The sequence below is a fragment of the Clostridium sp. UBA1652 genome (assembly GCF_002320975.1).
In the GTDB taxonomy this organism is placed as follows: Bacteria; Bacillota; Clostridia; order Clostridiales; family Clostridiaceae; genus Clostridium_T; species Clostridium_T intestinale.
The window spans coordinates 1-115,343 of sequence record NZ_DCLI01000056.1 but is presented as its reverse complement, the minus strand read 5'-3'; the positions used below and the strand labels follow the sequence as shown (position 1 = coordinate 115,343).

At 29.1% G+C, this 115,343-nt stretch carries 112 protein-coding genes, 1 pseudogene, 1 CRISPR repeat array and 1 riboswitch (1 of these 115 running past the window's edge); of the genes and pseudogenes, 27 read left to right on the top strand and 86 right to left on the bottom strand.

Going from position 1 to position 115,343, the window contains the following annotated elements; genetic code table 11:
• From B3N22_RS11470 to B3N22_RS11460, 3 genes are all read right to left on the bottom strand, one after another.
• Nucleotides 1-337: the beginning of a type I-B CRISPR-associated protein Cas8b/Csh1 gene (locus B3N22_RS11470; protein WP_286907209.1), read on the bottom strand. It extends 1,376 nt beyond the left edge of the window; 337 of the gene's 1,713 nt are visible here — the first part of the coding sequence; it begins with the start codon at nt 335-337; its stop codon lies beyond the left edge, outside the window.
• A 30-nt stretch (nt 338-367) separates the two neighbouring features.
• Nucleotides 368-1,066 carry a CRISPR-associated endoribonuclease Cas6 gene (cas6, locus tag B3N22_RS11465; RefSeq protein WP_286907208.1) on the bottom strand — a complete coding sequence of 233 codons (699 nt, stop codon included), beginning with the start codon at nt 1,064-1,066 and terminating at the stop codon, nt 368-370.
• A 108-nt stretch (nt 1,067-1,174) separates the two neighbouring features.
• Nucleotides 1,175-1,483 carry a hypothetical protein gene (locus tag B3N22_RS11460; RefSeq protein WP_286907207.1) on the bottom strand — a complete coding sequence of 103 codons (309 nt, stop codon included), beginning with the start codon at nt 1,481-1,483 and terminating at the stop codon, nt 1,175-1,177.
• Nucleotides 1,484-2,030: 547 nt separating this feature from the next.
• Between B3N22_RS11460 and B3N22_RS11455 the strand changes: the two genes are divergently transcribed.
• Both B3N22_RS11455 and B3N22_RS11450 read left to right on the top strand, forming a co-directional pair.
• On the top strand, nt 2,031-2,459 hold the full coding sequence (locus B3N22_RS11455) for a hypothetical protein (protein ID WP_286907206.1): 429 nt from the start codon (nt 2,031-2,033) through the stop codon (nt 2,457-2,459).
• Between the two features lie 93 nt (nt 2,460-2,552).
• Entirely contained in the window at nt 2,553-2,786 is a 234-nt protein-coding gene (locus B3N22_RS11450) for a hypothetical protein (RefSeq protein WP_286907205.1), read from the top strand.
• Between the two features lie 157 nt (nt 2,787-2,943).
• Nucleotides 2,944-5,986: direct repeats of the CRISPR family, unit length 30 nt; unit sequence ATTTCAATACATCTCATGTTGAGGTTAATC.
• A gap of 231 nt (nt 5,987-6,217) precedes the next feature.
• On the opposite strand, the gene B3N22_RS11445 is transcribed toward B3N22_RS11450, so the two are convergent.
• From B3N22_RS11445 to B3N22_RS11435, 3 genes are all read right to left on the bottom strand, one after another.
• A complete protein-coding gene (locus B3N22_RS11445) occupies nt 6,218-6,742 on the bottom strand; it encodes a hypothetical protein (protein ID WP_286907204.1) in 525 nt (174 codons plus the stop codon).
• 143 nt (nt 6,743-6,885) lie between these two features.
• Entirely contained in the window at nt 6,886-7,776 is an 891-nt protein-coding gene (locus tag B3N22_RS11440) for a GNAT family N-acetyltransferase (RefSeq protein ID WP_286907203.1), read from the bottom strand.
• A 64-nt stretch (nt 7,777-7,840) separates the two neighbouring features.
• Nucleotides 7,841-8,074 carry a hypothetical protein gene (locus B3N22_RS11435; RefSeq protein ID WP_286907201.1) on the bottom strand — a complete coding sequence of 78 codons (234 nt, stop codon included), beginning with the start codon at nt 8,072-8,074 and terminating at the stop codon, nt 7,841-7,843.
• A gap of 165 nt (nt 8,075-8,239) precedes the next feature.
• Between B3N22_RS11435 and B3N22_RS11430 the strand changes: the two genes are divergently transcribed.
• Nucleotides 8,240-8,656 carry a PTS sugar transporter subunit IIB gene (locus B3N22_RS11430; RefSeq protein ID WP_286907199.1) on the top strand — a complete coding sequence of 139 codons (417 nt, stop codon included), beginning with the start codon at nt 8,240-8,242 and terminating at the stop codon, nt 8,654-8,656.
• 65 nt (nt 8,657-8,721) lie between these two features.
• Here B3N22_RS11430 and B3N22_RS11425 read toward each other — a convergent pair whose 3' ends face one another.
• The 4 genes from B3N22_RS11425 to B3N22_RS11410 form a co-directional block, all read right to left on the bottom strand.
• Nucleotides 8,722-9,636, bottom strand: a complete 915-nt coding sequence (locus B3N22_RS11425; RefSeq protein ID WP_286907197.1) for an AEC family transporter — start codon at nt 9,634-9,636, stop codon at nt 8,722-8,724.
• Between the two features lie 67 nt (nt 9,637-9,703).
• The gene (locus B3N22_RS11420) at nt 9,704-10,156 is read right to left on the bottom strand and encodes a hypothetical protein (protein ID WP_286907195.1); all 453 of its coding nucleotides are present in this window, start codon (nt 10,154-10,156) and stop codon (nt 9,704-9,706) included.
• 1 nt (nt 10,157) lies between these two features.
• Entirely contained in the window at nt 10,158-11,012 is an 855-nt protein-coding gene (locus tag B3N22_RS11415) for an AraC family transcriptional regulator (RefSeq protein ID WP_286907193.1), read from the bottom strand.
• A gap of 129 nt (nt 11,013-11,141) precedes the next feature.
• On the bottom strand, nt 11,142-11,543 hold the full coding sequence (locus B3N22_RS11410; protein WP_286907191.1) for a pyridoxamine 5'-phosphate oxidase family protein: 402 nt from the start codon (nt 11,541-11,543) through the stop codon (nt 11,142-11,144).
• A 129-nt stretch (nt 11,544-11,672) separates the two neighbouring features.
• Between B3N22_RS11410 and B3N22_RS11405 the strand changes: the two genes are divergently transcribed.
• A complete protein-coding gene (locus B3N22_RS11405) occupies nt 11,673-12,065 on the top strand; it encodes a winged helix-turn-helix transcriptional regulator (protein WP_286907189.1) in 393 nt (130 codons plus the stop codon).
• Here B3N22_RS11405 and B3N22_RS11400 read toward each other — a convergent pair.
• Nucleotides 12,062-12,820, bottom strand: coding sequence for a SagB/ThcOx family dehydrogenase (locus B3N22_RS11400; RefSeq protein ID WP_286907188.1), 759 nt, complete (start codon nt 12,818-12,820; stop codon nt 12,062-12,064). The two genes, B3N22_RS11405 and B3N22_RS11400, sit on opposite strands and share 4 nt — an antisense overlap.
• Nucleotides 12,821-13,020: 200 nt before the next feature.
• Here B3N22_RS11400 and B3N22_RS11395 point away from each other — a divergent pair, with 200 nt between their 5' ends.
• The 4 genes from B3N22_RS11395 to B3N22_RS11380 are packed head-to-tail and all read left to right on the top strand — an operon-like array spanning nt 13,021 to nt 15,618.
• The gene (locus B3N22_RS11395; RefSeq protein ID WP_286907186.1) at nt 13,021-13,458 is read left to right on the top strand and encodes a LytTR family DNA-binding domain-containing protein; all 438 of its coding nucleotides are present in this window, start codon (nt 13,021-13,023) and stop codon (nt 13,456-13,458) included.
• Nucleotides 13,459-13,471: 13 nt separating this feature from the next.
• Complete coding sequence (locus tag B3N22_RS11390) at nt 13,472-13,918, top strand: DUF3021 family protein (RefSeq protein WP_286907184.1); 447 nt, start codon at nt 13,472-13,474, stop codon at nt 13,916-13,918.
• The gene (locus B3N22_RS11385; RefSeq protein ID WP_286907182.1) at nt 13,918-14,802 is read left to right on the top strand and encodes an ABC transporter ATP-binding protein; all 885 of its coding nucleotides are present in this window, start codon (nt 13,918-13,920) and stop codon (nt 14,800-14,802) included. Before B3N22_RS11390 ends, B3N22_RS11385 begins: the two co-directional genes overlap by 1 nt.
• A complete protein-coding gene (locus B3N22_RS11380; RefSeq protein ID WP_286907180.1) occupies nt 14,803-15,618 on the top strand; it encodes an ABC transporter permease subunit in 816 nt (271 codons plus the stop codon). It abuts the gene before it with no gap.
• Nucleotides 15,619-15,665: 47 nt separating this feature from the next.
• Here the strand turns inward: B3N22_RS11380 and B3N22_RS11375 are convergent, their stop codons facing one another.
• On the bottom strand, nt 15,666-16,685 hold the full coding sequence (locus B3N22_RS11375) for a pirin family protein (protein ID WP_286907178.1): 1,020 nt from the start codon (nt 16,683-16,685) through the stop codon (nt 15,666-15,668).
• Nucleotides 16,686-16,907: 222 nt separating this feature from the next.
• Between B3N22_RS11375 and B3N22_RS11370 the strand changes: the two genes are divergently transcribed.
• Complete coding sequence (locus B3N22_RS11370) at nt 16,908-17,135, top strand: hypothetical protein (protein WP_073016591.1); 228 nt, start codon at nt 16,908-16,910, stop codon at nt 17,133-17,135.
• Nucleotides 17,136-17,161: 26 nt separating this feature from the next.
• Nucleotides 17,162-17,488 carry a DUF2085 domain-containing protein gene (locus B3N22_RS11365; RefSeq protein ID WP_286907377.1) on the top strand — a complete coding sequence of 109 codons (327 nt, stop codon included), beginning with the start codon at nt 17,162-17,164 and terminating at the stop codon, nt 17,486-17,488.
• 87 nt (nt 17,489-17,575) lie between these two features.
• On the opposite strand, the gene B3N22_RS11360 is transcribed toward B3N22_RS11365, so the two are convergent.
• Nucleotides 17,576-17,923, bottom strand: a complete 348-nt coding sequence (locus tag B3N22_RS11360) for a winged helix-turn-helix transcriptional regulator (protein ID WP_286907176.1) — start codon at nt 17,921-17,923, stop codon at nt 17,576-17,578.
• Between the two features lie 138 nt (nt 17,924-18,061).
• Between B3N22_RS11360 and B3N22_RS11355 the strand changes: the two genes are divergently transcribed.
• Nucleotides 18,062-18,865 (top strand): amidohydrolase family protein, encoded by an 804-nt coding sequence (locus B3N22_RS11355; protein WP_286907174.1) that lies wholly within the window; start codon nt 18,062-18,064, stop codon nt 18,863-18,865.
• 113 nt (nt 18,866-18,978) lie between these two features.
• Here B3N22_RS11355 and B3N22_RS11350 read toward each other — a convergent pair whose 3' ends face one another.
• From B3N22_RS11350 to B3N22_RS11290, 13 genes are all read right to left on the bottom strand, one after another.
• Complete coding sequence (locus B3N22_RS11350; protein ID WP_286907172.1) at nt 18,979-19,386, bottom strand: arsenate reductase ArsC; 408 nt, start codon at nt 19,384-19,386, stop codon at nt 18,979-18,981.
• A gap of 17 nt (nt 19,387-19,403) precedes the next feature.
• Nucleotides 19,404-20,456, bottom strand: coding sequence for an ACR3 family arsenite efflux transporter (gene arsB / locus B3N22_RS11345; protein WP_414632231.1), 1,053 nt, complete (start codon nt 20,454-20,456; stop codon nt 19,404-19,406).
• 43 nt (nt 20,457-20,499) lie between these two features.
• The gene (gene arsA / locus B3N22_RS11340) at nt 20,500-22,245 is read right to left on the bottom strand and encodes an arsenical pump-driving ATPase (RefSeq protein WP_286907373.1); all 1,746 of its coding nucleotides are present in this window, start codon (nt 22,243-22,245) and stop codon (nt 20,500-20,502) included.
• A 17-nt stretch (nt 22,246-22,262) separates the two neighbouring features.
• Nucleotides 22,263-22,649 (bottom strand): arsenite efflux transporter metallochaperone ArsD, encoded by a 387-nt coding sequence (gene arsD, locus B3N22_RS11335; RefSeq protein ID WP_286907170.1) that lies wholly within the window; start codon nt 22,647-22,649, stop codon nt 22,263-22,265.
• Between the two features lie 25 nt (nt 22,650-22,674).
• A complete protein-coding gene (locus B3N22_RS11330) occupies nt 22,675-22,998 on the bottom strand; it encodes an ArsR/SmtB family transcription factor (protein ID WP_286907168.1) in 324 nt (107 codons plus the stop codon).
• Nucleotides 22,999-23,296: 298 nt separating this feature from the next.
• Complete coding sequence (locus B3N22_RS11325; RefSeq protein WP_238903966.1) at nt 23,297-23,797, bottom strand: GNAT family N-acetyltransferase; 501 nt, start codon at nt 23,795-23,797, stop codon at nt 23,297-23,299.
• A 32-nt stretch (nt 23,798-23,829) separates the two neighbouring features.
• Nucleotides 23,830-24,255: a MarR family winged helix-turn-helix transcriptional regulator gene (locus B3N22_RS11320; protein ID WP_286907165.1), complete on the bottom strand. Its 426-nt coding sequence runs from the start codon at nt 24,253-24,255 to the stop codon at nt 23,830-23,832.
• Nucleotides 24,256-24,542: 287 nt separating this feature from the next.
• Entirely contained in the window at nt 24,543-24,959 is a 417-nt protein-coding gene (locus B3N22_RS11315) for a hypothetical protein (protein WP_286907163.1), read from the bottom strand.
• 170 nt (nt 24,960-25,129) lie between these two features.
• Nucleotides 25,130-25,750: a nitroreductase family protein gene (locus tag B3N22_RS11310; RefSeq protein WP_286907161.1), complete on the bottom strand. Its 621-nt coding sequence runs from the start codon at nt 25,748-25,750 to the stop codon at nt 25,130-25,132.
• 115 nt (nt 25,751-25,865) lie between these two features.
• Nucleotides 25,866-28,121, bottom strand: coding sequence for an excinuclease ABC subunit UvrA (locus tag B3N22_RS11305; protein WP_286907159.1), 2,256 nt, complete (start codon nt 28,119-28,121; stop codon nt 25,866-25,868).
• 6 nt (nt 28,122-28,127) lie between these two features.
• Nucleotides 28,128-28,829 (bottom strand): MerR family transcriptional regulator, encoded by a 702-nt coding sequence (locus B3N22_RS11300; RefSeq protein ID WP_286907157.1) that lies wholly within the window; start codon nt 28,827-28,829, stop codon nt 28,128-28,130.
• 138 nt (nt 28,830-28,967) lie between these two features.
• The gene (locus B3N22_RS11295; protein WP_286907155.1) at nt 28,968-29,405 is read right to left on the bottom strand and encodes a MarR family winged helix-turn-helix transcriptional regulator; all 438 of its coding nucleotides are present in this window, start codon (nt 29,403-29,405) and stop codon (nt 28,968-28,970) included.
• 68 nt (nt 29,406-29,473) lie between these two features.
• Entirely contained in the window at nt 29,474-29,995 is a 522-nt protein-coding gene (locus B3N22_RS11290; protein WP_286907154.1) for a dihydrofolate reductase family protein, read from the bottom strand.
• A 126-nt stretch (nt 29,996-30,121) separates the two neighbouring features.
• On the opposite strand from B3N22_RS11290, the gene B3N22_RS11285 reads away from it, so the two are divergent.
• Complete coding sequence (locus B3N22_RS11285) at nt 30,122-31,069, top strand: helix-turn-helix transcriptional regulator (RefSeq protein WP_286907152.1); 948 nt, start codon at nt 30,122-30,124, stop codon at nt 31,067-31,069.
• Between the two features lie 64 nt (nt 31,070-31,133).
• Here the strand turns inward: B3N22_RS11285 and B3N22_RS11280 are convergent, their stop codons facing one another.
• Entirely contained in the window at nt 31,134-31,676 is a 543-nt protein-coding gene (locus B3N22_RS11280; RefSeq protein ID WP_286907149.1) for a hypothetical protein, read from the bottom strand.
• Nucleotides 31,677-31,913: 237 nt separating this feature from the next.
• On the opposite strand from B3N22_RS11280, the gene B3N22_RS11275 reads away from it, so the two are divergent.
• Together B3N22_RS11275 and B3N22_RS11270 are read left to right on the top strand one after the other, a co-directional pair.
• Nucleotides 31,914-32,429 (top strand): RNA polymerase sigma factor, encoded by a 516-nt coding sequence (locus tag B3N22_RS11275; protein WP_286907147.1) that lies wholly within the window; start codon nt 31,914-31,916, stop codon nt 32,427-32,429.
• Nucleotides 32,426-33,547 carry an anti sigma factor C-terminal domain-containing protein gene (locus B3N22_RS11270; protein ID WP_286907145.1) on the top strand — a complete coding sequence of 374 codons (1,122 nt, stop codon included), beginning with the start codon at nt 32,426-32,428 and terminating at the stop codon, nt 33,545-33,547. The genes B3N22_RS11275 and B3N22_RS11270 overlap by 4 nt, the downstream gene beginning before the upstream one ends.
• 66 nt (nt 33,548-33,613) lie before the next feature.
• Here the strand turns inward: B3N22_RS11270 and B3N22_RS11265 are convergent, their stop codons facing one another.
• Nucleotides 33,614-34,279 carry a TetR/AcrR family transcriptional regulator gene (locus B3N22_RS11265; protein ID WP_073016635.1) on the bottom strand — a complete coding sequence of 222 codons (666 nt, stop codon included), beginning with the start codon at nt 34,277-34,279 and terminating at the stop codon, nt 33,614-33,616.
• A 171-nt stretch (nt 34,280-34,450) separates the two neighbouring features.
• Here B3N22_RS11265 and B3N22_RS11260 point away from each other — a divergent pair, with 171 nt between their 5' ends.
• A complete protein-coding gene (locus B3N22_RS11260; protein ID WP_286907144.1) occupies nt 34,451-35,368 on the top strand; it encodes an ABC transporter ATP-binding protein in 918 nt (305 codons plus the stop codon).
• On the top strand, nt 35,361-36,158 hold the full coding sequence (locus B3N22_RS11255; protein ID WP_286907142.1) for an ABC transporter permease subunit: 798 nt from the start codon (nt 35,361-35,363) through the stop codon (nt 36,156-36,158). The genes B3N22_RS11260 and B3N22_RS11255 overlap by 8 nt, the downstream gene beginning before the upstream one ends.
• 38 nt (nt 36,159-36,196) lie before the next feature.
• Here B3N22_RS11255 and B3N22_RS11250 read toward each other — a convergent pair whose 3' ends face one another.
• The 13 genes from B3N22_RS11250 to B3N22_RS11190 all read right to left on the bottom strand — a co-directional run bounded on the left by B3N22_RS11250 (nt 36,197) and on the right by B3N22_RS11190 (nt 51,858).
• Entirely contained in the window at nt 36,197-37,633 is a 1,437-nt protein-coding gene (locus B3N22_RS11250; protein ID WP_286907140.1) for a methyl-accepting chemotaxis protein, read from the bottom strand.
• Nucleotides 37,634-37,737: 104 nt separating this feature from the next.
• Nucleotides 37,738-37,959, bottom strand: coding sequence for a NifU family protein (locus B3N22_RS11245; RefSeq protein ID WP_021801783.1), 222 nt, complete (start codon nt 37,957-37,959; stop codon nt 37,738-37,740).
• A gap of 62 nt (nt 37,960-38,021) precedes the next feature.
• Nucleotides 38,022-38,456 (bottom strand): MarR family transcriptional regulator, encoded by a 435-nt coding sequence (locus B3N22_RS11240; protein WP_073016645.1) that lies wholly within the window; start codon nt 38,454-38,456, stop codon nt 38,022-38,024.
• Nucleotides 38,457-38,603: 147 nt separating this feature from the next.
• Nucleotides 38,604-39,764 (bottom strand): MerR family transcriptional regulator, encoded by a 1,161-nt coding sequence (locus tag B3N22_RS11235; protein ID WP_286907136.1) that lies wholly within the window; start codon nt 39,762-39,764, stop codon nt 38,604-38,606.
• Between the two features lie 181 nt (nt 39,765-39,945).
• The gene (locus B3N22_RS11230) at nt 39,946-41,361 is read right to left on the bottom strand and encodes a glycoside hydrolase family 1 protein (RefSeq protein ID WP_286907134.1); all 1,416 of its coding nucleotides are present in this window, start codon (nt 41,359-41,361) and stop codon (nt 39,946-39,948) included.
• Nucleotides 41,362-41,476: 115 nt separating this feature from the next.
• The gene (locus tag B3N22_RS11225) at nt 41,477-43,234 is read right to left on the bottom strand and encodes a 1-deoxy-D-xylulose-5-phosphate synthase (RefSeq protein WP_286907132.1); all 1,758 of its coding nucleotides are present in this window, start codon (nt 43,232-43,234) and stop codon (nt 41,477-41,479) included.
• 141 nt (nt 43,235-43,375) lie between these two features.
• The gene (locus B3N22_RS11220; RefSeq protein WP_286907130.1) at nt 43,376-43,930 is read right to left on the bottom strand and encodes a DUF2812 domain-containing protein; all 555 of its coding nucleotides are present in this window, start codon (nt 43,928-43,930) and stop codon (nt 43,376-43,378) included.
• Nucleotides 43,930-44,337, bottom strand: a complete 408-nt coding sequence (locus B3N22_RS11215) for a PadR family transcriptional regulator (protein WP_349676619.1) — start codon at nt 44,335-44,337, stop codon at nt 43,930-43,932. The genes B3N22_RS11220 and B3N22_RS11215 overlap by 1 nt, the downstream gene beginning before the upstream one ends.
• Nucleotides 44,338-44,418: 81 nt before the next feature.
• A complete protein-coding gene (locus B3N22_RS11210) occupies nt 44,419-45,897 on the bottom strand; it encodes a family 1 glycosylhydrolase (RefSeq protein WP_286907128.1) in 1,479 nt (492 codons plus the stop codon).
• A 168-nt stretch (nt 45,898-46,065) separates the two neighbouring features.
• Nucleotides 46,066-47,268 (bottom strand): cation:proton antiporter, encoded by a 1,203-nt coding sequence (locus B3N22_RS11205; RefSeq protein WP_286907126.1) that lies wholly within the window; start codon nt 47,266-47,268, stop codon nt 46,066-46,068.
• Nucleotides 47,269-47,327: 59 nt separating this feature from the next.
• Nucleotides 47,328-47,387: riboswitch (Fluoride riboswitch) on the bottom strand.
• A 232-nt stretch (nt 47,388-47,619) separates the two neighbouring features.
• Nucleotides 47,620-48,639, bottom strand: a complete 1,020-nt coding sequence (locus tag B3N22_RS11200) for an IS1/IS1595 family N-terminal zinc-binding domain-containing protein (RefSeq protein ID WP_286907124.1) — start codon at nt 48,637-48,639, stop codon at nt 47,620-47,622.
• A 385-nt stretch (nt 48,640-49,024) separates the two neighbouring features.
• Nucleotides 49,025-50,503, bottom strand: coding sequence for an Lsa family ABC-F type ribosomal protection protein (locus B3N22_RS11195; protein ID WP_286907122.1), 1,479 nt, complete (start codon nt 50,501-50,503; stop codon nt 49,025-49,027).
• Nucleotides 50,504-50,937: 434 nt separating this feature from the next.
• Entirely contained in the window at nt 50,938-51,858 is a 921-nt protein-coding gene (locus B3N22_RS11190) for a polysaccharide deacetylase family protein (RefSeq protein WP_286907120.1), read from the bottom strand.
• A gap of 343 nt (nt 51,859-52,201) precedes the next feature.
• On the opposite strand from B3N22_RS11190, the gene B3N22_RS11185 reads away from it, so the two are divergent.
• Complete coding sequence (locus B3N22_RS11185) at nt 52,202-52,720, top strand: peptidoglycan recognition protein family protein (protein ID WP_021801766.1); 519 nt, start codon at nt 52,202-52,204, stop codon at nt 52,718-52,720.
• A 51-nt stretch (nt 52,721-52,771) separates the two neighbouring features.
• On the opposite strand, the gene B3N22_RS11180 is transcribed toward B3N22_RS11185, so the two are convergent.
• The 3 genes from B3N22_RS11180 to B3N22_RS11170 all read right to left on the bottom strand — a co-directional run bounded on the left by B3N22_RS11180 (nt 52,772) and on the right by B3N22_RS11170 (nt 55,996).
• Nucleotides 52,772-53,641: a BBE domain-containing protein gene (locus tag B3N22_RS11180; protein ID WP_286907117.1), complete on the bottom strand. Its 870-nt coding sequence runs from the start codon at nt 53,639-53,641 to the stop codon at nt 52,772-52,774.
• A 120-nt stretch (nt 53,642-53,761) separates the two neighbouring features.
• On the bottom strand, nt 53,762-54,118 hold the full coding sequence (locus B3N22_RS11175) for an FAD-binding oxidoreductase (protein ID WP_286907115.1): 357 nt from the start codon (nt 54,116-54,118) through the stop codon (nt 53,762-53,764).
• A 99-nt stretch (nt 54,119-54,217) separates the two neighbouring features.
• Nucleotides 54,218-55,996 carry a glycosyltransferase gene (locus tag B3N22_RS11170; RefSeq protein ID WP_286907113.1) on the bottom strand — a complete coding sequence of 593 codons (1,779 nt, stop codon included), beginning with the start codon at nt 55,994-55,996 and terminating at the stop codon, nt 54,218-54,220.
• 289 nt (nt 55,997-56,285) lie between these two features.
• Here B3N22_RS11170 and B3N22_RS11165 point away from each other — a divergent pair, with 289 nt between their 5' ends.
• Nucleotides 56,286-56,801, top strand: a complete 516-nt coding sequence (locus B3N22_RS11165; RefSeq protein WP_238904122.1) for a peptidylprolyl isomerase — start codon at nt 56,286-56,288, stop codon at nt 56,799-56,801.
• A gap of 53 nt (nt 56,802-56,854) precedes the next feature.
• Here the strand turns inward: B3N22_RS11165 and B3N22_RS11160 are convergent.
• From B3N22_RS11160 to B3N22_RS11125, 8 genes and pseudogenes are all read right to left on the bottom strand, one after another.
• Nucleotides 56,855-59,304: pseudogene (locus B3N22_RS11160) on the bottom strand (DsrE/DsrF/DrsH-like family protein).
• A gap of 168 nt (nt 59,305-59,472) precedes the next feature.
• Nucleotides 59,473-60,078: a transglutaminase-like domain-containing protein gene (locus B3N22_RS11155; RefSeq protein ID WP_286907111.1), complete on the bottom strand. Its 606-nt coding sequence runs from the start codon at nt 60,076-60,078 to the stop codon at nt 59,473-59,475.
• Nucleotides 60,079-60,447: 369 nt separating this feature from the next.
• Complete coding sequence (locus B3N22_RS11150; protein ID WP_286907109.1) at nt 60,448-61,869, bottom strand: sensor histidine kinase; 1,422 nt, start codon at nt 61,867-61,869, stop codon at nt 60,448-60,450.
• 1 nt (nt 61,870) lies between these two features.
• Complete coding sequence (locus B3N22_RS11145) at nt 61,871-62,575, bottom strand: response regulator transcription factor (protein ID WP_286907107.1); 705 nt, start codon at nt 62,573-62,575, stop codon at nt 61,871-61,873.
• A 46-nt stretch (nt 62,576-62,621) separates the two neighbouring features.
• Nucleotides 62,622-63,326, bottom strand: coding sequence for an ABC transporter permease (locus B3N22_RS11140; RefSeq protein ID WP_286907104.1), 705 nt, complete (start codon nt 63,324-63,326; stop codon nt 62,622-62,624).
• A gap of 12 nt (nt 63,327-63,338) precedes the next feature.
• A complete protein-coding gene (locus B3N22_RS11135) occupies nt 63,339-64,085 on the bottom strand; it encodes an ABC transporter permease (RefSeq protein ID WP_286907102.1) in 747 nt (248 codons plus the stop codon).
• A complete protein-coding gene (locus tag B3N22_RS11130) occupies nt 64,079-64,999 on the bottom strand; it encodes an ABC transporter ATP-binding protein (RefSeq protein ID WP_286907101.1) in 921 nt (306 codons plus the stop codon). Before B3N22_RS11130 ends, B3N22_RS11135 begins: the two co-directional genes overlap by 7 nt.
• Nucleotides 65,000-65,151: 152 nt before the next feature.
• Nucleotides 65,152-66,006 (bottom strand): helix-turn-helix domain-containing protein, encoded by an 855-nt coding sequence (locus B3N22_RS11125; protein WP_286907099.1) that lies wholly within the window; start codon nt 66,004-66,006, stop codon nt 65,152-65,154.
• 123 nt (nt 66,007-66,129) lie between these two features.
• On the opposite strand from B3N22_RS11125, the gene B3N22_RS11120 reads away from it, so the two are divergent.
• The gene (locus tag B3N22_RS11120) at nt 66,130-67,287 is read left to right on the top strand and encodes an epoxide hydrolase family protein (RefSeq protein ID WP_286907097.1); all 1,158 of its coding nucleotides are present in this window, start codon (nt 66,130-66,132) and stop codon (nt 67,285-67,287) included.
• 101 nt (nt 67,288-67,388) lie between these two features.
• Here B3N22_RS11120 and B3N22_RS11115 read toward each other — a convergent pair whose 3' ends face one another.
• The 9 genes from B3N22_RS11115 to B3N22_RS11075 all read right to left on the bottom strand — a co-directional run bounded on the left by B3N22_RS11115 (nt 67,389) and on the right by B3N22_RS11075 (nt 79,800).
• Nucleotides 67,389-67,946 carry a DinB family protein gene (locus B3N22_RS11115; protein WP_286907095.1) on the bottom strand — a complete coding sequence of 186 codons (558 nt, stop codon included), beginning with the start codon at nt 67,944-67,946 and terminating at the stop codon, nt 67,389-67,391.
• Nucleotides 67,947-68,251: 305 nt separating this feature from the next.
• On the bottom strand, nt 68,252-71,599 hold the full coding sequence (locus B3N22_RS11110) for a DEAD/DEAH box helicase family protein (RefSeq protein WP_286907093.1): 3,348 nt from the start codon (nt 71,597-71,599) through the stop codon (nt 68,252-68,254).
• A 112-nt stretch (nt 71,600-71,711) separates the two neighbouring features.
• A complete protein-coding gene (locus B3N22_RS11105; protein WP_286907092.1) occupies nt 71,712-72,320 on the bottom strand; it encodes a restriction endonuclease subunit S in 609 nt (202 codons plus the stop codon).
• 603 nt (nt 72,321-72,923) lie between these two features.
• Nucleotides 72,924-73,919 carry a site-specific tyrosine recombinase/integron integrase gene (gene xerA / locus B3N22_RS11100; RefSeq protein WP_286907368.1) on the bottom strand — a complete coding sequence of 332 codons (996 nt, stop codon included), beginning with the start codon at nt 73,917-73,919 and terminating at the stop codon, nt 72,924-72,926.
• 137 nt (nt 73,920-74,056) lie between these two features.
• Nucleotides 74,057-75,235 (bottom strand): restriction endonuclease subunit S, encoded by a 1,179-nt coding sequence (locus tag B3N22_RS11095; protein WP_286907090.1) that lies wholly within the window; start codon nt 75,233-75,235, stop codon nt 74,057-74,059.
• Nucleotides 75,236-75,238: 3 nt separating this feature from the next.
• Nucleotides 75,239-76,696, bottom strand: a complete 1,458-nt coding sequence (locus B3N22_RS11090; RefSeq protein ID WP_286907089.1) for a type I restriction-modification system subunit M — start codon at nt 76,694-76,696, stop codon at nt 75,239-75,241.
• A 237-nt stretch (nt 76,697-76,933) separates the two neighbouring features.
• Complete coding sequence (locus tag B3N22_RS11085; protein ID WP_286907087.1) at nt 76,934-78,076, bottom strand: AI-2E family transporter; 1,143 nt, start codon at nt 78,074-78,076, stop codon at nt 76,934-76,936.
• A 24-nt stretch (nt 78,077-78,100) separates the two neighbouring features.
• Nucleotides 78,101-79,129, bottom strand: a complete 1,029-nt coding sequence (locus B3N22_RS11080) for a HAMP domain-containing sensor histidine kinase (RefSeq protein WP_286907085.1) — start codon at nt 79,127-79,129, stop codon at nt 78,101-78,103.
• Nucleotides 79,126-79,800, bottom strand: coding sequence for a response regulator transcription factor (locus tag B3N22_RS11075; protein WP_286907084.1), 675 nt, complete (start codon nt 79,798-79,800; stop codon nt 79,126-79,128). The genes B3N22_RS11080 and B3N22_RS11075 overlap by 4 nt, the downstream gene beginning before the upstream one ends.
• A gap of 344 nt (nt 79,801-80,144) precedes the next feature.
• Between B3N22_RS11075 and B3N22_RS11070 the strand changes: the two genes are divergently transcribed.
• On the top strand, nt 80,145-82,499 hold the full coding sequence (locus B3N22_RS11070; RefSeq protein ID WP_286907082.1) for an ABC transporter ATP-binding protein/permease: 2,355 nt from the start codon (nt 80,145-80,147) through the stop codon (nt 82,497-82,499).
• Nucleotides 82,500-82,652: 153 nt separating this feature from the next.
• On the opposite strand, the gene B3N22_RS11065 is transcribed toward B3N22_RS11070, so the two are convergent.
• The 7 genes from B3N22_RS11065 to B3N22_RS11035 all read right to left on the bottom strand — a co-directional run bounded on the left by B3N22_RS11065 (nt 82,653) and on the right by B3N22_RS11035 (nt 88,570).
• Nucleotides 82,653-83,303: an NAD(P)H-dependent oxidoreductase gene (locus B3N22_RS11065; protein ID WP_286907080.1), complete on the bottom strand. Its 651-nt coding sequence runs from the start codon at nt 83,301-83,303 to the stop codon at nt 82,653-82,655.
• Nucleotides 83,300-83,839 carry a flavodoxin family protein gene (locus B3N22_RS11060; protein WP_286907078.1) on the bottom strand — a complete coding sequence of 180 codons (540 nt, stop codon included), beginning with the start codon at nt 83,837-83,839 and terminating at the stop codon, nt 83,300-83,302. Before B3N22_RS11060 ends, B3N22_RS11065 begins: the two co-directional genes overlap by 4 nt.
• A gap of 20 nt (nt 83,840-83,859) precedes the next feature.
• Complete coding sequence (locus B3N22_RS11055; protein WP_286907076.1) at nt 83,860-84,246, bottom strand: FMN-binding protein; 387 nt, start codon at nt 84,244-84,246, stop codon at nt 83,860-83,862.
• 1 nt (nt 84,247) lies between these two features.
• Nucleotides 84,248-84,676, bottom strand: a complete 429-nt coding sequence (locus B3N22_RS11050) for a flavodoxin domain-containing protein (RefSeq protein ID WP_286907074.1) — start codon at nt 84,674-84,676, stop codon at nt 84,248-84,250.
• Nucleotides 84,666-85,253 carry a TetR/AcrR family transcriptional regulator gene (locus B3N22_RS11045; RefSeq protein WP_286907072.1) on the bottom strand — a complete coding sequence of 196 codons (588 nt, stop codon included), beginning with the start codon at nt 85,251-85,253 and terminating at the stop codon, nt 84,666-84,668. Before B3N22_RS11045 ends, B3N22_RS11050 begins: the two co-directional genes overlap by 11 nt.
• Nucleotides 85,254-85,442: 189 nt before the next feature.
• A complete protein-coding gene (locus B3N22_RS11040; protein WP_286907070.1) occupies nt 85,443-86,906 on the bottom strand; it encodes a sensor histidine kinase in 1,464 nt (487 codons plus the stop codon).
• A 191-nt stretch (nt 86,907-87,097) separates the two neighbouring features.
• Complete coding sequence (locus B3N22_RS11035; RefSeq protein ID WP_286907068.1) at nt 87,098-88,570, bottom strand: sensor histidine kinase; 1,473 nt, start codon at nt 88,568-88,570, stop codon at nt 87,098-87,100.
• 221 nt (nt 88,571-88,791) lie between these two features.
• On the opposite strand from B3N22_RS11035, the gene B3N22_RS11030 reads away from it, so the two are divergent.
• Nucleotides 88,792-89,817, top strand: a complete 1,026-nt coding sequence (locus tag B3N22_RS11030) for a sugar ABC transporter substrate-binding protein (protein WP_286907062.1) — start codon at nt 88,792-88,794, stop codon at nt 89,815-89,817.
• Between the two features lie 195 nt (nt 89,818-90,012).
• A complete protein-coding gene (locus tag B3N22_RS11025) occupies nt 90,013-90,669 on the top strand; it encodes an N-acetylmuramoyl-L-alanine amidase family protein (protein WP_286907060.1) in 657 nt (218 codons plus the stop codon).
• Between the two features lie 45 nt (nt 90,670-90,714).
• Here the strand turns inward: B3N22_RS11025 and B3N22_RS11020 are convergent, their stop codons facing one another.
• The 12 genes from B3N22_RS11020 to B3N22_RS10965 form a co-directional block, all read right to left on the bottom strand.
• Nucleotides 90,715-91,629: a metallophosphoesterase gene (locus B3N22_RS11020; RefSeq protein ID WP_286907058.1), complete on the bottom strand. Its 915-nt coding sequence runs from the start codon at nt 91,627-91,629 to the stop codon at nt 90,715-90,717.
• Between the two features lie 67 nt (nt 91,630-91,696).
• Nucleotides 91,697-92,494, bottom strand: coding sequence for a histidinol-phosphatase HisJ family protein (locus B3N22_RS11015; protein ID WP_476728473.1), 798 nt, complete (start codon nt 92,492-92,494; stop codon nt 91,697-91,699).
• A gap of 2 nt (nt 92,495-92,496) precedes the next feature.
• On the bottom strand, nt 92,497-93,384 hold the full coding sequence (locus B3N22_RS11010; protein WP_286907056.1) for a MurR/RpiR family transcriptional regulator: 888 nt from the start codon (nt 93,382-93,384) through the stop codon (nt 92,497-92,499).
• Between the two features lie 36 nt (nt 93,385-93,420).
• The gene (locus tag B3N22_RS11005) at nt 93,421-94,263 is read right to left on the bottom strand and encodes a Cof-type HAD-IIB family hydrolase (RefSeq protein WP_286907054.1); all 843 of its coding nucleotides are present in this window, start codon (nt 94,261-94,263) and stop codon (nt 93,421-93,423) included.
• A gap of 150 nt (nt 94,264-94,413) precedes the next feature.
• Nucleotides 94,414-95,397 (bottom strand): lactate/malate family dehydrogenase, encoded by a 984-nt coding sequence (locus B3N22_RS11000; protein WP_286907052.1) that lies wholly within the window; start codon nt 95,395-95,397, stop codon nt 94,414-94,416.
• A 147-nt stretch (nt 95,398-95,544) separates the two neighbouring features.
• Nucleotides 95,545-96,981, bottom strand: coding sequence for a 6-phospho-beta-glucosidase (locus B3N22_RS10995; protein ID WP_286907050.1), 1,437 nt, complete (start codon nt 96,979-96,981; stop codon nt 95,545-95,547).
• 77 nt (nt 96,982-97,058) lie between these two features.
• Entirely contained in the window at nt 97,059-98,921 is a 1,863-nt protein-coding gene (locus B3N22_RS10990; RefSeq protein ID WP_286907048.1) for a beta-glucoside-specific PTS transporter subunit IIABC, read from the bottom strand.
• 183 nt (nt 98,922-99,104) lie between these two features.
• Nucleotides 99,105-99,941 carry a BglG family transcription antiterminator LicT gene (gene licT, locus B3N22_RS10985; protein WP_286907046.1) on the bottom strand — a complete coding sequence of 279 codons (837 nt, stop codon included), beginning with the start codon at nt 99,939-99,941 and terminating at the stop codon, nt 99,105-99,107.
• 316 nt (nt 99,942-100,257) lie between these two features.
• Nucleotides 100,258-101,427 (bottom strand): toxic anion resistance protein, encoded by a 1,170-nt coding sequence (locus tag B3N22_RS10980; protein WP_286907044.1) that lies wholly within the window; start codon nt 101,425-101,427, stop codon nt 100,258-100,260.
• A gap of 9 nt (nt 101,428-101,436) precedes the next feature.
• Entirely contained in the window at nt 101,437-103,119 is a 1,683-nt protein-coding gene (locus tag B3N22_RS10975; protein ID WP_286907041.1) for a vWA domain-containing protein, read from the bottom strand.
• Nucleotides 103,120-103,130: 11 nt separating this feature from the next.
• Nucleotides 103,131-103,862: a hypothetical protein gene (locus B3N22_RS10970; RefSeq protein ID WP_286907039.1), complete on the bottom strand. Its 732-nt coding sequence runs from the start codon at nt 103,860-103,862 to the stop codon at nt 103,131-103,133.
• A 273-nt stretch (nt 103,863-104,135) separates the two neighbouring features.
• Entirely contained in the window at nt 104,136-104,327 is a 192-nt protein-coding gene (locus tag B3N22_RS10965) for a hypothetical protein (protein WP_073016735.1), read from the bottom strand.
• A 475-nt stretch (nt 104,328-104,802) separates the two neighbouring features.
• Between B3N22_RS10965 and B3N22_RS23635 the strand changes: the two genes are divergently transcribed.
• From B3N22_RS23635 to B3N22_RS10950, 4 genes are all read left to right on the top strand, one after another.
• The gene (locus B3N22_RS23635; protein WP_349676617.1) at nt 104,803-105,168 is read left to right on the top strand and encodes a helix-turn-helix transcriptional regulator; all 366 of its coding nucleotides are present in this window, start codon (nt 104,803-104,805) and stop codon (nt 105,166-105,168) included.
• 21 nt (nt 105,169-105,189) lie between these two features.
• Nucleotides 105,190-105,717: a WYL domain-containing protein gene (locus tag B3N22_RS23630; RefSeq protein ID WP_349676626.1), complete on the top strand. Its 528-nt coding sequence runs from the start codon at nt 105,190-105,192 to the stop codon at nt 105,715-105,717.
• Nucleotides 105,718-105,783: 66 nt separating this feature from the next.
• Nucleotides 105,784-106,584 carry an SDR family oxidoreductase gene (locus B3N22_RS10955; protein WP_286907034.1) on the top strand — a complete coding sequence of 267 codons (801 nt, stop codon included), beginning with the start codon at nt 105,784-105,786 and terminating at the stop codon, nt 106,582-106,584.
• 77 nt (nt 106,585-106,661) lie between these two features.
• Nucleotides 106,662-106,952 (top strand): Dabb family protein, encoded by a 291-nt coding sequence (locus B3N22_RS10950; protein WP_286907033.1) that lies wholly within the window; start codon nt 106,662-106,664, stop codon nt 106,950-106,952.
• 86 nt (nt 106,953-107,038) lie between these two features.
• Here the strand turns inward: B3N22_RS10950 and B3N22_RS10945 are convergent, their stop codons facing one another.
• The 3 genes from B3N22_RS10945 to B3N22_RS10935 all read right to left on the bottom strand — a co-directional run bounded on the left by B3N22_RS10945 (nt 107,039) and on the right by B3N22_RS10935 (nt 108,792).
• Entirely contained in the window at nt 107,039-107,602 is a 564-nt protein-coding gene (locus B3N22_RS10945; RefSeq protein WP_286907032.1) for an N-acetyltransferase, read from the bottom strand.
• Between the two features lie 197 nt (nt 107,603-107,799).
• On the bottom strand, nt 107,800-108,021 hold the full coding sequence (locus tag B3N22_RS10940) for a DUF1659 domain-containing protein (RefSeq protein WP_286907031.1): 222 nt from the start codon (nt 108,019-108,021) through the stop codon (nt 107,800-107,802).
• An 84-nt stretch (nt 108,022-108,105) separates the two neighbouring features.
• Nucleotides 108,106-108,792, bottom strand: a complete 687-nt coding sequence (locus B3N22_RS10935; RefSeq protein ID WP_286907029.1) for an N-acetylmuramoyl-L-alanine amidase — start codon at nt 108,790-108,792, stop codon at nt 108,106-108,108.
• A 120-nt stretch (nt 108,793-108,912) separates the two neighbouring features.
• On the opposite strand from B3N22_RS10935, the gene B3N22_RS10930 reads away from it, so the two are divergent.
• On the top strand, nt 108,913-109,479 hold the full coding sequence (locus B3N22_RS10930; protein WP_286907027.1) for a sigma-70 family RNA polymerase sigma factor: 567 nt from the start codon (nt 108,913-108,915) through the stop codon (nt 109,477-109,479).
• Between the two features lie 216 nt (nt 109,480-109,695).
• Here B3N22_RS10930 and B3N22_RS10925 read toward each other — a convergent pair whose 3' ends face one another.
• From B3N22_RS10925 to pglZ, 3 genes are read right to left on the bottom strand one after another with little or no spacing between them, the layout of a single operon-like run.
• Nucleotides 109,696-110,343 (bottom strand): GIY-YIG nuclease family protein, encoded by a 648-nt coding sequence (locus B3N22_RS10925; protein WP_286907025.1) that lies wholly within the window; start codon nt 110,341-110,343, stop codon nt 109,696-109,698.
• Nucleotides 110,344-110,383: 40 nt separating this feature from the next.
• Nucleotides 110,384-112,414: a protease Lon-related BREX system protein BrxL gene (gene brxL / locus B3N22_RS10920; RefSeq protein WP_286907023.1), complete on the bottom strand. Its 2,031-nt coding sequence runs from the start codon at nt 112,412-112,414 to the stop codon at nt 110,384-110,386.
• A 12-nt stretch (nt 112,415-112,426) separates the two neighbouring features.
• Nucleotides 112,427-114,973 (bottom strand): BREX-1 system phosphatase PglZ type A, encoded by a 2,547-nt coding sequence (pglZ, locus tag B3N22_RS10915; protein WP_286907021.1) that lies wholly within the window; start codon nt 114,971-114,973, stop codon nt 112,427-112,429.
• Nucleotides 114,974-115,343: the final 370 nt, after the last annotated feature.

Sequence of the window (115,343 nt, the reverse complement as noted above, 5' to 3'; positions counted from 1 at the left end):
AACTTTCTATTATCTCATCTGTTAATTTTTTAGGATTGATATTCTCCTTTTTTATGAAAAAAGTAAGATAATTATTGCTGTGAATTACCTTTTTACCATCTATAGGTTTATTCATGTCTATTAGTTTTGAGAGATAATCCCTTTCTGCAAAATAGGAGTATCTACTATCAGTTCTATCGGTATCTTTCTTTTTAACTTCAAAAACATCTTTTATATTCCACTCTTGATCTACAAGCATATAACTCCCTTCAGCTAAAACATAACTGTCAGTGATACACTTGTCCCCTCCATTTTCATCATATTGCTTTTTAAATATTTCCAAACAATCTTTTAGCACCTTTTCACCTTCCTCTCAATAGAAATTTTCTTAAAGCCACTTAAAATTTATGAAACCAAATCCTCTTCCGTTCATCTCACCAAGTCCTGTCCCAAGTGCAAAATATATTAACTCCTGAGCTAAAGAATTATCAGCGATATTTATATTTAGCTTGTCACCTAAAACACTTACATTTTTATATTTAGTTGATATAGGCTTTTGATTATTAAATCTTATGTGATTAAAAAATTCAAAATCTTCCTCTATAGACTTCTGGGTAAATGAGTTGTATTTTTTTATTAGATTTAGTTTTAAACGTTTTTCGTAATCATCTAATGAGATATGATTTTTCCAATATCCTTCATCAGATTTAATAATGACTGGAGTTATAGAATAGATATCTGAAATTTGTTTCTTAAGTACATTTTGAGATGATATTGTTAAAACTTTAAATTTTTTATCGAAATAATTTACAAGGTTTTTTACTAAAAACTCTTCAAGTTCACTATCTACTGTTCTAATAATAAAGGTATATATATTTCCTTCTTTATAAACCTTATCCCCTTCAAGTGGGTACAATAAGTTAAATGTATAATATTTAAACTCCCTGTTTTCATGAAATTTAAGATACTTTTCGCTTTTAGAAAGACATCTATCAATAATTGAAGTTAAGGAAGCCATTGTGTCTTCTAATCTTATATTTTCTAAAAGATATACCTTTACTTTCAGTTCTTTCACATTAATCCCCATTTTTATCTCCCTTTTTAGTTGTAATATATAGTACGAGCTGTATATATAAATTTTTACATTTATATATATATTCTGTCAATGAGTTAATGAGATATTTTTACAATTTTATTACTTAAATTTGAAAAAATTTAATATATTTCTTAACTCAGTAATTAAAGGAGTAACAATTTCAGCATATTTCAGAAAATTTTTATTTTTTTTATCTGCTTGCTCTTTTCTATATGTTTCTATTTTTAAATTTTTAATATATATTTTCTCAACTATTGTAATTTTACTTATACTAAAACTTGATTGAGTATTATCTTTTAAAAATTCTTGTGAAGAAAGGGCATCTAATTCTACTGGTTGTTGAGTTTCTTCTAGGCTAGTGGTTGTAGTTTTTCTTTTATATTCTAAAATATTTTTAACTTCTCTCATTTATTTTCTCCTTAAAATAAATTTTCTTTAAATAAACTATTATTGATTTTTTTATAAAAATAAGGATTTAAATCATATTTCACTTTACATCAAATGTTACGGTTAAAAAGTTCACTTAAATAAACTATTATATTTCAATACATAAAAATGTTATTATTAACTTTATTTATATTTATTTTATTCTAAAAGTTTTTATGCATAAAAAATTAGCTAAAGATACTGGGAGTCGGCTATTTTTTTACGCGTCTGCCATGTAGAGACTTATTTGCAAGTCTCATCAAATCATTCTAGCCTTATTCCACAGATTCATTAGAGTCATTAAAGAAAATTAGACTAACGCTTAGAAAAGCGTCCACCGAATAGAAGTGCACATTATTGCTGTAGAGGCTTCTTCCCAAGCCTCATTAGATTCATTATATTAATTAAGAAGTTAAATGCTTAAGCATTTAAAAAGTTAAACATTTAAACATTTAAAAAGTTAAAAAGCTGATTAGAAGTGTTCAAATTTTCTTTTTATTGAATATTATTTTATTAAGAGGTGATGAATATGGTTAAAAAGGAAAGTCTATCAGAAAAAGAAATAGTGGATATTACAAAAGAAGAAAATGAAGAAACTATTGAGTATATTGGTCTTAAAGAAGATGAAGAGATTGATGGTGAAGTTATTAAAGTTCTTATAAGTTCATCATATGAAAATAAAGTTTCTAATACTGTTGATGATAAAAGTTTAATAAATAAATCAGAAGAAAAAAAAGCCTTAATAAAAAGAAAGGGGAAACGTAAAACTCCCGAAGTTGATGGAGAAGGGTATGATGTTAGGAGAACTTATCAATTAAGAAAATCTACAGTAGGAATGTTAAACAAACTTATTGGAATGAATCAAAATATAGATATACACATGAATACTATAGTTGATAATGCTATAAGAGAAGCTTATTTTCGAGCTTTACTGAGAGAAAAGAATAACCCTTTATAAAAAGATTAGATAGACTAAATTATAATTGAAATTTAGTCTATCTACCTAATAAATTATTATTAGCATGATGTAATTTAAAAAGGTGGCTTTTTTATGGAAAGAATAAATTTAAATAAAACTTTGAGACTTGCAATAATACTAATAGGAAATTTTATATTAGAATTATTTTTACTTTATACATTTTTTTGGCGTATGTTAATATATTCTGATATTCCCCCATCTCCATCGAGATCAGATATAGTTGAACTGGGTAATTTAATATTGATCTGTATAGTATTATTTAATTTTAATCTGCTATTTATGATATTTACAAAAAATAGAGAATAGAAAAAAGAAATACAAGTACTACAAGTATACCTGTATCTCTACCTATATATTTAGAGTAAATATTAAAAGACCTAAGTAATTTAAATTTCATTATCCTTTATTATATAAAAGATTTATTGATTTATATAAAAGGGATATTTATCAATAAAGGTTTTCTATTTCAATACATCTAATGTTAAGGTTAATTTTATAGGCAAGATTCTTATAATAATTATAATAAGACATTTCAATACAGCCAATGTTAAGGTTAATATCTCTTACCTGTGGTTTAGGCTTTACTAATCCTCTATTTCAATACATCTCATGTTGAGGTTAATCCAAAGTGCTCATAGAACTCACTATTTGCTATGTTTATTTCAATACATCTCATGTTGAGGTTAATCTGCTGCTTTTTAGCTTCACGTATGAGCTTTTCTGCTATTTCAATACATCTCATGTTGAGGTTAATCAGCACACTTGCAGCTAATCCCGTACCTTGGACACCAATTTCAATACATCTCATGTTGAGGTTAATCTTCTCTATTGCTATTTTTAGTTATTTTGTTTATTCATTTCAATACATCTCATGTTGAGGTTAATCGATACTTCAATTCAACAACTTAGGGGTGTTTGTGAATTTCAATACATCTCATGTTGAGGTTAATCTTGGACAAAGAACTCCCATGTTTGTTTCTTAGCATATTTCAATACATCTCATGTTGAGGTTAATCTTACCAAAGCCAAATAATGTTATATTCTGTTTATATATTTCAATACATCTCATGTTGAGGTTAATCACTTTAAATGGTGGAAAAGTATTTATAGATAAAGCATTTCAATACATCTCATGTTGAGGTTAATCACCAACTATTACAGCAATAACTTGACCTAATCTATGATTTCAATACATCTCATGTTGAGGTTAATCAGAAATAGTCTCAGTTTTGAGGCTTTTTCTTGTTTAATTTCAATACATCTCATGTTGAGGTTAATCAAAGAGTGAAGATTTAAAAGAATTGGTTGATACTATATTTCAATACATCTCATGTTGAGGTTAATCCTTGTCCTTTGGAGCTTAAGGAAAAGATTCTTTAATTTCAATACATCTCATGTTGAGGTTAATCTTATTAGAGTATGTTTATATTTCAATCGTAGTGTTAATTTCAATACATCTCATGTTGAGGTTAATCTCTAATATTTATATAAGTGGACAAGTAAGGCGTATATTTCAATACATCTCATGTTGAGGTTAATCGCTAAAAGTTTAACTGACTTAGGATTCCTCAAATATATTTCAATACATCTCATGTTGAGGTTAATCCGAAAGGCATACTAGATTGCCAATAATAATTTAAAATTTCAATACATCTCATGTTGAGGTTAATCGAAAATGGGGATTTAATAAAAGATGTTTTGCTCTAATTTCAATACATCTCATGTTGAGGTTAATCAAGAAATCAACAATGGTTAGCTGATAAGTTAAACAATTTCAATACATCTCATGTTGAGGTTAATCGGCTATAGACAAGCATGATATGATTGATTGCCTAATATTTCAATACATCTCATGTTGAGGTTAATCCTTCAAAAAACTTATTAACGTCACAATCTAAACCATATTTCAATACATCTCATGTTGAGGTTAATCGGAAAAGGGAGAAAAAATAATTAAAGAAATTGAAAAATTTCAATACATCTCATGTTGAGGTTAATCGAGTGAAGAAAAAGCTAATGAAATAATCGATTTCGATTTCAATACATCTCATGTTGAGGTTAATCTAATGCTGTTAAAATACTAATAAACAATAATATAACATTTCAATACATCTCATGTTGAGGTTAATCAGGCTAATAAAAAATCCAAGCGATAAATTAGCCTTATTTCAATACATCTCATGTTGAGGTTAATCAGCATGTCCCACGGTACATTAAATCTAAGTACACTGATTTCAATACATCTCATGTTGAGGTTAATCGTATATCGTCGTCCCTTTTGCGCTTGCTGGAGTTCGATTTCAATACATCTCATGTTGAGGTTAATCATATTAATAGCAAAAGCTTATATTAAGAGTAGGAAGATTTCAATACATCTCATGTTGAGGTTAATCCTTAATCTACTTATCGCTTCCTTTGAACTTCCACCAATTTCAATACATCTCATGTTGAGGTTAATCCAGACGGTGTAAGTTATACTAAATATGCATCACCATTTCAATACATCTCATGTTGAGGTTAATCAAGCGACAACAACCAACTAAGAGAGACGATTAAGAAATTTCAATACATCTCATGTTGAGGTTAATCTGCTTGTACCTCTTCGGTTAACTCGAAGCTCTCCAATTTCAATACATCTCATGTTGAGGTTAATCGAAGCGCCTAACGCGTCTACAGTTACAACAACCATATTTCAATACATCTCATGTTGAGGTTAATCCCTACAAACGGATCTAATGTTTAGGGTTGTGGTTGATTTCAATACATCTCATGTTGAGGTTAATCCCACGGAGAAAACGCGTCTCATACGCCCGCAATCGAATTTCAATACATCTCATGTTGAGGTTAATCATGCCAGTAGTAAGCAGAATACCAAAAAGAATATGATTTCAATACATCTCATGTTGAGGTTAATCTTACATCTAAGTTAAAATTGTTTTTAGCTAAAAATCATTTCAATACATCTCATGTTGAGGTTAATCTTGCCCTTCTTCGGGACTCTTTTCTAATCCCCACAAATTTCAATACATCTCATGTTGAGGTTAATCGTGTAAAAATCAAGAAAAGACATCTATTACTTTTAAATTTCAATACATCTCATGTTGAGGTTAATCGAATACAAAAATAGAATTACTATAGGAATAAAGAAATTTCAATACATCTCATGTTGAGGTTAATCCTCCTTGTCCAACAATAAGGATATTTAACCCTTGTATTTCAATACATCTCATGTTGAGGTTAATCCCTTTATGTAAATTACAAGGTTATATGATAATATTGATTTCAATACATCTCATGTTGAGGTTAATCAATTCAGTCTTTGCTTTTGTAGATACATACATAGAATTTCAATACATCTCATGTTGAGGTTAATCTAAATAGTTTTAAAAAGCAAAGTATCAGTATAAACAATTTCAATACATCTCATGTTGAGGTTAATCAAATATTATTATCAGAACAAGAAGTAATTGACTTATATTTCAATACATCTCATGTTGAGGTTAATCTACTGTAAAATAGCCATTTTCAAAAATACATTCTTCGGCTAAAGTATGTATTTAGGGGCATTTCTTAAGTTTCATCCCAAGTTAAACCATATAAAACTTATTATACATAAAAAAGTCCTATAAATGAAGTCCTTTCAATGATTTATTAGTCTAAATCTCTCTTTATAGTTTGGGATAAAACTTTGTTTTGCCTATTTTTATACCAAAACTATTATAATCTAACTGATATATTTACTTTACTTCTTTTACACAGCAAGTGTCTTTATTTTTGCCAATTATAAGCGTATTTTCAGTGGTTTCGATTGGTGAAAAAGAAGTTTGCCAATAAAATTTTATTTTAGCCTCATACATATCTTCATTTATTTTCTTATAAGATATTAATTCATATTTATTAAGCCATGGGCTTGAACCCCCAATTATCCAATAGCCTTCTTCTGGCTCACCTAATTTTTCAATTAATTCCTTTTTTAATTCCTTACAAGCAACTGCATAATGGTAAACCCCATTTCTTGTACTTTCGCCCTTTGCCCAGATATCAATAACTTGCTCTGGAGATGTTGCTCCTAATTCATCTAACGCTTGCTTAAAAAAATAAATTTGACCTTTGCTTTGCTGGTGAGTTATAGCAGTATAATCTCTATTCCTCTTTTCACTTAGATTAGCCATTATGCTTTTACTATCTGTACCCTCTGTCTTTATGACATTTAAAGTTAAAAAGATAAGAATAATCATAATGAATCTTAATACTTTTTTCATAAAACCACCTCTATAACACTTTTATTTAATTTTTAGTTTTTGTAAAATAAGTTGTTTTATAAGTGGTAATACTCTACCTACTACAGACATAATAAATACAAGGATTTAAACCTAAGTTCAAATCCTTGTAAAAGATATTTTTATCAAGCATGAGATAACACTGGGAACATAATCTTATTTGATGAAAATAAGTTTTCTTTTCCTTTCAATATAAATAAGGTTGTATCTTCCTCATGAAGTTTATTTATCTTAAAATCTTTAACTTCTTTTGGGGTAAATCCTAAGATTGCTGTTTTAGTGTTTTCCTCAGATACAATAGATAAAATCTCATCTAGAGAACAGTTGCCTTTACAGAAAATATCGTAACATATTAAATTTTCATCATCATATTCAGCTACCACAATAGCTTCATGCTCTTTTATATAATAAATCTTTTCTTTCATAAATTGAGAGCAATAGAACATAAGTAGTCCCTCATTTTCCTCCATAGGTAATGCGGAAAAAGGATTTGAATTTTTATATAGATTTAACAGAAGCTGTTTGTCGACCTCTATATCCATATTAAGTTTTCTAACTAGTCCACTTTTCTTATTAATGTTTTTGGAATATTGATATTCTTCAGCTTTTTCAAAACCAAACTTAGGATAATAATCTAATACTCCATCATTAGCAAATAAGTATATAGCATGGCATTTATCTCTCCACTCTTCTAATACTTTTTTAATTAAGAAGCTGCTTAAACCTTTATTTCTAAATTCTTTATCAGTCATAACAGTTCCTAATTGTATATATATTCTTTTTCCCTCATTCAATCTTGTTTTGATTATATTTACTGAAACATTGGCTACTACTTTATCATCTTTTAAAAGACAATACGGTATATAGTCCTCTCCCCAGTAACCATTTTTATGCCAAGCCTCAAAATTAAGTTTAAAGGTGTTTTGTGCTAATAGATTGAAGCTAGTTCTAATTATATCATTTTCCCTTATATTATTAATAAACTTATATAAATCTCCATTAATCTTGTAATTCATTTTTTTGACCTTCACTTTCGTCGAAAAACCCCATATATTAACTATGGGGTTTTAAAACTTCTAATTATTTATGAATATTTTGAGAGAATTGTTTCATTATATTTTTAACTTCCTCTACTTTTTCAGGTTTCAGTAAAGAAATCATTTTAGGGATAAATACTACTACTTCTTCTTGGGTGAAAGTTCCTTCTTCTTGTTTCTTAAAGCTATCACTTAGAAGTGCCTTTGCATTCTCTACCTTATCTTCCTGTACTCTTTCTAAAATAAACTCATAAAACTTTTCTTGTCTTGGATTCATGACCTTACCTCCATTTGAATATACTCAAATAATTTTATCATGAAAAAATTCTATAATAAACAAATATTTTAAATAATTAAGTTGTCCATATAATTATTGAGTTATTTCGTTTACATTGGTATTATTTACTTATATACTATTTTTACTAAAAATGGAGGGTTTAAAATGTTAAAAATTCTTTTGTGCTGTGGTGGTGGCTTCTCTTCAAGTGCTTTGGTAAACAGGCTTAAAAAAGAGATAATAGAAAATAATATGGATAATGAATATAGTATTGAATATTCCCCATTTTTATTGGCTAAGGATAAGACCGCTGAGTTCGATGTTATAGTATGTTGTCCTCATTTAATAATGAGCGTTAACAATCTTATAAAGGACTATAATCCAGATATCCCCATATATATTATGCCGCCTAGAATGTATGGACTTATTAAGGCTAAAGAAGTGATACAAGATGCTAAGGATGTTGTGGATATTTACAACAAAACTAAGATTAATCCTGTGCATTTTCCAGGAGAAGATAAACCTTTAAAAATAACAAGATCTATTTCCTATAGAAATGCTAATCCTAGTTATACTGGATAGTGTTTTTTAAACTATAAAGATAAGCCTCATAGATTATTNNAATAATCTATGAGGCTTATCTACTTTCAAGCTAATATGAGACACCAAATAGGTATTGATATCAAGGTCATAATTGTTGAAAATACTACTAATTTTGTAGCAAATATATAATCTCCATCATATTTAGCTGCCATAATTGCTGTAGTACTTCCAGCGGGCATTCCAGATAAAAGTACTGATACTCCCGTAATTATAGGATCAACTCCTGCTAGTCTACATCCTAGATAAACAAGTCCTGGTATTACTATAATACGTATAACTGTAAAATATAAAATATCCTTATTTATCATTGTCTTTAAATCTTTAACTTCTGCTATCATAGAGCCTATTAAAAGCATTGTTAAAGGTGTGGTGCATCTTCCTATGGAGACTATAGTATTATGAACAAAAGCTGGTGGTCTTAGGCCAGTAATCATAAGGGCTATCCCTATATACACTGCTATCATACAAGGATGAAAAACTACCTTTTTAAATGCAGCTTTTTTGTCAGTTTCATCAGTAAACTGTGCTAATCCAGCAGACCACATTACAATTCTTGTAGGAATACAAAAGATTGATGAATACATTAAACCAGTTGCTCCAAAGGTACTTTCTGCAATGGGATTTCCTAAAAACGCAGAGTTGGATACTAATGTACCATATTTTAAGACCTTTCTCTGTCTTATTTCAAATCTACCAAATGCGAATCTACAGATTAAATAGCATAAAACTTGAGCTATTATGCCAATCACCATTATAGTTCCAAAAATCTTAAGTATACCCATATTAAAATCAATATTAAAAGAAGTAATAATACTACATGGTAAAATCAAGTTTAAAACAAGTTCTGTTAAAACCCCTTTTGAATTTTCCGTTAGAACTCCTTTTTTCCTTAATATTATTCCTATAATAACCATTAGAAACATAGTTCCTTGAGTTGTCCACATAACGCTGAAATCCATTTAGCTACTCCCTTTCCTATTAAGTCTAATCTGCTTCAATTAATGGTTATTATATCATATTTTTCAGTTAAAATTTTGATTTTTCATAATTATATGGGATACTTGAGCCGACAACTACGTCTTCTATTTTCTCAATTATAAGCCAATCGTCCATATTACCTTGGTGGTCAAATTCTAGTGGTTCTATTTCCTTTACGCCACTAAATTCAACTAAACACATACATTTTTTGTGCCAGCGGTCTTTCTGCTTTTTAGATAAGTTTAGCTTAGGTTGATTTTTATCTAAAGTCTCATTTATTTCATCTTCTGAAAGTTTAACGTAATTTTGAACAGATTTAACCATAGCTTCAGCAGTTATTTTCCCTGTCCCTTTTTTCATAAGGTAAAGCTTCTCTCCCTCAAAAACTCTACTATGAGGTATTTTTCTGCCTGCAGCTGCTCTTATTATCATGGTTTTGGAACCCTCTAAGATTTTCTCAAGTACCTTTTCCTTATCATCACAATATACTAAATGTACCATGCTAAACCACCTTCTTTTCTACAGGAATCCAAACTTCATACTTAGCATTATTAGGATCTGGAGAAATATATACCTCTATATCTGGTGCATCTGCATATTCATATCCTGAGGTTGGTAGCCATTCTGTTACAATTCTTTTCTCTAATTCCTGAATAGACTTATTAGTTCCTTCTCCAGAAAAAATAGCCCAAGTTGAAGCAGGAACAACATATTCCTCAAATGAGTTATCAATTTCCTTTTCACTTGTAACTGCTATAAAGTATTTCCAATCTTCTTTTTCATTACAGCAACTTACTCCTAATAGTCCCATTGGAGCCCCGTCCATCATAGCTGCAAGTTTTGGTATAGTTCCATCTATTGATAGTTTTCCCCACATCTTAGGTACAGTTTCAAAATTCTTTTCTATTTCTTTTTCTAAAGGTTCTGAAACTCCTATTATTCTAAAAGCTTCTCTTTTCTCAATCCTATAATCCATACTTGTATCTCCTTTTATTGTTATCATAAAGCTAACAGGTGGAAAAGCTTTTAATAAAACCCCTTCAGATTTAGCTTGAGATGGGGCTATTCCATGAACGTTTTTAAATGCCCTGTTAAAGGCTGTAGGAGAATCATATCCATATTTAACTGCTACATCTATAACCTTTTCATCACCATTTTGTAAATCTACAGCAGCTAAAGACATTCTTCTACGTCTTATATATTCTGATAGTGGTATGTTGGCCATATAAGCAAACATCCTTTGAAAATGATATGTAGAGCAACATGCTATTTTGGAAACTTCCTCATAATCAATCCTATCTCTCATATGCTCTTCCATATAATTAATGGCACTATTTAATCGTTCAATCCATTCCATACTGTTACCTCCTAACAATAAAATACAATATATTCCTTTTAATTACCTCTCTTTTTGTGCACAATAAAGAGAGGTTTATTTAATTATACATTATATTCCATAAAACTTCCATGTAACAATATCTATATGCTAAAACTCTATCTTTCTAGGTTCTTTTCCTGAAAAATCTGAAATCAAAGCACTTCCATGCTCAAGATAAAATACCTTAAAAATAGGATTATCTGCTGATTTATAGCCCTTCTTTACAGGCTCATGTACATTTATAACTTTTTCTTTTATATTTATATCTTCACAAAACTTAATTTCTCCACTTATTCTTAAAACTACCATATCTCTTGTTGTAACTGAATACTCAATATATGGGTGATTTTTTAATTGTCTATAAACATCTTTTAAGCTATTTGTACAAAAATACAACTTACCCTCATCTTCAAGCATAAAACCAAAAGTTCTAACCCTAGGTTTTCCATCATCTACAGTTCCAAGATATCCATTTACATTTTCCTTCAAAATTCCTAATACTTCTTCCATTTTTCTACCTCGTTGATTTTAATATTTTTTATAAGTATAATGTTAAGGTGCTTTAAAAAATATTACAAGTACGCACATCGATATTACATAGTCATGTCAAACTGACTATTGAGAAAGGAAGTTATTTATATGGATGATTATTCACACGTTTGCCCTGTTACTGTAACCCAAAATATCCTTATGGGTAAATGGAAACTTTCAATTTTATGGGTTCTTCATAATAAGATTAGAAGATTTGGTGAACTACAAAAACTTTTGCCTCAAATTTCACGTGGTGTTCTTACTCAACAATTAAGAGAGCTTGAGCATGATGGTCTTATAAATAGAAAAGTTTATGGTGAAGTACCTCCAAGGGTTGAGTATTCTTTAACTGAAATAGGAATAAGTTTCATTCCAGTAATGTCTCAAATCATGGAATGGGGTGTTGGATATATAAATAAAACTTCTAGCTGTAATGTAGATGTCTGCATTAAAAATGATTTTCCTTGCAATAAATGCCATGAGATGCTAAAGGATGATTAAATCTTTTTTCCAACAGCAGCAAGATATATTACAAACTCTTCGTCTCCATCTAATTCTAAAAGTTGATCCATCATTTTTTGATCATATATACCTATAGCGCATGCTCCTGCATTAATAGATTCACTAGCTAAATAAAGATTTTGGCATACATGTCCAATATCTATTAGAATTTTTTTATGCGCTGTAATGTCAAACTTCCATTCAGAACGATATGGGATAGTGCTCCACGCAAAGAGAGCAGCAGCTTTTTTAGCGAAGTTAGGAACAAAGGGCTGCTCTAATGTTATTTCATCAACCTTCTCTTCTATATTATTTAACTCAAACATAAATAAAAGTTTATGCTGATCTGGAAGATATCTATATACTCCATTTTGTATTCCTTTAACTCTCATTATAAATAAATATGTTTCAAATGAATGTGTTGCCCCACTTGCAGGTACTGTTCTTAAAGTAATTCCTGATTTATTAGTATCAGTAATTCCTTGAGTTGCCCATAATAAATAGGATAATTCCTCAAGAGTTATTGATTCATTACTATAAAATCTTGTGCTTCTTCTTTCTTTTATACATTTATAGATATTTTCGTTTTTAATAGTATTTTCACTTACCTTTGGTAGATCAATTATGTTAGAAAATGAAGTATAAGGTTTTACAATAGGTGGCTGAGATATTCCTTTCATTTTATCAGTTTTTATCTTCTTAAATTTACTAAAATTAGACTTTAAAAAATTTCTTTGCTCTTCATATCTTCCCATGAAAATTCCTCCATTATTATCTTTACTTTATATAATATCTCATTTAACAAAAATTTCAGTAACATACGTTACTATAATCAACTCATTATTCAAATTTCTAATACTTTTACGTATCTTAGTAGCAAAAAAGTGCAACTTAGTTTTATGAGTATTTACTAATGAGTTATTAAATTATATAGTAAATTTATAGGAGGTGCAAAATGAAAATACTTATTGAAGAGTCTCCTGATAATGAAGATACGGAGTTAATAATTAAGTGCAAGTCAGTAAATGATGAGGTTAAAAGAATAATAGAATTAATAAAACTTTCTGATGAAAAAATCATAGGTTTTTTAAATGGAGAATCCTATGTTGTTGATCCTATTAAAATACTTTATTTTGAAAGTGTAGATAAAAAAACTTTTATGTATACAGAAGATAAGGTTTATGAAATCTCCTTAAGGTTATATGAACTTGAGAAGAAAATGAGTAAATATGATTTTTTTAGATCTAGTAAATCAACCATATTAAATATTTCTAGAATAAAAAAACTATCTCATAAATTTAATGGTAAACTTGAAGCTACTTTAGATAATGATGAGAAATTATTAATTTCAAGGCAATATGTATCAGTTATTAAAGAAATATTAGGCTTCTAAAGGAGGGTTTTATATGGAGAAACAATTTAAACTGATAGTACAATTTAAGTTTGCATGGGGGTTAATATTTACTGCAACTACTTTACTTTATTCTATTGTAAGCTTAATTTTAGGAGAAAAAACTATTGAAATAAGCCTACTATGGAAGTTTGTAGCTATGACCTTATTATTAACCTTGATACATTTTTTAGTTTATGGAGAATATATCTTTAAATCTCTATCTTCACAAAAGAAAGTAATAATTCATTTTACTCTTTGTTATATGGTATTATTTATTTTTTCTTATCTTTTTAATTGGATTCAAGCTATGAACATACAATCATTTGGAATATTTACAATCAGTTATTCATTATTGTATTTAAGCATCTCATCTTCTTTATTTTTTTATTACAAAATTACAGGTGAAAGACTTAACAACAGACTTAAGGAATATAAAGAACGTAAAGGGAGGATAGATTAATGAAAATAATAGATATTAAAAATCTAACTAAAAGCTACGGTAAAAACAGAGGAATAGAAGATATAAACCTAACTGTTAATGAAAAAGAAATATTTGGTTTTATAGGTCCAAATGGAGCTGGCAAATCTACCACTATCAAAGTTCTTCTAAACTTTATTTTTCCAACACACGGAGAAGCTAAGATTTTTGATCTTGATTGTGTAAAAGATTCTGTGAAAATAAAAGAAAATATAGGATATGTACCTAGTGAGGTTAGATATTATGGAAATATGAAGGTTAAGGATATTATTTCCTATGGTGAATCTTTTCATAATAATATCGATAAGGAATATGTACAACAAATGTGCAAGGACTTTAGTATAGAACTTGATAAAAATATATCTGAACTATCTTTAGGAAATAAAAAGAAAGTTGCAATTATACAAGCTATTTTAAATAAACCAAAACTTTTAATTCTTGATGAACCAACTAATGGACTTGATCCATTAATTCAACAAAAACTATTTGAAACTCTCACCAAATTAAAAAATGAAGGATCAACAATATTTTTCTCAAGCCATAATTTAAGCGAAGTTGAAGAGTTTTGTGATAAAGTGGCCATTATAAAAGAAGGAAAGATTATAGATATTAAAGATATTAGGGAGTATTCTAGGAAAAAGATAAAGAAAATAACTATTAAAACTAGCGAAGTCATTGAAGAAGAGTTAATATCTTTAGGAATAGAAAACCTAGAAAAAAATAACGAAGTTTTAAACTTTTATTATTCTGGTGCTATAAACCCTCTTTTAAGCCTTTTAAGTAAATATAAAATTGAAGATTTAACTATTGAGGAAAAGAATTTATCTGAAACCTTTATGAGCTATTATTATAAGGAGGACAAATAAATGAATGTTTTTAAAGTTGAAGTAAAAAGAGGATTTAAATCCCTGATTATATGGAGCATAGTTTGTATTCTAATGATTATTTTATTTATGTCAATGTTCCCTTCTATGAAAGATAGCGGTATGAAAGAATTAGTAAATACAAAAATGGATGCTCTTCCTGAGGTTATTTTAGATGCCTTTAATTTAAAAGATGCTCCTGATTTCTCTAAATTAAATGAATACTTTGCTTACGTTTTTCAATATATTGCAATGGCAGGAGCTATATATGCAGGTATTTTAGGAGCTAAATCACTGATTGAGGAAGAAAGTGAAGGTACTATAGAATTTTTATATGCTAAACCTATTAGTAGAACTAAGATAGTGACCTCAAAAATTCTATCATCTATAGCTTTATTTTATATATTTATTATACTTATAGCAATTGGTTCAATAATAATTGCTTTAGTAGTTAAGCCTGCTGACTTAGAGGTTATTAATGTAGTAATGGATATGAAAAAACTTTATTTAGGACTTTTTTTAGTAGGAATGGTGTTTATGTCCATAGGATTTAGTATTTCAGTCTTAATACCTCATCTAAGATTAGCTACACCAATATCTATTGGTACATTTTTTATAACTTATCTTTTAGGAATTTTCTCTCAAATGATTGATTCCTTAGAGTTTTTAAAATACTTTTCACCTTCTAACTATGCTGTACCCTCTGAAATTCTAAAGAATGGATTTGATACTACTAACATACTACTTGGATTAATAATAAGTATTATATGTATTACCCTTACCTATATAATTTATAGAAAAAAAGACTTTAGAATTTAAAATATAAGCTCATAATAGAATTTAGTTTTTCTATTATGAGCTTTATCTTATTTATCTTTATACTCAACTGAACCATCTGGATATTTTGCAAATCTTCCCTGCTCTCTTGGATGTACAAAGTCATCTCTTCCCCAAGGCCAGCCTCCAAAACCAGTAGTTCTATAATCTGAAAAAGCCTCTACAATGTCTTCTTGAGAATTCATAACAAATGGTCCATAACTTACTACAGGTTCTCCAATAGGTTCCCCTTCTAAAAGTAGCAAATAGCTTTCTTTATCTCCATTTTTTATTTCTATTACCTCATCTCCAGCAAGCTCTACTCCGCTTTTTACTTTTATAGTTGTTCCATCAATTGTTATGCTATCTCCAGAATAGAAATAAACTGCTCTATTCAATGTAGACGAAACCTCTTCTAAAACAAAAACTGCTTCTGGTTCCATTTTAATAACTGCTATTCTAACATTATTTTTTTCATCACCAGCCCAAGAATTAGGAGATGGATCTAAGCTTCTAGTATCTTTATAAGAACCTGCTACAAGCTTAACAGTGCTTATTTTTCCATTAGTATCTTTACTCTCTATAACAGGAACATCTTCCCTCCATAACATCTTGTAATGAGGATCAACAAACTTATCTCTTTTAGGTAAGTTTAACCATATCTGAAACAATTCCAATGGATTATCCTTATCTCTATTAACTAAAGGGAACATCTCAGTATGGTTACAGCCTTTACCAGCTGTTAACCACTGTACATCTCCTGCTCCATATCGTCCTGTAGCTCCAGCAGAATCAGCATGATCTACTATTCCTTCCTTTACTATTGTTACTGTCTCAAAACCTCTATGCGGATGTTGTGGAAATCCTGGAATCACATCACCATGATACATGCTCCATCCATCTTTCCCTTGAAAATCACTTCCAATATCTCTTCCAGCTAAAGAAGCATCTGGTCCCATCTCATCATTTCCCTTTGGAAAAGCGTCATTATGATATGCACAAAATAAAAATGGATCTTTAGTTTGCCATTGTGTACCTAATTTATTTATTTTAATAATTTTATTTTTCATAATTACCTCCTTAATATTAACTTATTTTATAATTAAAGTTTGTGAGAATTCAAAAGATTTTATATAATATACTTTTTCATGTTACTTACTTTTAGTAACAATATAATTAAACCATATTTCTTCGATTTAGTCAATAATTATTATTAATTATAAAACTTGAACCTAATATTAATATTAGTGTAAAATAAAGGTATAAATAAAAAAGTTTAGGGAGGAAAATAAATGGATGAAATAAATTCAAAAGAAAATATAACCTGCCCTTCATGTGGAAGTTCATTTGTTAAAATAATTATAGAAAAGAAAAATGAAGACTTTGATATCCCAAGTGGTGTTATAGGATATATTTGTATGGGACCTATAGGTTTATTATGTGGGTTGTGTTGTGCTGATGGCGAAAAAGATAAAACAACATGTATATGCAATAATTGCGGAACGAGGTTTAATGGGTAGTGAAAGATAAAATCTGGCTCTTTTTTATGAAGTTTTTCTCTAATACTTGTCATCAAAAGGCAGATAGAAGTTTTTTTATTAATAAATATCAATTCCCTTTATGCGCAAGATGTACAGGTTTACTTTTAGGTTACATCTTAGGAATTCTTTTCTTATTCTTTTTCTCGCCCCTTCCAACTTTAATATGCTTATCATTTCTAGCAATCATGTTTATTGATTGGTTCCTTCAACATAAAAAGATTAAAGAATCCACTAATTATAGAAGACTTATAACAGGTTTTTTATGTGGCTTAGGAATAATAAGTATCCTATCAAACACCTACCTATTACTAAAGAATATTTTTTTACATTAATGAAAGACCTCTGCTCTTTTTCGAGATTTGATTTACAAAAGCTTTCAATGTTATTTTAAGAATAAATAGAATGATTTAACTTAATTTTTACTCCTTTTCTTCAATATTTACTTTATATAAATATTGTGTACCCCAATCACATAAGGATTTAAAAACAGGTTCTAGTGTTTTTCCTATTTCAGTAAAAGAATACTCAACCTTTGGCGGAATTTCTGGATATACAATCCTTTTGATAATATATTGTTCTTCAAGTTCTCTCAATTGCTCTGTTAGAGTTTTAGTTGTGATGTTTCCTAATGCACGTTGCAATTCATTAAAACGCATTATTTTTTTGTTGTATATATTCCACAAAATCTGCAATTTCCATTTTCCACTTAATACATTAATTCCTAATGACATAGGACAGGTGATATCTGATGTAATTGATTTAGCCATATTTACAACTCCTTTCTAAATAAGGTACGTATCAAAAAAGGTACTTTATATTAAATTTGTGCGTACTTGTTCTTGTTATAAAACCATGTTACCTTTTTATTATAGCAATGATAATAATGAATAGAAAGGAAGATTTATATGATTATTGATAGCCATGAGCATTTAATGTTGCCTACTGAAATACAAATAGAAAAATTAGAAAATGCAGATATCGACAAAGCAATTTTATTTTGTACAGCTCCACACCCAGAGAAAGCTTCTACGTTCGAAGGGTTAAAAGAAGAAATGGGAGCTTTATATAAGATATTAGAAGGGTCAAATAGCAAAGAAGATAACTTGAAACGAATGGAAAATAATATTAAGGAGTTGACAGAAGTTATTAAAAAATATCCAGAAAAATTCTATGGGTTTGGCTCTGTTCCCCTTGAATTATCTTTAGAAGAAACGAGTGATTGGATTAATACCCATATTGTTTCTAACGGTTTAAAAGGAGTAGGTGAATTTACCCCTGGTTCAGATGAGCAGATTAGGCAATTAGAAACTGTTTTTCAAGCACTAGAAAATTTTCCTGAATTACCTATATGGATTCATACATTCAATCCTGTTTCTCTAAATGGAATTAAACTTCTTATGGAAATTACAAAAAAGTACCCCAATATTTCTGTTATCTTTGGTCATATGGGGGGATATCATTGGATGGACGTAATCGAGTTTGCCAGAACTGTCGATAACGTTTATTTAGATTTGTCAGCTACATTTTCACCCCTTGCTGTCCGCATGGCGATACAGGAACTTCCTGATAAGTGCCTATTTAGTTCAGATGCTCCTTACGGAGAACCTTTGTTAAGTAAACAACTTGTAGAATTCGTAAGTCTATCAGCTGAGATAAAGGACAAAATTCTTGGTGAGAATATTTTGAAGCTAATAAATGAATATAATTAAATAAACTTAATATTGTAGAATTAAAAGAGTAGAGCATGAAATCATACCCTACCCTTTTTTGAGATTTTATTTAAAACATTAGTGTCTATTTTACAGAATATAGTTCATTTTTCCTAAACTTCATTATTTAGTATTCTATTTTTTAAATCATCTACTTTTTCTTTAATAGTCTCTGCTGTTTTTATAAACTCTTCATCGGCTTTTCCTGTTGGATCATCTAATCCCCAATCTTCTGTATGTCTAGCTGGTAAGAAGGGACAAACTACATTACATCCCATTTTTACTACAATATCAACTTCTGGAATATCTGTTAGTAGTTTAGACTTATGTGATTCATTCATATCCACACCATGTAAGTTTTTTATAATTCTAACTGCATCTTGATTAATTTGATCTTTAAGTTCGGTACCGGCTGAATATGCCTCAAAAACATCAGAAGCGTATAATTTACTAATAGCTTCTGCCATTTGTGATCTACAAGAATTGTGAACGCATATAAATGCAACCTTTGGTTTAGTCATAATGATTACCTCTTTCGTTATTTATTTTCAAATGATTTTCTAGTACTGTTAGCAATTTTAACTAATGTTATCATTATAGGTACCTCTGTTAATACCCCAACTACTGTAGCTAAAGCTGCTCCAGATTTTAATCCAAATAAGGATATCGCAACTGCAACTGCTAGCTCAAAGAAATTACTTGCTCCAATCATTCCAGCTGGAGCTGCTATACTGTGAGGAAGTTTCCAAAGCTTTGCCCAACCATAAGCTATTCCAAATATTAAAAAAGTTTGAATTGTTAATGGAACGGCTATTAATAGAATGTGTAGTGGATTATTTAAAATGATATCCCCTTGGAAGGAAAATATTATAACTAGTGTTAATAACAAACCTATAATTGTAATATTATTAAACTTTTTTATAAATACATTATTAAAATAATCAAGACCATTTTTCTTTATAACAGATGTTCTTGTTATATATCCTGCTGCTAAAGGAATAACCACAAATAGTACCGTCGATAATAGTAAAGTTCCATATGGCACTGATACATCACTTACACCTAATAAAAATGCTACTATCGGTGCAAAAGCTACCAAGATTATTAAGTCATTAACTGCTACTTGAACTAAGGTATAGGCAGAATCACCTTTAGTAAGATAACTCCAAACAAACACCATTGCAGTACAAGGAGCTGCACCTAATAAAACTGCTCCTGCTATATATTCTGTTGCTAAGTCAGCTGGTATAAATGCTTTAAAAACAACTTTTAAGAAAAATGCTGCTATGAAATACATAGTAAATGGTTTTATCAGCCAATTAGTTACGCAAGTTACTATTAGTCCTTTTGGTTTTTTAGTGGCATTTACTATGCTTGAAAAGTCAATCTTTAACATCATTGGATATATCATAATCCATATGAGTATGGCAGTTGGAATTGACACGTTATAATATTCAAATTTGTTAAGTGTATTTGGAATTACAGGTAAAAACTGACCTATTAATATTCCTACAACTATACATAATGCAACCCAGATAGTAAGATATCTTTCAAAGACACCTAACCCCTTACTTTCGTTTTCTTTCTTCATACTAATCCTCCTAAAACTATTGCTACGATTATTACTTAATATGTTACTTCAATAAGCTTAAAAGCATATCCCCTTTTATTTCTTGTGGTTTCCACTCAACTATAGCAAAATTTCCATTAGCTATTTCATTAACTTTATTAATCCAAGGAATCTCATTATTAGCTTTTGCCTTTAAAATCTCATTAGTAGTATTTGTTGCATATAAGCTTGAATTTATAATCCACCACTTGCTATTTATTCCAGCACGTTTTAAATCATCTTCCAGTCTTTTTGCTTCATAAACAGGGGTTGTTTCAGCCAAAGTTACTATGACTACTTCTGTTTCAGTTTCATTTCTTAATCTAGGTAAAAGTTTTTTTACTGATTCAGGAATATCTCCCTGAGATCTTTCTATCTCTCTATGATAGCTCTGTGTAGAATCTAATAATAAAAGAGTATGACCCGTTGGTGCTGTATCTATAACAACTATTTCATTTTCAGATTTCTCAACTATCTCTGCAAAAGCTCTAAATACTGCTATCTCTTGAGTACATGGAGATCTTAAATCTTCTTCTACATATTCTAAGTCTTCTTCACTCATGGTTTCTCTAGCTTTTTTTAAAACTTCTTGTGTATATTTTTCTAATTCCTTTTTCTCATCTATATTACTTAAGGTAATTCCATACCCCTCATCTAAAACAAATTTAAGATGGTGAGCTGGATCTGTAGTAGTTAAGTGTACTTTTTTACCTTTATTAGCTAAACCTAAGGCTATAGATGCAGCCATTGTTGTTTTTCCTACTCCACCTTTTCCCATAGTAAATATAACTTTCTTGTTCGATTTATATAAATCTTCTATTACTTCACTTAACTTAGGTATTTCATTAACATCTAATTTTTCATGATTATACTTTATATTATCTTCTTTTAGAAAGGCTCTTAAATTCTCAATACCTGTTATATTGTATGGTCTTAAAGGAATCTCAAAAGTTTCTAAATTGTTTAAATGTTTTGGTATATTACTTAAAGCTATTTTTTGTTTATTAAATATATTATTTGATAATTCATCATCAGGATTTTTAAGAACTCCGTTTATAACGAGGATTTGATTATTTACACCAATATCTTGAAGTTCTTTTGATGCTCTTTCAGCTTCTTTAAGTGGTGAATTCTCTGGTCTAGATACTAAAATAAGAGTAGTTAAATCTCCATTTGATAGAGTTTTAACTGCATTTTTATAAATCTCTTTTCTATCTTCAAGACCTGCTAGCTGACCTAAACAGGATGCACCATGTTTGCTTTCACTTATAAAGTTACTCCAAGCTGATGGAAGTTGTAACATTCTAAGAGTATGACCTGTAGGCGCTGTATCAAATATTACATGATCAAACTCATTTTTCACCTTATCATCTGTTATAAAGTTTGAAAATTCATTAAAACCTGCTATTTCAACTGTACAGGAACCTGATAATTGTTCTTCCATATTTTTAATAACTACATCAGGAAGCTTTCCTCTATATGGTCCTACAACACTTTCTTTATATTCTTTTGCAGCTTCTTCTGGGTCAAAATTTGCAACAACAAGGTTTGGAACTTCATCTATTTCTACCCCTTTATTGTTTAAAGTAGTATTAAATACATCCTGTAAATTTGACGCAGGGTCTGTGCTTACTAGCATGATTTTTTTCCCTTGATCAGCCAGTGTCATAGCAGTAGCGCATGCTGTTGAAGTTTTTCCAACTCCACCTTTACCTGTAAAAAACAAATATTTAGTTAGTCTAATGTCATTTAAATTAAATTTATTCAAAATGAAAATCCCCCTCTATTTTAGCAGCAACCATCCTTACAACCACAACTTTTAGGTTTAAGCTTCATCTCTGCTTTTTTAATAGAAACTTTAAGATAATCCTCTGGCACCTCTAAATATTTACAAAACTCTTCATTTGAAAGATAACCTTTTGTTTTAACAACTTCACCATCTACTAATGTCACAGGAAGAGTATCTACCCCATCACTATTTAAAATATCATTAATAACTTTATTATCTACAAAAGCTTGTGGTTTACTAGATAAATTATGTCTTTCAACAACCACACCATTATTTTTTAAGTTATTTAATACAGTTGACACTCTTAATAACTCTGGATCAACTCCTGGTCCACATACTCCAGTTGAACAACACATAGCAGGATCAAAAATAATCATTTTTTTCATAATTAACAACTCCTTAAATTTATTTTTAACACTTTTTATTATCTTCTACAGATTTACATATACAGTCTTCAGTTTCTGTGACTATATTCATTAAATATAAAACAAGCTTATTTGCGCTTGTATTATCTAAAGTGTAGTAATTCCATAAACCTTCTTTTCTAGATTTAACAAGCTTACAATCTATTAATACTTTCATATGATGAGATAAGGTTGGCTGAGTAAATTCAAAACTCTCCAATATATCGCAGGCACATTTTTCTCCACATGAAAGAATATCTATAATTTTTAATCTGTTTGGATCTGATAATGCTTTAAATATTTTTGCATTAACTTCGTAATCTAAATTCATAAAACCACTCCTTATATAGATGAATGTCTATGTATTAAATATAGATGATTATCTATGTTTAGTCAACTATTATTGAATATTTCGAGATTTATAATAGCATTACATTTACACTCATCTATATATTTATATTATATTCAACTTTGATCATCTTGATACTATTGGATTTAGTGTTTCTCAAATTCTAGACTTAATAATAAAAAACTTGAGATGTAAGTTTAATAAATTATAAAATTAAAGAGCATATATAAACAAAAAATATATGCTCTCTAATAACAATAATTTAGTTTAGAAACTTTAATCATATCATACCAGTAATATTACTTCTTTTTTCAAGTAATACAACATCGTGCCATGTTCCATTAGGCATTTTAGATATTCTTTCTCTTATACCTATTTCTCTAAACCCGCATTTTTTATGTGCTTCTATACTTCCATAATTTTCTTTTATAATTGAACAACACAATGTCCAAATTCCATTTTCTTCGCTTTGTTCAATTAATTTTTTAAGAAGACTTGTTCCTATCCCATTTCCTCTATAATTCTCTCCAATATATACGCTTACTTCAACTACTCCCTCATAACAACATCTACTAGAAGTTGGAGATATAGCCACCCATCCTAATACCCCATCACTAGAGCGTGCTACTAACCTACCTATTTTAAGATGTCCTTTATCCCACGCTTCCCAAGTAGGAACTTCATTTTGAAATGTTGCTATCCCTGTATTAATTCCCTCTAAGTAAATGTCTTTTACTTGATCCCAATCTTCTGACCTCATCTTTTCAACTTTGTAGTCCATATCTCTTCTCCTTTTAATTAAACCTAAAATATTTAAATTTTATCTATAGCTTTTATAAGTATATCTAAGCTTTCTAATACTTGTTGTTTTTTCTCATCTGGAATTCCATCATATATCTTTTTGAAATATTGGTTCATATCTTTCTCTATTCCCTCAAAAATTTTATATCCTTTATCTGTAAGTGATATTGTTACATATCTTCTATCTTCTGGATCAATATCTCTTTTAACTAACTCTCTTGAAACAAGGCTATTTACAGTCCTACTCATTGTACTGTTCTCTAAATTTAATAATTCAGCTAATTGATTTAAGGAGATATTTTTCACTCGTCCTATTTCTACTAATGCGTGACATTGTGACATTGTAATATCGCAACATGAATAGCCACATTCCTCTAAAACTCCAAGTTTTCTTTCCATTATTCTTATAGATTCTCTTAGTTGTTTTTCATTAATCATAATCAATTACCTCCTGAAATTATTGTACTATGCAATAGTTGTATTATACAACTATTTTTTTAAAATTAGTCAATTAGAGTTATTCTTTTCATTATTTAAAGACTGCCATAAGTACGATATTTAAATACTTACAGCAGTCTTTATTCAGAATTTATTAAATTTGATTACTTATGTGTGATTATGTTTTAATTAATTACGCTAGTTTACATCATACTCATCTAGAACTGCATTTCTTCACTTACCCTTGTCCAATCATTATTTTACATTTCCCTTATGTAAAATCCCACTTACCCAAGCCTCTTACAATAATCTCCAACTAACTTTATCATTTTTAATACCAAAAGTTCAAATCCATAAGCTACAAATATAAAAAATAGCTCTAAAGGAGTAAAAAGTATAAATGCAACTACATTATCAAATTTATCAAATGTATAATAGTATTTATTGTTAAGATCCATGATTATGTAGTTTACTACACCTAAGATTAAAGCGGAGGAAATAAAGTATGGTATCACCTTTTCCTTATGTTTGTATGTTAATAGAATAATCATAGAAGCTAGAGTTATGGTAATTATGTAGCTATTATAATAAATATATATTTTAGTTATAATAGCTACATTATTAAACCTTCCTATAGTCCCCCATAAATTAAATGATAAAGCTAAAACAAATCCAACAACTGTAAATATAAGTATTTTCTTCATAAAGTCCCCCATTTGTATATTTAATTTTAATATAGTAAATTATAACAAATAGATGATATATTTACAATTATATGTATTAGACTCACTACATCTATAATTTTATAAAATAAAAAATCTTTATTTCTCAAGATTTTAATATATTGATTAAACTCATTACAATATCTAAATTTCTAAAAGTATTTTACAAATTCAGTAGTAGGTTTTCTATAGCCTCTAATTTTATTACTACTCTTGTCCATTTTACCAATAGTTATCATCAGTGCAGGTACTTCATTTTTAGGAATATTTAGTAGTTTACTTATCTTCTCTTTTTCAAAATATATCATTGGACATGTATCCCATTCTTTATTTTTTGCTAAAAGCATAAAAAGCATAGATGATAAGGATGCATTTCTTATTGCCTCATCATGTTTAAATTCTTCTCCCCACCCCGTATAAAGGTTATGAATACTATCAATCATAATTTGGTACTCAGTTTTATCAATCATTCCAAGTAACATTGACCCCTCATAAATTTTATCAGCGGACAAATATGCATTTTTATCTCCAGTAACAATTATTACTGCAGATGCAGTTTTAATTTTGTACTGTTTAAATGATGCCTCATAAACTTTGTTTTTTAACTCCTCATCTTCTACTATGTAATATTTTGCATGCTGTAAATTAAACGCTGATGGAGCTAAAGAAAGTTCCCTAAATATTTCATTAAAATCTTCCCTTGGGATTTTTATACCCTTAATAAATTTATTTGCAGATCTTCTTTCTCTTACAATTTCTAAAAATTCATTCATATAAATACTCTCCTTGCAGTAAATATTCTATTCTCTCTGCTATTTTATATAGTCATTATTCGTTAATGATTATTATACTATATCTACTCTAGAAAAGTAAGTGAATTCTCTTTATTTATATGCTCTTAGTAGCTTCAATATATTTAGCAGTTAATGATGCCTCACATTTAAGAAGCTCTTTTGGTGTTCCTTCAAATATTATTTCTCCACCTCTAGTTCCACCATCTGGTCCCATATCAATTATCCAATCTGCCCTTTTAATTATATCTACATTGTGTTCAATAATTATAACTGTATTTCCTCTATCTACAATTCCTTCAACTATATTTATAAACTTTTCTATATCTGCCATATGAAGTCCTGTTGTAGGTTCATCTAAAATATAGATTGAACTTTTAGTATGTAGTTCACTTGCAAGTTTTAATCTCTGACACTCTCCACCAGATAATGTGTCTAGGGTTTGCCCCAAGCTTAAGTAACCTATACCCATTTCTTCTAAAGCTTCTAGTTTTGACTTTATTGCTTTAATGTTAAAAAATTCAATAGCTTCTGTAACAGACATATCTAGAACTTCTATTATGCTTTTACCTTGATATTTATAGTCTAAAACTTCACTTTTAAATTTTTTGCCTTCACAAACATCACAAGTGCTTTTTATATTTTCCATAAATGCAAGATTTGTTTCTATTACTCCACTTCCATTACAATTTTCACATGCTCCTTCTGAGTTTGAACTAAATAATGATATACTAACATTATTAGCTTGAGAAAAAACTTTTCTTATATTATCCATGATTCCACTATAGGTTGCTAAACTTGATCGTGAATTAGTTGATACTGCACTTTGATCTATAAGTACAGCATCTTTATTCTGTTTTAAGAATTCATCTTTTATTAAGGTACTTTTACCGGAGCCAGCAACTCCAGTTACAACAGTTAATATCCCTTTAGGTATGGTAACCGATATATTTTTTAAGTTATTTTTATTACAATTAACTGCCTCTAGATACCCTTTATGCTCTCTGACTTTTTCTTTAATAGATAGTGACTTCTTTAAGGCTTCGCCAGTTAAAGAACCAGATTTAAGTAAATCTTCATACCTTCCTTGATATACAATTTTTCCACCATCTCTTCCTGCTCTTGGTCCTATGTCTACTATATGATCTGCAATCTTAATTACATCTGGATCATGCTCAACAACCAGCACCGTATTACCTTTATCTCTAAGTTTAATTAAAAGATTATTTAATTTATTTACATCTCTTGGATGAAGTCCTATACTAGGTTCATCAAATATATACATCAAATCTATAAGATTGCTGTTTAAATATTTTACCATTTTTATACGCTGAGATTCACCACCAGATAATGATGAGGTTTCTCTATCTAAAGTTAAGTATCCAAGCCCTATGTCTATAATATTATTAAGTTTCTCTATTATACTTTTTATAAAGGGTTCTGCCTCTGGATTTTCTATTTCCCCAATGACTTTAATTAATTCGTCAATTTGCATTTTAGTTAAATCTGAAATATTATAACCATTAATTAAACATTTATATACTCTTTCATGAAGCCTTCTTCCATTACACTTAGGGCAAGTATCTTCAATAAGAAGTTTATTTAGTTTTTTCTTTGATGCTTCTGAGGTTTCTCCTTGTTTGCCTAAATACAATCTATTAAATTTAATTAATAAACCCTCAAAGGTTATGTTCATTTTACCTGTTTCATCAAGTTTTATTTTATGAGCAGGAGAATTTAAGAATTTCTCCATTTCTTCCTTTGAGTAATCTACTATTTTCTTATTAGGATCAAAATATCCTGAATCAACAAACAGTTTCCAGTGCCAAGAATCTACCCCAAACCCAGTAAGTAAAATAGCTCCTTCATTTAAAGACTTATTTATATCAAGTATTTCAGCCATGTTAGGAATTAGTTTTTTACCAAGACCTTGACATTCTGGACACATACCATGTATATCATTAAAGGAAAACATATTTGCTTTACCTATATAGGTACTTCCAAATCTTGAGTATAAGGCTCTTAAGAAAGAATTTATATCTGTAATAGTACCTAAAGTTGATCTTGAATTACCTCCAAGTCTGCTTTGATCTATTACTATTGGGGTAGATAAGTTTTCTATTTTATCAGCTTTAACCTCACCATACTTTGGTAAAAAGTTTCTTATGAAGGCACTAAAGGTTTCATTTAACTGTCTTTGAGCTTCCTTTGCTACTGTCTCAAAAACAATAGAGGATTTACCAGAGCCAGACACCCCTGTAAATATTGTTATTTTTCTTTTGGGTATTTCTAGTGAAACATTTTTTAAATTATTTTCCCTTAAGCCCTTTAAAACAATAAACTCTTTATCCATACTTATTCAATCCTCCTTCATTTTATTTAGGTGACATATCAAATTTTCCATATCCTTTTGTCTATCTCCTATAGGTGATAATAATTCATTTTCTCTATGTAGAAATTCAAAGTTATTAGCTTCTATTTTTCTAATCATTTTCCCAATACATTGAGTACTGTAGTTTTCTTTTCTTATAAGTTTTATGGTCTTCAATAGAATAATTTCATGTTCTGAATAAATTCGGTAATTATTTTTATTATTTCTTGGTACCTCTAATAGTCCATTTCTCTCCCAATTAATAATTACATCAATAGATACACCGATTTCTTTTGATACTTCACTTCTTTTTAAGGAAATCTTATTATTTTCATCAATATGAAATTTTATTAACTCTTTTATTTCTTTAATAAGTATAAATTCATTAGCTTTTTCAACTTGTATTTGTAATAAGAATTTCTTACTTAAATCCAAAGCTATATCTAATTCATTCCTTGAAATAGTTTTTAAAATTTCTCTTACTTTAAATATCATATAAACTTTTACTATATCATTTTTTAAAACTAATCTTGCAAGCTTAATTTGCTCAATATGTTTATCTGTATAAATTCTATAACCATTTTCACTTCTTTCAACATTGCTTATATATCCTGATTTTTCATAAGCCAAAATAGTATTGTTGTGTACACCTATGATTTTAGCCACATCTGATGTTCTATAGACCTTCAACTAATTACCTCCCTTCTCCAATATACAGGTCAGATTATATCATAATACATAAACTCTGGTGCGATATTGGAGGGTTTGTGTATTTTCATTTAATTACATAAATAAATGCCAGACTTAAAAGCCTGGCATTATTATAAGTTAAAATCTAAAATCATTTATATTGTTTATTACTTTATCTATATTACATTCAAAAATTTCTTTTTGCTCATCTGTAAAATCCTTTAATAATATACTGCGAAATTCTTCCTCTAATTCTAAAATTCTTTTTCTTATTGGCATGGCATCCTCAGTTAATCTTATATGAACGCTTCTTTTATCTGAATGGCATTCACATTTTTGAATTAATCCTTGACCTTCATACTTATTTATTATATCTGATAATGAAGACTTTGATATCTGCCATAAACTTGCAACTTCATTAAAAAGTAATGTAGATCCATCCTCTGGTAAAATATGAAATAGAGTTATGTGGTTTTGTAATATAGGCATTCCTTCTGCCTTAAGTCTTTTCATCATGAATTTATCAAAAACTTCACTGACTATTTTTATCTTGCCCATAACACATTTTTTATCCATTATTACCACCTCATTCGTTCGAATACGAATTGATTGTAATCTTTTTCTTTTCAGTTGTCAAGGTCTTACTATCTCTTTGAGTATTTTAAGATAGTAATCCCATCTTCTATTAAATATTCATCAAGATGTAGTTTTACTGTAGGGTTATTTTGTAAAAATAGTGGTCTTCCTTTTCCAAGTATAATTGGAATTATACCAATGATATACTCATCGATAATATCAGCTTTAATAAAATGATCTACCAGAACTCCTCCACCGAAAAGGTAAATATCCTTTCCCGCTTTCTTTTTTTCCTCTAGAATTACTTTGCATATATCTCCATTAATAAAATGTATATTTTCTTTATCTTGAAGTTTTTGAGATGTAGCAATATACACCTTTTTGTTTTTGTATTCAAGATGCATGTTTTGATCATAGCAATTTTTTCCCATAACTACAGTATCAACACCTTCAAGAAACTTATTAAAATCATGTTTTCCTGTATTTAGTTTATGATCTCCATCTCCAACAATCCACTCATAGGTACCATCTTCTGAAGCTATAAATCCATCTAAACTAATGGCTAGATTTAAAATTATTTTTCTTTCCATTTAAAAATCCTCCTTCACATGTTATAAATATTCTTTTCTATATGCTTTATAATTATGTTGATTTAATACATAATTAATTATAAGATATAAAAACTGACAACCTATGTCATATAAATGGAGGAAATAATGAGAGCAGACAGATTAATTTCTATACTTATGTTATTACAAATATACAAAAAGTTAACAGCTCAAGAATTGTCTAAAAAACTTGAGGTTTCTGTAAGAACCATTTATAGAGATATTGATTCATTAAGTGGTATAGGAATACCTATTGTAACTGAAAAAGGTATAAATGGAGGCATAACACTTTTAGGCAATTATAAGACTACCCTTACAGGAATAAATAAAAATGAGCTTCTCTCTTTATTTATTCCTACTGGAGATAAAATATTTGAAGATCTAGGAATAGAAAATCTTAAAAATACTACTATATTGAAGATTTTAGGAGACTCCTCACCTGATAATTATAAGGAATTTGAAAATTTTCAAAACTATATTTATATTGATATGAATACCTGGAATAATTCAAAAACTAATACAAACAAAGATGTACTTTCTACATTACAAAAAGCTACATGGAGTTCAAAATCGTTAAAGATGTGTTACAAAAAGATAGATGGAAAAAAAGAAATAACTATCAATCCTTTAGGCTTAGTTTGCAAAAGGAGTATCTGGTATCTTGTTGCTATAGATTGCGATACTATTAAAACCTACAAGATATCTTCTATTGAATCAGCTACTTTAACTAATGATAAATTTACTAGACCTCCAGAATTTAACCTGAAAACTTATTGGGAAAATTCCGTAAGTAAATTTAAAACTTTAATACCTAAATACAATTTCATCTTTAAAATTAATCCTAATATACTTGAAAGCGTAAGGGAAAGACCTTTTATAACAATAAAAGAAATTATTTATAGGAATGATGAGCTTCATCTTTATATAAGTTTTGATTCATTATGGCAAGGAATAGAATTTGCATTTAGTTATGGTAAAGATATAAAAATTTTAGAACCCTTTGAAGCTATCACTGAAATTAAAAAGAAATCATTAGAGATAATTGATTTATATTAAAGATAGTATAAAACTCCTAAGATATATACTCTAGGTAAATCTTAGGAGTTAAAACAATCCCATTCTATATCTGCCAATAAACATCAAACAGCTTCCAGTCTGAATCTTCTTTTTCTCTTGTAACTACATAGTACCTAGTCCAACTTCCATTTCCCCATTGAGCCACAGCAGCATGTTTTGGATAATAAACTATATTATAATTTACTTCAATAACTTTATGTTCATAAGGATTGTATTCTCTTAATCTTTCTACAAAACTATAATACTTATCCATTTGCTCTAAATCAGTATAATCTTTTTCATTTATTTCTTTTAAACTATTAATAGTTATTTTTCTAGGATTAGTCTTCTCTGTTTTTCTTGATTTATGAATTTCAACGATATTTTCATTATCTACATAAATATTTTTAAGTTTCTCAAATTCATCCGTAATATCAAATCTAAATGAATCTAAAACAATTTTCTCCTCTAAAGAGCTTGCTTTTATTTTTGACTTAAAATATCTCAGTTTATTATAAACAACTATTTCATACCTTCCTACAAAGAAATAATATCCACTCAAAAGAACAAATATGATTATTAAAACTTTTTTCTTATTACCACTCAATTATTTATCCCCCTTTAAATCAAAGCTGCCTTTATTATTAGTAATTTCATTATATATGAAAACCTTAACTTTTATAGCTATATTGGTATTTCTTAATCTTTTTTTAAGAATAATTTGGAATATTTTCTTTGATTATCTAGTAACCATATCGTAAAATTACACTATATTTTAAAAGATTATATTTTTAGTGTAACTTTTTACTTTTCTAATTGTTATATAGATGAAAGGGGTGAGAAAGTGCCTGAACTGGAAGAGCTCTACAGTGAAATAAAAGATAAATTATTCAGCTATATTATGAAGCTATCTGGAGATAAGCATGTTGCTGAGGAAATTGTTCAAGAAACCTTTTGTCGGGCACTAGAGCAAATCCTCATAAGTAAAAAGGAACTGAATATAGCTTGGTTTTATACAGTTTCAAAACATCTATACTTTGATTATGTGAAAAAGCAAAACAAATACAAATTTACAGAAGAAATTGAAAAAGAAGATGTTTCATATGAAGCAATTCCTTATAGTGATCTTTTAAAAAATGAAGATTCAGATGAAGTAAGAAAGGTTCTTAACATGCTTAAAGCTAACTATCGAGAAATTTTAATTTTAAGAGAATTTAAGGAGTTATCCTATGAAGCAATATCAAAATTAACTGGAATGAGTCTAGTGCAAGTAAAAGTCACTCTTTACAGAGCTAGAAATAAATTTAAAAAGCTGTATGAGAGTAATCATAAAAACTTTAGAAATGGAGGTACTCTATGAATTGCAATGATGTTAAAGCAAACATTAAAAGATATTTAAATGATGAATGTAGCTCGGAAGAAAAATATGAAATATCCACTCATATAAGTAATTGTCCTAATTGCATGAAATTATTAGATGAGTTAGAATCGCAAATATTTCAAAATAAAGACTACTCTAATTCCATAAATACAAAAAAAGTTTTAAATAAAGCTAGAAAAACTTTGATCTTCAAGGTTATCTCTACAACAATAATATCAATAATAATATTTATAAGTATGTTTTTTGTTGTAGTCCCAGGTGTATTTAAGTTTATTTATTATCCTAAAATTTCTGATATTACAAGAACGCTTTCAGATATTACTCAATTTACTTCTCCTTATACAGTAGTTGGATTTGGGAATAAGCATGCTGGTTTTGGCAAATATAGTTTTGATATAGAGACTTACACAAAAGAAATCATAGGCACAAAAAATAAAAATTCTACTACTATTTCTAGAAATTTTAATATGATTTCTGGAACTTATGAAAGTCCAGTAACTCCTTTTGTTCAATTCATTCATCCAAATATTCAACTTTCTGATACTTTATCACAAAGTCTTTCTCCAACAAAAGCTTTAAATACACTTAAAAAGAACAGTGATACTACTGTAGCTCTAGTTGATATTTCTCTAAATTCAGTAACAAATTTAGAAAATCTGCTAGAATCTTTAAAAGACTTAGACCTAAAAATTGTATGGATGGCAGTAGAATGTGGATATGAGGAATTTAAGGTTTCAAATATGAGTAGTGGACAAAATCAATATGTCCAGTGGGGAATCCCAGGAAGTTTATTTACCACTGAAACTTTATTTTCAGAGGAATTAAATTATAAAAACACAGAATACGAAAAAAGAGTTTTAGAAGAATTAAAATGGCTAGATGAAAATAAAAAATATATCTCTGCAAATAAGAGTTTAATAAAATATCAAAACTTCGATAATAGAGTTTTAGATAATGCCAAGTATATTCTTGATAATGGCATTAAGATATATGGAATTCGAGTTACAGGCCCTTCATCAGAACTTATTAAAATCAATGATAAATTAGATGTACGAACTGAGGAAGTTATTGATATGGATTTTTACAATTGGAATTAGTATTAATTTTGTTATATAACTAAGCTGCTACAAAACTAAAATATTTAGTTTTGTAGCAGTTTATTTTTAAAAGTTACTATTTCTATCTTTTTGCTCCTGCCCAGTTATTACTCTTTCATAAGATTTAAATAATCGGCTTCTTTCTTTTAGATTATCCTTATCTCCAAATATACCAAAGAAAAATAATTTGCTTACTCCTAAAATATATTCGATGCTTGCATCTCCAGTTCCTGGATTAGATAAAGCAGCCCACATGGATATAAATGAAATTAATGCATTAGTAGGTATAACAGAGTCTATTATTCCTTCTTTTTTCCCTTGTTCTATGTACTTTATCAAAAACAGCATGGATTCATTTACTAATTCATTATAAATTTGCTGCATTAAAGGATCTTCCCATACTTCTTTACTTAATATATCAGATTCCATCATAGTTGGAGCATTTTCTGCTGATAGAGAAAATATTTCTTCTGATTTCTCTATGAAGGTTTTATTTGATTCTATTATATTTATAAAAGAACTAATATATTGGTCGAAATATATCTTTAAGGCTTCCCTAGCTAAATTATCTTTGGTTTGAAAATAATTAAAAATTGTAACCTTTGAAACTTTTGCTGTTTTAGCTATATCTGAAACACTTGTATTTGATATTCCGCTTCTTAAAAACATATCTAAAGCTGTATTTAAAATTAATTTCTTTTTTTCCTCAGTTCTTCTTTCGTATCCATTCATCATATCACCACCTATATTTATACGTATGTTTATTTAATTATACCACAATATATTTTGAACTTTAATATTAAATTAAGTTCAAAATATATTGACTTACTATAAAATCGGGAGTATTATGAACTCATAAGGCGCTTTAGTTCAAATTGTATAGTAAAGGGGGAAAATATAACTATGAATGTTATTGAAATAAAACATTTAACTAAAGATTATGGAAGTGAAAAAGGTGTTTTTAATCTAGATCTTTCAGTAAAAAAAGGGGAGGTATTCGGATTTTTAGGTCCAAACGGAGCTGGAAAGACAACTACTATACGACATCTTATGGGGTTTATTCATCCAGACAAAGGAAGCTGTTCTATCAATGGTTTGAGCTGTAGCAAGGATAGTCATATAATTCAAAAAAATCTTGGATATCTACCTGGAGAAATAGCTTTCATGGATGATATGACTGGAATTAACTTCATTAAATTTATTTCAGAAATGAAAGGTGTTAAGGATTTTAGCCGTGCTCAAGAGCTAATCAATATGTTTAGTTTAGACCCTTCTGGAAAAATAAAAAAAATGTCCAAAGGTATGAAACAAAAAATTGGTATAGTTTGTGCATTTATGAATGATCCAGATATTATTATTCTTGATGAACCAACTTCAGGTCTTGACCCACTTATGCAAAACAAGTTTTTAGAGCTTATTTTATCAGAAAAGGAAAAAGGTAAAACAATTTTTATGTCATCTCATATTTTTGATGAAATTGAACGTACCTGTGACCGTACAGCGATTATTAAAAATGGTAAATTAGTAGCTATCGAAGATATGAAAACTCTCTCTAGCTCAAAACATAAATCCTATATTATAACCTTCTTAAATGAAGAAATGGCAAAAAACTTTATTAATGATGGGTTTAATGTAAAAGAAATAGTTAAAAATCAAGTTACAGTATCTATAAAAGGTAAGGTCATGCCCCTTATACATGCTCTAGGGAAATATGAAGTAAAAAGTTTAGATATTAAAACCCAAAGCCTTGAGGAATTATTTATGCACTACTATGGAGATATACAATCATCACACTATTATGGAGGTGAAAAAAATGATTAGTTTGCCATTATTTAAACGTGAAATGAAGGCTAATTCAAAACTTCTTATGATTTTTATTTATATTTTAACATTATATATTTTAAGCATGATTTATCTTTATGATCCTGAAAAAAATAATATAATGGAACAGATGGTACAAGCTATGCCTGAGGTAATGAAAGCATTTGGTATGGTTTCAAGCGGTGGTTCACTTATTAGCTTTTTATCTTCTTATTTATATGGATTTATAATTTTGATGTTTCCTATTATATTTATTATAATCCTTGCAAATAAACTTGTGGCTGGCTATATTGATCGCGGATCAATGGCGTATCTTCTTGCAACTCCTAATAAAAGAATAAAAATTATTTTTACTCAAGCTTTATGTTTATGGGTTAATATGGCTATTCTTATAGCTTATGCTACTGTTGCAATTATAGTTATTTCCGCATTTTTTCATCCTGGAGCTCTTGATGTTAAGAAATTAATTGAGATTAACTTTTCAGTATTTATGCTTCACCTAGCTGTAAGTGGGATATGCTTTTTTGCTTCAAGTATTAGTAATGATACTAAACTTTCTTTCACAATTGGAGCAGGTATACCCGTTATATTTTATCTGATTCAGATGATAGCTAATATGGGTGGAAAACTTGAAAATCTGAAGTACTTTACACTATACACTCTATTTAATCCTAACGATATTATTGCAGGAAAAAACATCTTACTTCCTGTAATTGTACTTACAACAATCTCAATTATACTTTATAGCATTAGTATATTTATTTTTTCAAAGAGAGATTTACCTGTATAAGAAAAAGTCAGGCCTTATTGCCTGACTTTAAATATATACTAAATATCGAAGGCAGAAACATTTTTCTCTAATACCTTTGATATATTAACCAATTTTTTAGAAGTTATGGACATCTCATTTGTAATTGCTGCCTGCTCTTCTGTTGAAGCAGTTACTTCCTCTGATAAAGCTGTAATTGTTTGAGACTCAGAGGTTATTGATTCTACGGTTTTTAATATTCCATTACTTGTACCTACAGTTCCCTTTAAAACACTATGTACTTCATTAATTTCCTTAGGTATATCATTTACTCTTATAATTACCTGTTTGAATGCATCAATTGCTGTTTCTATATCTTGCCTACTTTCAGCAACTATATTTGTTACATGCTCTGTAGTATCATAAACATCATGGGTTTCTTTTGTAACAGTATTTACAAGATTAGCTATTCCCTTTGATGACATTAACACCTCTTCAGCAAGCTTTCTTATTTCATTTGCAACTACTGAGAATCCTTTTCCAGATTCACCAGCTCTTGCTGCTTCAATTGAAGCATTTAAAGCTAATAGATTTGTCTGCGATGCAACCCCATTTATTACATCAACAATTGAATTTATTTGAGATATTGTTTCATCTAGATTTTCAACTTTTGTTTTTGCAAGAGTAAATGAATTAAGCATTTCATCTACACTAGCGGAGAGATTATTAATTTTCTCTGCACCTGCATTTGCATCTTTTCTTATGTATTCTCCATCTTTAGACAATATATTTAATTTATCATTTACTCCATTTAAGTCACTTGAAAAATTCTTAAGTAAGTTTACTGCCTCTTCAAGGGATTCTGTTTGTTTCATTCCACCTTGTGATACATTATTAACTGCTGATGCAATCTCTTCACTTGATAATGCTATTTGATTTCCTCCGCTAGATATGTTATTTGATATGTTACTTAAACTTTCAGATATGACTTTAATTTTTCTAACAAGTTCTCTCATACTTTTTCTAGTTTTTGTACTAGCATTAGCAAGTTTCCCTATTTCGTCATTACTATTAATAGTATATTCTACTGTGAAATCTCCCTCTCCTGCTTTTTCTATAGCATCTTTAATTATCTCTATAGGTTTTGCTATCCTTTTTCCAATTTGCAATGCAACTATAAAAGTTAGGGCTAATATTATAAACCCAAATATAATACTGTTAATAAGGCTTTTATGTATTTGTTCATTCATATGTTTTACGGATATACTATCAGTAGCATCTATTACTTCCTGCATACTTTTAATATCAATATTATCTAGACTTTCTATATTGGCTTTTATATTATTAACTAATGTTATTCCATCAGCTTTCATTTGATTTTCTATACCTTTTCTCATTTCAAAAGTAAAAAAGATCGTACAAATAACTAATATTATTGCTGCTATTAAAGTAAAATTAAAAATTAATCTTTTTCTAATTGAATTAAAAACTAGCCTATTTTTTATTTTAGTAAACATAGTTTCCTCCCTAACCTAACCAAAATCACTAAAAATGTACTCGAACGTATTGATTTACTTTAAGCTGCATTTCCTTAACTTACGAAATACATCTTAAAATAATATTAAACCCCTATTACAGACTTAACTCCTGGCACCTCTTGTCTTAATCTATCTTCTATAACCATTTTTATAGTCATCATAGCTCCAGGACAATTCCCACAAGCGCCTTGCATTTTAACACTTACAACTCCATCATTGCTAACACCAACAAATTCAACATCCCCACCATCATTTTGTAATATTGGTCTAATTTTATCTAATGATTTAATTATTAATTCTTTCATAAAAATACCTTCCTCCAACAATTATTCGTACGTGTACGTATAATATCATTAAAAAAATACACCTATAGCATTTTTTTGATATTATTTAATGCACTATTAATATTATCTTCAAACACAACTTTTTCTTCTTGAGTAAAATCTTCTAATAACACATTTCGAAATTCTTCCTCTAGCTCTAAAATTCTTGTTTTTATGGGCATAGCATCCTCTGTTAAACTTATATGAATACTTCTTCTATCTTCATGGCATTCACATTTATTAATTAATCCTTGATTTTCATATTTATTAATAATATCTGATAGCGACGATTTAGATATCTTCCACATGCTTACTACTTCATTAAATAGTAGTTTAGAACCATCTTCGGGTAGAATATGAAATAATGTTATGTGATTTTGCAGTATAGGTAAGCCCTCAGCTTTTATTTTTTTAATCATAAATTTATCAAAAGTTTCACTAATCATATTAATCTTTCCCATAATGCATTTCTTATCCATTCTCAACACCTCATTCGTTCGAGTACGAATTAATTATAGGATTTATATCCTTTCTTGTCAACATATTATTTTATTCAATATTTGACGCTTCCTAAATTCATAAAAGGAAACTCAAAATAAGTTTCCTTTATTAGAAATATAATCTTTTTAGTTTTTACATTTATCTGCATATACTTTAAAGGCTTCACCTATAAATCTTGATCTTCCTTCTCCATATTTATCTTCAGTAACTTTTATCCATATATCATTATTTAAATAAAGATCAGACATATATGCCCAATGATTTTCGCCTTGATCTATTTTGTATATTTTATTACTTTTATCTGTTTCATAAGCTATTTCTTCAATAATTTTTTGGATTTCGGAAGATGATGGATCTTTAGTTAAATCCAAAACTAAATTATCATATAAGGTTTCTATTTTAGGTTTTTTACCACCTAAATTTATTTCTAGTACTTGACCTATGAATTTTGATGCCCCAATACCATATTTATTATCAACATCTTTTATCCATTCTTCATTAATTAGAAATAGCTTAATCATATAGAACCAATGCTCATCTCCAATTTCATCTTCAAAAATTTTATAATCCTTTTTTACAGTTTTGGTTATTGCATCGGCAATTACTTGGATTTCTTTTGATGAAATGTCTTTTCTTAAATCTTCTGAAAGTTTTTCAAACAATCTTGCTAGTTCTAGATTTGTATCATCTAGGAGTTCTTTTTTAAATGCAGCATATTGCTCAGATAAAATTAAAAGATCACTATTAAGATTTTGCTTTACTGCTTTAGCATACTTTTCTATACTTCCATACTCTTTTATAGCCATATCAGCTATTTCATCTTCTTTTGATCTTATTTTTTCAATCATTTCATCATATTTATCCATGCTACCGTATACCTTAATTATCTTATCTTCATCCTTTTTAAATTCCTCAAGAACATTAAAGTATTCGCTCATATCAAATTCTTTAAAACTCATTTCACGCTCTCCTTTTATGGTTCTATTTATTAGTTTTATCAAATCATTTAATCTATTCCTCTTTAAAATAAGAAGCTTTTTTTGATTTTCTAAAACCTTAGATTTGTCAAACCTTGGATTATCTATGAGTTTTTTAACTTCTTTAAGGGGTATATCGAGTTCTTTAAAGAATAAAATTTGTTGAAGAGTTTCTAATGCCTCATCATCATAAAGTCTGTATTTAGCTTCTGTAGTTAAAGTTGGCTTTAACAAACCTATCTCATCATAATAATGAAGCATCCTAACACTTATGCCTGTTAAATCCGAAACTTGTTTTACTGTTCTCATAAATATTCCTCCAAGTTTGATTATAGAGCTTCAATATTCTCTAAACTTTGCCGGCAACGAGTTTTCAATTTCTAAGCTCTAAGTATAGATTACACTATGACATCATGTTAGGGTCAATAGTTTTTTCAAAAAAAAGCAACTGATATAACCTCAGTTGCCTTTTCAAAAATTCTATTTAATATTATCTTCTTTTTAAACTTTCTCCGTTGGTTGTTATAACTTCTTTATACCAGTTAAAGCTCTTCTTTTTGTATCTATCTAAAGTTCCACTTCCATCATCATGTCTATCAACATAGATAAATCCATATCTCTTTTTAAGTTCTGCTGTTGATGCACTTACAAGGTCAATGCAGCCCCAAGTAGTATATCCCATAAGTTCAACTCCATCTTCGATAGCTTCTCCTACTTGAACTAAATGATCATTTAAATAATTAATTCTGTAGTCATCATTTACAGTTTTATTTCCATTCTCATCTGTAATTAGTTCATCTACTGCTCCAAGTCCATTTTCTACAATGAAAAGTGGCTTTTCATATCTATCATAAAGTACATTAAGTATATATCTTAAGCCTTCTGGATCTATTTGCCATCCCCAGTCACTAGCTTTTAGGTATGGATTTGGAACTCCACCGATAATGTTTCCTTTTCCAGCCTTTTTACTCTCATCTGCTGTTGCACAGGCACTCATATAATAACTGAAGGATATAAAGTCAACTGTATTTTTTAGGATCTCCTCATCACCTGGTTCCATATCAATAACAATATTATTTTCTTTAAAATATCTATTCATGTATCTAGGATATTTACCTCTAGCATGAATATCTGCAAAGAAAAGATTTGATCTATCTGCTTCCAAAGCCTTTAATACATCAGCTGGATTAGGTGTTAATGGATAATTAGGTACTCCTAATATCATACAGCCTACCTTTAAACTTGGATCTATTTCATGAGCTATTTTTACTGCTGAAGCACTAGCAACTAATTCATGATGCATTGCTTGATATAAATCTTTTTTGCTTAACTTGTCTTTTGGGGTTAAAATTCCAGCACTCATATATGGTGCATGTACTGCTGAATTTATTTCATTAAATGTAAGCCAGTATTTAACCTTACCTTTGTATCTATTAAATAGTACTGTTACATACTTTTCAAAAAAGCCAATTACTCTTCTATCTTTCCATCCATCATAATTTTTAGCTAGAGCTAATGGCGTTTCATAATGTGATATAGTAACAAGTGGTTCTATACCATATTTTAAACACTCATCAAAAACTTTATCATAAAATTCTAAACCTTTTTCGTTTGGTTCTTTGTCATCTCCATTTGGAAATATTCTAGACCATGCTATAGATAATCTAAAAACTTTAAATCCCATTTCAGCAAATAACTTTATATCTTCTTCATATCTATGGTAAAAATCTATTCCTATTAATTTCATATTGTCTTCTGTTGGTTCATCAGTTATGCCACCCATAATTCCCTTAGGGTAAACATCTTGAATTGATAACCCTTTACCATCTTCATTATATGCTCCTTCAAATTGGTTTGCTGCTGTAGCGCCACCCCATAAGAAATCCTTTGGAAACTTAATTGTCATATTCATTTCTCCCATCTAAACTGTAATTATTTTTCAACAAATTAGTTCACTTGTTTACAATTATAATTATACAGTCTTTAATGAGGATATTTTTTCATATTTTGAAACTTGTGTTTTAGGCTAATATGTTTTTTATATCTTCAACTATTAGATCGTCAGTTAGATGATAGCGATTGAAAAGTTCCTTTACATCAACCTTATCTGTAAACTCTTTTGTTGCACCAAAGTTTAGGACTTTCATATCTTTAGCACCATAAAATCTTGTTATCTTTTCTCCAAATCCACCATCAAGTATTCCATCTTCTAAAGTTATAACAACTTCGTGATTGGCCATAAGTTCAGTTAACATTTCTTTGTCTATTCCAGTTATAAATCTTGGATTAATAAGTGTTGCATCTATATTCATAGAGTTCTTTAATTTTGCTTTTACCTTTTCTCCAAGCTCAAAGAATGCTCCAAGTGCTATTATTGCAACTTTGCTTCCCTCATTTACTTTCTTATAAGTGTTTAATGTAGAAAAATCAGCTAAAACTTTTTCTCCTGTTGATATAACCCCTTTTCCTGGCACTTTTATTACAACTGGATGTTCATTTTGTTCTAAGCCCCATTCCATCATGCTTATATATTCTTCTTTTGTTGTTGGAGCAAGGTAAACTATATTAGGAATATTTGATATTAAAGGTATATCAAATATACTTAGATGAGTTACATCTGAGCCACTGATTCCACCACCTTGGACAAGTATTAATGCTGGATTATTATTAATAGCTAAGTCTTGTGATAATTGATCATAGGTTCTTTGTACAAATGAACTCATAACTGATACAACAGGTTTGCCTCCTTGAGATGCTATACCTGAAGCTAAAGCAATTGCATGTTCCTCTGCTATTCCAACATCTACAAATTGATCTTTAAATTCATATCTAAATTTATTAAATCCACCCATAGGTGTTCCAGGAGATATTCCAAAAATACGACTATCTTCTCTTGCTTTCTCAATTAGGAAGTTGTCTGTAATATCTCCATAATTTTCTCCTGAACCTGTAAATAGCGGTTTTTTAGTTTCTAAGTCAAAAGGTGCAGCCCAGTGAAATGCTTCTTTGTTAATTTCAGCATCTTTATATCCCTTACCTTTTATAGTATTCATATGAACAACTACTGGGTGATCTATATCTTTAACCTTTGAAAAAACCTCAATTAAAGATTCTATATCATGACCATTTTTAACAAAGTGGTATTCAAAACCTAATGCTTTAAAGAAATTATCCTCAGCTTTTCCTTCAGTTTCACGAAGTTTAGCTAGATTTTTATATAGTCCACCATGATTGGTTGCTATAGACATATCATTATCATTTACTAATATAATTATATTTTTTCCTGAAGCACTTGCATTATTAAGACCTTCATAAGCTTCTCCCCCACTTAAGGAACCATCACCTATAACTGCTATAATATTTTCTTTATCACCCTTTATATCACGTGCTTTAGCAAGTCCACAAGCTAAACTTACTGAAGTAGATGTATGCCCAACTATAAAAAAGTCATGTTCACTTTCTACGTGTGAAGTGTATCCTGTTATAGAATCAAATTTATCCTTTTCTATAAATCCATGTTTTCTTCCAGTTAATATCTTGTGAGGATATGACTGATGTGAAACGTCATAAACTATCTTATCTACTGGTGAATTAAAAACGTAATGTAATGCTATTGTTGCTTCAACCATTCCTAAGTTAGGTCCAAAATGCCCACCAGTTTGACTAACTTTATTTATTACAGCATTTCTTACTTCCTCTGCCAATGTGTATAACTGCTCTTTATTTAATTCCTTTAAATCCTTTGGGGAATTTATGTTGTTCAAAATATTTAAGTTCATATTTTCTCTCCTAACTTTGATTTACTTTTATATTAGGTAATTATACTCCTTGAAGTTAACTCTAAGTCAAGATTTATTTTCTCCAGTGTTCTATATTATATCTTATTTTAAAATAATAACGCCTTGCTCTCCTCCAAATAATTATAGCTTTTTATCTATTAAACCTTTGTTTTTAAAATAATATTTATAGTTCTTTATTATTGGAATTACTTTTGTTATTGCTAACATATACCAAGCAAACATAAATATCATATTTTTTATATCATATGCTACAAAAAATCTCGGCATATAATTAGCTGTAGTAATAATAAACAATAAGACACATGCAACTAACATTGGTTTTGATTCTTTTATAAATTCTTTATTACGTCTTTCAATTTCTTCTATATTATTGAATGCATTTGGTCTTTCTTCCTCATATTCTATTTTCCATAAAAAAATATCTTTATTTCTATAAACTAACTCCCAGCCAAAGTCAGAATAAACTTTCTCATAATATTTACTAGGACGATCAACGTAATCTTCACAATAATCTAAACAATATCTAACCTTTTTAGAAATATCTTTTGTAAATATGTGAGTTTTATTTTTTATTTCTGATAGCTTCCAGCCTTTTAATTGAAGGTCTTCTAACCATAGTTCATACTCAACAAAATTTAATATATTTATTTTTCTTTTCTTGAATAATTTATCCATCATTTACTCCTTTCTAATAAAAGTATTCCATTGCGATTTAATTCATTGAGTCTCTTTACTTCCATCTCCAATATTTCTCTTCCTAATTCAGTTGTTTTGTAAATCTTTCTTCTATCTTCAACTTTTACTGATTTAATTAGCCCATCTATTTCTAGTCTTGATATACTTTTGTAAATTGTTCCTGCACCTAAAGTTAATCTTTTGTTTGTTATTTCTTCAATATGTTGCATTATTCCGTAACCATGTTTTTCTTCAACTAATGAAAGAAGTATATAATACATTGTTTCAGTCATTGGAATATATATTTTAATTGCATTTTCTAAAGATATCATAATCGCCTCTATACCTTTCTTTAAATAACAGTATTTAACAATATTATTATGTTCCAATGGAATATATTCCGTCAACAACTATCTCCTAAAATTAGTTAATAAAAGTCCACAAAAAATAGGAGACGTTAATCTGCCTCCTATTGCACTCAATATATTTTATAATTCCTCTCCATTTGATTCAATACATTTTTTATACCAGAAGAAAGAATCTTTTCTACTTCTATTGTAAGTTCCATTTCCTTTATCATCACGATCAACATAAATCATACCATAACGTTTCTTCATTTCACCAGTACCAGCACTTACTAAGTCAATACATCCCCATGGAGTGTAACCCATTAAGTCTACACCATCAAGTTCTATAGCTTCTTTCATTGCTTTTACATGTTCACGAAGATAATCTATTCTGTAGTCATCATGGATACTTCCATCTCCTTCTACCTTATCTACAGCACCTAATCCATTTTCAACTATCCACAATGGCAAATGATAACGCTCATATAAAGTATTTAAAGCTATTCTTAAACCTGTTGGATCAATAGACCAACCCCAGTCACTTGATTTTAAATATGGATTTTTTGCTCCCATTGAGAAGTTTCCACCTTCAGATTCTGCATCTTTTTTAGACGTACTAACATGAGATGAATAACATGAGAAACCTATGAATGAAACTGTTCCTTCTTTTAGTTCATCTAAATCCCCTGGTTCCATTTCAACTTTTACACCAAGTCTTTCATATTCCTTAAGTTTATATTCTGGATAATATCCTCTAGCTTGCACATCTGTATAGAAATGTGTTTTTTGGATATTTTTCATTGCTTCTAATTGATCTAATGGATTGCAAGTTTCAGCATAATTTGAACCATATGCAATCATAAGTCCAACCATCATGTTTGGATCAATTTCTTTAGCAGCTTTAACTACTCTAGCACTTGCCAAAAATTGATGATGAACAGCCTGAGCTTTACTTTGCTCATCAAACTTCATAACCCCACCAGCCATAAACGGCATCATTCCCATTATGTTAATCTCATTAAAAGTCATCCAGTACTTAACTTTTCCTTTATATCTTGTGAAAACAGTTCTACATAGAGTTTCATAAAAATCAACTACTCTACGATCAAGCCATCCACCATATTTTATTGAAAGATTTAATGGTGTTTCATAATGTGAAATAGTTACTAGTGGCTCTATTCCATATTTTTTACATTCGTCAAAAATATTTTCATAGAATTTTAGTCCCTCTTCATTAGGCTGTGCATCATCACCATTTGGATAAATACGCGCCCAATTTAATGATAGTCTAAAACATTTAAAACCCATTTCTGCAAATAATGCTATATCTTCTTTGTAATGATGATAAAAGTCAGTAGCCTCATGACTTGGATAATAATATTCATCAAGAATTGCAGGTTCTACCCCTTCAGGAAATACCATTGGCTTTAAAAAACTCATTTCCAAATATCCAGTTTCACCTGTGTTTGGATTACGCCATGTTATTTTTCTTGGTACAGTGTGACTGCCTTCAGTCAACACATCACTTGTATTTAAACCCTTCCCACCTTCTTTATATCCACCTTCATATTGGTTTGCAGCTGTAGCTCCACCCCATAAAAAATTCTTTGGAAAACTCATAATACACCATCCTTTAACAGTTTTATTTGTCTTATTGAGTATTATAAACCTTTACAAATGACTATAGTTTTCTAAATATGAAAATTTCATTCGTAAAGTATATACTTATATCTGTAATTATTAAAAAGAGGCCCCTCTTATCTAATAAGAGATTCCTCTTTTATATATCTATGCAACTTTTGTTTTATCATCTTCTACATCTAAAAGGCTTCTTGATGATGTACTTATGGCAATTGCTCCTAGTGGGGCTGTAATTACTATTGATAGTACCGCTATTGCTAAAATTACATCTCCTGATTGAACCCCCATGGATAATGGTATTGCACCCATTGCAGCTTGAACTGTTGCCTTGGGAATATAAGAAATCACACAAAAAATTCTTTCTTTCCAGTTAAAATCAGTTCCTAACACCGAGATTATTACTCCAATACTTCTTCCTATTAATCCTATAAATATTACTACTATCCCCATAGCTCCTGCATTAACTACTACGTTTATATTAACTTGGGCTCCCACTAATACAAAAAGAAGTATTTCTGCAAATACCCAAACCTTATTTAATTTTGCTGATAATCTTTTACCTACCTTGGGCATTTTCTCTAGAATTATGAATCCGATAGTCATAACACCTAAAAGTCCTGCTATCTCGACCTTATTTTTAAGTAAATTTTCTAAGGCGGTGAGCATTATAGCTGTCCCAACTATAAGTAACACCTTTTTTGTATCTCTGATATGATATTTTTTAAATGCCCATACCATTATAAATCCAATAATAGCTCCAGCAGCAATTCCTAAAACTATTGAAACCGGAATTCCTAATAATTTTACACCTATATTTACATGGCTTCCGCTATATAAACCTAAAAATGTTGTAAATATGGTTATAGCAAACACATCGTCAATTGATGCACCTGCTAATATTAATGTTGGAATCCCTTTTTTTGTTCCAATTTTATTGTCTATAAAATTAAGCATCTGTGGAACTACTACAGCTGGTGATACTGCAGCAATAATAAACCCTAATAAACCTCCTTGAATAAATGAAAATCCTAAAAACTTAGTTGATGCAAAAGCTATAAAAAACCCTTCAATAAGTCCAGGTATACAACTCATTTTTATAGCCGTTTTTCCAACCTTTTTTAAATCTTCTACGCTTACACCAAATCCTGCTCTAAGAAGTATGATTATTAGTGCAATTTTACGAAAATCTGCTGATGCATTTAGAATATCTGGTTGCAGTAAATCAAATCCGTAAGGACCTAAAATTACTCCTAAGATGAGCATTCCTAATAATCCAGGCATCTTTAATTTCGTAAAAAGAGTATTTGCTAGTATCCCTAGTAAAATTATAATTGCTAAACTTGTTGCCATTTTTTCTCCTCCAATTTTTTAGTAAAATATAAAAAACTCCTACAGGTACACTTATACAAGGACCTGTAGGAGTCATTAGCTAAATTGCGATTAAGGTGAACTCCATCACCTATGAATTACTCTGATTTTATCATAAATTAATTTCCTTTACAAGTCTAAAAGGTAGTTAATGATGAGCCAGAATTTATAAATTCATTTGATATACGTATTAGTAAAAAATTTTCGGATTTAATTATGTCGAATTTTTCCGCTTTCTTACTAACCTTACCTCTTGAGCACATATGATTTTGTTTGAAGGAAGTGTTGATTTTTAATTCTAAAGCTAAGGACATGCCTTCATTTGTTTGAACTTTACCCAAAAACTACCCTAAGAACCTTTTCTTCATCTCTCCTCTTGTCCCTGTGAATATTTCCTGTATACTTCACTCCTCTAAAATCTTCTACCCTTAACTGTTTTTCTCCTAAAACAAATCTCTTAAACAAACTAAAGGCTAAGTTATCTTCAATCATGAAAACCACAAACCAATTTATATAAAAACTTAAATATTTACTAGCAACATTATGAAAATTCTTAAGAAACAGCTTAAAGGCTCTACCTCTTTCATTTACTAAACGATTCGTAGCAACTGAATTCACCTTAAGTATCTTTTTAAATCTATCAACGTTTCTTTCAGCTAAACTTATCTTTAAATTATTTTCTATAAAGAAAAAATAATAAGTAAAATTTCTAGGTGGTGCTAAGGAATTATATTCATCACTTAATATAGGTATTATGTGTTTTTTTAATATCTCCTTATTTATACTTTCCTTAGTTATTGGCTTCATATATTTCTTATCTAATGTATCTTTGCAATTTAAAATTGTAATTTTACTTCTTTTACTTTTTATTAAACCACGACTACCTTTGAAACTCTCCTCTAATTTTATCTCTCCTATTTCTATATCACCAGCAAGCTTATCTTTCATTATTTGAGTTCCTATCACACTTAATATTTTGTGCCTCCATTGAAAGCTAGTTGAAAGGTTGATGTCTAAAATTTTAGCAATTTCTCTTAATGTTGCTCCAGATTTTATGCAAATCATATACTTTAGCCATATATCAATTGGTTTTTTAGTATAACTTATGGGAAGGCCCGTAACGTCAGAAAATGTTCTTTTACAATCTTTGCATATATATCTTTGAATACCATTTTTAGCTCGTCCGTTTTTATTTATATGATTACTGCAGCAATACCTACATTCTTTCTTTGGACTAAAACTAATATTCTTTTTAGAAGCCTTTAATCTTTCATTATTGATTTCATCTTGAGCGGAATTATAGTTAAAAATCTCTCTCATTTTGTCTATGAGCTTTAGTAGTTCCTGATTCATATTTTTCATCTCCAACATTAAGTTTTATCTTAATTATTTACTTTATTTCAATTTTTAACCATGTGTTTTATTTCATCAACATTTCTTTAGAACAAAACCATATGTGGTAAGAAACTTCTTTGGATACCTTTTCGACAAAAACAGCTGCTTATCTTGAAAATGATAGGAACGTATTGTATCTTTGAACATATTAAATAAAAGTATATTGTACTTTTTAGGCGAGCTTCATGAAATTATTGATTTAAATGCTAAGAGCTTCGTTATAAAAATAACTCATAACAAACTGCTATCAAAAGTGATAAAGTTTATTATGAGTTATCATTTTTTAATTAGAGACTTTTTCCAAAAGATTAAATAGTTTTTATAAACATTACCCTTTTGTAAATTATAATTTTATTATTTTAGTTGCTACATTTTTACAAAAAGCAATATCGTGTTCCACAAAAAGAATTGTTGGCTTATATTCAAGTAATAATTCTTCAATCTGCATACGCGAAATTACATCTATAAAGTTTAGAGGTTCATCCCAAATATATAAATGTGCTTTTTCACATAAACTTCTTGCAATCAATACCTTTTTCTTTTGCCCACCACTAAAATCTTCTATTTTCTTTTCAAACTGCTCTCTTGAAAAATCAAATTTTCTAAGAATAGATTTGAATAAACTCTCATCAATGCTATTTTCGTAGGCATACTCAGACAAATTTCCAACTAAAGTTGATGTATCTTGCGATACATATGAAATGATTAATTGATTGTTTTTTCGTATTACCCCAGTATGAGAAATATTTTCGCCATTAATTAATTTTAATATACTGGATTTCCCACTACCATTTTTACCTTGAATAGCTGTTCTTTCACCTTGTTCTATACTAAAGCTTATTCCTTCACAAACACTTTTATCATTATATTTAATTGAAATGTCTATAAGTTCAACTACTTTATTATCATGAAAGCTAAGTTGCGATATTTTCAAACTTTCATTAGATTCAATATTTTTAAGTAGTTTTGACTTTTCTTCTATCATATTTTGTTGTCTAGATTCTATATTTTTAGCACGTTTCATCATCTTGGCTGCCTTGTGCCCAATATATCCTCTATCTACTTTACTTCCAGAATTAGTGCTTCCAAACTTACTGCTTTCAACATTATCTGACCATGATGATGTACGTTTTGCTGCTTTTGAAAGTCTGCTTATATCCTTCTTTAGCTTTTCATTTTCTGCTAACTCAAATCCATCTTGTAGCTTTTTATTTTCCCACCAGGAAGTAAAATTTCCTTTTTGAATTTCAATATTAGTTTTATTAATAGCCAAAATATGATCAACACAATTATCTAAAAAAGCTCTATCGTGTGAAATCAAAATGAAACTTTTTTTTCTATTTAGATATTTACTTAGCTTTTTTCTAGCTTCTGAATCTAAATGATTTGTTGGTTCATCAATAAGTAGAAATGAATTTTCTTTCAAAAACATCCCAGCAAGTAATACTTTTGTTTGTTCACCATTTGATAGTGTGAAAAACGGTCTATATAAAACGTCAAAGTCCACTTCTAATAGCGATAGTTCTTTTTCTATTTCCCAATCCATTGAATTTGGGCTGATTTCTTTTATAACATCTATAGTAAAATTTTCTTTTTCCTTAACTTCATATGGAAAATACTCGAAATTAACGCTAGAAGAAATAACTCCTCTATACTCATATTTTCCGAGTAAAAGATTCATAAAGGTTGTTTTTCCACGGCCATTCCTGCCTGTAAACCCTAACTTCCAATCTGTATCAATTTGAAAATTAACATTTTCAAAAATATTATCGTAACTTCCCTCATAGCTAAAGGTAAGATTTGTAACATTTATTAAAGACATACTTCGTCCTCCTTTGTAATTAAATAGTGCAAATAACAAAGTCAGAACTTATGCTGACCTCGTTATTGCTCCATATAAACTTGATATTTCCTATCTGACTTTATATGGAGAATATCATGTGTTACAATAGTATCTTTCATATTTAAATCACCTCCTAATCTGGAAAATAAATAAGAGCTGCAAGAAATATTATTCTTACAGCTCATAAATACACTCAATTAAACTACTCTACGGTAGCATAAAGTAACAGTATATATCTAAGAGAAAAAATAATAACTTTCTTGCAAATAAGTACAACAAAAACAAACAGACTTCTCTGTTAAATTTCTTATTTAAACGTACTTTAAAAATTAGCAAGAAAAATTAATCATTTTTTCACCTCAACTTTCATTTTTTTATATTATAGCATCAATAGTTTTAGAAAATCAACATAATTATTTTAAGGTTTTAAATTCATATCCTTTGTTCTTTAGGTCAGTAATTATATCTTGAAGTGCCTCTGCTGTACTTTCTTTACTATATGTATCATGCATTAGTAGAACAAGTTTTTCTTGTCCAACAAAAGTTTCATGATACCTATTTAAAAGCTGTTCTTTTGTTTTTCGGCTACCTTCAGCATCTCCTATTAATACATTCCAGTCTATGTACTTATATTTTTTTTCCTCAAGTTTATTATCAATCTCTTCTCTTCCGCCCCAAGAAGCATGTCCACCTGGAAATCTCACTACTCTAGTATTAAACTTATCTCCTAATACCTTCTTTATTGCATCATTCGTTTGCTCTAACTCTCCCATAAATGTATTAGCATCTATTTTCCCTTGGGGATAAAGTTTAGAATAGTTATGTGTATATGTGTGATTTGCTATAGCATGTCCTTGTTTATATATATCTAAAAGTATATTTTTTGTTTCAGGATTTTCTTCTAATTTATTACCTACAATAAAAAAGGTAGCTTTTATATTATTATCCTTTAGAATCTTTAAAATCTTTGGAGTAACAGTAGTTGATGGACCATCATCAAATGTCAAATATGCAATCTTTTTTCCATCTTGAATTTTTATGTTTTTAACTAAAAAATCTTGAATTTGCCCTGCATCAAAACTATTTTCATCCATATTTATATTATTTTTATTCTCAGAATCATCATCCTTATTATCCTCATCATTCTCTTTTTGCTCTGAATTATCACTACTGTTATCTGCTTCATTGTCTATAGATGCTTGTAGTATTTCATTTTTTTGTGTAGTTTTTTCTTCAGAGTATTTGTAGGTTATAAATGCTCCCAATATAATAATCAAACTACAAATAAATATCCCTATTTTCTTTCTTCGTTTATTAATATTATTTTTCCTCAAGTTAAACCTCCTTCTAACAAATACAATCTCTTCATATAAATTGTATGATGTTGTTGTATCATTAAATGTGTAACTTGTATCGAAGTTGTAAATTTTTTTACTTATATTTTAGCTATGCTATCCCTTACTAAAGCAACCATATCATCTTCAGCACCTAAACTAAAATTAAAGAAATTGAACTTAATTCTCTATTTAATTATACAATATATTCTCAAAATTATGTTACTCCTGGTAAATTATTATCTAACTTTCATATATTATTTATCCAAATCTCTAACAATTATAGTATCACTATAAAAGTTGACACATATAATTAAACTATAGAACTAATATGGAGATAGTTATGAAAAATTTATTAAGAAGAATTAGGAGAAAGCTTAGAAACAAGTTTAGTCGTAGTGACGTGATTAAGACTCCTAAAATTGTTGAGGTAAATTATACTTGGGCAACCCCTTTAAGTTATAATTTTAATCCTAATATGATAGTGTATCATCATACCGTTGATAACAATATGACTCCTCAAAAAATAGATGAAATTCATAAACAAAGGGGCTGGAGTGGTATAGGTTATCACTTTTATATAAGAAAAGATGGTACTATATATAGAGGTAGACCCGAAAATGCAGTAGGTTCTCATGCCCCTGGAGTAAATGCTAGAGCTTTTGGAATTGCATCTGAAGGTAATTTTAATGAAGAGTATGTAACACCTCAACAAATGACTAGTCTTATAGCATTGTCAAGATACTTAATGAACAAATATAATATTACGGATTTAAAGAGGCATAAAGATGTACGACAAACAGAATGCCCTGGCAATAACTTCCCATTTGAAGAAATCAAAGCAAAACTAAATGTTAAATAAAAAGATAAGACGCACCGTTTAATTTGGTACGTCTTATTGTTATCTTTTAGATTATTTTATTGATTGTGGGTAATTAAATATATTTAGAGGATTATATTTTTCATTTATAAAATTCAATCTACAAGCATTTCCACCATAGTATTCTTTTTCATAATTCTTAAGTGGACTATATTGAAAATTAATAAAAGATCCTTCTGTTATAGTTTTTATATAATTTAGCCTGTTTGCTACCCATCTTTTATTTACTTCTGCATATATAGAATCTTCCCACACTGACTGTATTCCAATTATAAGATTTGAATCCCTGTAATAAAATGCTGTTTCATCTTTTCCTTTATCTTTAACTGCTCCACCTAAGCCATAAAATGTTACTGCTGCATACACTGAACCTTTAGGCTTTTCTTGAATTAGCGATGATAATTTTAGAAGTTGATCTTTTGAATATACTCTATCTTGAAATCTACCTGCTGATTTAAATTTTTCACTATCTGGATATCCAGCTTCAACTTCTTTTATAGCATTTAAAAAAGTTGTATATTGAAAATTAGGCTGAGCCTTTGGCAATTCTACTAGTGGTTTTAAAATTTCCTTAAGCTCATCAACTTCTCCATAAAATAAACCTATAAAATAAGCTGCAACTCCTTCTTCCTCTGAATTATAGAAACTGGCTCTCATATTTACCCTTCTATCTAGGTTTTCATATAAATCTTGCATCATCTCCATAATTTTTGCTTGTTCTAAGAAAGTGGTATTCGGATAATATATAGTAAATAGAGTTACCATATTAAATTTAGGTGGCAAATTAAAAGTTAAGGAAGTTACTATACCAAAATTGCCTCCTCCAGCTCCCCTTAATGCCCAAAATAAGTCTTTATTACATTTTCTATTTGCAGTGATAATTTTACCACTATAATCTACCATCTTAAACTCAACTACACTATCTATTCCTAGTCCAAATAATCTAGACGAAAGTCCCCAACCTCCACCTAAAGTATATGCAGCTACCCCAACAGTTGGGCAAGTACCGCCTGGGAAAGGATATCATCTTTTACCTACATAGTCATATAACTCACTATTTAGAACTCCTGGTTCTATTGTAACTATATTTTTTACTTCATCTATTTTTATCTTTTTCATTCTACTTACATCAATTACTACTAGTTTATTGCCAACAGAATATCCTTCATAATTGTGTCCACCAGAGCGTATTCTAAAATCATAGTTTTTTATAATGCAAAATTCAAGTGCACTTTTAACATCTTCTTTGCTTGTACAATACAATATAGCTATTGGGTATTTTTGTATAGCTCTATTCCATACTTGTCTATCTTTTTCATATTCTTTGTCATTAGGTGTTACTATTTCCCCATCAAGTGACAAATCTCTTGTTAATTTCATACTAATCATCCTTTGCTATATAGTTTCGACTATATTTTTCTACTACCAATATATGCATAGGACTCCGTAGAACGCACACCATATTTTATATTTACTGCATTAAAATCTACATAATGCTCTTATTACTTTGTTGCTTAAATCACTATCAACTTTTATAACATCGATGTACTTTTCAAGATGAACCTTTAATTCATCATTATTCATAAAATGATGCACATGATTTGAATCATTATACGCATAACCTAATGGCACTGAAATAAGTATATATCCTCCTGGTTTTATCCATTTTCTTAATCCCTCAAATATTGGACCTGGATATAAAATATGTTCAAACACATTGATTGACCAAGCAGAATCATACAAATCTTTTGGCACATCTTTAGTTATATCATTTAGAGTGAAAAATAGTCTTTTTTTCACTTCATCAACTTCTTTATGTTTATAATAATTTGCTATATTAATTCCAATCTCACTTAAATCAATTCCATGAATAAACATACCTTTTCTAGCTAAATATATATCTAGATTTCCAGACCCGCATCCAAAATCTAGTATTTTACCACTTATCTCTGGATATTTATCAAAACAAGAAAGCTCAAAATGATTTTCCCAAAAGGACATTTTTAAAGCTTCAGGATTATACTTTAATCTATCTATAAAACCCCTATCATTTATGTTATTTTTACTCGCTCCTGATTCAATAATTCTACGTACTTCTTTAAACTCTTTATTCGTACAATTTTCATTAATTATTGAATAATTTTCATCATTAATATAATTATAAATTTTGTTACAAATATCAATCCAATTAAAATTACTATAAGCAAATTTTTGAATTTCTTCACAGTTATTCTTTAAACGTTCTTCATCCTGAGCATATTTAACTATTAACTTCGATAACTCCTCTATTTGATCTACTCCAAATATATCACCATATTTCCTATTATCTGTAACATCTAAAGCAGGAAGAACATTAGATGACAATAAAAAGCATCCATTTTTTGCTGCTTCAACATAGACTATCCCAAAGCTTTCACTTCGTGAAGTTAAACAGAATATTTTAGCCTTTCTATATTCTTCTTCAAGTTCTTTTTTACTAACTATTTCTCCAGTAAATATGATCCTATCTTTTAAATTAGGATTATCTAAAAAAAATTGATTTATATATGGATTAAATGTATTAAGTACAGGTCCAATAATTTTAAGTTTCCAATCCTTAATTTTATCTTCAGCTAACTTGAAAGCTTCCATTAAAATTTCATTTGCTTTTAAATACAATCCAATTCTTCCAACAGTAATAATAAAATTTTCTTTTTCTTCATACTGAACTTTTTGACTTTCAAAAAAATCATAAAAACCATTAGGAATATATTCAACCTTAACCTCCAAGACCCTTTTTAAAAAATCATAGAGATATTTTGTTTCAACTGTTATTAATGAGCATTTTTTCAGAATATCAATTTTACTATCAGAGAATTCTTCATAAGTAATATACATATTAGCATCCAACTTCAGATAAACCTTTCCTTGTGGATTCAACTTTTTAAATAATTTTATCCAATTTAAGCTTCTAGGGTTTAAATGAAATAAATGTAAAACATCTATTTTCTCAGCATTATCTATTAAATAATACATACCATCTACTTCTGGGTCACCTTTTACTTGTTCAAGAAATTCTATATTAAAACCTAATAACTCTTTTTCAAGATATGGATAACTACCATTATTATAGGCTACTATTTTAGAATCATAATTATAGTGTTTTCCCATTACATATGCTATCATCCCTACATCTTTAGTTAAGTGCGAATTATCTGTTTCTGGGAATAAAGTTACAAAAGTTTCCCTTTTAGAGGCTTTATTTAATACTTCACTCATTTATTATCACCTTTTTATACTATTTTAGTTATTACTATTCTAAAAAATTAATCTTTAGAATAACATTGTAGTTAAAATGTTAAAGACTCTTTAAAGATAAATAGCCCATTGAATTTATGTTAAATTTTTGGTAATATATTTCAATACACCTATACTTTTTCTGGAGGATAAAAATATGAAAAGCAAAGGTTTACTAAAGAAAGTTTTAGCTATTTCATGTGCAAGCTTAATTCTTATTTTAAGTGGTTGTACAAAAACACCAAGTGATAACACTACATCTTCAAAGGCAATGGCTGATTATAAAAGTAAATATGAAGGTAAAAAACCAATTGTAACTATTGAAATGGAAGATGGGTCAAAAATAACAGCTGAGCTATATCCTAATATAGCACCTCAAACCGTTGATAATTTTGTAGATTTAATTCAGAGTGGTTTTTATGATGGTTTAATATTTCATAGAGTAATTCCTGGATTTATGATTCAAGGGGGAGATCCTAAAGGTAATGGAACTGGCGGTTCTGAAAAAACTATTCCTGGAGAATTTAGCTATAATGGATTTGAAAATAAATTAAAACATACTAGAGGTGTTCTCTCTATGGCGAGATCTCAAGCAGTTGATTCAGCAAGTTCCCAATTCTTTATTATGGTTAAAGATACTGACAGCCTTGATGGAAAATATGCTGCTTTTGGTAAAGTAACTGATGGTATGGATACTGTAGATAAAATAGTTAGTGAAAAGAGAGATTCTAACGATAAACCACTAACAGATCAAAAAATGAAAAAAGTTACTGTAGATATAAAATAACTTTAAATAGACAAAAGGCTTTGATAAAATCAATTATCAAAGCCTTTGTTTACTTATATAAATAGATTGATATTTGATTCTGAAGCTTCGCCTAGGTAATAACCTACTCCTCCAAAATTAACGCCATCTATTAGTTCTTCTTCTTTTATTCCCATTATGTCCATAGACATTGTACATGCAACTATATTCACGCCATTATCCATGGCAGCTTTCATAAGTTCTTCTAATGACTGTACATTTTTCTTTTGCATTATTCCTCTAATCATCTTAGCTCCAATGCCTCCCATATTCATTTTCGATAAGCTAAGCTTTTCAGAACCTCTTGGCATCATAAACCCAAATGCTTTCTCGATTATATTCTTTTTGACTTGTATATTTTCATTTTTTCTTAAAATATTTAAGCCCCAGAAGGTGAAAAACATTGTTACCTTTTTGCCCATAGCAGCTGCACCATTAGCTATAATAAAAGAAGCTATAGCTTTATCTAAATCACCTGAAAAAACTACCATTGTCTGAGAGTTATCAAGTTTAACTGAACTCTCTAATATATCAATATTTTCTACATTACTTTTAGACTTTTTTTTTATTTCAGCGTAGATAATTCCGCAGCTTTTATCTAAAGACATTAATTCATTTCCAGTATTTTTACACCAAGATTTAATATCTTCATAAAAACCAGGATCTGAAGCCTTTACTTTAATACATCTCCAGTATTTAAGGTATCAATTTTAGCTTTAACTTGCATTAATGGCCCTGGACAACATAATCCGCATGCATCTAACTCTATTGAGTTTATATCCACAGCTACTTCTCCTTTTTGAATATCTGTATTTAAATTACTTTGTTTACTGATTTTCTTAGCAATATATTTTGATTGGATATATGTCTTATATCCACCAGATAAATTTTTAACCTTAAATCCGTTTTGAGTTAAAATTCTAGATGCAATATGCCCTCTTAGTCCTACAGCACAATATACAATTATTTCTTTATCTTTAGGTAATTCATTCATTCTATTTCTAAGAGAATTTAAAGGAATATTTATAGATCCTTCTATAGAACCACTTTCAACTTCAATTGTTTCTCTAATATCTAATAATGTACTATTTTCACTATTATATTCATTTAATTCATTAACTGAAATTATATCTGTAATTCCATTTAAATAATTTTCAGCTACAAATCCTACCATATTTTGTGGAGATTTTGCAGATAAAAATGGTGGTGCATATGCAAGCTCTAATTCTACTAAATCTTCAACTGTTCCATTAAGTTTAATAACTGAAGCTATTACGTCTATAAATTTATCAACACCTTCATATCCAAAAGCTTGAGCACCTAAAACCTTACCTTCTTTATTAAATATTAATTTTATTGATATTTGTTTTGCTCCAGGATAATAACTTGCATGAGACATAGGATGTATATATGCTGTTTTATAGTCAACGCCTAATCTTTTTAATGTTCTTTCATTATTTCCTGTTGAAGCTCCTACTAAATCAAATATTTTTAATATAGATGTTCCTTGTGTTCCTTTATAAGCTACCTTTCTTCCAGCTATATTGTCAGCTGCAATTCTGCCTTGTCTATTAGCTGGTCCAGCTAGAGGAATAGCGACATCTTCCCCAGACACATAATCCTTAACTAATATTGCATCCCCAACAGCATAAACATCAGATGCAGATGTTCTCATATACTCATCCACTATAATATGACCTCTTGCACCTAATTCAATGTTAGTATTCCTAATAAATGAAGTATCAGGAGCCACACCTATAGCCAAAATTACTATGTCAGATTCAACAAAACTTCCATCTTTTAAATGAACTTCTATTAAATCATTATTACCTTTAAAACTATCAACTCCATTGTTTAGAATTAATGATACACCTCTATCATTTAACTCTTTTTCTGCAATAGTTACCATTTCAGAATCAAAAGGTGCTAATATATGTGGAGCAGCTTCTATTAAAGTGACATCTAATCCTCTTTCTTTAAGATTTTCAGCCATCTCAATTCCTATAAAACCTCCACCTATTATAACAGCACTTTTTATATCTTTTTCATCAACAACTTTTTTAATTTTATCTGTATCTGGTACATTTCTTAAAGTGTATATCTTAGAGCTATCTATTCCTTTAATAGGTGGTTTAATTGGTTTTGCTCCAGGTGATAATATTAAATAGTCATAGCTTTCCTCATATTCTCCTTTTTCTAAGGAGTTAACTTTAACTACCTTTCTATCTGTATCTATTGACACAACATCAGAATTTACTCTTACATCAACATTAAATCTATCATTTATACTTTTAGGTGTTTGAACCAAAAGTTTTTCTCTTTCCTTTATTTCTCCTCCAATATAGTACGGAAGTCCGCAATTAGCAAAACTTACGTATTCTCCTCTTTCAAACATTATTATCTCTAAATTTTCATCTAATCTTCTTAATCTAGTAGCAGCTGAAGCTCCGCCTGCTACACCACCAACAATTATTACTTTTTTCATACAGAACTCCTCCTATATTTATAATGTTTTTATATAAAACATCTTAAATTCTTAAATATCTTACTTTTATATTAAAGCCTATAGGTAAATATAGTCTGTGACTTAATCACACTTAAAACTAAAAAAGACCCATCTCTTTAAGATAAGTCCTTTTACATTAATATACTATTATAATGTTGTAGGAAGATTGTATTTAACCATTTCCATGCAATCTATATTATTTTCCAATGTATCTGTAACTATTTTAATTGGAGTACTAAAAATGGTCATATAATCAAACTCATCAAATTCTCGGCGTGTTTCAAATGCTAACTTTTCTTCTGTTATTAGAAACTGAGCATCAACCCCATTTTTGTTTCCACGTGCATCTAACCTGATCCATTTATTTAAACTTGAAATAAAAACCGCATTTAATCCATGAATACAATAACCTGTTTCTGGAGTATCCCCAAGCGTAAGTCTTTGATAACAAAAACCTACAGGAATGTTTTCATTTCTTAGTAGTGCAGCTAGTAACATTGATTTTGCATAACAAATACCCTCTTTATATCTAAGAACTTCTGAAGCGACTCTTGTAACTCTTGTGCTTTTAATATCCCAAGAATGAGAAATCTCATCCCTAACGTACTCAAAGGCAGTCCTTATTTTCTGAATATCATCTGAACTTTCTTTAAATAGTTCTTTTGCTTTATTTTTAATAACTTCATTATCAAAGTCAACGTATTTATCTGGTTTTAGATAATCCAATAAATTTTTACTTTCAAATATAAACAAATCGTTCCTCCATGTTAAATCTATTTTTAAATAACTATATTATAATAGATTTAACTTATTTTATATATATGTTAATAACATTATTATTTAAAAATCCCTTCTTATTGATTTTTTTAGATTTTATTTATGTTAGTCTTTAGAATTATTGCTAAATTTCGAGTTTAAGTTTTTATTTTTAATCATCATTTACGAGTATTTCTTATATATTTTATTTCTCTAAATACCTCGATTTATATATACACCCTTTGGCACTTAATGTTATAATTATCATATTATTTACAATTAATTCCACTATTTGATTAGTAATTTTAATTTTTTGCATACAAAAAGAGGAATCTCTTCCTCTTTTAAATCTACTTTTATAAAGTTTTACTTTACATGGTTTTCTTTAATTTCCTCAAAGAAAATCTCTATTTTAGTTCCTTTTCCAATTTCACTCTGAACTTTTATATCACCCTTATGCCAGTTTATTATTTCTTTAGATATGGCCATGCCTAATCCAGATCCTTTTGATTTAGAACTTGAATTAACTCCTCTATAATATCTGTTAAATATATTTTTTAAATCCGCTTCTCCTATTCCCTGTCCATTGTCTTCTATACTTATGTTTATAAAGCTGTCTTTTTTAAACACTGATACATCAATAACCGTATCCTCTGTATTGTGATCCATTGCATTAACTAACAGGTTGGTTATAGCCCTTTTTATATATTTTTTATCACAGTTTATTATTATATTTTCATCATCAAAATTAAAGTTCACTTCTCGTTCACTATAATTACTGTTATTAAGTAAGTCTATTATACATTCCTGGAGTATTGTCACTAAGTTCTCATAACTAAAACTTATAGGAATTACCTTGTTTTTAAGTTTATATATTAAAGATAAATCATTAACTAACTCCTGAATATGATTTGTATTAGCTAGAATTATAAGTGTATATCTTTTTGCATCATCAAGATTTATATCATATTCTTCTCCCTGTAGAAGTTCTGCATATCCCTTGATGGAACTTAGCGGAGTTTTTAAATCATGGCTTATATTTGCAATCCACTCTTCTTTTGCCTCATCAACTTCCTTTCTATGCATTTCATTTTCCTTTAAGATAACTGATAAATTGTTTATATTTTTACTTACTTCTTCGTAAATTCCCTTTTTACTTTTTTTAGGCTTATATATACCATCTTTTAAATCTTCTATATCCTGAATTACTGATACCATTGGTTTCACTAGATTTCTACTAAAAATATATGCTACAATTCCAACCAAAACAAAACCAAAAACTATCATACTCAAATGATATCTAAAACTTTCTTCTGTGAAAGTTAAAGAATACTTAAAAACCTTATTTATTGGAAAACCTACTAATAAAGTGTATTTCTCATTCCCTTTTATCAATTCTTTTGTAGAAACGGTAGTTGGAGCTATACTTTCCCAAGGATTTTGTATGAAATTAATTAATTCTGAAGTCGCATAACTAGTAGGAATATTATCAGGCTTATTTTCTTTAAAAACCTCATTATTCCCCTTATCTAGAACTTGAATCCAAACATTGTTTTCTTTTAGTCTTTTTATATTTTCATCATTTAAACTAAACTCATTTCTACTCTCTAGATCTTCTATAAAAGGCTCTATAAAATCTGAAGTTGAAAATGATACGCTATATATCTTCTCTCCAAAACTTATATCAGTTTTGTATATCAATAAATTTAAAAGTCCATAAATAAGAAAGGTTATTTGAAAAACTAAAATCATAGATATCAATATTTTTGCTGTTAATTTTATCTTCATATCAGTTCACCAACTTATAACCAATTCCTTTTAATGTTTTTATGTGCTTGGGGTTACTTGGATCTTTCTCAAGTTTTTCTCTTAAGTGTCTTATATGAACCATAATGGTATTATCATAACCATCATACTCATAACCCCAAACTTCCTCACATAATGAGGCTTTACTAAAAACCTTGTTCATATTTTTAGCTAAAAATAATAATAATAAATACTCTTTTGCTGTTAAACTTATATTCTCATCTCCATTTTTAACTTCGCCTGTTTCTTCATTTATAATAATTGAGCCAAATGTATATATTCTGCTTTTTATTTCCTTACCCATATTGTCTCTTTTAAGCTGAGATTTAACTCTCAAAACCACTTCCTTAATATTAAATGGTTTAGTTACGTAATCATCTCCCCCTGCTTCAAGACCCTTTATTTTCTCTTCATCTTCCCCTTTTGCAGTTAAGAAAATTATTGGACAGTTTGAGAAAGTTCTAATTTTGTCACAAACCATATATCCATCTATGTCTGGTAGGTTTACATCTAAAATTATTATGTCAGGATTTTTTTCCTTACACATTAATATTGCATCAATTCCATTTTCAGCTTCGTATATAGATCTAAAGCGTTCCTTTATAAAAACTTCCTTTAGTAAGTGTAATAGCTCTCTTTCATCATCAACAAGCATTATCTTCTTGTTTAATAGTTCATCATTAATCACGATAATACCCTCCTTATCACAAGTATAATTTTACCATAGTTCACCCTTACATTATATCCGATTCCTTAAAGCTTATATAATCTAGTGCAAATAATAAAAAAGCTAAAACTAAGGAGGCACCTATAGCTATATACTTCTCATAGGAACTTATTGCCCCATTTGTAATTGATAATGCGTATGTCCAAGGAGCATAAATCCAAAATCTACTTTGAGCTATAAAAATATTTGTAATCATCATAACAACTCCAGCAGAAATAACTGGTATTATGCTCATAAAATTTCTTCCTATTATAAATAAAAGAATTATTACTGGAAGTGAAGTTATAAATATTTCAATTCCAACAACTAATATACTTAAGTCTATTTTTTTACTTATAAAAAATCCTCCTAAAATTACTGCTAGAAGATAAGAAACTATTGAAGCGGCTAAAGTTAATAACATAATCTTATATTTTGTGAAGTAAATACTACTTTTCTTAATAGGCATAAGCATTAGTTGTTTCCAGCCATTATTATCATTTTCAACCTTTGTTATTATGCATGCAGTAAATGTATTTAGTAAGGGGAGTCCTAAGGCTATAAAGGTAATTGAAGAAAACATAATTATAGCTTCATTAATTTCTAACCCATTTATAGCTAGGCTTTGTGCCTTTTTTATAAATATTAAAACTATAGCTATTGGAACAGCCAAGGCTGTAAACAATAAAGAGCTTTTCTTAATTTTTAAAAATTCTACTTTTAATAATTCCATTTCTTAATCCTCCTAATATATTTCTTTATTTTCAAAATATTTTCTAACTAAAGATGAGCCTACTATAAGAATGGCTGCTGAAATTATTAAAACGATAGTTATCTCATTTCGCCCTTGAGTTATAGAAAATAAAGAAAAACCATAGGGATTTATATTTCTGATGAAAGTTTCACTATGATATATATTGGAAGAAAGCGCACTAAGTACTGCTGCCACTCCAATGGATATCAGTAAGTTTTTGTTTTTTAGGTTTATAAATAAATGTATAGTCATTATTACTAAAGTTGATATTAATTGAATAGAGAACATTATTATAAAAAATCTCCAAGGAATAGGCTCTTTGAATTTAAATATCAGTCCAACTATTATCAAGGAAAATACATTTAGTAAAAGCATAATTATTGAATAAAATACAGCCACAATAACTTTTGCATTTAAAATACTGTTTCTTTTTATAGGTTTAGTTAATAAAAATGTCCATGCGTTATTCTTATATTCACTTTCAAATAAAGTAACTAAGATAAGTGAAGCAAATAGGGGCATATTATCATTAAAATACAATATCCTTTGCTCTTTTATTAAAACTTGCCAAGAGGTTAATCCTTTTAAGGTAGCTTGTGGTAAAAGCCAACTTTCATACCTTATTAAAAAATCAAACACCAAGAGAGCTGAGACTCCTATTGGAATCACAAGTATAAACAAAATAACTAAATTTCTTTTCTCTTTTATAAACTCGTTTTTTATTAAATCCATTAGCATACCTTTTCCTCCTTAGTAAGTCCTAAGAAAATTTCCTCTAATGAAGTTTTTTCTTCAGTTAAATAGTTTAACGAATATCCCCCCATTACAACCTCTCTACAAATTTTTGAAGGAGATAGGTTATTTCCTTTAATTTTTAGTCTTAGGTTCTCCTCTTCTACCCTATATCCTCTAGCTAATAAAAGCTTCATAGTTAAAGCCTTGTCTTCCTTCTTTTCTAGTCCTATTATTACTTCATTAGTAGAGTTTTTCTTTAAATCCTCTAGAGATCCTTGATATAGTAGTTTTCCTTTATTTATTACTCCAACCTCAGTTGCTACTAACTCAATCTCATTCAATATATGACTTGAAATAATTATGGTAATTTTCTTTTCTTTAGCTAAATATCTTATTAGATTTCTAATTTCTATTATTCCAGCAGGATCTAAACCATTAGTCGGTTCATCTAAAATTAAAAGTTTTGGGTTTCCCATAAGAGCCTGCGCTATCCCAAGTCTCTGCTTCATTCCTAAAGAAAACTCATTAACTTTTTTATTTCTCTCTTCCCACAGATTCACAAGTTTTAGTTTCTCTTCAATCTCTTCCTTATTAAGCTTTAACATTCTTTTTAAGATATCAAGATTCTCATAGGCAGTTAAATGTCCATAATAGGATGGGCTTTCAACTAAAGCTCCTATGTTTTTTAAAATCTCTTCTCTATTTTCTTTAATTGATTTTCCAAAAATATATACCTCACCACTATTAGCTCTTATAAGTCCTAATAACATCTTTATAGTTGTTGACTTTCCAGCTCCATTAGGGCCTAAAAATCCATATATCTCTCCCTCTTTTATCTTTAAATTAACATTATCAACACTCTTAACTTTATTAAACACCTTAACTAGATCTTTTGTTTCAACGATATATCTACTCATTTTACTCACCTCTTAAGTTTATTTCACTATAATCTTATAATGTTCTCTTTAATTTTGATTTTAGGTGAGCTTAATTCTATCTTAATTATGAAAAAATCTGATAGAATAATTGAATTAATTCCTCTATCAGATTCATTTATTATAATTCAAGTTTATAATACCTTTGCAAATTCACGAGAGGCATTTCTATACTTAGTTGGTGTCATGGACTTTTTTGAAATAAATTGTTTTATAAAATAGGTATCATATTCAAAGCCCGTTGCACGTGCAATTTCATTTAAACTCATATCTGTATGTGTTAAAAGTGTTTCTGAAACTTTCAAACGGTATTCTAGTAAGTACCCCATTGCAGTTAATCCACATAACTCTTGAAACATTTTATTTAATGACACTCTATTTAAATGAGCACATTTTGTTAAATCTTCTAACATTATTTTCTCTGAATAGTTTACATGTATATACTCCAATACTAAATTAACTGGTGTTTGTTCCTTATAATTACTTAACTCTTCAATCAACTCTAATATCTGTATCAAATACCTTTTTATTCTACACACCCAAAGTGAGTCGCTTTGAGCGTATACCTCCATACCCATAATAAAAAACCATTCATACAATTTTGGATAGACATTTTCAGTTAAATTATATACACAAACTTGGTTATTTTCTCTATTAAAAAGTGAAAGTCCAGATTCTATTTTTAGACTAGTTGATAAGTACCCTTTACTCTCTAAAAAACGTGCTGTATTAAAAAAATCAGGATGGAAAGAAAATGATTGCGCTGATAAATTATGTTGTTCAATAACCTTTACCCTATCCTCTATAGATAAACAAAGAACACTTGGAGCTACAATTTTAATAGGACGATCATTTAGTTGTAATTTAATGCTTCCACTAGTAATTAAAATTATAGTGAACCTCTCTTTGTATGGGAGATTAATAAAATTCTCATTTACAACAAATTCAATAAACACAGGTCTATTTTTATAGCGATCATCTTGTGGCATAAAAAACCCTCCATTAACAAATAGTATAGCTTAAAGTTTCATTTATAACATTGTATCATAATCTCTAAATGCTACACTATTATTGAACAATGAAATTATACTTAATACGAAAGGAGCTTCATTATGACTATTGAACCATTTAATATTCAAGTATCTGATGAAATACTTGATGATTTAAAATACAAACTACACCATGTCCGCTGGCCAGACCACTTAAAATACTCAAGTTGGGATCGCGGCACTGATATTGATTATTTAAAATCCCTTATCCAATATTGGAAAGAAGAATTTGATTGGAAATCACAAGAAAGGAAATTAAACGATTTTCCTCAATTTAAATGTACTATTGACGGAATAGATATTCACTTTATTTATAAAAAAGGTAAGGGACCAAATCCACTACCAATTATTCTTACCCATGGATGGCCAGACAGCTTTATAAGGTATCAGAAAATTATACCTCTTCTTACTGATCCCGCTAGTTATGGTGGAGATCCCAAAGACTCTTTTGATGTAGTAGTTCCATCAATACCTGGATTCGGATTTTCCAGTCCACTAAAGCGTGATGGTATAAATAATTATATTGTTTCTAAACTTTGGGCAAAGTTAATGACTGAAAAACTTGGATATAAAAAATTTGCTGCAGCTGGAGGAGACATAGGATCTGGTGTTACTAGATATTTAGCATTAAATCATCCAGAACTTCTAGTTGGAATTCACTTAACTGATATAGGGATTATTAGAGAGCTAATCTCTTCTAATGATGATATTAGTAAACTTTCTGAAGAAGAATTAAATTACAAAAAAAATGCCCTAAAGTGGATTTCAGATGAAGGAGGTTATATGTCCATTCAATCTACAAAACCGCAAACTATTTCTTATGGGCTTTCTGACTCACCTGTAGGTTTAGCTGCTTGGATTATTGAAAAATTCCGTGGGTGGAGTGATTGTAATGGTGATTTGAGAACAAGATTTAGTAAAGATGAATTACTTACTAACATAATGATCTATTGGGTTACAAATACTATAGGCTCCTCTGCAAATATGTATTATGAGAATATGAACTCTTTACCTCCAATGAGACCTATAGATGTACCAACAGGTTTAGCTCTTTTCCCATCTGATATACTACTACCACCTAAAGAATGGGCTAAACGTAATCTAAATATTACTCATTTGACAACAATGGCAAGTGGTGGACACTTTACTGCTATGGAAGAGCCTGAGCTTTTGGCTGAAGAAATCAGAACTTTCTTTAGGTCTTATAGAAACAAAATTTAGTATTGATGTCCATTCTAAAAAGAAGGTTATAAATGGTTAAGATAAAAATCTAATTACCTTAACTATTTATAACTTATTTTGAGTTCTCTATTATAAAAAATTTATATATAGTTTATTTTATCTTTAACTCCATAAAGAAATCTACAGTAACCTATTTCTGAAGCATTTTTCATCAGCTCTAAATTAAGCCAAGCAACAAGTTCATGAAACGGTCTATCTTCAAATGGCCATTTAGTTAATTTACTTGAAATAAGATCATCATCAGATAAACTATTTATTTTCTCTATCCATTTATCAGAAAGATATTTTATATTTTCTATAGTATCCTTTGAACTTCCTAAACCCTTCACATCTTCTCGAGTCAAAGTGCCAGCTCCAAATGAATTATTTAAAACCATTGACCACCAAAATCTTATATGCCAAGTAATCCAAGCGATATTTGGAGGTCCAATAGTATATTCTTCTGTTTCTGGCCAATCAACACTCCATTTATTATTTTTGTTAACTATATGCAACCCCTTTGATGTTGGTTTCCATAGATACTCTTCATCTTCAAGCTTATCCAAATGCATCTCAAGAATTTGCATACATATTTTAAACTGAAAGTCTAGTGTACTCTTAATACTTTGAATTAAATTCAAATCACTTTTATCATTCATAACACCCACTCCATATGCAAACTAATTTCATTTTTGTTTTCCTATATATAAACATATTACAACTTTGTCTACCATTAGTCAATGTAATAAATATAAAAGTAAAAATTTAAAGCTTCTTAAAATCAAAAGAATAAAACTTTTTAAGAATAAAAGAATAAATATTTTTAAGAATATATAGTGTTTATGCGGGTTGCAGAGATTAATGATGCTTTTCCTATAGTATTTATTCGTAAAATAAAGAATCTACAAACAAGGTAGATTCTTTTAAAATTATATTTATTTTAAAATAGTTTCTAGAAGTTTCTCTATACAATTATTTCTGCATTTTTCTTTATGTCTGCTATAACTCCCATTATATCTCTTGCATCATCCATATTATTTTTAAAAAGCTCAACTATGCTTCCAACATTTCTAAATGGCTCTTGCTGTAGTATTTTATTATCGTCTATAAGTCCATTTTTAACTACATAATCTACTATTAATTTTACGAAATGTATCTGCTTAGAATTTAGAGATTGATTGGTCAAGAATTTTGAAAAAAGATCATTTGCCGCAGTTCTATTTAATCCAACTAACTGTCTAACTAATTTATTTACAGGCATCTGTCCAAATTCTTTTTCATAATCCGCTTGTGTCCCAAGCTCAATCCACATAATAGCTTCAAGTGTTTCTAAATCATCTTTAGTTAACTGTTTATTATTTTTAAGCTTATATATAGCTATTTCATTTTCATGCTCTTTTAAGTAGTATTCAACTTTTTTTCTATAATTCTTGAGGTTATTTACATCATAAATAGCTCCATTTGACTCTTCTTTAATAACAAAGTCTTCGAAATTTGTATGATATACTTTTTGATTTTCTTTTTCCAAATACTTTAATAAACCTCTTAAAGTTTGTCTAACCTCATCAAGTTCAAATAAATTTACATTTCCCCAAAATTCCTCTGTTCTTACACTATCAATTATATATTTTTGCTCTCTTACTTCTGGTATTGTGCCAAGCTTTGATAGTTGTTCCGCTGTATCAATAACAATATTTATAGGTCTAGTAGCATTATTTCCTTGAAGATTTGCAAGTTCTATTGTATACATAACTAAGTCAAATCTCTTTGATAATTCATCATCCTTTAATGACATTATAAGAGGTGAAATGTATTGTTTTATATCCTTAGTGGTGATCGCTCCAAGTGCTTCCCATTCTTTTTTATTCTTATATCTATGAACATAGTATAAATTCATTCTAACCCTAAAATTTTCTTCATTAAGTGAATTAATTCCTATTAGAGCTTCTTCTAATAATTTAATTCTATAATTTATATATTCTTCTTCATCATATCTAATATCCTGAAGTTCTTTTATTAAATCCACTTTCAAATTAAATATTCTTTCACTTAAAGTTTGTCCTAAGTTTCCTTCAAATCCTTTTGGGTTTGCTCTAAAGAAATCAAAGTTATTACAAAAATCAAATATTAAGAACATATTTTTGTCTTGTTCTATTCCTAATAAGTCTTGGCAAAGACGTGTTCCTCTTCCTATCATCTGCCAGAATTTAGTTTTAGATCTTACTTTTTTGAAGAAAACAAGATTCAATATTTCTGGAATATCTATCCCTGTATCAAGCATATCTACACTTATTGCAACTTGTGGCATTTTGTCTTTATCTGAAAAATCATCAATTAAACTATCAACATAGTTGATTTTATTATCAATAACTTTTGAGAAATTAGTTCCATGTTCTGGGTATAATATATCAAATCTTTCTTTTATGGCTAGTGCATGCTTATGACTTTTAGCAAAAATAATAGTCTTCCCTAACTTTTCATCGCCTTCTATCCTTAATCCTTTTTCCATAAGCTTGTTTATAACTAAATCAATTGTGTCGTTATTAAATAGCCAATCATTTACAGCTGTATTGCTAATTTCTTCTCCAATATTCTCATCATCATCAAATTTTTCTTCATATTCTTTTTTATCCTCTTCTGATAATTCGTCATATTTAATGCCATCTTCCATTATTTTGGATTTAACTTCAATAGTTTTATAATCAACAAGATAACCATCTTCTACTGCCTTCTCAAGTTCATAGGCATATGTAGGCACTCCATTTTCCATGTCAAAAATAGTATAAGTATTCTTGTCTATTTCATCTTTTGGAGTAGCAGTAAGCCCTAATAAGATAGCATCAAAATAGTCAAATATAGCCTTATATTTTCTATATATACTTCTGTGAGATTCATCAACCACTATTAAATCAAAGTGACCACAGGTAAATAATCTTTTACCATCTTTTGATTTTGTATCATCAATAGCATTCATCATGGTTGGATAAGTGGAAAATATCATTCTTGCTTCTTCTGGATTATCTCTATTATCAAGTAAGTTACATAATGCTAAATCCGGTAATAACTTAGAAAAATTCCTTTTAGCTTGCTTTACTAATGCAGTTCTATCTGCCAAAAACAATACGTTTTTAATCCAATTATTCCTTGCCAAAACATCAACAATAGATATAGCTGTTCTTGTCTTACCTGTACCAGTTCCCATTACTAATAGTAATTTTCTTTGTCTTCTTTCTAATGATTCGCATATCGCTGTAATTGCTTCCTTTTGATAATATCTATTTGATATACTATCTTTTATAGTTACATTCCCTAAACTTTTCTTAGTAAATCTTCTATCAACCATTAATTGAAGTTCATCTTTCTTGAAAAAACCATAAACTCGTCTCTCCGAATATCCACTGTAATCATCCCATATATAACTTTCAAAGCCGTTAGAAAAGAATATTACTGGTCTTTGACTATACTGTCTCTCTAAACAATCAGCATATAATTTAGCTTGTTGTTGTCCGATTTTAGGATCCTTACTTGTCCTTTTAGCTTCTATGACTGCTAGCGGTTTACCATTATCTCCATAAAGTACATAGTCAGCATAACCTTTTTCTGAACTGTTTGGCATTCCAAAAAGTTCAAGTTCTTCGCTTACATCTTTCTTAAAATCCCAACCAGCAAGTTTAAGTTCTACATCTATATATATTTTTCTTGTCTTAAATTCACTTATTTCATCTATTTTAAAATCATGACTTTCAGTATTATCTTTTCTTTTTTGAGTAAGTTCTCTTCTTAAGGTTTCATTTTCTTTTACAATTTCTTCAAGTTTTCTATCCTTTGAACTTAACTTTTCATAAAGGTTTCTAAGTTCCTCTGGCCTTGTTCTCTTTTCTTCTCCTTTAAGAAGTGGGGCTTCATCAAATTCTTTTTCTTTAAAGTCATCACTATAACAATAATCGATCCAATTTATAAATTGGTAAAGGTTATGTAATGAAAGAATTGCTTCTTCCCTTGTTATATTTGAATTAGTATGAACAGCTACATTACCAAGTTTAATAGTAAATTTAATCATTGGTAACATTTCACTATCAATAAGTTCAAGAAACGTATCATTGTGAATTAAGCTACTTATGTTATCTTGATAAGGTAATTTCAAATATTCATCATAAGAATAAACCCACTTTACAGCTAGTTCTAAAGCTCTTCTGGTTAAAATAGCAGTTGTCGCTGGACCTACCACTATACTTTTTTCAGCCTCGATACAAGCATTTGAAAAACTACTAAATTCCTTTTTATCTTTTAAAAACTCAAAGTTAGTACACAAACCCTTTCATCCCCCTACTACCCTAAAGTAATTCGATGTTTATATAATCCATATTATATTTATATTACCATATAGCAGTAGTATTATAAAAGAAAAAAAGCCTCAGATTACCCTAAGACTTTTTAAATTTTGCATGAAAATCAGCTTTAATAATGATATTTATACTATTCTGTATTTCAAATTTCAATTTGTCGATTTGTTTAATGAAATCAGCAAATTGATTTTGTTTTTCAATTGGTGGTAAGGGTATTTCTAAATTCCTACATTGCAGTAAACTTAAGTTTTGCTGTCTCACCCCTACTGCTGAATCAATGAATGGTTTTAATACTCTTGGTTGCTTTAAAGAATGTAGTAAGTATAATGGATTAATTTTATTGGTAGCTCTAAATATAGCTATTGCTTGATTTATATTCCATTCACTAAATATATTAGGAACAATTGCGAACTTACCCAATGGCGGACCTACTATGTTCATTAAAACATCATTAGGATATACTTTAGAACGCGCTAATAACTTATTATGAGTTTCTAATGTAACATATTGTGGCTTATCCTCAAATAACATACTTCCATCAAAACTTAAATTATATACTTTTAGGTATGGAACAAACCCTTCACCAAATTCGTCTATAATCTCATTCGATTTTGGTGTCGTTCCCTTAGTAATATATTCACAAACTTCTTCTACTTTTGCTAATGGAAACTTTCCCTCACCGAACATCTCGATAAATCTCGATTTGACTCTAGGAGCTTAGCTACACAGCTATTTTTTATAGATTTATTATTCTCTTCCTCTTGTTTTTCGTTATATACGATATTTTTTCTATTAAATTTTCCTTTTTAACCACACTCCTAACTTAATAATTATAGTTTAATATTTTTAATTATTTTGTGTCCACAATTTTATACTAGCACCATAATAATCTAATGAATCTAATGAGGCTTGGGAAGAAGCCTCTACAGCAGCAAGGTGTTTAACTTTTTAAACATTTTTCTTTTTAAATGTTTAAATGTTTAAATGTTTTTCTTTTTAACTTTTTAACTTTTTAAACATTTAACTTTTTAAACATTTAACTTTTTATAAAACATAATAATAATTTAACGAATCTAATGAGTCTTGGGAAGAAGCCTCTACAGCAGTATGGTGTTTAACTTTTTATTAGACATAATCTTGAAAAGAATGAATTTAATGAAGCCTGAGAAACGGCTTCTACAGCAATATGGTGTTTAACTTTTTATAAAACATGATAATAATTTAATGAATCTAATGAGGCTTAAAATGACGCCTTTACAGTGTAAGTAAAATATCTAGAGAGATTATATTTTATCCTATATATTTTCTATGTGAAATCTTAACATTATTTTGGCTTACCATTGCATATTGAAGGGTTGTATCTATCTTTTGATGCCCCAACAGGTGTTGAACCTGCTCGATTGGCATACCCTTATCAATTGCTCTAGTAGCAAGAGTTCTTCTAAATTTATGAGGATGAACCTTGTTTATATTAAGCCTTTTTCCTAAGGATCTCATCCTAATTTCGACTCCACTAATCTTCAGCCTATTATATGGCTCAATCAATGATACAAATAGAGCTTTATTATCATCATTCCTGCTATCTAGATAGTTTTGTAAATGTATTTTAGTTCTTGCATCAAAATAAACTCTTCTTTGTTTATCTCCTTTTCCTTGAACAATACATTCTCTCTCATTAAAATCTATATCTTCTATATTTAACTTCACTAATTCTCCTACACGCATTCCAGTTGCGCTTAGTAAATCTATAATTGCGAGATCACGTATCTCTTCACACTTATCACGCATTATTTCTAGGCTCTCATCAGTATATATTTCTTTTACTATTTTTCCAGTTCTGATTTTATGAATTCTCCTCACCGGACTTTTTAAGACATAATTTTCATCCTCAAGCCAAGAAAAAAAAGTTGATAAAATTCTTCTAATATTATCAATAGAAACCTTACTACAATTACTCATTTTGTGGTATTCAGCTAAATACCCCCTTAAATCTTCTGTTGTAATATGTTTAACAGGTTTCTGTAGCTTCTTAAGCATATTCTCTATAGTTGATTTATAATACTTTAGTGTTTTTTCAGAACATCCTTCTACTCGCTTAGCACAAATAAAAATATTACAATAATCAACTTCTTCCTTGTTTAAACTCTTGTTATTATCTTCACTTATAAATGTTAATCCTTCAAAGACTTTTGTTAATGCTTTATGTAGCTCTTCCATTTGCATATTGTTAAGGGATTTTATCATTTGCTGCTTAATTTCAATTATGATTTTTTCCAATACAATCATCCTCTCATTATAGAATTCAGACTGTATTATTCTTGACATTTATAAAACTAGTAATTCCTTATTTAATGCTAATAAATCCCTATCGTCAATAACTTTTTCTATTCTATTACTAAAATAACCTGATTTCTTTGAACCTTTTAATTAAATAGTTTCCCACTGAATGCTCTTTGCATTAATGAATTAAAGTTATTCTCCAGTTCAGTTAGACTATTTTGTGCTTCAAATTTCAATTTGTTGACTTGGTTGACGAAAGTTGCAAACTGGTTCTGAAGTTCTATTGGTGGATAAATTATAGGGAATTCTTCTAAATGTTCTTTATTTATTTGTCTCTTATCTATTCCTCCAACACATACACTTCTTATATAATCCCTATATTCATTAGTTGTAAGAATAAATAAGACAAATTCAATAATTTCTCCCTTTTGTAACCTTATCAAATAAACGTGCCCATTGATATTTGCACTATCATCTTCTCCTAAAAACATAGCAGCTCTACCTAAACTACTATTTTCAGTATTTATTCTACCAGTTTTAGTCATTAAGATATCTCTATTTTTTAGGCTACTTTTTAGCATTTTATTATGAGTTTCTTTATCTATATATGCTATATCATCAAGAACCAATTTATTTTTCCAAACATTTTGACTTCTAAAAAACATAATTCCTTCATCAACATAAACTTCACTTCCACCTTTTGGGGTATTTCCGCTTAGTATTTTAGTTGATATATTTTTTAATTTTTTAACTTCCCACTCCTTAGGATTATTTATAGGGTCCCCAAACATCTCGATAAATCTCGATTTGACTAATTCATCTAATTCTTGTATTTGTTTTTTTCTTTTATTAATTAATTCTTGAGCTTGATCCAAAATATTTGCAATTTTCTCTTGAATATCTACACTTGGTACAGGTATTTGTATATCATCAAAATACTTTTTTGTAATATGTTTCATTGTTGAACCATGCATATACTGTACAGCTTTAATTAATGCAATTCCCACAATATGTTTAAAATATCTTCTATCTATATATTCTTTATCAAATTTAACTTTAAAAATATGTTGATTCAGAACTGCTTCATTATTTTCCCATTCATATACTCCTATACTTGCTGACCATGAAATTAATATATCACCATTTGTAACTATATATTTATCATCAATTTCACCACTAAAATAATTATATTCTGCATTTTCATTATTTAAATTTTGTATCCTTATAATTGGTCTTCCTTCCGTTACCCATTGTTCTGGTCTAAAAGCATATCCATTAATATATGTTGCAATATCCCCTAATATTTTATAATTAAAACTCATAACCTACACCTCAAGCATTCTTTCTAACTCTTCTAATCCCTGAGTTATTTCCTTCTCAAGTTCCTTAATCCTCCCTAAAATAACACTTGGAGCATCATAAACCACTTCCTCATACTCTATTTCCTTATATTTATTAATAGAAAGATCATAACCATTTTCTCTTATCTCTTCTACAGGAACAAAAAAGCTTTTTTCAGTTCTTTTTCTATCCTTCTCAATTTCTAAATTATTAAATCTTCCTATTATATCTGGAATATCATTAGCTTCTACTTTTGCTCTCTTATCATCTAAGGAATATCCATCTGCCTTCATATCATAAAACCATACCTTATCAGTTCCACCAGTACCAGTTTTAGTAAATATCATAATTGCTGTAGAAACTCCTGCATAAGGCTTAAATACTCCACTTGGCATACTTATAATAGCTTCTAATTTATGATTATCAACAATCTCTTGTCTTATGCTCTTATGTCCACCTGTTGATCCAAATAACACACCATCTGGAACTATTGATGCACATCTTCCACCTGTTTTTAATATTCTTAAAAATAAGGCCAAAAATAAAAGCTCTGTTTTCTTAGTTTTAGTAATCTTTAAAAGATCTGCTGATACTGCTTCATAGTCTAAGCTACCTTTAAATGGAGGATTTGCAAGAACTAATGTATATTTCTCTTTATCCGTATTAACTTCAGAAAGTGAGTCTTTATATTCTATGTTAGGATTATCTACACCATGAAGCATCATATTCATAGCCCCTATCCTTAGCATAGTCCTATCCATATCAAAACCATTAAACATTCCATTATTAAAATGTTCTCTTAGTTCACTTACTAAAAATAAATCACTATGATATTCTCTTAAATATTGTTGTGACTCAACTAAAAATCCACCGCTACCAAAGGCAGGATCTACTACTATATCTGTTGGAGTTGGCTTCATTAATTTGACAATCATATCAATGATATGTCTTGGAGTTCTGAATTGTCCATTTGTACCTGCCGTAGCTACCTTTGATAATAAGTATTCATAAAGATCTCCTTTAGTATCTCCTTCTGACATGTCTATGTTGTCTATTCCAGTTACTATCCTTGATAACATTAATGGAGTTGGTATTTTAAATATTGCATCTCCCATATATTTTGAATATGCAGATGCCTCATCTCCATGAAGATTCTTTATAAATGGAAAAACTTCTTCTGAAACTATTCTATACATTTCTCCTGCTTCTTCATTTTTAAATTTTCCCCATCTTAAATGTTGCTTATCTTTAGAAAAAGTTCCTTCAAAATCTATCCCTAAAAATACTGCTTCATTTTCTTTTATTGTCTCATTATCATCTAAACCTTTTATAAATAAAAGATATGTAAACTGTTCTATTACCTCTAATGGATTAGTGATACCACCTGTCCAAAATGTTTCCCAAATCCTATCTATCTTGCTACGCAATTCACCTGTTATCATGTCTTTTCCTCCAATAGTTATTCTATATTGAATTTTACTACAATTTCTTGTTTTTATCTACAACTCTTAATGGCTATACCAGAATGTTCCGATCATAAAAATTTAAAGCTTCTTAAAAACAAAAGAAGAAAACTTCTTAAGAATAAAAGAATAAATATTCTTAAGAATATATAGTGTTTATGCGGGTTGCAGCAATTTTAACAAAAAAATGAGCCATATAACTATAGCTCATCTCAATTATTCTTTCTTCATTTCCTGCTCTATTAACCGCTTATTTACTTTATCTACAAATAATTTATAAATAGTTGCAGCTACTGGTACACTTAAAAGCATTCCAACTATTCCTCCAAGTCCTGCCCCTATAGTTATTGCAGCAAAAACCCAAATACCCGGTAATCCTATACTTGATCCAACAACTTTAGGATAAATTAAAGTATTTTCTAATTGCTGAAGTATAGTTATATAAAGCAAAAATAATACTGCTTTAAGTGGGCTTACTGTAAGAATTATAAATGCACCTAATGCCGCACCTAAATATGCTCCTACTATTGGTATTAAAGCTGTAACGCTTATAAAAACTCCAACTGTAACAGCATAAGGAAACCTAAAGACAAACATTCCTGCCGTACATAATCCACCTATAATAACAGCTTCTACACATTGCCCTACAATAAAATTTGAAAAGGACTCATTTATAACATGAAATACATAGTTAATTTTCTCTATACTTTTATTTTTTAAGAATGCTTTCATTACTTTTTTTATCTGATAGGATAGTTTTTCCTTGTTTGCAAGTGCATAGATTGCAAATACAAGTGAAATTATAAAATTTATTAGGCTATTTGCCATTGTTGATGCAAATAAAATAATTGAGTTAAGAACTCCTGTAAGTAAACTTGATGCGAAAGTCATAACACCCCTTGATATCTCATTTATATCTATTTGCAAGGTTGTTAATGTATTTTCAATGACTTCATATTTATCACTATTAGTATCTATAAACTTAATAATATCATCTACAGATTTTGGTATAGCTGCTATTATAACAGAAATTGCATTTACTAATTCGGGGATTACTATTAAAGCCACTATTACTAATATAAATATAATCAAAAGTATAGCTAGAAATATACAGACTGCTCTCCTAGATTTATTTATGATTTCATTCTTTGATTTAGGAAAATATATTTTTTCAAGCTTTTTCATCAATATGTTTAGAACATATGCCATTGCTAATCCAGAAATTAGAGGTACTGTTGCACTACTTATATTTCCTATCTTTGAAAAAATGTTTTCTGAATATTTTACTACTAAGACTACAAATAAAGCTAAGAATAAATACTTAGCGATATCCATGATATTTCTTTTATTAAAATTCATCTACTTTCTCCTCCAATTTTAAAACTAACTAGGAAGCCTAACAATAAACTCTGTTCCTTTTTCGGGCTTACTCTTTACTGATATTTTTCCCTGGCATAAATCAACTATTCTTTTAACTAAGGATAATCCAAGTCCATTTCCCTCAGATACATGGGCTAAATCCCCTTGATAAAATTTTTCAAAAATATGCACAGCTACGTTATCGCTCATGCCTATACCATTATCTGATATTTTAACTTTAATATCATTTCCTTCGTAATAACTTTTAACTAATATCTCTCCATTTTTATGACTAAATTTTATGGCATTACTTAATAAATTAAGCCATACATGAGATAACATTTCTTCATTGCTATAGAATTCTATAGGTTCTAATTCTATAGTAAATTCAATCTCTTTTTTCTCCCACTGCATCTGTAGAAGAAGTATGCAATTTCTAATCTGTTCATCCAAGGAAAAATGGTTTTTGTCTGTAATGATAGCTTGATTTTCAAGTTTAGTTAATAATAAAACATTTGACGACATATTGGCAAGTCTTTCTGATTCTCTAATAATTATATCTGTGTATTCAAGCCTCTGATTTTCTGTTAAGGAAGCTTTATGAAGTTGTCTTGCAAATCCTCTTATGGATACTATAGGGGTTCTAAATTCATGTGAAAAGTTATTAATAAAGTCCTTACGAAACATTTCTATACTATTAAGCTCATTTGTCATACTATTAAAACTATCAATAAGCTCTCCAAGTTCGTATTTTCTCTTTAGTTCTTTCACCTTTATGTTAAAATTTCCTTTTGTTATCTCTCTTGTTGCAAAAATCAACTCATTAAGTGGTTTCAAAAAAAATTTTGCCACTGGAAATGTAAGTATTGTTCCTATTATAGTGCTGACTATAAGACCCACTATTAATAAATATATTGGACCTGCTCCATTTGGAGGCATAAGATTTGACTTATCTAGAATAATAATTAAAATTCCAGATAATAAAGCAGAAGAAATCATTATAATAAATACTATTACAACTAGAGCCGCATTCATACTTTTTAATCTTTTCATTCTGCTTTCACCGCCTTATATCCAAGTCCACGCACGGTAATGATCTGAAAATCCTCATTATCTTTAAACTTTTCTCTCAATCTATTAATATGTACATCAACTGTTCTCCCATCTGTATCGCTATCCATACCCCAAATCTCATCCATAAGCTGTCTCCTTGTAAAAATCTTATTTGGATAAGATAATAATTTGAATAATAACATAAATTCCTTTTGAGGCAATAATTCAACTTTACCTTTTTGTTTAACTGTAAGTTCATCATAATTAAGCTCAGTTTCTCCAAAAACAAGTTTATGCTCACTAGCTATTTTAGAACGCCTAAGTAAAGCCGCTATACGTAAAATCATCTCTTCTTCATCCACTGGTTTTACCATATAATCATCTGTTCCAAATATAAAACCTTGTTTTTTATCTGAAGGACTTTCCTTTGCAGTCACCATTAAAATGGGTAAATTAAACCTAGCTTCTCTAAGCTCCTTTGTAAGTTCATATCCGTTCATATTCGGCATCATAATATCTAATACTATTAAATCTATATGTTGTTTATCTAAAATATCTAAAGCTTCTAAACCATCCCTTGCCAAAATAGGTTTATATCCATTTTCTAAAAGCACAGCTTCCATTAGTTTTCTTGTATTATCATTATCTTCAACTACCATTATGTTAAACATATCTAAATCCACCTACTTACTTTTCTTATATTATATCTACTATTATATCTTATTTAAATTTTGTTAACTCAATGTAAACTACAAATAGATATATATTTTAGTTAACATTGAGTTAATAATTCTATTTTATACTTCACCTACAGCAATAAAGTGAAACTTTTCAGGTGGAGTTTTTATACTCCAGCTGAATTTAGTTGAACTAATCCAGGAGCGTGCATCCGTTATCGCCCACTTGAAGAAAAGCAGATATTCCAAATTTTATATTTGGCATAGTCGCTTTCACACAGTGCGTGGGAGTATTATGGATGCTAGCTATCGGATAAAAATAGTAAGGAGACGATGTAATGCTTCAGTTAAAAAATATTAAAAAAAGCTATACTACTGGTGATTTTACTCAAGTAGCATTAAACAATGTAAGCGTAAATTTTAGAAAAAACGAATTTGTGGCAATCTTAGGACAAAGTGGTTCTGGAAAAACTACCTGCCTAAACATAATAGGGGGCCTTGATAAGTATGATAGTGGCGATTTAATTATTAACGGCAAATCAACTAAGGAGTTTAAAGATTCTGACTGGGATGCTTACCGTAATAATAGTGTTGGGTTTATATTTCAAAGTTATAATCTTATTACCCATTTAAGTATTATAGATAATGTTGAGATGGGAATGACTTTAAGTGGTGTTTCATCAGCTGAAAAGCATAAAAAGGCTTTAGAAGCTTTACAAAAGGTTGGGCTAAAAGATCATGTCCACAAAAAACCAAATCAACTTTCCGGTGGACAAATGCAAAGAGTTGCCATAGCTCGTGCTCTTGCAAATGACCCTGATATAATCTTAGCTGATGAACCTACAGGGGCATTAGATACATCAACTAGTGAACAGATTATGGACTTAATTAAAGAAATAGCTGATGATAAGTTAGTTATTATGGTTACCCATAATCCAGAACTTGCAGAACAATATGCTGACCGTATTGTAAAGTTTAAAGATGGTCAGATAGTAGATGATTCTAATCCTTATGAAAATGTTAAAGAAGAAAAAGGATACTCCCTAAAGAAAACAAGCATGAGCTTTGCAACTGCTTTAAAATTATCTGCAAAAAATATTTCTACTAAAAAATGGAGAACTGCACTTACTGCATTTGCATCAAGTATTGGTATTATTGGAATAGCTATGATTCTTAGCCTTTCGTCAGGTTTTCAAATTCAAATAGATAAATTCCAAAAAGATGCTCTTTCAGAATTCCCTATTATAATTTCTCAAACAGCTATGAACACAGACGAAGAAAGTTTAGAAAAAATGCGTGGTGAAATGAGTAAAAAAGATTCCTCTATCTCAATAGAAGATTCTAAAGAAGTTAAGCTTTATGATCCTAAAGAGGGCGCTTTAACTCATACAAACATTATAACAGAGGATTATGTTGACTATGTTAAAGCTATAGATCCAAAGATTTTAAACAGTATAGGTTATACTCGTATGACTGGTATGAACATACTTAGAGAAAAATCTGGAATAACTTCACCTGTATCATTAGCTATAGGTATTAATAATTCTGATAATCAGGGAATTGGCGCTGGCATGGGAGGTGGAGTTGGCTTATCCTCATATCCTGAGCCTTTAGATAGCTCTTCAGTTTCTTATTTAGAAAAAAACTATGACCTTCTATCTGGTGAATATCCACAAGATGAAACAGGATTAGTGTTGGTTATAGATAATCAAAATCGTATTGATCAAGCAGTATTAAAAAATCTTGGTTTTGATACAGATGACATTGATAGTATAGATTTTGATGAAATAGTAGGTACAGAATTTAAATTAATTACAAACGATGATTTTTACACAAAAACTCAGATGGGTAACTTCCTTCCTGGTACAAATTATGATGAAATGTATAATTCTAAAAACAGCATTACTTTAAAGATATCTGGAATTGTGAGATTAAAAGAAGATGTTTCTTTTGGAATTGTAGGTAATGGAATAGCTTATAGTGATAAATTAGTTCAAAAGGTTATAGATTCTTCTATAAATTCAGAAATTGTAAAAGCTCAACGTGATGTTGACTACAATGTTATGACTATGGAAAAGTTCGATGAAACAGGAAAAACTACCTTTTTATCATACTTAGGTGGAGAGTCAGTGCCTTATATGGTCTATTTATATCCAACTGATTTTGAATCAAAAGATGCTGTACTAGAGTATCTTGATGAATATAATCAAGGAAAATCTACTAAAGATACAATTGTATATACTGACCTAGCAAGTTCTATGACAGAAATGACTGGCGGTATTATGAATGCTATAACCTTAGTTCTTATTGCATTTGCTGGAATTTCTCTTGTGGTTTCGTTAATCATGATAGGAATTATAACTTATATATCAGTTCTTGAAAGAACAAAAGAAATAGGAGTACTGCGTGCCCTTGGTGCAAGAAAAAAAGATATCACACGTGTATTTAACGCTGAAACATTTATAATAGGTGCTACATCTGGTATTTTAGGAATAACAATTGCGTACCTTCTTACTATCCCAGTTAATTCAGTAATTGAGAACATGACAGAATTACAAAATGTTGCACAGCTAAATCCGCTACATGCTTTAGCTTTATTAACCATAAGCGTAATACTTACACTACTTGGTGGGCTTCTTCCTGCAAGAATGGCTGCTAAAAAAGATCCAGTAGAAGCTTTAAGAACAGAATAAAATTTAAAATAAAGTGTATCTATTATAAGAGATCTATCATAGTATATATTGTTAGATGATTTTATCTTAATACCTAGATTAATAATAAGATCTCTAAGTTTTAATCATTATTTTTACTCTTTATAAAGCCCCAGAAATGGGGCTTCTTTTATTTTAAGTTAAATATGGATTTTTTTGATTCACATCAATTCCATGCTTTTTTAAATTACTATCAATCTTTCTATTCATTGCTGCACTCATAATTTTATATACTAAACTCGGCATCTTAAACTGAGCTTCTCTATAAACCTCTGAGGGTGATACTTCATCTCTTGAAATATGTTCAAAAAATATATTTAACTGCTTTATAACCTTTTTTGAGTTTGGTAATTTATTTAATGGCTCACCATTAACCAATGCACCCATACCCATTACAAAACCACCTTTAAAATTTAACCCACATTTCTTTCCGAAGATCTCTAATATTTTTAACCCACTTTCATGAGTATGAGAGTAGGGCATTCCTCCTTGAATAATTCCATAAAGGCTTTGTCCATGTAATATTTCCTTATTTAAAGCTAATTTTTCTAAAAAACCAATCATGTCCGCTGGATAAGTATTTACATAACATGGTCCACTTATTATTATAGTATCTGCTTTATTAATAGCTTCATATAGTTTATCGATATTATTTAAACTTGAGTATAGATGAAGAAACTCACATTCATAACTTTTAGCCACTAAATATTCTGAGCACATTTTTCCTAAGAGAAAACTTGTACCAGTTTTTCTTGGACTACCATTTATTAAAAGTATTTTTTTCATGCACTTAAAACCTCCTCAATGATTTTTCTCCTTATTTCAGAGGTAAGTTCAGAGTCAACTATATATGAATTTCCTGTGCCTCTTGTTATAATTAAGTTTTCATTAACTAAATTTTTAAAAGCTTTTATTTCTTCTTCAATACAATTTTCATTTATCCCTATAGCAAAAAACTTAAATTCACCTCCCTTTTTACCTCCTTTTACTATTTCTCCGTTTTTCACATAATAATGTTCATCCATTATTAATCCGAATTTATCAAATACTCTCTTTATTTTAAAGGAGTAACTGCCAAATGTAATAGGTGTGACAAAAATTAAAGCATCAGCCTTTATACATTTAGGATAAATCCAGTCACCATCATCTCGTACTATACACTTTCTATAGGTTTTATAAGTGCATGCCCCGCAACTAACACAAGGCTTTATTTCTACTTGCTCAAGTGAAATATAATCAACTTCAATTCCCTTATTCAAAAAATCTTCATAAAGTTTTTCACCTATGTTGTTTTGCCCTTCATCCGCTATTATAGTAACCATAATATGCCTCCTTTACTTAGTTATTTTGAATATCCTTCTTTAAGAGACTTACTTACAGCACTTTTTATAGCTTCACTTGAAAGAGTTGCACCGCTAATAGACTCTACATTATAATTATTTTCTTCAATAATTTTGTCAGTTATGACTTCTGCCTTACCACCCATCCCCTTTTGATGTTCGATTATATCTATTTTTTTGATAGCATTATTTTTTACTATTGTGGCTACCTTCACCTTAACTAAGCCTGCATTAACTTCCCCATTATATATACCATCTGATACTAAATTCATTTCAATTTTTTCATACTCCATTGCTTTTAGTTCTTTTTTTGCATTGTTTGTCATCAGTAAAAAACTTCCAACTACTGATATAATTAAAACAATAAACACAATACGTAATTTCTTCATCTTATCCCTCCAATTTTTTTCTAATTCTTATAGAGAACTCCTCAGCTTCTTTGATATCTTGTCTATTTGGATGTCCAAGCTTCATGATTAAAAAACTTCCTTGAGAAAGTAGCTCATCAACAACTTTAATATTCTTTTCCTCTAAAACTTTTAGTATATTGCCTTGACCTTTCTTCTTAGAGGTTGAAGATGTTATTAATGCAACCCTTTTTACTTTTTTATTATCTAGATTTTCTGCAAATTTTAAAACCTCTAGAAGACTTTCTCCCCCATAAATACCTGATACAATAAAGAGTAAATCCATATCTTCTAGAATTGAGTTATCTTTAATATTCTTAGGTTCTATGTTTAAAGTTTTTCCTATAGCCTTAGCTATTTTTTTACAATGACCTGTTTTGCTTGCATACACAATACCTATTTTATTTATCATAGAGAATCCCCCTTAAAATAATATCAAATTGAACTTTAAATAACTCTTCAGCCTCTTTACTTGTCAGATTCCTATTCCTAGAAATCATTAAATTAAATCCTAAAAATGAACTCCAAATAGCAAAAGCAGCCTTATCCGTATCCATTTCCCTAATCAATCCTAGGTGAATGTCATTTTTAAGATTCCGGCTTATTCTAGATAACCACCTTGGTTTATCAGGTTGTCTTCTACTATATTTATGAAGAACTATAAGATTATATTTCTCTGGTTCTTCAATAGCTAATCTCATTATTCTTCTAAATATCCTCTCCATATTCCAAACCACGTTTTTATTTTCATCTAATAATCCTGCTATTTCAGCACTTAACCATTTAGTTTCATTTTCTTCAATGGCATCTATAATTTCCTGTTTATCTTTAAAATGATGATACACAATTCCTGTGGAATACTTCATCTTCTTAATTATTTTTCTTATTGAAACCTCTTCAAATCCTTCTTCTATTCCTATTTCTAATGCTGTATCTAAAATAGTCTTTCGAACTATCTCACTTCTCATTTTTTGATCTTCTCTTGCCATAAATCATCCTCCATTTAAATAACGACGTTTATTTTTATAACACCGTTATTTAAATTGTAATCTAATCCTGTTCTAATTGCAACTTATTTCCTCATTTGTAATTTTAGATGCAATAAAAAAAGAAGAGATTTTTTCACCGCTTCTCTTTCAACTATATTCATGCCTTTGATTTTCTGTCGTATAACATACTCAATTATATATGTCAGAAAACTCGATATTAATTTTTTCTATACGACTATCATCTAAATTAATAATATTTTCATGTATATCTTCTTCAAAACATAATTCATCAGGAAGAGAAATAATAAATTCACTACCTTTACTAATAACACTATTTAATGATATATTTCCCTTATGTATTTCTACTAATGATTTCACTAGAGACAACCCAATCCCACTTCCTTCGCAGCTTTTAGTAGTGGATTTATCTACTTGTATAAATCTATCGAAAATTATTTCCTTCATATTATCTGGTATTCCTATACCACTATCTTTTACAGAAATACACACCTTGTCCTCTTCAATATAGATAGAAACTAAGATGCTTCCACCTCTTTTCGTAAATTTTACAGAATTAGATAATAGATTTAACATTATACGCTCTATTAAATCAGGATCACAAGCTATTACTTTTTCTTCTATAGAAGTATCAAATATAACTGTAAGCCCCTTATGTTCTATAAATTCTGCAACAGATATAGTGATATCCTCAACTACTTTAACAATATTTAAGTTTCTAAATTTTACATCAAAACTCAAAGCATCTATTTTGGTTATATCTATTAAATTGCTTATAATTCGTATAAGTCTAAATGAGTTTTGCTTAACCATTTTCAAATATTTACTCATGTCATAGTTTTGACTTTTCCTTAAGTTAAGTTCCATTACTTGTTCAGCGCTATAAATAACATTAATAGGTGTTCTTAATTCATGAGATATATTAGCAAAAAAATCACTTCTCAACTTTTCATAATGTATTAAAATTTCATTTTTTTCTTCTATGTCACGTTTACTTTTTAATAAATCTTTTTGACTTATAAAATCCTTAGAAAATCTTATGTAATTAACTTTCGAAACAATAAATGCAAAAAAAGTTACAATTACAGAATTAACTATATTTCCATATAATAGATTTGGATTATTTTCTATTATTATAAAGAAACCTGAAATAAAAAGTGAAGTTGAAACAAAATATAAAATAACTCCTTCTATTGGTGAACTATATAAACAAGATGCTACTGACAATACACAAATTATATATGCAGATATCTGTCCATTAATATATAAATCATTTAGAGCCATAAAAAGGCACCAATATATTATTATGTTTGCAAAAAAGTTATATAATATTTTTTCACTTATAAACTTTTTATATATTCTGTTTAAGAATAAAATTATATACCATAAAATTATTAAATGTAACACTATAAGGTGAGAATAATATAAATTTATATATTTAGGTGTAAAAGCTCTCATAGGCTCATACACCACTCTATCTGCTATAATTAAAATAGTATTAAGTAATAATAGTATTACCCCTATTTTCTTACACCTTTTAATATTAATTGATGTCCTAAGTTCTTCGAATTCTGTTTTGTATTTTTTAATATCCTCGATTGCCTCTTTTCCCCACATACACTTTAAAAACTCCACTCTTACACCTCTTTATCAATAAATACACGCCTTTATGTAATAAAATGTATTTTTTTCTATAAAATTAAATATTCTACAATTCTATCTATTTACCTTCTTTTATTTGAGTTTTTCGCACGACAAATACAAACATATATTGACTCTTTTTATAAAAAAGACAACTGATTTAAAATCAGTTGCCCACTATATACTTAGTCATAAATGTCTGAAAACTCAATATTTATCCTTTCAATCCTGTTATCATCTAAATTAGTTATATTCCTTTTCTCTCCACTATCTTTATTTAAAATATCAGGTATACAAATTACGAATTTACTCCCCTCATTTTCCTGACTATTAAGATATATCTTCCCGCAATGCATTTCTACTAAGGATTTTACTAATGATAATCCTATTCCGCTCCCCTCTGTATTTTTAGTTATAACATCATCTACTTGAATAAATCTATCAAATATCAATTCTTGCATATCATCTGGTATACCTATTCCGTTATCCTTTACAGAAATACATACATAATTGTTCTCTAAATGTATATTTACTAAAATACTCCCACCTTTTTGTGTAAATTTTACTGAATTTGATAAAAGGTTTAACATTATTCTTTCAATCAAATAAGGATCACAACATATTATCTTCTCTTCAACTTCGGTGTCAAATGTAAGTGTAAGCCCCTTACTTTCAACAAAATCAACTACAGACATAGCTATATCTTCAACTACTTTTATTATATTTAAGTTAACAAAAGTCGCCTCAAAACTTAAAGCATCTATTTTAGTAATATCAATAAGATTTCCTATAAGTCTAATTAACCTATATGAATTTTGTTTAGTTATTTTTAAATAGCTTTCCATTTTTCTTTTATTTAGATTTTCTTGATTAACCATAAGCTCTATCATTTGTTGGGCGCTATAAATCACATTTAAAGGTGTCCTAAGCTCATGAGATATATTTGCAAAGAAATTTGTCCTTAACCTCTCATATTCTTTTAACTTTTGATTAACAGCTTCTACTTCCATTTTACTTTTTAATAAACTTTTATTATTTAAAAAATCTCTTAAAAATCCTCTATATATAATATTAGAAACTATAAATCCAAATATCACCACAACAATAGAATTATAAATGTTGTAATATAATAAACCCTTACTGAAAACTATAAAATGCATGCCTAGCATTAGAAAAACTATAGATATTCCATACAATATAAATGACTCTAAAGGATCCATATATAACACACCCGATATTATTAATACCCAAATAAAATACACAGATATTTGCCCAGATATTTTTAAATCATTTAATGATATGAGGATACATGATCCCATAGATATAGTTAATAACATTTCATAAATAAGCTTTCTATTAATATTTTTTTTATATTTTTTAGAAATATAATATAAAATGTACCAAAATAAAAGTAGGCCTATTGTTAGAATATGAATATAGTAAAGATATAAATATCCTATATTCTCTGTCCTCATACTTCTATAGCTTGTTAAATCTACACCTAACATCATTAAATTAACCATAAACAATACTATACCTAGTTTTGTAGTTCTTTTGATATTTGTTTCAGTCTTAAATTTTTCAAATTCTTCTTTATGTTTTTCTTTTAAGTTTTCTATATCATCAAAATCATTTTTTTTATTAAAATTCCAAAACATGTGCACCTCTATTAATATAATTTTTAGTTTGATTAATTCTGCTTTATAAAATACATTATTCTACAAATTTGTGTAATTTCCTCTAAGTTTTAATCGACATTCATGTTAATTATTATTTTAAGGATTTTTTATTAAAATTCGTAAACTCAAAATATATTAGAAATAAATAACTTCTAATAGAATATTTTAATTATTATATAAACTTAAAAAAGGTGATGAATATGTACCTATCAATACCAAAGGTTTTTCTTGTGCCTGTCAGCTACTCTGAAAATATTCTGTTTAAAAAAGAGTTACATGCACATAATTCTATAGTTAGAGAAAATATTGTAATAGGGGTGTCCTTACCTAATCAAAGAATTCCAAGATGGGTTAGAGATAAAGAAGCTTTTAAATATTATGCAGATCAAAAAGGTGTAACCTTAAAATTAGAGGACGCTGACTATGATCCTTTGCTTCAAGCAAAACAAGTTGAAGATTTAATTTCACAAAACGTTGATGTATTAATTATTGCTCCTCTAGACTCTTCAGCTTTCACTTCTTTAGTTGATAAAGCTAAAAAAGCTGGAATAAAGGTCATATCTTATGATGGTCTTCTACAAAATAGTAACTCTGACCTATATATGTCATTTAATGGTACACAAGTTGGTGAACTTCAAGGAAAATACCTTGTTCAGAATGTTCCAAAAGGCAACTATATTATTTTATCTGGCGACCCTAATGACGATACTTCTAAATTATATAAAGATGGTTCCATGTTATATATTATCCCTCTAGTTGCAACTGGATCTATAAAAATAGTTTCCAGTGTATCTATACCTAATTGGAATCCTGTAGAAAGCTATAATGTTATAAAAACTATTTTAAGTAAAAATAATAATATTAATGCAATATTATCCCCTACAGATGCTATATCAGGAGGTGCCATCAAAGCTTTAGAAGAAGCAGGATTAGCTGGAAAAGTTGCAATAACAGGTCAAGATGCATCTCCTGCTGCTATTAAAAGAATAATTGCTGGTACTCAATCAATGACTGTACTTAAAGATAGTAGAGAACTTGCAAAAGTAGCAGTTAACGCTTCTATAAAACTAGTAAATGGTGAATCTTTAGATACTAATGCAATTATTAATAATGGTTTTAAGGATGTTCCTGCAATTATTTTACCTCCAACACTAGTAACTAGATATAATATTCCTGAAACTATAATTAATACTGGATTTTTAAACCCTAGCGATATTTATAGTTAGCTTAAAGGTAGTTTTCTTTCCTCTTTTTATTACAGAAAATAAATTTATTATTACGATTTTAAAATTTAACAGTAATATCTTACAAAATAATATATAATTAAATTACAGGGAAATTATGTAAAACAGTGAGGGGGTATTACTATTAGATTTGAAAAATCAACTTATAAAAAAATATATTTAGGATTATTTATCTTTTTGATAGTTTCTATAACAATAATTAAAATCTATGATAATAAATATCCATATAGAGAAGTAAATCTCTTACTAAATTCCAAATTAAGTACGGCTGAAAAAACTATAGTAATTGATCCTGGTCATGGCGGATATGATGTTGGTGCCGTAGGTTCTTTAGGAAATCAAGAAAAAAAACTCACCTTAGAAATATCCTTAAAGCTTGGCTCAATTTTACAAAAAAAAGGCTATAATGTTGTTTATACTAGAGAAAATGATGAAGTTTCATGGCCTTCTGAGCCTAAAGAAGATTTATCAGCACGTGCTGCTATTTCAAATTACGAAAAGGCCACTATATTTTTAAGCATTCATCTAAACAAATTTGATGAGAAATCCATAACTGGAACAGAAACTTATTATAATGAAGCGAGTTCTCAAGGTAAGGTTTTAGCAGAAGTAGTCCAAAAACAAATTATAGAAGATTTAAAAACTACAAACAGAGGGATAAAGAAAGGAAATTATTTAGTGTTAGAAAAGGTAAAAGCTCCTGCAATATTAGTGGAGCTTGGCTATATAAGTAATGAATCTGATGAAAAAAACTTAAGTAATTCAGATTACCAAAATAAAATTTCTTTATCAATTACAAAAGCTATAGATAATTATTTTAAGATAAATCCTTAAAATAAAATGGTCTAGAAACATCTAAGTCTTCTAGACCATTTTTACTTATCTTTTTCTTAAATCAAATCTTTCAATTGGTTCCGGTCCTCTAAGAACTTTTCTCTTAATATGAAGATCTCCCTCTGAATCAGTTCTAATTCTCCATTCTATAAGCATTATCTCACCGTTTTCTATCTCAATTCCCTGTATTCCACTTGCTCTAACACATGAACCATCGTTAAAATATGGTAATTCTTTTGCTTTTGGAAAATGAGGTCTATGAGTATGTCCACAGATAATCATAGTTTTATGTCTTTTAATCCAATGACTATAAATCCTTTCGATTTTATGGATTTTTTCTGCATTTCTTACAGGGCTTGCAGGATTTATAAAACCAATTGAATGAAAAAACTTCCAGAAATATCTTACAGAAAGCATATTGAAATACCAAAAAGAATCATTTAATACATCTCCCTGGTGCCCATGAACTGTTAATATCTCTTGACCTGTTTCCCTATGCCTAAATACTACCCCTTCATATATGGTTATACCTGGAAACAACTCTATTTCTTCCTCATTATAATCATCATAAAACTTGTAGTAATTTTTTTCTACGAAATCCGGATATTTTAGTTGTATATTATGATTTCCATATAACATAATCAATCTATCTTCATCAAAAAACTTTTTTAATTGAGTATATACTTCATCGTGTGCTAGCCTTATATGCTTAAAGTTTGAGTGCTCCCAAAGCTCATCTCCATCTCCAACCTCTACATAAGTATATCCGTTATTATAATAATATTCTAATGCGAATAAAAATATATTTTGATTTTTTGAAAATTCATCGTATGGTGTATTTTCACCTCTATGGCAGTCGCTAAAAAATATATACTTAGAATTATCATCAAATTCTTCAATTCTAGCATTATTATAAGCTTCATTTAATCTCTTAAAAGCTAATTTTTTCCCTGATATCATGGCACTCCTCTTCTTGGTAAATAGAATCAATTATATTATTTACCAAAATACTGTCATTATACATATACTAGATCTCATGAAATATTGGTTTCATTTTATCAAAAGTACAAAAGCTATTAAATCCTAATCTCTTTAACTCTTCTTGGACATACGAAATTTTAGTTCCCACGTCCTCTTCTTTATGCGTATCTGAACCTATTGTAATAATTTCTCCCCCAAGTTCTTTATATAATTTTAATATATCTCTAGATGGTGTTAAATCATTAATCCCATATCTAAAGCTCGAAGTATTTACTTCAATACCTTTTCCTTCTTTAATAGCAAGAGATAATATTTCTTTTATAATATGCTTAACTTTTTCAAAAGGATACTCTCCTTCATTATCATATCTTTTTATCATATCAAGGTGCCCTAATACACTATAATCATCATAATTTTTCATCACATTTAATATTTCTTTATAGTAAGCTTCATTATATTCCTTTTGGGTTTTACCTTTTTGAAAATCTTGTGTCCAAAACTCTTTATTCTCCACTTGATGACAAGAAAGTATCACAAAGTCAAAGTCATATTTATTAAAGTCTTTTTTAAATTGCTCTATAGTATGAGTTTGTACTCCAAATTCTATTCCAAGTTTTATTGATATTTTTTTAGAGTATACGGCTTCACATCTTTTATATTCTTGTATATATCCATCATAATCACAATTTAAGTCTGTTTTTACACCATGATCTACATGTTCAGTAAAACAAATTTCATTAAGTCCTATGGAAATAGACTTTTTTACAGCATCCTCCATTTCATAAGTAGAATCATCACTAAAATTTGTATGCATATGATAATCTGCTAATATTCTTTCTTTCATATCTATATCTTTCCTCCTTGCTCTCTATATAATTTTTTTTTAGGTCTAGTTGTTATTTTTTTATATGTATTAAGCTTATATTCTACATTTTTATCGTAATTAAGCTTAAAGTAGCAGGCATATAAACAATCTAAAATATATAATAACGATAATCTAGTTGAAAATGATGATATTTTATTATAGTGATTTTCATTTGAACTTAGATATAAATGATAATCTGCATATTTTGAAATTGGATTCTCATTTATCGATGAAATTAATATTATAGTTGTGTTATTCATTTTTAATATATTTGCTATATTCTCTACTATAACTCCACGTCCTTCAAATGAAATTATTATTCCTATATGTTTCTCATCGCTGGTAGATGCTGTTAGAAGTTGATGATATTCTTCCACAGGTACATTCACAAAAGTTCCTATTTCCTGCATTTGAAATTTAAAATTCTCTGCAAAATAAATATTCCCAGCTGAAGTATATATATCTATGTTTTTAGCATTCCATAGAGCTTTTGTTATAATTCTAAGTTGTTCTAAATCTATCAAATTTAGTGAGGATAATGTTGTCTGTTCATAAACCTCTTTTAAATTTAAAACTACTTGGTTTTGTGTCTCATTTTGCCTTACTGGATAATTGTAGTCAAGAGAGTTTTTTTCTCTTAAATATTCATTAATAGACATGGAAACTTGTAATTTAAGTTCTGATAATCCTGTTAAGTCAAGTTTTTGACATAATCTATAAATAGTGGAAGTTGAAATGAAACAAACTTCACTAATTTCTATTGCACTCATTTTCAAGAAATCCTCAGATTTATCTTTCATATAGTCTACTAGTGTTTTTTCATTTTCGGTTAAGTTTGTTAATTTATTTAATTTTATAAAAATGTTCATGAAGATCACCTCATGAACATTATACATTATTTTATATTATATTTTAAGATATTCCTTCAATGTGTAGGCAATTCCATCTTCTTCATTAGATAGGGTTACCTCGTCAGCTATTTCCTTTAAATCATCTACTGCATTAGCCATAGCTACTCCAATACCAGCATATTTAACCATCGAAGCATCATTATGTCCATCTCCAAAGGCTATCATCTCCTCTTTTTTGTATCCCATAGGAATTAATACAGAATCTAAAGCCTTAGCTTTATCAATTCCTTTTGCAGTAAATTCAAAATAGAAAGGACCTGTAAACATACAGCTTAAAGTATCTTTAAATGGTTCCATCATCTCTTCATAATTTGCCTTTAGATATTCTGGGTCTCCTGCTGTTAATATCTTGTTTAGTGGATAGTCAGCAAAAGCTGCTAAATCATCCTTTTCACACAACTTAAATTTGCCACCACGAGATTCATATTGAATTACATTAAATGGTCTCCCTTTATATTCTACATAACAATTATAAACATCATTAACAAATAAATACTCATCTTTATCAATCATAGGTTTAATATCAAATTTCTTCATATGCTCAAGGACTGCCTGTCCCTTTTCAACGGACATAGTTTCATTAAATAGCACCTTATTACTCTGACAATCAACAACTTTTGACCCATTAAAAGAAACTAAAAGCCCATGATGTTCGTCCATCTTTAACTCCTTTGCATAATCTATTAATCCAGATGTAGGTCTACCTGATGCTAAGATTAAAATTACTCCAGCTTCTTGTGCTTTAATTAATGCATTTTTAGTTTTTTCTGAAATCTTTTTTTCACTATTAGTTAAAGTTCCATCTACGTCCATAATAATTACTTTTATATCACTCACAACTTTTTCCCCCTAGTTTTTTCTTTGATTATACTAACTCTACCTACACAAATAAATAGATTGAGAGGAAAATGAAAAGTATTTATCATAAATAAGTAACTTATTAGTCGAAAAATGAAATAAACTTATCAACCTATAAAAAATCTGATTTTAAATCTCAGGTCCAGTTTTTGCATCTTTCATAGCTGATTTTATAAAAGAAATAGATTCTTCTAGCTTTTTTCTTTCCCATTCATTTAATTTTACAGGCAGTTGTTTTATAACTCCTTCTCGTCCAATAACACATGGCATACTTAATGCTACATCTCCGTCATGACTATATTGACCTCTTAAGGTAGTAGATGCAGGATAAACACTTTTTTCGTCTAATAGAACAGCCTTTGCCATAGTAACAGCAGATTGAGCAACACCAGCATTGGTCCATCCCTTACCATTAAACACTTCATATGCTGAAGTAATTATTGCAGATTTCACTACTTCGGGATCATTTATATCATAAGAACCCTCAAAGTATTCATTTAACTCTGAAAATGGTATACCAGAGATGTTAACATGGCTTAAAACAGGGAATGCAGTACTACCATGTTCTCCCATCATGTATCCTGTCACTGATTTTGGATCAATTTTATAGGTATCAGCAATAAATTTTCTTAAACGTGCTGAATCTAACATAGTTCCAGTTCCAAACACACGTCCTTTGGGATAATTAAATTCATTTTCAGCGATATAAACCATTGTATCTAATGGGTTTGTAATTAAAATTATTATAGCATCCTTAGTATACTTTGTTATTTCACTCATTACGTCACGAATAACTCCACAGTTTATTTTTGTTAATAAAGTACGATCAGGTTCTCCTTTTGGGTCATTAGGATCAGGTATCATACTTGGGCCTGCAGCTATAATAATAACATCTGCATCCTCACATTGTTCATAACCCCCACTTTTAACTTCAACATTATTCATATAAGTTAAAGCTGTAGCTTGAGCCTGATCAAGAGCTTCTCCATAAGCTACATTTTCCAAAATATCAATTACACCAATTTCTGCAAATAAACCAAGCTTCATAGCCTCAGCTAAGACATAAGACCCAACATGTCCTACTCCTATAACTACCAATTTATTTTTATGCATACTATCATCTCCTAGTAATTTGTTTTATATTAATAGTTATATGTTAGCACAACTGCTAATTAATTTCACAATTTTCTTCTTACCCTGTTGTCAATTACTCAGTTAAGATAAAAAATCAGCTTATCAAAAGCTGATTTTTTATGTGGATTAATATAAATCTTCTCCATTACTAGCTATAACTTTCTTATACCAATAGAAGCTCTTCTTTTTACTTCTAGCTAGGGTTCCTTTTCCTTCGTTGTCCTTATCAACATATATAAAACCATAACGTTTTTTCATTTCACCAGTTGAAGCACTTACAAGGTCTATGCATCCCCAAGGCGTATATCCCATTAGTTCTACTCCATCTTCATTAATTGCTTCTTTCATAGCCTTTATATGTTCTCTTAAATATTCTATACGATAATCATCTTCTACATAACCATCTTTATCTGGAGTATCTACAGCCCCAAGTCCATTTTCAACTATAAATAAAGGTTTTTGATAACGATCATATAATGCATTTAATGTTATTCTAAGTCCTAATGGATCTATTTGCCATCCCCATTCACTAGCCTTTAAATAAGGATTTCTCAAAGTTGGAAATACATTTCCTGATGTTTTGATATTTACATTTGGATCTGCACTAGTTAACCTTGAAGCATAGTAGCTAAACGATATAAAGTCTACTGTGTTATTTTTTAAAATCTCTTCATCTCCAGCTTCCATGTTTAAATTTATATTGTTTCTTTCAAACATCTTCTTTGCATAATTAGGATACTCTCCACGTGATTGTACATCAATAAAGAAATAATTTTCTCTATCTCTTGTGATAGACTTCCAAACATCCTCTGGTGCACATGTATTTGCATAAGTACTTGCTCCTGCAAGCATACAACCAATCTTGAAGTTTGGATTTATTTTTCTTGCTATTTCTGTAGCTTTTGCACTTGCAATTAACTGATGATGGGCTGCTTGATATTTTATTTCTTCTTCATTTTCCCCCTCCTCAAAAGTTAATCCCGCTCCTATAAAAGGCAAATGCAATAACATGTTTATTTCATTGAATGTAAGCCAGTATTTAACCTTATCTTTGTATCTATCAAAAAGAGTAGTACATAATCTTTCATAATGATCTACCATCTTACGGCTTCTCCATGAGCCTATTGTTTCTACAAGATGCATTGGTACATCAAAATGAGTTATAGTTACTAGTGGCTCAATCCCATATTTAAGACATTCATCAAATAAAGATTCATAAAACATTAACCCTTCTTCATTTGCAACTTCATCATCTCCATTTGGAAATATACGTGCCCAAGAAATTGATAAACGAAAGGTTTTAAATCCCATTTCTCCAAATAATTTTATATCATCTTTATATCTATGATAAAAATCAATAGCTTCATGACTTGGATAATAATGTTCTTCATCGCAAGTCATCATTTTTAGTTTTCCTTTCATTACTGGAAATCTATCTTCTCCTGATGGAATAACGTCTACTGTTGATAACCCTTTATTTCCAGCTTTATATCCTCCTTCACATTGATTTGCAGCTGTTGCTCCACCCCATAAAAAGTTTTCTGGAAATTTATTAGAATACATATTTATCTCCTTTATTAAAGAGAGTATCTGTGCATTAAGCTAAAGATACTCCCTTCTATTTTATTTAAACATATTAACTAAATAATACTTATAATAGTATCTCCAAGTTTTGCTGTATCTAAATTCATTGGTAAAACCTCTAAATAATCCATAGTATTTGTTACTATAACTGGAGTAACTAATTCATAACCTTCTTTTTCTATAGCTTCCATATCAAATTCTACTAAAGTATCTCCAACTTTAACCTCATCACCATCTTTAATGTATGAAGTAAAATGCTTACCTTCCAATTGAACAGTATCCATACCTACATGAATTAAAATCTCAACTCCATCATTTGATTTTAAACCTATAGCATGTTTAGTCTTGAATATTGTCTGAACAACTCCATTTATTGGTGATACTACTTTTCCTTCAGTAGGTCTAATTGCGATTCCTTTTCCCATCATTTCTGAAGCAAAAGTTTCATCTTTAACTTCATTTAATGAAATAACTTCTCCGCTTATAGGGCTAGCTATAGTGATTTTATTAACTAAATTCTTTTTTTCAACACTATTTACAACTTCTTCACTTTCAACTTTATCTCTATATAATATTAAACAAGCAATAAATGATACAATTACACTTATTACAGCTCCTATGCAGGCATATACAAAGTTATTCATGGAATCTCCACCAATATAACTTGGAAGTGTCAAAAATCCTGGAGAACCACCTGTATAGTTTGATACTCTAAATAGTCCTAAAAATAATCCTCCCACTGCTCCACCTATCATAGCTGAATATAATGGAGTTTTAAATTTTAAGTTTACACCATAAAGTGCTGGCTCAGTTATACCACAAACTGCTGTAATGCCTGCTGATGATGCTAATTGTTTTATCTCTTTATTTTTACTTTTCATTGCTACCGCTAAAGCCGCACCACCTTGAGAAACGTTAGATGCTAACATTCCTGGATATATTATAGTATCATATCCAATAGTCATACGATTATTTATACCAATTGGAACTAGTCCATAATGTGTACCTGTCATAACTAATAATGGAGTTAAACCTCCAACTAAAGTTGGTACTAACCAACCAGCATAAGACTCTAAAGTTTTAATACCTAATCCTATTTTATCACTTACTATATATCCTATAGGTCCTATTACAACTAATAAAGCTACTCCTGTAACCATAGCTGTAATCAATGGTTTTGTGAAAAACTTAATTGCACTTGGTGATACTCTATCTGCTATTGGCTCAACATAAGACATAAACCAAACACCTAATATTATAGGTAAAACACTTGAGCTATAAGATGCTAAAGATATCGGTAAACCAAATAAATATATTCCTGTTCCCGCTTCTTTAGCTGCACCTACCATTGATACAAATGTTGGATGAACTAACATTCCACCAAGCATCATCGCTAAATATTGATTTGTCTTAAACTTTTTAGCAGCAGAATTTGCAAGAAGTATTGGTAAGAAATAAAAAGCTGCATCAGCCATAAAGTTTATAATCTGATAACTTTGTGACTTTGTTGTTATTAATTTAAAAGCAACTAATAATGAAAGTACTGCTTTCATCATACCTGCAGCGGTTATTGCTGGTAATATAGGCGTAAATATCCCTGTTATTGTATCTATAACTTTTGCAGAAACTTTACGGTTATCATCCTCTTCAGAATCCTTTCCGTCTGCAACTTCTATATTTGATATTTTAACTATTTGCTTATAAACATTATTAACCTCGTTACCTATTATAACTTGGTATTGTCCACCTTTATCAACAACACCCATAACACCAGTTGTGTTTTTTAATCCATCTGTGTTTGCCTTTAATTTGTCTTTTAGATTAAATCTTAATCTTGTTGCACAGTGTGTTAAATTTGATATATTGACTTCTCCGCCTACTTTTTCTAATATTGATTTAGCTAAATTTTCATAATTCATAGCTTAATTCCTCACTTTCAAAATTTAATATAGTTAAGTTTTGAAGAATTAAGGTTTTGCCTGATCGAATCAGTTACAATCCTATGAAACTTCCGGTTAAAAATTAATTTTACTATTACACCCTCCTTTAATTTATATAAATATGTATAATAAAAACCTAAAGAAAACAACTTCTTTAAGGCTTTATTGACTTTCTTTTACTACTCTTGCCGTATGTACTATAAGATATAACTTCTCTTCTTTTGTAAGCTGGCTATTAAATTTTTGTTTTATAAATCCTTCTATTTTCTTTGTACACTCATACGATTTTGGATATTTTAATCTAATAATTTCAAATAATTCATTATCATCATCTTCATAGTATTTACCATTAACCATTCTTTGTGCAAAGAATTTTAAATGAGTAACAAATCTATAATAATTAATAGACTCTTCATCAAAGTCAATATTAAAATGATATTTTACAATTTTTAACACTTCGTTTATTAAGTTTATAATATCTACTATTTGTGGCATGTCTTGATTTAACTCACCATTTAAAATATGCATAGCTATAGAAGCAGCCTCATCTTCTGGTAAGCTTATATCTGTTTTGTCTTTTATTATTTTTAATGCCTTAATTCCAATATCAAACTCCGGTTTATGAAGTCTCTTTATATCCCAAAGCATAACATTTTTCATCTCTAAATTATTATTATATCTGTTTATAGAAAAGCTTATATGATCAGTTAGTGTTAAATATATATTTTCATTTAGTTTCGTATTTAACATTTCTTCAGCATATTTTATAACCTCTTCAGAAACCTCTAAATATTCTGCTGGAATGTCATTAACTAAAGTAATTAATTTATCATTTATGCTTTTGTTTTTTAAAACAAATATCTTGTCTATTTTCTCTTCATCAATCTCATCACCTTTCTTTTTTTGAAAGGCTATCCCTCTTCCCATAACCACAGACTCTTGATTGTCTTCATTTTTAATTGTAACAACATTATTATTTAACACTTTGCTTATTAGCACATCCCTAATCTCCTTTACATCAAATTTCCATTAGAAACATTTATCCACTTAATCGTAGTTTTTAAATTATAGAAAAAATTTATTCTGTTTTTAAATAAAAATAAACCCAAATCAACATCAAACAGCTATAACCATAGGCTATAACAAAAGTTTGGTATCAATTTAGGTTTTGCCTGCATTCCAGTAACAATCCTTAAATGAATTCATATTTAATATACAATTATATTAATATAATCTGTAAACATTGTCAACATTTTATTTAAAAAGAACTATTCTCAGTATTAAAGACTGAGAGATAGTTCATAATTAACGTATTCTAAAATGAAAATTTATCTCCATTTTCAAATTTATTTATTGCCTTTTCACCTGATTCTGTAAGTTTCTTAAACTTGTCTATAGTTTCTCTCATCTTAGGCAATGCTTCAAGCTTAAACTTACTTACATCATCTATAGCTGTTAAACAATTATCGAATGATTTCTGCAGATCTTCTACAGATATATTTGAGTTAACAGCCTGTTTGTGAATATCTACCCCTTGTGATTTAATCATTTCAGAAATACCAACAAGCATAGCTCCTGTTGTTTGGTTTACTGCCTCTATGGTTTTAATAACTATCTTTTGATTATACAAACCACTTGCAAGCATAGCTCCTATACTAAGGGCTGACATAGAAACTAGTTTTGCTCTATCTACCCCTATCATTAATTCTTTGTTGTTTCTTTTAAATAATTCAATCGATAATATACCTTGTTGGTTTACTGTTAAAACTTCCTGCATAGTTATTAATCCTTGTTTTAGTGGAAATTGAATTTCTTCCATTACAAATTTTATCTTTTCAGGATCAACTCCATTACTACTTGCATCTTGTATTTTCTTTTCAAGACAAAGATCCATTGCTGTTAATAACTCTATCTCTGATTTTAGTTTTTTAGTAAGTTTTCTCATTTCTATTTCTTCGTTAGTCATTGTTATAATATCATTCTCTAAAGTTTTTTTACCTTTATCTAAAGCTTTAGATATATTCACTAAAACAGCACTAGCTTTTTCATATTTTGCAAAATAGTCTTTTATAGGATTAAATAGTTTTGATAATAAACCAGTTTTATTAAAGTCTATTAAAGATGGATTTAAAGCCTTCATTTCTTTGTTTAAATCTAACAGACTTTTAGATATAACATTATCTTTGTCCTCTAGTGTAGCTAACTTCCCAACAGATATACTTAACATAGAGTTTCTTTTAGCTGAAGCTTCCATAGTATCTCTACCAAACTCTATTATTGGATTTATGAAACTCTTTCTAGAATCCATAGATAAAATATCAACATCAAAAATACTATTTATATTTGCCTCAGCTCTTTTTTCAAGTTCTGTTTTTACTTCCTCAGAAACTTCTAATTGCTTATCAATCTCTTGTTCCAAAACCTTTATATCTGGAGCTTTTGGAACTCTATCTAAATCTATTGTGGCATCCATTGTAAAACCCATAATAACCTCCTACATTTGTGCGTTAAATAAATTGCTTAACTTATAGATAACATCTTCTGAGTCAGCATTTATACTAGCAGCTTCATTTATACTAGATAATACGTTTAGAGCATCAATGTCAGCATTATAACCAATTGTGTAAATAGGTATTTTAAATGCTTCTATAACAGGTGTTATCTTATCTAAATTAAGGCCCCTATTTTGTTCTCCATCACTTAATACAAAAAGCATTAACTTTGCATTAGGATTTTGCTCCTTAGCTTCTAATAACATCTTTGTAGCAACTAATACACCATCATTAGTTGCAGTTCCCCCTACTGCATTTATATCCTCAACCGCTCCTGTAAATAAGGATCTTTGGTTTAAATCAAACTTACCTATAGGTAAATTAATCTCAACATCATCTGAATAACTCACTAATCCTACAGATGAATTATTACTTATATATTGCGAACCCTTGATTAATGACTCTTTTAATTTAGTCATAGGTTCGCCTTCCATACTTCCTGACTTATCAGCTACAAATACTGCAACTATATCTTGTCCTGAATTTTTCTTATCTTTCCATATTTTCTGCGCTCTTATTATAGTGTCACCAGCTGGCATACTAACTTCTGACTTATAATTATCTAACTCATTAAAGCCATAGTCTTTTGCTAATTTCTGACTATCACCACTTTTACATAGTTTTACAAACTCATTTAAAATAGATTTTTTCTCATCAGTTAAATTTCCTATGCCATATAAAGGATTATCATGTCTTAATCCAAATGGAGTAAATGCATAGCTGCTAAATAATTCTGGAGAATTTTTGTAAGTTTGATATTCCATTATAAAACCATCCAAAACCCCAGATGCTGCTGACTCCCTCATTTGTAAAGTTGTATAAGCAACAAAAGGTATGTTAGCTTGGAACTTTTCAAATTCTGATACAGCTGAATCACTCAACAAGTTAGTATCAAAGCTATTTAGTGTTGATACTAGAAAATTTAAACCTGTAGCACTTTGAAATGGATTTGTATAACCCATTGTTAATTCACCATTTGCAACAGCCTCAGTTATTACCTTTAGATTAACAGATCCATATTTTTTAATTAGTTCATCTTTTTTACTTGATGATAGAAGAACTCCTGGAACATTCCCTAATAATCTTTCCTCTACAGTATCTACTTTAATGCCTTTAGCTTGAAGCATTTTTCCCCATAAATCATTTGAAGGAGTATAAGCATCAGGAACATATTTTCCTGAAGATATATAATCCATACCTTCACCAGATGAAATTGCCCTAATTTTTACAGATACCTTTTTCCCATTAACAACCACACTTGAAGAGTTAAATTTGTTAGCCATATCTAATAGCCAAGCATCATTTCCGCTACCAGCTTTTTCAGATGAGGAAAATATCTCAACAAAAGTATCAGTTGTATTTTCAACCTTCACTGGATACTTATCTATACTTGGAAGTGTGTCACTTAAATTATTACTTTCTAAAACTACAGAAGCTTTTCTTGCTCCAACTTCTTTATAACTAACCTTTTTTAACAACTTGTTCATTGTTTTACTTGCATCTTCTTCAGATACCTGTGTATCAGATTTACCCAAATTTTTAGTTAAAGATACTCCACCATATACCACAGCGAAAACGATTCCCGCTATAATGATAAATGTTAATACGTTCTTTAAAATTTTCATTATTATCCCCCTTACTTATAATGCTTTATATTATTTATTAATTCATCCAAATGCTTGATTTCTAACATATTATCTAAATCTCCTTTTGCATTATCTAACTTACATAATTCAAACATACACTTGTCCAATCTCAATAATATCTTGTCTCCTTGTTCAATTGAAGTTTCTATATCTGATAAGTATTTTTGATACATCTCTAATCTTTCATCTATAACCAAATCATCTCTATTTTTATCTTCTCTTTTTAATGTATTATAAGAATCCTCATTAAAATTCTCTATCTTAGTAGCTGTTCTTTTCATCATATCAAAATAGACAGACTCCATAGCTTGTATAGTTTGATAAAACTTTGAATAACTCAAACTATTTTTATCAAATCGCTTTTCTAAATCCTCTAATATATCGTCTTTTAACACTGTATAGGAATCTATTTGATTAATAAGAGTTTTTATAGTTTTTCCGAAAGATTTTTTGTATGTATTATTATTTAATATCTTAACAACATCCCTCATAGTCTCAGCTTTTAATTCAACAGATGAATCTTTTTTGGCAAATAGCAAACTATAATTAAGATATATAAATACAAATATAATCATCAACAATAAGGTTATTATAAGTGATTGTGATATCAACCCAGTTGCTTTACCAAATAAATTTAAAAGCCCTGGAGAAAACAATACTATAGCCGTCAAAGCTACTACTAAATTATATACTACTAACTTTGTAATTGTGTTTTTACTCAAATTCTCCCCCCCCAAATTAAAAATATTTTTAATTTCTCCTATGTACTCCTTAATTAGAAATCATATAATTGATACTTTATACCAGAATTAAATGTAAGTGTTAGTAAATATAGTTTATTATATAATTCATAGTTCTTTCAATACTGAAACATGAAAAAAGACTAAATATTTCTATAAATATCTAAATAATTCCTTATTTTAGTGGTAAAAATATAAAAATACACAAGCAACTGAATCATAATGACTCAAGAACTTGTGTATCTTATTTTTTAACTATCCCATCTCTTGCATTCCCTTTTTCTTATTTTCAACAAAATATATTTTCATAAGCTTTGGGCACATTCTTTTACTATTTACAATTTTTATCTCTTTGCCTAGAGCAATCATTTTTCTTTTAAATTTTTCTAAAGCTGTTTCATCTGTTTCCCCATCTAATAATTGTAGAAATTCAACTTCACTTTTCATTAACTCACCACCTTATTTATCCTACCTTTTAAAGTATCCCTTAACTTTACCTTATTTAACTTCTGATAATTAGAAGTATTCATTTTTTTAAATCCGATAGATTTATATTATTCTTTTGTCTTCTATTTCGTTACAACTTTTCACTTTAATAATTATATATGATGATATAGCCTTAATTTTCTTATAATTATCGTAATGTTATAAAATTTCTAGTTTTGTTATTTTCTCATTTACTACTGTAAAATGGAAGTCCAAAAGAAAAGGATCTGGTAATCCTGTTTTATCAAAATCACCATCAACTTTAGCTGTAACAATAGTTTGAGTGTTTACTACCTCTAGTTTCAACTTATAAGCAAAATGGTAATCTTCACTCCTCTTTTTAATTTGAGAATAAAATGTTTATTTATTAGAAAAACATATAATATGACATATTGTAGTCATATTATATGTTTTATATTTTAAACGAGGTGATATTGTGCAAATAAGTAGGTTATTTCAAATTATATACATTCTGCTTAAAAAGAAATCTGTGACCGCTGGAGAACTGGCTGAACATTTTGAAGTATCTGTGAGAACTATATATAGGGATATTGATGCACTGTGCCAAGGTGGTATTCCCATATATACAAGTCAAGGTAAAGGTGGGGGAATCTCTCTTATTGATGACTTTGTACTTGATAAGTCACTACTTTCAGAAAAAGAACAGGATAAAATCTTGATGGCTCTTCAAAGTCTATCAGCAGTTCAATATCCTGAACTTGATAACGTGCTATTAAAGCTTAGCGGACTTTTTAGAAAAAATAATATAAACTGGGTTGAAGTTGATTTTTCTAATTGGTGAAGCAATAAAAAACAGCAACAGATTTTTGGACTTCTTAAAGGTGCCATACTTGAACAACTAGTTATAACTTTTTCTTATTTTAATATATACGGTGAAAAAGAATATAGAAAGGTTGAACCTTTTAAATTGATTTTTAAAGATAAGGCTTGGTACTTACAGGGATATTGTCTGCAAAAAAGTGCCTCTAGAACATTTAAAATAAGCCGTATGTCTGATATTTATATTACTGAAGAGTCATGTATACACCAAAATTCTCAGGAGCTTTTGCCTAAGTCTGCAAAGGAAGAAGCTAATGAACGGGTTAAACTAACTCTTAAAATATCAGCTGAAGGAGCTTACCGTGTATATGATGATTTTGATGAAGAAAATATAATAAAAAATAATGACAACTCTTATACTGTAATTGTCTCCATGCCCTATGGTGAGTGGATTTATAACTATCTCTTTTCTTTTGGTACAATGCTAGAGGTTATAGCTCCTCAAAGTATAAGGAATGAGATATCACTTCGTTTAGATAATATGGTGAATAAATATCATTCTAGAACCTGACGTACTGTAGTCAAGTTATATTAGCTATACTAAACAAGACAAGATAAAGCAGGGAGGAATCTAAGTATGGGAAATACATTATCAACATTTGATATGAACAAAGAATTTGAGGATAAAAGGGTACTTGTAACAGGAGGAACCAAAGGGATTGGAAATGCTATTGTTCACCGTTTACTCAGTGCTGGAGCAAGCATAATGACTGCTGCTCGAACTGTTTCAGAAGATTTGCCTGATTCTGTTGGATTTATTCAAGCTGATGTCAGTACACCAGAAGGCACAGAAAAAATAATTAAGGATACTCTTGAAAAGCTTGGAGGATTAGATGTACTAATTAATAATGTAGGAGGTTCATCATCTTCAACATCTGGAGCTTTAGCCCTAAGTGATGAAGATTGGATAAGTACATTTAATGCTAATCTTTTTGCTTCTGTACGCTTGGATCGTGGATTTTTACCAACTATGATTAATCAGCATAAAGGAGTTATAGTTCACATATCCTCAATTCAGCGCAGGCTTCCAGGAAATATGACAATGGCATACTCAGCAGCAAAAGCAACTCTTACTAATTATAGTAAAAATTTAGCAACTCAATTTGGATCTGAAGGAATACGAATCAATACAGTAGCCCCAGGTTTTACTGAAACAAAAGCTGCCGAGCGTCTTATTGAAAGAATGTCACAGAATTCTGGAAAAGATTATAACGGTGCTCGTCAAGAATTAATGGATGCCCTTGGTGGTATACCTCTTGGGCGTCCAGCAAAACCTGAGGAAGTTGCAGAACTTGTTGCTTTTCTTGCTTCAGGTAGAGCTTCCTACATTACTGGATGTGAGCATACTATTGATGGTGGTATAATTCGAACCATCTAAAAACTATTTAAATGATAATAAAAAATATTATGAACCATAAACTATAAGTATTTCTAAATATTACAGGAGGTAAAAAAATGATTGTAAATAATGTACTTTTAAAATTTAAAAATAATGATACTGAAAATATTAAAAAGGCACAGGAAGTTCTTTTAGGTATGAAAGGAAAAATAGAAGTTCTTTTAGATATACAAGCTGAAATCAATATTCGTCCCAGTCAAACGGCTTATGACATAATTCTGATTACTAAATTTAAGTCGCTTGATGATATGAATGCATATCTTATTCATCCAGTGCACCTAGAAGTTGGAAAGTTTATAGGAGATGTTCTAGACAAACAAACATCAGTATGTTATGAAACTAAATAAGAACTGCTTAATGCAGTTCTTATTTAGTTTATATTATATTTTACTACATCATAGGAGCCTCTACTCATTTAACATTAGAAATTTATCTAATTTTTAAGAACAAAATAGGAATCATACTCTGTTCCATCATGACCGATTAACTTTTCATCTGAAGCCTGAAATCCTAAGTTCTTTAGAGCCATGATCCTTTCAGATGCCTTTGATATAGCTTTAGTAGCCACTTTATCACACTTAAATAAATCAAATGTTTTAGGGATTATTAAAGATAAAATATTTTCAATTTCTTCTACCTTCTCATAATCACTTCTCCGGTCTAATCTCAATAATCCACATTCAGTAAAATAATCCTTACTAGTTCTATGAAACAGTTCTATTGTTCCAATAGCAGAGTTTTTATGCTTATCAATAATAGACCATCTAACAAAACCTTTTCTATCGTATTCAAAATGCCAATAATCAATAGCATCTTTCATACGCTTCTCTGTCGTATAATAAAAATCATCTCCTCCACAATTATCACTATTAAATAATAAAACCGCTTTTTTATCAGAATATACTTTCAGTAAATCAATACAGTCTTCATTCTCAACAAATTTAAGCAGATATTTTTCATTTTCATATGTAGGGCATGTTTCATATACACTTAGCATTTTTTATTCTCCTCTCTAATACTTCATTATTTATAAATATAGATAACTACTATTAGGTTTCAATTAAACTCACCTACTTTTATTTTATAATAACTATTACCATAATTCTACATATTGTCTTTAATTGACTTTTAAGATCAAAATAAATTGTAAAAAAGATGTGGAATCATTTAACTCCACATCTTTTCCTCCTTTTCTTAAACATGAAATAGCTCAAATTTATTTTCTTTTGAAACTCTATAGGTCTGTGTATCAAGCACTTGTCCTATAGCGTTTCCTACATAATATAAAGCTTCATCTGTAGCATCTTCAGATATTTTTGAATATCTTTGTTTTTTATAAACGTCATTTCCTTCTTTGTCTAATCCGCTTTTATATTCCACAACTAAAGCTAGTGAAGTTAAAATTGATTCTGTCATATTCCTCATCTCCTTTCATTTTGTAATCAGAACACACGTTTGCATCCCCCTTCTTTTTTGGTATAATTTTCATATAGACAAATTTTACTTAACTCTAATTCTTTGACCAGGATATATTAAATCCGGATTCTCGATATTATTTAGAGCTATTAGGTATTTTACCGTTGTGAAGTAGATCTTTGACAATGTCCATAAGTTATCACCCTTTTTGACAACATGATATATTCCCTCATCTTTAGGTTGTACGACAGTTTGAATGTTAAAGGCTTTTTTAATTCCTAAAAATATTGCAGTTGCCATAGCCTCAGAGTTATAAATTTGCATATCATGTTCACTATCGCAAAAGGCACATTCAACTAGAATTGCAGGCATTTTAGTATTCTTTAATACAAAGAGATCACCTCTAGGTTTTACCCCTCTATCTCTAAAACCTAAGGAAACAATCTCAGGAAGTATTACTTTTGCAATATCTATCCCCCTACTACCGGGATAACAAAGAATCTCGGTTCCTTGTGCTCCTGGAAAAGCATTATGATGAATGGATATAAAGAAATCTGCATTATGATTATTAGCTGTAGTTACCCTTTTGTTTAAAGAATCATAAAGACTTGAAGTGCTACTAGGTAAACATTTAATAACCTCAATACCTACATTTAAGCATTTACTAATAAGACTATTACCTACATCAAGATTTAAATTATCCTCTGACTTAATTCCAGATGCTCCTAGGTCATAACTGCAATTATGACCAATATCAATGGCTAGTTTCATTTAATCACCCCTATAAATAAATACCCCAATGCACCATATAAATACCACATTGTATTTAATTAAATTCCTATTAACTTGTGCAGGGTGTTTTCTAAAAATATTAAATTAGAGGTGATGAAAATGAACTTAATTGAAAATGAAAGATTAGCTGTACTAGCTAAGATGGGAAATGATCAAGCAAAAGAGGATTTGGCTAATAATTTTAAGCCCTTTATTCTAAATTTATGTAAAAAAACCTTTCTAAATGGATATGAATTTGAAGACGTCCAAAATGAATGTTACAAAAGCCTTTTTAAAGCACTGAATAAGTACAATCCAGATAACAAGAGATTTGTAGCCTATGCCACTACATCAATAAAAAACGCTTTATCCAATTTAATAAGGAGTTCAACTAGACATGATAAGACCGATAGTAGATCTATCCTTACCCTTACAGATTGCTTGGAACACACCTTAGCTTATGATATAGACTTTGTAGAAGATGAATTGTTCCCTAAGATAGAAATTTTAAATCTTAAGGCTGCAATAGGAAAATTAGCTAAAGAAGAAAAAGAACTTATTGAGTTTGTTTATATAAAAAATCAACCATTAAAGGCATTTGCAAAACAAGCTGGTATACCTTACTCCACATCTATGAGGATGAGAAACAGGAGTTTAGAAAGACTAAGGGAGATAATTGGTGGGTAAAAAAATTTGCGCAAGACAAATTATCTTGCGCAAATCTTTTGTTATATATATTTAAACCTACTTATATATTATTCCTTCAGGCACTATACACGATAATCTTAAAAAATTAGTTTACCAAAGATATATAAATTTTTATTTATATATCTAATAAAATATTATGATATATCCACAGATCAAGAGCCTAAATATCTTCCACAAGTTCAAAAACAAATTACCCTAAGCTTTTAATGCTATATTCCACTTGGGTTTATGTTCCTGTATTAATTTCCTTTCATATTCTTCAATTTCAAAATCATTCGTAAAGAAAGCTAGGAATAGTTCTATAGAATCACCAGTTTTATTTATTAGACTATTAATATGGCAGTTTGTAGATTGTCCATCTATGTAGCAATTTTTGGGATGAATAACTCCATAACCTTGATTGATTCTCTTTTTAAATGAATCTTTACATCTACCAATATATACTACTTCACTGCCTAATTTATAAATATAAAGTCCCTTTTTACCCATTACTTTTGTATCACCTATACTAAATTTACAATATTCATAATCTCCATATGGATTTAATAAATTCTTATAAAAATTATCATTATTGCTTTTAACAAGCATTAAGAAGTCACCAATATTGGTATCACAATACTTACTATATTTTTCTTGTATTATTTCTGTAAATTTACTGTACCTATTGTTTTCAAGTGTCTGAGATACTGTTTTATTATTTAAATAAGCAAAAGTATTGTTTTTATTAAAATACTCAAATTTTAATTCAGTTTTACTAAAATATATTTCACCTAAGGCAGTTATTTTTATCGAAGAATATTGCGGTATTTGTGTTTCTACTGTTTTTTCTTTTTGAGTTACCATAGAACTTCACTCCATATTTCAAATTATTATCTTACAGTTATTATTGTACTCCTAAAGCCTTAAATACTGCATCTTCTGCACTGTTATAAAACATTATTTGAAATTTTGCAAACAATTCTGGAGGTACTAATGCTATATCAGCTGCATTTATCATTGGCAATAAAATTTTCTTTGCTCCTGCATCAAAACACACCTGTAAAGTATTCGCTAAATCCTCAACCTTATTAATTGTACCCCCAATACTTACTGATCCTAATACAACTAATTGACTTTGTACCGGCTTCATTAATGCTCCAGAGCACATGGCTAATATAGCTGCAAGTGATAAACTTGAAGTCATTCCAACACCATTAACATCTTGTATATGCATTAAATAGTCTTTATTAGTTGTAGATATTGAACTACTAATATTTCTACTGTTAGCTCTAAAGTACCTAAATGCTGTTTCTATACTTTCTTTAGCTTCTCTATCATACCCTAGCCCAGTCTTTTCAAATTTACCTGTTCCACCTACGACTTCTACTTCTAATTTATATACTCCAATCATCCCTGAATCACCTACCCCAATGGTATACACATGCCCTGATTTTGAAAGTCCTTCTGGTATTAATGATCCACTGCCTTGTTCTGGTACTGATATAAATTCCTCTTCCATAGATTCATTATCTATATAGGAAAAATGAACATCATAGAATTCCATTCCTCCAATTTTCTTTAATTGCTCCTTAACCCTTCTACGCCCAACTAGTGCATATCTTAATATTTCTTCAAGTTCTTCTTTTGTATATTCACCATGAGGATATAATAATTTTACTAAACCTGATACTGTTTTTCTTACTGCAATAACATCCCTTTGATTTAAATTATTACCTAATTTAAAATACTTATCTATTGCATCTCCGAAAGTTATTTTTCTCATATTTCTAAGATATTCAGCTAAATAATCTGTAATAAATCCAAAACTATCTGTTATTAATTCCGGCCTCATTTTAGGTATTTCCCATCCTGGCAGATAAAAATGCATTCTATCAAAAAAAGCCGAATCATATGCCATTGCTTCAGGAAATGGATCAAACAAATGAGAAGTTTTTAATAATACATCTACACTTTGATTTATGTTACCTACAAATACCATAGACGAAGATGCAGCTTTTTCTTCTTTACCTCTTGAAAATGATCCTGAAGCCATATAATCCTTCATTATTTGAATTCCATCTTTATCTTTAAATGTTATCCCCGCAACTTCATCAAAAGCTACTGTATCCCACATTCCAACAAGTCCTATTTTTCTTTGCGACATATTGTAAAAAAGATTTGCAACTGTAGTTTGACCACCTGATACTAGTATTGAATTAGGTGATATTTCTTTATATAAGTGAGATTTCCCAGTACCTCTGGGTCCAAGCTCACACATGTTATAATTATTCTCACATAAAGGAACCATTCTAAGTAACATATGCCACTTAACTTCTTGTTTTAATTGAGTTGGTTCCATACCTATAGATCTTATTAAGATATCTATCCACTCTTCTTTATTAAATTGTTTTCTACCTTCGATCAACTCTTTCATATCCATATTAGGCATCTGAATAGGTGTAACTGTTTCTATAATAAAAGGATTTTGATTTTTAGCTCCTTCTTCGTAGAAATATTGGATTTTCACAATGCACCAAATGCCGCCACCCAATAGCTTTTCAAAGTCTTTTACATATTTAGAGTCTATCTCAACATCTTTTAACCCAAGGTTAGAGAATTCAGCCACATATAAATCTCTTTTTTCATTTAATTTAACAGTTAATTTATCAATAACAGTATATCTACTCATTTCTCTAATTTTAGATTTTATTTTTTCTGCCTCATCCGGTCTTACAAAATTATCTGCTAATATATTTTTAACTCTTGTAATGCCTGCATTTATACTATCTTCATCCTCAGTAGCACAGTACATTCCTAATAGGTATTCAAGTACATAAATTGGTACGTTAGCTCCTTGTTTTAACTTTTGTGTTAAATCTTTTCTAACTACTTTACCAGCAAAATGCTGGTTAAGTTTTATACTTAATTCATCCATAACCCTCACCCTTTAAAATCCAAAATCATCTACTATTGCTATATCAATGTTAAATGGTACTCTATCGTATTCTCCATTAACATCTTCCTCATCTTCCATAACTAAGAAGTATTGCTTAGTTTTATCATACTCTCTACCTTCTAAAACAAATTCAATTCTATAAGTTCTATCTATAGGATTTTCTGACTTTGAATCTGCTATTATAGTCTTAATATTTGAAACCTTATTTCCTTGTTCATCTTCAAAATAAGTCCTTATTTTTTTTCCTATTACTTTATCTTCTAATTTTTTATCTTGGAAAAATTCTAAATATGTTATTGGATTAGTTACTTTTCTATTTATACTTGTTAAAGATACTTTTACCTTACTTATATCATTAACAGATGATGTACTTCTATCATTCTTAAATCTAATAACAGGAATCACTATCTCTTGTAACATTGCCCCTCCATGTACATAGTTAGCACCGGCACCTTGAACCTTAAACCTTGAAGTTCCATTTGGAGTTATAACATATCTATTACAGTTTTTTCCCAATAAGTAATCCATACTAAAAGTTATTGTACCTTCAACATATTCATCCTTAGAAGTTAATAAAAATCTTCTACTATCTTCACCGTCATCAAGTTTAATACTAGATATCTTATTACTTTCTTCCATAACACTTCTTTTATAAAGATATCCATGATCTGCTGTAATAATTATATTGGACGCACTTACTCTATTAACTAATTTATTTACCAAAGTAATTATTTCTTTAAAAGCCTCTTCAGTAGCTCCAAATACCTCTCTCTCTGAAGCAGCATGATCACCTCTTGCATCAATAGTATTGTGATAAATATAAATAACGTCTAATCCTATAAAAGCCTTTCTAATCTCACTATCTCTCATATCTATTGCTTTATCATAAGTTATTGCTAAAGACTTTTCATTTTCCTTTTTCAAAATAGAGTTTCTATTTTCTACACCATTACTACTTAAGCCATCTACTATAACATCATATTTATCATTAATTTCAATAGTTTTATTAGGTAAAATAGATGCCATCCCAAGCTTTGTATAAGATGGTAATACCCCTTGCATATACTCTAATTCACTTTTACCTTTTCTTTCATTTATAAGTAAAGTATTTAGCTCTTCTGCACTTTCATACCTTAAGCCATCTGATATTATTACAAATGTTCTCTCCTTACCTTTAAATTTAATATTATCTTCATAAAATTTATCCTGTTGCTTTAACCCTTCTATTCTCCAAGAATTTAAACTTCTAATTGAATTATTCCACTTAATTGATAACTCTTGCAAATACCAGTTGTTATATATATTTTCAATAGTATCTTTTAAGTCAGTTAATTCTTCTTTCCATAGACTTTTATCAAAGTGATAATAGAACTTTCTATAAGCTTTATCTATATAATAATAATCTTTTATATAAGAATTTACCATGTTAAATGAATCTTCTGTCTTTATTATAGAGCTTACTGACTTCTGCTTATTTAATAAGTTAATAGCCCATTTTAAAGCATTATATTCACTCTCATATTTTTTATAATAATGTAAAGTTCTTCTTACTACTAATTCAGATAGATATTTATCATATTCCTCTAATCCTTCTTTTAAAAGACTTGTAATCCTTGTTAAAATTAGTTTGTCAACTTCTTCGAAAACTTCACATTTTATAAATTCCTCAGTATCTTTTTTTTCTAATAGCTCAGAAATTTTTAGTTTACTCCCTACTAATTCCTGCATTTTATCATAATAATTACTGTCTTTAATGTTATCCATGAAATGGTTTATAAATACTAAACAATTTCTAACCTTTGGAGATATAAATAAGGCATATGTATTTGGAAATTCAAATTTTACATTTTCATTCATATTAGTAACTAATAGCATAGCCATAAATCTTTCTATACTTTTTTCTTCAAAGGAATATCCAAAATACTTTTCAAGTAGGCTCCATAAAACATCTATACTTCCGAACTTTTTTATATCTTCATAGACCTTATTACTTCCATCTAAGTAATCTTTAATTATAGCCTTAACTATCTCTTCAATGTCCATAACTTTAACTTTTGTCAAAACAGCTAGAACCCCTATATGAACTTTTTCCTTCGTATATTCTTGTATATTTAAGTTCTTAAATCCTGATATTCTCTCCTTATTCTTAAAAAATACATTATAAGTTTCAAATTCTGTCTTTAGTGATGAATCAACTATTTTTAATTCTCTCATTATAACTGTTGCTCTATCTGTGGAGAACTCTTGACTATATGAGAAAATATCATATAGCCAATCTTCCTGTGGGTCTGGCTTTTTTATATTTGAATATACTAAAATACTACTAGTTTGATTTTCTTTTTCTATATAATATTTCGTCCAGAATACATTGTTTTCAGTTAATTTAATAACCTTTATGTCTTCTAAATCAAAACTATCTATTTCATCTATAAAATCTTCATTTTCATCATACCAAAATACTATATGACGTTTTTCCCCATTATCTAATGGTTTTGAAAATAACTCTTTAAGAAAATTTCTTATTTCTTGTAAGTTCATGATACACCTCAATCGTTTAACTTGCATTTATTATAACTATTATAACAGTATTACTACTAAATAGAAAGTTTAGGAAAACTTCGTAACGGTCCTATTTCTAAAACTTAAAATTAAGCATAATAAAAGCACCTACTATTTTTACTAAATAAGCGCACTTATAGTTCCTACTAAATTCTCGATATGCTATAATCTCGAAAGAAGAAGTTGATACATTAATCAGGTTATAGTTCCTACTAAATTCTCGATATGCTATAATTTACAATAAATTTTAATTTCATCTGTTTCAGTTATAGTTCCTACTAAATTCTCGATATGCTATAATAATATTATTATTATCTGTTCTTCTAGCATAGTTATAGTTCCTACTAAA

Coding starts and splice junctions, on each gene's coding strand:
- B3N22_RS11415 (WP_286907193.1), bottom strand. CDS start 11,012: ATGGAATGGATTGAACGATTAAATAGTGCCATTAATTATATGGAAGAG.
- B3N22_RS11395 (WP_286907186.1), top strand. CDS start 13,021: ATGAAAATACTTATTGAAGAGTCTCCTGATAATGAAGATACGGAGTTA.
- B3N22_RS11250 (WP_286907140.1), bottom strand. CDS start 37,633: ATGTTTACTAAAATAAAAAATAGGCTAGTTTTTAATTCAATTAGAAAA.
- B3N22_RS11310 (WP_286907161.1), bottom strand. CDS start 25,750: ATGAATGAATTTTTAGAAATTGTAAGAGAAAGAAGATCTGCAAATAAA.
- B3N22_RS11220 (WP_286907130.1), bottom strand. CDS start 43,930: ATGGATAAATTATTCAAGAAAAGAAAAATAAATATATTAAATTTTGTT.
- B3N22_RS11165 (WP_238904122.1), top strand. CDS start 56,286: ATGGCTGATTATAAAAGTAAATATGAAGGTAAAAAACCAATTGTAACT.
- B3N22_RS10975 (WP_286907041.1), bottom strand. CDS start 103,119: ATGAAAATTTTAAAGAACGTATTAACATTTATCATTATAGCGGGAATC.
- xerA (WP_286907368.1), bottom strand. CDS start 73,919: ATGATTGTATTGGAAAAAATCATAATTGAAATTAAGCAGCAAATGATA.
- B3N22_RS10965 (WP_073016735.1), bottom strand. CDS start 104,327: ATGAAAAGTGAAGTTGAATTTCTACAATTATTAGATGGGGAAACAGAT.
- B3N22_RS11010 (WP_286907056.1), bottom strand. CDS start 93,384: ATGAACATTTTTATAAAATTAAATAAATTAACAAACTTAACCGAAAAT.
- B3N22_RS11230 (WP_286907134.1), bottom strand. CDS start 41,361: ATGACAATTAAGTTTCCAAAGGATTTCTTATGGGGTGGCGCTACAGCA.
- B3N22_RS10950 (WP_286907033.1), top strand. CDS start 106,662: ATGATTGTAAATAATGTACTTTTAAAATTTAAAAATAATGATACTGAA.
- B3N22_RS11315 (WP_286907163.1), bottom strand. CDS start 24,959: ATGAAGAAAATACTTATATTTACAGTTGTTGGATTTGTTTTAGCTTTA.
- B3N22_RS11235 (WP_286907136.1), bottom strand. CDS start 39,764: ATGAGAACAGTAAAACAAGTTTCGGATTTAACAGGCATAAGTGTTAGG.
- B3N22_RS11115 (WP_286907095.1), bottom strand. CDS start 67,946: ATGAATGATAAAAGTGATTTGAATTTAATTCAAAGTATTAAGAGTACA.
- B3N22_RS11460 (WP_286907207.1), bottom strand. CDS start 1,483: ATGAGAGAAGTTAAAAATATTTTAGAATATAAAAGAAAAACTACAACC.
- B3N22_RS11325 (WP_238903966.1), bottom strand. CDS start 23,797: ATGGACTACAAAGTTGAAAAGATGAGGTCAGAAGATTGGGATCAAGTA.
- B3N22_RS11290 (WP_286907154.1), bottom strand. CDS start 29,995: ATGGAAAGAAAAATAATTTTAAATCTAGCCATTAGTTTAGATGGATTT.
- B3N22_RS11240 (WP_073016645.1), bottom strand. CDS start 38,456: ATGGATAAGAAATGCATTATGGGAAAGATTAATATGATTAGTGAAACT.
- B3N22_RS11385 (WP_286907182.1), top strand. CDS start 13,918: ATGAAAATAATAGATATTAAAAATCTAACTAAAAGCTACGGTAAAAAC.
- B3N22_RS11320 (WP_286907165.1), bottom strand. CDS start 24,255: ATGATTAATGAAAAACAACTAAGAGAATCTATAAGAATAATGGAAAGA.
- B3N22_RS11080 (WP_286907085.1), bottom strand. CDS start 79,129: ATGAAAAGATTAAAAAGTATGAATGCGGCTCTAGTTGTAATAGTATTT.
- B3N22_RS11370 (WP_073016591.1), top strand. CDS start 16,908: ATGGATGAAATAAATTCAAAAGAAAATATAACCTGCCCTTCATGTGGA.
- B3N22_RS10990 (WP_286907048.1), bottom strand. CDS start 98,921: ATGAATTATGAAAATTTAGCTAAATCAATATTAGAAAAAGTAGGCGGA.
- B3N22_RS11200 (WP_286907124.1), bottom strand. CDS start 48,639: ATGAATCAGGAACTACTAAAGCTCATAGACAAAATGAGAGAGATTTTT.
- B3N22_RS10925 (WP_286907025.1), bottom strand. CDS start 110,343: ATGGTAACTCAAAAAGAAAAAACAGTAGAAACACAAATACCGCAATAT.
- B3N22_RS11000 (WP_286907052.1), bottom strand. CDS start 95,397: ATGCATAAAAATAAATTGGTAGTTATAGGAGTAGGACATGTTGGGTCT.
- B3N22_RS11360 (WP_286907176.1), bottom strand. CDS start 17,923: ATGGCTAAATCAATTACATCAGATATCACCTGTCCTATGTCATTAGGA.
- B3N22_RS10955 (WP_286907034.1), top strand. CDS start 105,784: ATGGGAAATACATTATCAACATTTGATATGAACAAAGAATTTGAGGAT.
- B3N22_RS11020 (WP_286907058.1), bottom strand. CDS start 91,629: ATGATATCAGGGAAAAAATTAGCTTTTAAGAGATTAAATGAAGCTTAT.
- arsB (WP_414632231.1), bottom strand. CDS start 20,456: ATGAAGAAAGAAAACGAAAGTAAGGGGTTAGGTGTCTTTGAAAGATAT.
- B3N22_RS11125 (WP_286907099.1), bottom strand. CDS start 66,006: ATGCCACAAGATGATCGCTATAAAAATAGACCTGTGTTTATTGAATTT.
- B3N22_RS11225 (WP_286907132.1), bottom strand. CDS start 43,234: ATGAACTTAAATATTTTGAACAACATAAATTCCCCAAAGGATTTAAAG.
- B3N22_RS11295 (WP_286907155.1), bottom strand. CDS start 29,405: ATGGATAAAAAATGTGTTATGGGCAAGATAAAAATAGTCAGTGAAGTT.
- B3N22_RS11285 (WP_286907152.1), top strand. CDS start 30,122: ATGAGAGCAGACAGATTAATTTCTATACTTATGTTATTACAAATATAC.
- B3N22_RS10945 (WP_286907032.1), bottom strand. CDS start 107,602: ATGCTAAGTGTATATGAAACATGCCCTACATATGAAAATGAAAAATAT.
- B3N22_RS11050 (WP_286907074.1), bottom strand. CDS start 84,676: ATGATAAATAAAATAGGTATTGTGTATGCAAGCAAAACAGGTCATTGT.
- B3N22_RS11135 (WP_286907102.1), bottom strand. CDS start 64,085: ATGCTAATGGATTTAATAAAAAACGAGTTTATAAAAGAGAAAAGAAAT.
- B3N22_RS11365 (WP_286907377.1), top strand. CDS start 17,162: ATGAAGTTTTTCTCTAATACTTGTCATCAAAAGGCAGATAGAAGTTTT.
- B3N22_RS10995 (WP_286907050.1), bottom strand. CDS start 96,981: ATGTATTCTAATAAATTTCCAGAAAACTTTTTATGGGGTGGAGCAACA.
- B3N22_RS10935 (WP_286907029.1), bottom strand. CDS start 108,792: ATGAAACTAGCCATTGATATTGGTCATAATTGCAGTTATGACCTAGGA.
- B3N22_RS11350 (WP_286907172.1), bottom strand. CDS start 19,386: ATGACTAAACCAAAGGTTGCATTTATATGCGTTCACAATTCTTGTAGA.
- B3N22_RS11180 (WP_286907117.1), bottom strand. CDS start 53,641: ATGGTAGATTATAGTGGTAAAATTATCACTGCAAATAGAAAATGTAAT.
- B3N22_RS11260 (WP_286907144.1), top strand. CDS start 34,451: ATGAATGTTATTGAAATAAAACATTTAACTAAAGATTATGGAAGTGAA.
- B3N22_RS11420 (WP_286907195.1), bottom strand. CDS start 10,156: ATGGTACATTTAGTATATTGTGATGATAAGGAAAAGGTACTTGAGAAA.
- pglZ (WP_286907021.1), bottom strand. CDS start 114,973: ATGAACTTACAAGAAATAAGAAATTTTCTTAAAGAGTTATTTTCAAAA.
- B3N22_RS11440 (WP_286907203.1), bottom strand. CDS start 7,776: ATGAATTACAAGATTAATGGAGATTTATATAAGTTTATTAATAATATA.
- B3N22_RS11245 (WP_021801783.1), bottom strand. CDS start 37,959: ATGAAAGAATTAATAATTAAATCATTAGATAAAATTAGACCAATATTA.
- B3N22_RS11075 (WP_286907084.1), bottom strand. CDS start 79,800: ATGTTTAACATAATGGTAGTTGAAGATAATGATAATACAAGAAAACTA.
- B3N22_RS10930 (WP_286907027.1), top strand. CDS start 108,913: ATGAACTTAATTGAAAATGAAAGATTAGCTGTACTAGCTAAGATGGGA.
- B3N22_RS11210 (WP_286907128.1), bottom strand. CDS start 45,897: ATGAGTTTTCCAAAGAATTTTTTATGGGGTGGAGCTACAGCTGCAAAC.
- B3N22_RS11185 (WP_021801766.1), top strand. CDS start 52,202: ATGAAAAATTTATTAAGAAGAATTAGGAGAAAGCTTAGAAACAAGTTT.
- B3N22_RS11380 (WP_286907180.1), top strand. CDS start 14,803: ATGAATGTTTTTAAAGTTGAAGTAAAAAGAGGATTTAAATCCCTGATT.
- brxL (WP_286907023.1), bottom strand. CDS start 112,414: ATGGATGAATTAAGTATAAAACTTAACCAGCATTTTGCTGGTAAAGTA.
- B3N22_RS11355 (WP_286907174.1), top strand. CDS start 18,062: ATGATTATTGATAGCCATGAGCATTTAATGTTGCCTACTGAAATACAA.
- B3N22_RS11090 (WP_286907089.1), bottom strand. CDS start 76,696: ATGATAACAGGTGAATTGCGTAGCAAGATAGATAGGATTTGGGAAACA.
- B3N22_RS11055 (WP_286907076.1), bottom strand. CDS start 84,246: ATGAAGAAATTACGTATTGTGTTTATTGTTTTAATTATATCAGTAGTT.
- B3N22_RS11445 (WP_286907204.1), bottom strand. CDS start 6,742: ATGAAAAAAGTATTAAGATTCATTATGATTATTCTTATCTTTTTAACT.
- B3N22_RS11405 (WP_286907189.1), top strand. CDS start 11,673: ATGGATGATTATTCACACGTTTGCCCTGTTACTGTAACCCAAAATATC.
- B3N22_RS11140 (WP_286907104.1), bottom strand. CDS start 63,326: ATGGAATTATTAAAAGTAGAATTTTTAAAAATTAAGAAAAGCTCTTTA.
- B3N22_RS11060 (WP_286907078.1), bottom strand. CDS start 83,839: ATGGTTACTATAATAGCGGATGAAGGGCAAAACAACATAGGTGAAAAA.
- B3N22_RS11065 (WP_286907080.1), bottom strand. CDS start 83,303: ATGAAAAAAATACTTTTAATAAATGGTAGTCCAAGAAAAACTGGTACA.
- B3N22_RS11270 (WP_286907145.1), top strand. CDS start 32,426: ATGAATTGCAATGATGTTAAAGCAAACATTAAAAGATATTTAAATGAT.
- B3N22_RS11390 (WP_286907184.1), top strand. CDS start 13,472: ATGGAGAAACAATTTAAACTGATAGTACAATTTAAGTTTGCATGGGGG.
- B3N22_RS11130 (WP_286907101.1), bottom strand. CDS start 64,999: ATGAGTAGATATATCGTTGAAACAAAAGATCTAGTTAAGGTGTTTAAT.
- B3N22_RS11435 (WP_286907201.1), bottom strand. CDS start 8,074: ATGAATCCAAGACAAGAAAAGTTTTATGAGTTTATTTTAGAAAGAGTA.
- B3N22_RS11170 (WP_286907113.1), bottom strand. CDS start 55,996: ATGAGTGAAGTATTAAATAAAGCCTCTAAAAGGGAAACTTTTGTAACT.
- arsD (WP_286907170.1), bottom strand. CDS start 22,649: ATGAAAAAAATGATTATTTTTGATCCTGCTATGTGTTGTTCAACTGGA.
- B3N22_RS10980 (WP_286907044.1), bottom strand. CDS start 101,427: ATGGGTTTTACAATGGATGCCACAATAGATTTAGATAGAGTTCCAAAA.
- B3N22_RS11330 (WP_286907168.1), bottom strand. CDS start 22,998: ATGAATTTAGATTACGAAGTTAATGCAAAAATATTTAAAGCATTATCA.
- B3N22_RS11015 (WP_476728473.1), bottom strand. CDS start 92,494: ATGAAAGAAAGAATATTAGCAGATTATCATATGCATACAAATTTTAGT.
- B3N22_RS11105 (WP_286907092.1), bottom strand. CDS start 72,320: ATGTTCGGTGAGGGAAAGTTTCCATTAGCAAAAGTAGAAGAAGTTTGT.
- B3N22_RS11265 (WP_073016635.1), bottom strand. CDS start 34,279: ATGAATGGATACGAAAGAAGAACTGAGGAAAAAAAGAAATTAATTTTA.
- B3N22_RS11430 (WP_286907199.1), top strand. CDS start 8,240: ATGTTAAAAATTCTTTTGTGCTGTGGTGGTGGCTTCTCTTCAAGTGCT.
- B3N22_RS11400 (WP_286907188.1), bottom strand. CDS start 12,820: ATGGGAAGATATGAAGAGCAAAGAAATTTTTTAAAGTCTAATTTTAGT.
- B3N22_RS11205 (WP_286907126.1), bottom strand. CDS start 47,268: ATGGCAACAAGTTTAGCAATTATAATTTTACTAGGGATACTAGCAAAT.
- B3N22_RS11070 (WP_286907082.1), top strand. CDS start 80,145: ATGCTTCAGTTAAAAAATATTAAAAAAAGCTATACTACTGGTGATTTT.
- B3N22_RS11085 (WP_286907087.1), bottom strand. CDS start 78,076: ATGAATTTTAATAAAAGAAATATCATGGATATCGCTAAGTATTTATTC.
- B3N22_RS11410 (WP_286907191.1), bottom strand. CDS start 11,543: ATGGAAGAAGTATTAGGAATTTTGAAGGAAAATGTAAATGGATATCTT.
- B3N22_RS10940 (WP_286907031.1), bottom strand. CDS start 108,021: ATGACAGAATCAATTTTAACTTCACTAGCTTTAGTTGTGGAATATAAA.
- B3N22_RS11120 (WP_286907097.1), top strand. CDS start 66,130: ATGACTATTGAACCATTTAATATTCAAGTATCTGATGAAATACTTGAT.
- B3N22_RS11450 (WP_286907205.1), top strand. CDS start 2,553: ATGGAAAGAATAAATTTAAATAAAACTTTGAGACTTGCAATAATACTA.
- B3N22_RS11425 (WP_286907197.1), bottom strand. CDS start 9,636: ATGGATTTCAGCGTTATGTGGACAACTCAAGGAACTATGTTTCTAATG.
- B3N22_RS11195 (WP_286907122.1), bottom strand. CDS start 50,503: ATGTCTTTAATAAATGTTACAAATCTTACCTTTAGCTATGAGGGAAGT.
- B3N22_RS11150 (WP_286907109.1), bottom strand. CDS start 61,869: ATGAAGATAAAATTAACAGCAAAAATATTGATATCTATGATTTTAGTT.
- B3N22_RS11305 (WP_286907159.1), bottom strand. CDS start 28,121: ATGGATAAAGAGTTTATTGTTTTAAAGGGCTTAAGGGAAAATAATTTA.
- B3N22_RS11255 (WP_286907142.1), top strand. CDS start 35,361: ATGATTAGTTTGCCATTATTTAAACGTGAAATGAAGGCTAATTCAAAA.
- cas6 (WP_286907208.1), bottom strand. CDS start 1,066: ATGGGGATTAATGTGAAAGAACTGAAAGTAAAGGTATATCTTTTAGAA.
- B3N22_RS11035 (WP_286907068.1), bottom strand. CDS start 88,570: ATGTTTTGGAATTTTAATAAAAAAAATGATTTTGATGATATAGAAAAC.
- B3N22_RS11175 (WP_286907115.1), bottom strand. CDS start 54,118: ATGAAATTAACAAGAGATTTGTCACTTGATGGGGAAATAGTAACACCT.
- B3N22_RS11095 (WP_286907090.1), bottom strand. CDS start 75,235: ATGAGTTTTAATTATAAAATATTAGGGGATATTGCAACATATATTAAT.
- B3N22_RS11375 (WP_286907178.1), bottom strand. CDS start 16,685: ATGAAAAATAAAATTATTAAAATAAATAAATTAGGTACACAATGGCAA.
- B3N22_RS11455 (WP_286907206.1), top strand. CDS start 2,031: ATGGTTAAAAAGGAAAGTCTATCAGAAAAAGAAATAGTGGATATTACA.
- B3N22_RS11030 (WP_286907062.1), top strand. CDS start 88,792: ATGTACCTATCAATACCAAAGGTTTTTCTTGTGCCTGTCAGCTACTCT.
- B3N22_RS11045 (WP_286907072.1), bottom strand. CDS start 85,253: ATGGCAAGAGAAGATCAAAAAATGAGAAGTGAGATAGTTCGAAAGACT.